123 protein-coding genes, 2 pseudogenes, 3 riboswitches and 1 other annotated feature (2 of these 129 cut by a window edge) are annotated in these 115,343 nt (G+C 35.4%); of the genes and pseudogenes, 40 read left to right on the forward strand and 85 right to left on the reverse strand.

The window, feature by feature from the left end; translation table 11 throughout:
* Nucleotides 1-171: the end of an MMPL family transporter gene (locus BK137_RS11400; RefSeq protein WP_038186288.1), read on the forward strand. Its footprint begins 1,947 nt before the window's first position; the window shows 171 of its 2,118 coding nt (coding positions 1,948-2,118); the start codon falls outside the window, past its left edge; the stop codon is at nucleotides 169-171.
* Nucleotides 172-217: 46 nt separating this feature from the next.
* On the opposite strand, the gene BK137_RS11405 is transcribed toward BK137_RS11400, so the two are convergent.
* From BK137_RS11405 to BK137_RS11420, 4 genes are all read right to left on the reverse strand, one after another.
* The gene (locus tag BK137_RS11405; protein ID WP_038186290.1) at nucleotides 218-823 is read right to left on the reverse strand and encodes an alpha/beta hydrolase; all 606 of its coding nucleotides are present in this window, start codon (nucleotides 821-823) and stop codon (nucleotides 218-220) included.
* Between the two features lie 239 nt (nucleotides 824-1,062).
* Nucleotides 1,063-1,455, reverse strand: a complete 393-nt coding sequence (locus BK137_RS11410; RefSeq protein ID WP_235175746.1) for a GNAT family N-acetyltransferase — start codon at nucleotides 1,453-1,455, stop codon at nucleotides 1,063-1,065.
* A gap of 42 nt (nucleotides 1,456-1,497) precedes the next feature.
* Nucleotides 1,498-1,965, reverse strand: a complete 468-nt coding sequence (locus tag BK137_RS11415; protein WP_038186292.1) for a hypothetical protein — start codon at nucleotides 1,963-1,965, stop codon at nucleotides 1,498-1,500.
* Between the two features lie 46 nt (nucleotides 1,966-2,011).
* Complete coding sequence (locus BK137_RS11420) at nucleotides 2,012-2,551, reverse strand: histidine phosphatase family protein (RefSeq protein WP_038186294.1); 540 nt, start codon at nucleotides 2,549-2,551, stop codon at nucleotides 2,012-2,014.
* An 81-nt stretch (nucleotides 2,552-2,632) separates the two neighbouring features.
* Nucleotides 2,633-2,832: a binding site (T-box leader), on the forward strand.
* Nucleotides 2,833-2,872: 40 nt separating this feature from the next.
* On the opposite strand from BK137_RS11420, the gene proS reads away from it, so the two are divergent.
* The gene (proS, locus tag BK137_RS11425) at nucleotides 2,873-4,303 is read left to right on the forward strand and encodes a proline--tRNA ligase (RefSeq protein ID WP_038186296.1); all 1,431 of its coding nucleotides are present in this window, start codon (nucleotides 2,873-2,875) and stop codon (nucleotides 4,301-4,303) included.
* A 447-nt stretch (nucleotides 4,304-4,750) separates the two neighbouring features.
* Here the strand turns inward: proS and BK137_RS11430 are convergent, their stop codons facing one another.
* Both BK137_RS11430 and BK137_RS11435 read right to left on the reverse strand, forming a co-directional pair.
* Nucleotides 4,751-5,371, reverse strand: coding sequence for an NUDIX hydrolase (locus tag BK137_RS11430; RefSeq protein ID WP_038186297.1), 621 nt, complete (start codon nucleotides 5,369-5,371; stop codon nucleotides 4,751-4,753).
* Nucleotides 5,372-5,380: 9 nt separating this feature from the next.
* Entirely contained in the window at nucleotides 5,381-6,460 is a 1,080-nt protein-coding gene (locus tag BK137_RS11435) for an AI-2E family transporter (protein ID WP_038186299.1), read from the reverse strand.
* A 208-nt stretch (nucleotides 6,461-6,668) separates the two neighbouring features.
* Here BK137_RS11435 and BK137_RS11440 point away from each other — a divergent pair, with 208 nt between their 5' ends.
* The gene (locus BK137_RS11440; protein WP_235175747.1) at nucleotides 6,669-8,519 is read left to right on the forward strand and encodes an LTA synthase family protein; all 1,851 of its coding nucleotides are present in this window, start codon (nucleotides 6,669-6,671) and stop codon (nucleotides 8,517-8,519) included.
* A gap of 233 nt (nucleotides 8,520-8,752) precedes the next feature.
* Here the strand turns inward: BK137_RS11440 and BK137_RS11445 are convergent, their stop codons facing one another.
* Nucleotides 8,753-10,450, reverse strand: a complete 1,698-nt coding sequence (locus BK137_RS11445) for a M3 family oligoendopeptidase (RefSeq protein ID WP_038186301.1) — start codon at nucleotides 10,448-10,450, stop codon at nucleotides 8,753-8,755.
* 211 nt (nucleotides 10,451-10,661) lie between these two features.
* Between BK137_RS11445 and BK137_RS11450 the strand changes: the two genes are divergently transcribed.
* Nucleotides 10,662-11,699, forward strand: coding sequence for a YecA family protein (locus tag BK137_RS11450; RefSeq protein WP_038186305.1), 1,038 nt, complete (start codon nucleotides 10,662-10,664; stop codon nucleotides 11,697-11,699).
* 32 nt (nucleotides 11,700-11,731) lie between these two features.
* Here BK137_RS11450 and BK137_RS11455 read toward each other — a convergent pair whose 3' ends face one another.
* From BK137_RS11455 to BK137_RS11525, 15 genes are all read right to left on the reverse strand, one after another.
* A complete protein-coding gene (locus tag BK137_RS11455; protein WP_038186602.1) occupies nucleotides 11,732-12,148 on the reverse strand; it encodes an NUDIX hydrolase in 417 nt (138 codons plus the stop codon).
* A 24-nt stretch (nucleotides 12,149-12,172) separates the two neighbouring features.
* Nucleotides 12,173-12,733 (reverse strand): YdcF family protein, encoded by a 561-nt coding sequence (locus BK137_RS11460; RefSeq protein WP_179078266.1) that lies wholly within the window; start codon nucleotides 12,731-12,733, stop codon nucleotides 12,173-12,175.
* A gap of 97 nt (nucleotides 12,734-12,830) precedes the next feature.
* Nucleotides 12,831-13,265: a GNAT family N-acetyltransferase gene (locus tag BK137_RS11465; RefSeq protein ID WP_038186309.1), complete on the reverse strand. Its 435-nt coding sequence runs from the start codon at nucleotides 13,263-13,265 to the stop codon at nucleotides 12,831-12,833.
* A 14-nt stretch (nucleotides 13,266-13,279) separates the two neighbouring features.
* On the reverse strand, nucleotides 13,280-13,993 hold the full coding sequence (locus BK137_RS11470; protein WP_038186311.1) for an AAA family ATPase: 714 nt from the start codon (nucleotides 13,991-13,993) through the stop codon (nucleotides 13,280-13,282).
* Nucleotides 13,994-14,189: 196 nt separating this feature from the next.
* Nucleotides 14,190-16,316: a cellulose biosynthesis cyclic di-GMP-binding regulatory protein BcsB gene (locus BK137_RS11475; protein WP_038186314.1), complete on the reverse strand. Its 2,127-nt coding sequence runs from the start codon at nucleotides 16,314-16,316 to the stop codon at nucleotides 14,190-14,192.
* Nucleotides 16,313-17,584: a glycosyltransferase family 2 protein gene (locus tag BK137_RS11480; RefSeq protein WP_038186316.1), complete on the reverse strand. Its 1,272-nt coding sequence runs from the start codon at nucleotides 17,582-17,584 to the stop codon at nucleotides 16,313-16,315. The genes BK137_RS11475 and BK137_RS11480 overlap by 4 nt, the downstream gene beginning before the upstream one ends.
* Nucleotides 17,577-19,295 carry a DUF2334 domain-containing protein gene (locus BK137_RS11485; protein WP_038186317.1) on the reverse strand — a complete coding sequence of 573 codons (1,719 nt, stop codon included), beginning with the start codon at nucleotides 19,293-19,295 and terminating at the stop codon, nucleotides 17,577-17,579. Before BK137_RS11485 ends, BK137_RS11480 begins: the two co-directional genes overlap by 8 nt.
* Nucleotides 19,285-20,142 carry a diguanylate cyclase domain-containing protein gene (locus tag BK137_RS11490; protein WP_038186318.1) on the reverse strand — a complete coding sequence of 286 codons (858 nt, stop codon included), beginning with the start codon at nucleotides 20,140-20,142 and terminating at the stop codon, nucleotides 19,285-19,287. The genes BK137_RS11485 and BK137_RS11490 overlap by 11 nt, the downstream gene beginning before the upstream one ends.
* The gene (locus tag BK137_RS11495) at nucleotides 20,127-21,215 is read right to left on the reverse strand and encodes a glycosyl hydrolase family 8 (protein WP_038186320.1); all 1,089 of its coding nucleotides are present in this window, start codon (nucleotides 21,213-21,215) and stop codon (nucleotides 20,127-20,129) included. The genes BK137_RS11490 and BK137_RS11495 overlap by 16 nt, the downstream gene beginning before the upstream one ends.
* Before the next feature lie 758 nt (nucleotides 21,216-21,973).
* Nucleotides 21,974-22,687 (reverse strand): YebC/PmpR family DNA-binding transcriptional regulator, encoded by a 714-nt coding sequence (locus tag BK137_RS11500; RefSeq protein WP_038186322.1) that lies wholly within the window; start codon nucleotides 22,685-22,687, stop codon nucleotides 21,974-21,976.
* Nucleotides 22,688-22,885: 198 nt separating this feature from the next.
* Nucleotides 22,886-23,740: a KPN_02809 family neutral zinc metallopeptidase gene (gene ypfJ, locus BK137_RS11505; RefSeq protein ID WP_038186323.1), complete on the reverse strand. Its 855-nt coding sequence runs from the start codon at nucleotides 23,738-23,740 to the stop codon at nucleotides 22,886-22,888.
* Nucleotides 23,741-23,894: 154 nt separating this feature from the next.
* A complete protein-coding gene (locus BK137_RS11510) occupies nucleotides 23,895-27,023 on the reverse strand; it encodes an MMPL family transporter (protein WP_038186325.1) in 3,129 nt (1,042 codons plus the stop codon).
* A gap of 292 nt (nucleotides 27,024-27,315) precedes the next feature.
* Nucleotides 27,316-27,852: a signal peptidase I gene (lepB, locus tag BK137_RS11515; RefSeq protein WP_038186327.1), complete on the reverse strand. Its 537-nt coding sequence runs from the start codon at nucleotides 27,850-27,852 to the stop codon at nucleotides 27,316-27,318.
* A 199-nt stretch (nucleotides 27,853-28,051) separates the two neighbouring features.
* On the reverse strand, nucleotides 28,052-28,333 hold the full coding sequence (locus BK137_RS11520; RefSeq protein ID WP_038186329.1) for a helix-turn-helix transcriptional regulator: 282 nt from the start codon (nucleotides 28,331-28,333) through the stop codon (nucleotides 28,052-28,054).
* A 123-nt stretch (nucleotides 28,334-28,456) separates the two neighbouring features.
* Nucleotides 28,457-29,062 carry a lysophospholipid acyltransferase family protein gene (locus BK137_RS11525; protein ID WP_038186330.1) on the reverse strand — a complete coding sequence of 202 codons (606 nt, stop codon included), beginning with the start codon at nucleotides 29,060-29,062 and terminating at the stop codon, nucleotides 28,457-28,459.
* A gap of 286 nt (nucleotides 29,063-29,348) precedes the next feature.
* On the opposite strand from BK137_RS11525, the gene BK137_RS11530 reads away from it, so the two are divergent.
* The gene (locus BK137_RS11530) at nucleotides 29,349-29,750 is read left to right on the forward strand and encodes an NUDIX hydrolase (protein WP_038186332.1); all 402 of its coding nucleotides are present in this window, start codon (nucleotides 29,349-29,351) and stop codon (nucleotides 29,748-29,750) included.
* Nucleotides 29,751-29,806: 56 nt separating this feature from the next.
* Here the strand turns inward: BK137_RS11530 and BK137_RS11535 are convergent, their stop codons facing one another.
* The 12 genes from BK137_RS11535 to BK137_RS11590 form a co-directional block, all read right to left on the reverse strand.
* Nucleotides 29,807-30,319 carry a DUF2179 domain-containing protein gene (locus tag BK137_RS11535; RefSeq protein WP_038186334.1) on the reverse strand — a complete coding sequence of 171 codons (513 nt, stop codon included), beginning with the start codon at nucleotides 30,317-30,319 and terminating at the stop codon, nucleotides 29,807-29,809.
* A gap of 135 nt (nucleotides 30,320-30,454) precedes the next feature.
* A complete protein-coding gene (locus BK137_RS11540) occupies nucleotides 30,455-31,348 on the reverse strand; it encodes an NAD-dependent epimerase/dehydratase family protein (RefSeq protein ID WP_038186335.1) in 894 nt (297 codons plus the stop codon).
* Nucleotides 31,349-31,461: 113 nt separating this feature from the next.
* Nucleotides 31,462-32,484: a DUF4097 family beta strand repeat-containing protein gene (locus BK137_RS11545; protein ID WP_038186338.1), complete on the reverse strand. Its 1,023-nt coding sequence runs from the start codon at nucleotides 32,482-32,484 to the stop codon at nucleotides 31,462-31,464.
* Entirely contained in the window at nucleotides 32,481-32,801 is a 321-nt protein-coding gene (locus BK137_RS11550) for a PadR family transcriptional regulator (protein WP_038186340.1), read from the reverse strand. The genes BK137_RS11545 and BK137_RS11550 overlap by 4 nt, the downstream gene beginning before the upstream one ends.
* A 355-nt stretch (nucleotides 32,802-33,156) precedes the next feature.
* Nucleotides 33,157-34,275, reverse strand: a complete 1,119-nt coding sequence (locus tag BK137_RS11555; RefSeq protein ID WP_038186342.1) for a DUF2812 domain-containing protein — start codon at nucleotides 34,273-34,275, stop codon at nucleotides 33,157-33,159.
* Nucleotides 34,272-34,601 (reverse strand): PadR family transcriptional regulator, encoded by a 330-nt coding sequence (locus BK137_RS11560; RefSeq protein ID WP_038186345.1) that lies wholly within the window; start codon nucleotides 34,599-34,601, stop codon nucleotides 34,272-34,274. Before BK137_RS11560 ends, BK137_RS11555 begins: the two co-directional genes overlap by 4 nt.
* Nucleotides 34,602-34,725: 124 nt before the next feature.
* On the reverse strand, nucleotides 34,726-34,917 hold the full coding sequence (locus tag BK137_RS11565; RefSeq protein ID WP_038186346.1) for a hypothetical protein: 192 nt from the start codon (nucleotides 34,915-34,917) through the stop codon (nucleotides 34,726-34,728).
* A 173-nt stretch (nucleotides 34,918-35,090) separates the two neighbouring features.
* A complete protein-coding gene (locus BK137_RS11570) occupies nucleotides 35,091-36,119 on the reverse strand; it encodes a S66 family peptidase (protein WP_327192131.1) in 1,029 nt (342 codons plus the stop codon).
* Nucleotides 36,120-36,217: 98 nt separating this feature from the next.
* Nucleotides 36,218-36,907 (reverse strand): VOC family protein, encoded by a 690-nt coding sequence (locus tag BK137_RS11575; protein ID WP_038186350.1) that lies wholly within the window; start codon nucleotides 36,905-36,907, stop codon nucleotides 36,218-36,220.
* 153 nt (nucleotides 36,908-37,060) lie between these two features.
* Nucleotides 37,061-37,945 (reverse strand): DUF7662 domain-containing protein, encoded by an 885-nt coding sequence (locus tag BK137_RS11580; RefSeq protein WP_051448743.1) that lies wholly within the window; start codon nucleotides 37,943-37,945, stop codon nucleotides 37,061-37,063.
* A 159-nt stretch (nucleotides 37,946-38,104) separates the two neighbouring features.
* Nucleotides 38,105-39,109, reverse strand: a complete 1,005-nt coding sequence (locus BK137_RS11585; RefSeq protein WP_038186351.1) for a GTPase — start codon at nucleotides 39,107-39,109, stop codon at nucleotides 38,105-38,107.
* Nucleotides 39,110-39,435: 326 nt separating this feature from the next.
* Nucleotides 39,436-40,428: a YecA family protein gene (locus BK137_RS11590; protein WP_038186606.1), complete on the reverse strand. Its 993-nt coding sequence runs from the start codon at nucleotides 40,426-40,428 to the stop codon at nucleotides 39,436-39,438.
* A 132-nt stretch (nucleotides 40,429-40,560) separates the two neighbouring features.
* Between BK137_RS11590 and BK137_RS11595 the strand changes: the two genes are divergently transcribed.
* Nucleotides 40,561-41,034 (forward strand): VanZ family protein, encoded by a 474-nt coding sequence (locus tag BK137_RS11595; RefSeq protein WP_038186352.1) that lies wholly within the window; start codon nucleotides 40,561-40,563, stop codon nucleotides 41,032-41,034.
* Between the two features lie 55 nt (nucleotides 41,035-41,089).
* Here BK137_RS11595 and BK137_RS11600 read toward each other — a convergent pair whose 3' ends face one another.
* From BK137_RS11600 to BK137_RS11620, 5 genes are all read right to left on the reverse strand, one after another.
* Complete coding sequence (locus BK137_RS11600; protein WP_038186355.1) at nucleotides 41,090-42,421, reverse strand: FAD-dependent oxidoreductase; 1,332 nt, start codon at nucleotides 42,419-42,421, stop codon at nucleotides 41,090-41,092.
* Between the two features lie 51 nt (nucleotides 42,422-42,472).
* On the reverse strand, nucleotides 42,473-43,948 hold the full coding sequence (locus tag BK137_RS11605) for a PH domain-containing protein (protein ID WP_038186356.1): 1,476 nt from the start codon (nucleotides 43,946-43,948) through the stop codon (nucleotides 42,473-42,475).
* Nucleotides 43,948-44,442, reverse strand: a complete 495-nt coding sequence (locus tag BK137_RS11610) for a PH domain-containing protein (protein WP_038186358.1) — start codon at nucleotides 44,440-44,442, stop codon at nucleotides 43,948-43,950. The genes BK137_RS11605 and BK137_RS11610 overlap by 1 nt, the downstream gene beginning before the upstream one ends.
* An 89-nt stretch (nucleotides 44,443-44,531) precedes the next feature.
* A complete protein-coding gene (locus BK137_RS11615; protein WP_051448744.1) occupies nucleotides 44,532-45,389 on the reverse strand; it encodes a putative RNA methyltransferase in 858 nt (285 codons plus the stop codon).
* Between the two features lie 376 nt (nucleotides 45,390-45,765).
* On the reverse strand, nucleotides 45,766-47,136 hold the full coding sequence (locus BK137_RS11620) for an MATE family efflux transporter (protein ID WP_038186360.1): 1,371 nt from the start codon (nucleotides 47,134-47,136) through the stop codon (nucleotides 45,766-45,768).
* Nucleotides 47,137-47,304: 168 nt separating this feature from the next.
* A riboswitch (TPP riboswitch) is annotated at nucleotides 47,305-47,409 on the forward strand.
* A 96-nt stretch (nucleotides 47,410-47,505) separates the two neighbouring features.
* On the opposite strand from BK137_RS11620, the gene tenA reads away from it, so the two are divergent.
* Genes tenA through thiW form a run of 5 tightly spaced genes read left to right on the forward strand, consistent with a single transcriptional unit; the run spans nucleotide 47,506 to nucleotide 50,968 of the window.
* Nucleotides 47,506-48,195, forward strand: a complete 690-nt coding sequence (gene tenA, locus BK137_RS11625) for a thiaminase II (protein ID WP_038186362.1) — start codon at nucleotides 47,506-47,508, stop codon at nucleotides 48,193-48,195.
* A complete protein-coding gene (thiM, locus tag BK137_RS11630) occupies nucleotides 48,195-49,004 on the forward strand; it encodes a hydroxyethylthiazole kinase (RefSeq protein WP_038186364.1) in 810 nt (269 codons plus the stop codon). Before tenA ends, thiM begins: the two co-directional genes overlap by 1 nt.
* Nucleotides 49,001-49,834: a bifunctional hydroxymethylpyrimidine kinase/phosphomethylpyrimidine kinase gene (gene thiD / locus BK137_RS11635; RefSeq protein ID WP_038186366.1), complete on the forward strand. Its 834-nt coding sequence runs from the start codon at nucleotides 49,001-49,003 to the stop codon at nucleotides 49,832-49,834. Before thiM ends, thiD begins: the two co-directional genes overlap by 4 nt.
* Nucleotides 49,827-50,480: a thiamine phosphate synthase gene (gene thiE, locus BK137_RS11640; protein WP_038186374.1), complete on the forward strand. Its 654-nt coding sequence runs from the start codon at nucleotides 49,827-49,829 to the stop codon at nucleotides 50,478-50,480. The genes thiD and thiE overlap by 8 nt, the downstream gene beginning before the upstream one ends.
* Nucleotides 50,477-50,968, forward strand: a complete 492-nt coding sequence (gene thiW, locus BK137_RS11645) for an energy coupling factor transporter S component ThiW (protein WP_038186376.1) — start codon at nucleotides 50,477-50,479, stop codon at nucleotides 50,966-50,968. Before thiE ends, thiW begins: the two co-directional genes overlap by 4 nt.
* A 55-nt stretch (nucleotides 50,969-51,023) precedes the next feature.
* On the opposite strand, the gene BK137_RS11650 is transcribed toward thiW, so the two are convergent.
* Nucleotides 51,024-51,950: a 1,4-dihydroxy-2-naphthoate polyprenyltransferase gene (locus BK137_RS11650; protein ID WP_038186378.1), complete on the reverse strand. Its 927-nt coding sequence runs from the start codon at nucleotides 51,948-51,950 to the stop codon at nucleotides 51,024-51,026.
* Between the two features lie 178 nt (nucleotides 51,951-52,128).
* Nucleotides 52,129-52,731, reverse strand: a complete 603-nt coding sequence (locus BK137_RS11655; RefSeq protein WP_038186380.1) for a nitroreductase family protein — start codon at nucleotides 52,729-52,731, stop codon at nucleotides 52,129-52,131.
* A 124-nt stretch (nucleotides 52,732-52,855) separates the two neighbouring features.
* Here BK137_RS11655 and BK137_RS11660 point away from each other — a divergent pair, with 124 nt between their 5' ends.
* Together BK137_RS11660 and asnB are read left to right on the forward strand one after the other, a co-directional pair.
* Nucleotides 52,856-53,200 carry a winged helix-turn-helix transcriptional regulator gene (locus tag BK137_RS11660; protein WP_038186382.1) on the forward strand — a complete coding sequence of 115 codons (345 nt, stop codon included), beginning with the start codon at nucleotides 52,856-52,858 and terminating at the stop codon, nucleotides 53,198-53,200.
* Between the two features lie 66 nt (nucleotides 53,201-53,266).
* The gene (gene asnB / locus BK137_RS11665; RefSeq protein ID WP_038186384.1) at nucleotides 53,267-55,102 is read left to right on the forward strand and encodes an asparagine synthase (glutamine-hydrolyzing); all 1,836 of its coding nucleotides are present in this window, start codon (nucleotides 53,267-53,269) and stop codon (nucleotides 55,100-55,102) included.
* 297 nt (nucleotides 55,103-55,399) lie between these two features.
* Here asnB and BK137_RS22290 read toward each other — a convergent pair whose 3' ends face one another.
* Entirely contained in the window at nucleotides 55,400-55,570 is a 171-nt protein-coding gene (locus BK137_RS22290) for a hypothetical protein (protein WP_155981194.1), read from the reverse strand.
* Nucleotides 55,571-55,714: 144 nt separating this feature from the next.
* On the opposite strand from BK137_RS22290, the gene BK137_RS11670 reads away from it, so the two are divergent.
* The 5 genes from BK137_RS11670 to BK137_RS11690 all read left to right on the forward strand — a co-directional run bounded on the left by BK137_RS11670 (nucleotide 55,715) and on the right by BK137_RS11690 (nucleotide 58,289).
* The gene (locus BK137_RS11670; protein WP_038186386.1) at nucleotides 55,715-56,470 is read left to right on the forward strand and encodes a DUF2087 domain-containing protein; all 756 of its coding nucleotides are present in this window, start codon (nucleotides 55,715-55,717) and stop codon (nucleotides 56,468-56,470) included.
* A 19-nt stretch (nucleotides 56,471-56,489) separates the two neighbouring features.
* The gene (locus BK137_RS11675; RefSeq protein ID WP_038186388.1) at nucleotides 56,490-56,837 is read left to right on the forward strand and encodes a GIY-YIG nuclease family protein; all 348 of its coding nucleotides are present in this window, start codon (nucleotides 56,490-56,492) and stop codon (nucleotides 56,835-56,837) included.
* A gap of 54 nt (nucleotides 56,838-56,891) precedes the next feature.
* A riboswitch (guanidine-I (ykkC/yxkD leader) is annotated at nucleotides 56,892-56,991 on the forward strand.
* A 57-nt stretch (nucleotides 56,992-57,048) separates the two neighbouring features.
* Nucleotides 57,049-57,384 carry a DMT family transporter gene (locus BK137_RS11680; RefSeq protein ID WP_038186390.1) on the forward strand — a complete coding sequence of 112 codons (336 nt, stop codon included), beginning with the start codon at nucleotides 57,049-57,051 and terminating at the stop codon, nucleotides 57,382-57,384.
* The gene (locus BK137_RS11685) at nucleotides 57,384-57,698 is read left to right on the forward strand and encodes a DMT family transporter (protein WP_038186392.1); all 315 of its coding nucleotides are present in this window, start codon (nucleotides 57,384-57,386) and stop codon (nucleotides 57,696-57,698) included. Before BK137_RS11680 ends, BK137_RS11685 begins: the two co-directional genes overlap by 1 nt.
* 87 nt (nucleotides 57,699-57,785) lie before the next feature.
* Nucleotides 57,786-58,289 (forward strand): GNAT family N-acetyltransferase, encoded by a 504-nt coding sequence (locus tag BK137_RS11690; protein ID WP_038186394.1) that lies wholly within the window; start codon nucleotides 57,786-57,788, stop codon nucleotides 58,287-58,289.
* 45 nt (nucleotides 58,290-58,334) lie between these two features.
* Here the strand turns inward: BK137_RS11690 and BK137_RS11695 are convergent, their stop codons facing one another.
* Nucleotides 58,335-59,093 (reverse strand): SDR family oxidoreductase, encoded by a 759-nt coding sequence (locus BK137_RS11695; protein WP_038186396.1) that lies wholly within the window; start codon nucleotides 59,091-59,093, stop codon nucleotides 58,335-58,337.
* A 180-nt stretch (nucleotides 59,094-59,273) separates the two neighbouring features.
* Between BK137_RS11695 and BK137_RS11700 the strand changes: the two genes are divergently transcribed.
* Both BK137_RS11700 and BK137_RS11705 read left to right on the forward strand, forming a co-directional pair.
* Entirely contained in the window at nucleotides 59,274-59,891 is a 618-nt protein-coding gene (locus tag BK137_RS11700; RefSeq protein WP_038186398.1) for a TetR/AcrR family transcriptional regulator, read from the forward strand.
* A 23-nt stretch (nucleotides 59,892-59,914) separates the two neighbouring features.
* Entirely contained in the window at nucleotides 59,915-60,352 is a 438-nt protein-coding gene (locus BK137_RS11705; RefSeq protein WP_038186400.1) for a GNAT family N-acetyltransferase, read from the forward strand.
* Between the two features lie 41 nt (nucleotides 60,353-60,393).
* Here the strand turns inward: BK137_RS11705 and BK137_RS11710 are convergent, their stop codons facing one another.
* On the reverse strand, nucleotides 60,394-61,278 hold the full coding sequence (locus tag BK137_RS11710; protein WP_038186402.1) for a DMT family transporter: 885 nt from the start codon (nucleotides 61,276-61,278) through the stop codon (nucleotides 60,394-60,396).
* A 264-nt stretch (nucleotides 61,279-61,542) separates the two neighbouring features.
* Here BK137_RS11710 and BK137_RS11715 point away from each other — a divergent pair, with 264 nt between their 5' ends.
* Both BK137_RS11715 and BK137_RS11720 read left to right on the forward strand, forming a co-directional pair.
* Nucleotides 61,543-63,186, forward strand: coding sequence for a pyridoxal phosphate-dependent decarboxylase family protein (locus BK137_RS11715; protein ID WP_038186405.1), 1,644 nt, complete (start codon nucleotides 61,543-61,545; stop codon nucleotides 63,184-63,186).
* A complete protein-coding gene (locus BK137_RS11720; RefSeq protein WP_038186407.1) occupies nucleotides 63,170-64,867 on the forward strand; it encodes a methyl-accepting chemotaxis protein in 1,698 nt (565 codons plus the stop codon). Before BK137_RS11715 ends, BK137_RS11720 begins: the two co-directional genes overlap by 17 nt.
* A gap of 69 nt (nucleotides 64,868-64,936) precedes the next feature.
* Here BK137_RS11720 and BK137_RS11725 read toward each other — a convergent pair whose 3' ends face one another.
* Complete coding sequence (locus BK137_RS11725) at nucleotides 64,937-65,719, reverse strand: tyrosine-protein phosphatase (RefSeq protein ID WP_038186409.1); 783 nt, start codon at nucleotides 65,717-65,719, stop codon at nucleotides 64,937-64,939.
* 260 nt (nucleotides 65,720-65,979) lie between these two features.
* Between BK137_RS11725 and BK137_RS11730 the strand changes: the two genes are divergently transcribed.
* The 3 genes from BK137_RS11730 to BK137_RS11740 all read left to right on the forward strand — a co-directional run bounded on the left by BK137_RS11730 (nucleotide 65,980) and on the right by BK137_RS11740 (nucleotide 69,440).
* Entirely contained in the window at nucleotides 65,980-67,665 is a 1,686-nt protein-coding gene (locus BK137_RS11730; protein WP_038186412.1) for a methyl-accepting chemotaxis protein, read from the forward strand.
* A 142-nt stretch (nucleotides 67,666-67,807) separates the two neighbouring features.
* Nucleotides 67,808-68,227, forward strand: coding sequence for a MarR family winged helix-turn-helix transcriptional regulator (locus tag BK137_RS11735; protein WP_038186414.1), 420 nt, complete (start codon nucleotides 67,808-67,810; stop codon nucleotides 68,225-68,227).
* 16 nt (nucleotides 68,228-68,243) lie between these two features.
* The gene (locus BK137_RS11740) at nucleotides 68,244-69,440 is read left to right on the forward strand and encodes an MFS transporter (RefSeq protein ID WP_038186415.1); all 1,197 of its coding nucleotides are present in this window, start codon (nucleotides 68,244-68,246) and stop codon (nucleotides 69,438-69,440) included.
* A 104-nt stretch (nucleotides 69,441-69,544) separates the two neighbouring features.
* Here BK137_RS11740 and BK137_RS11745 read toward each other — a convergent pair whose 3' ends face one another.
* The 3 genes from BK137_RS11745 to BK137_RS11755 are packed head-to-tail and all read right to left on the reverse strand — an operon-like array spanning nucleotide 69,545 to nucleotide 70,766.
* Nucleotides 69,545-69,937: a VOC family protein gene (locus BK137_RS11745; protein ID WP_038186417.1), complete on the reverse strand. Its 393-nt coding sequence runs from the start codon at nucleotides 69,935-69,937 to the stop codon at nucleotides 69,545-69,547.
* A gap of 56 nt (nucleotides 69,938-69,993) precedes the next feature.
* Complete coding sequence (locus BK137_RS11750; RefSeq protein ID WP_038186419.1) at nucleotides 69,994-70,329, reverse strand: ArsR/SmtB family transcription factor; 336 nt, start codon at nucleotides 70,327-70,329, stop codon at nucleotides 69,994-69,996.
* 2 nt (nucleotides 70,330-70,331) lie between these two features.
* On the reverse strand, nucleotides 70,332-70,766 hold the full coding sequence (locus tag BK137_RS11755; RefSeq protein WP_038186422.1) for an SRPBCC family protein: 435 nt from the start codon (nucleotides 70,764-70,766) through the stop codon (nucleotides 70,332-70,334).
* 180 nt (nucleotides 70,767-70,946) lie between these two features.
* Between BK137_RS11755 and BK137_RS11760 the strand changes: the two genes are divergently transcribed.
* The 4 genes from BK137_RS11760 (at nucleotide 70,947) to BK137_RS11775 (ending at nucleotide 74,913) form a co-directional block, all read left to right on the forward strand.
* Nucleotides 70,947-71,627 carry a response regulator transcription factor gene (locus BK137_RS11760; protein ID WP_038186424.1) on the forward strand — a complete coding sequence of 227 codons (681 nt, stop codon included), beginning with the start codon at nucleotides 70,947-70,949 and terminating at the stop codon, nucleotides 71,625-71,627.
* A complete protein-coding gene (locus tag BK137_RS11765; protein ID WP_038186426.1) occupies nucleotides 71,624-73,003 on the forward strand; it encodes a sensor histidine kinase in 1,380 nt (459 codons plus the stop codon). Before BK137_RS11760 ends, BK137_RS11765 begins: the two co-directional genes overlap by 4 nt.
* Nucleotides 73,004-73,135: 132 nt before the next feature.
* Nucleotides 73,136-74,227 (forward strand): ABC transporter permease, encoded by a 1,092-nt coding sequence (locus tag BK137_RS11770; RefSeq protein WP_038186428.1) that lies wholly within the window; start codon nucleotides 73,136-73,138, stop codon nucleotides 74,225-74,227.
* Complete coding sequence (locus BK137_RS11775; RefSeq protein WP_038186430.1) at nucleotides 74,227-74,913, forward strand: ABC transporter ATP-binding protein; 687 nt, start codon at nucleotides 74,227-74,229, stop codon at nucleotides 74,911-74,913. Before BK137_RS11770 ends, BK137_RS11775 begins: the two co-directional genes overlap by 1 nt.
* Before the next feature lie 50 nt (nucleotides 74,914-74,963).
* Here BK137_RS11775 and BK137_RS11780 read toward each other — a convergent pair whose 3' ends face one another.
* The 12 genes from BK137_RS11780 to BK137_RS11835 form a co-directional block, all read right to left on the reverse strand.
* Nucleotides 74,964-75,617 carry a hypothetical protein gene (locus BK137_RS11780; protein ID WP_038186432.1) on the reverse strand — a complete coding sequence of 218 codons (654 nt, stop codon included), beginning with the start codon at nucleotides 75,615-75,617 and terminating at the stop codon, nucleotides 74,964-74,966.
* 290 nt (nucleotides 75,618-75,907) lie between these two features.
* Nucleotides 75,908-76,459 (reverse strand): YdhK family protein, encoded by a 552-nt coding sequence (locus BK137_RS11785; protein WP_038186433.1) that lies wholly within the window; start codon nucleotides 76,457-76,459, stop codon nucleotides 75,908-75,910.
* 171 nt (nucleotides 76,460-76,630) lie between these two features.
* Complete coding sequence (locus BK137_RS11790; RefSeq protein ID WP_038186435.1) at nucleotides 76,631-77,470, reverse strand: DUF2785 domain-containing protein; 840 nt, start codon at nucleotides 77,468-77,470, stop codon at nucleotides 76,631-76,633.
* A 137-nt stretch (nucleotides 77,471-77,607) separates the two neighbouring features.
* A complete protein-coding gene (locus tag BK137_RS11795) occupies nucleotides 77,608-78,450 on the reverse strand; it encodes a hypothetical protein (protein WP_038186438.1) in 843 nt (280 codons plus the stop codon).
* A gap of 14 nt (nucleotides 78,451-78,464) precedes the next feature.
* On the reverse strand, nucleotides 78,465-79,016 hold the full coding sequence (locus BK137_RS11800; RefSeq protein ID WP_038186440.1) for a histidine phosphatase family protein: 552 nt from the start codon (nucleotides 79,014-79,016) through the stop codon (nucleotides 78,465-78,467).
* 17 nt (nucleotides 79,017-79,033) lie between these two features.
* Nucleotides 79,034-79,471 carry a FosM family fosfomycin resistance protein gene (gene fosM / locus BK137_RS11805; protein ID WP_038186442.1) on the reverse strand — a complete coding sequence of 146 codons (438 nt, stop codon included), beginning with the start codon at nucleotides 79,469-79,471 and terminating at the stop codon, nucleotides 79,034-79,036.
* Between the two features lie 39 nt (nucleotides 79,472-79,510).
* Nucleotides 79,511-80,035: an AAA family ATPase gene (locus BK137_RS11810; RefSeq protein WP_038186443.1), complete on the reverse strand. Its 525-nt coding sequence runs from the start codon at nucleotides 80,033-80,035 to the stop codon at nucleotides 79,511-79,513.
* Between the two features lie 146 nt (nucleotides 80,036-80,181).
* Nucleotides 80,182-82,008 (reverse strand): APC family permease, encoded by a 1,827-nt coding sequence (locus BK137_RS11815; protein ID WP_038186446.1) that lies wholly within the window; start codon nucleotides 82,006-82,008, stop codon nucleotides 80,182-80,184.
* Between the two features lie 109 nt (nucleotides 82,009-82,117).
* A riboswitch (cyclic di-AMP (ydaO/yuaA leader) is annotated at nucleotides 82,118-82,263 on the reverse strand.
* 218 nt (nucleotides 82,264-82,481) lie between these two features.
* Nucleotides 82,482-83,729, reverse strand: coding sequence for an MFS transporter (locus BK137_RS11820; protein ID WP_038186448.1), 1,248 nt, complete (start codon nucleotides 83,727-83,729; stop codon nucleotides 82,482-82,484).
* 214 nt (nucleotides 83,730-83,943) lie between these two features.
* Nucleotides 83,944-84,303: an MmcQ/YjbR family DNA-binding protein gene (locus BK137_RS11825; protein WP_038186450.1), complete on the reverse strand. Its 360-nt coding sequence runs from the start codon at nucleotides 84,301-84,303 to the stop codon at nucleotides 83,944-83,946.
* Nucleotides 84,304-84,394: 91 nt separating this feature from the next.
* Nucleotides 84,395-84,862 (reverse strand): GNAT family N-acetyltransferase, encoded by a 468-nt coding sequence (locus BK137_RS11830; RefSeq protein ID WP_038186452.1) that lies wholly within the window; start codon nucleotides 84,860-84,862, stop codon nucleotides 84,395-84,397.
* A 140-nt stretch (nucleotides 84,863-85,002) separates the two neighbouring features.
* Nucleotides 85,003-85,620 (reverse strand): NUDIX hydrolase, encoded by a 618-nt coding sequence (locus tag BK137_RS11835; RefSeq protein WP_038186455.1) that lies wholly within the window; start codon nucleotides 85,618-85,620, stop codon nucleotides 85,003-85,005.
* A gap of 442 nt (nucleotides 85,621-86,062) precedes the next feature.
* Between BK137_RS11835 and BK137_RS11840 the strand changes: the two genes are divergently transcribed.
* The 4 genes from BK137_RS11840 to BK137_RS11855 all read left to right on the forward strand — a co-directional run bounded on the left by BK137_RS11840 (nucleotide 86,063) and on the right by BK137_RS11855 (nucleotide 88,549).
* Nucleotides 86,063-86,980: a S8 family peptidase gene (locus BK137_RS11840; RefSeq protein WP_038186457.1), complete on the forward strand. Its 918-nt coding sequence runs from the start codon at nucleotides 86,063-86,065 to the stop codon at nucleotides 86,978-86,980.
* 11 nt (nucleotides 86,981-86,991) lie between these two features.
* The gene (locus BK137_RS11845; protein WP_038186458.1) at nucleotides 86,992-87,150 is read left to right on the forward strand and encodes a YvrJ family protein; all 159 of its coding nucleotides are present in this window, start codon (nucleotides 86,992-86,994) and stop codon (nucleotides 87,148-87,150) included.
* Nucleotides 87,151-87,604: 454 nt separating this feature from the next.
* Nucleotides 87,605-88,195, forward strand: a complete 591-nt coding sequence (locus BK137_RS11850) for a sigma factor-like helix-turn-helix DNA-binding protein (protein WP_051448746.1) — start codon at nucleotides 87,605-87,607, stop codon at nucleotides 88,193-88,195.
* Between the two features lie 135 nt (nucleotides 88,196-88,330).
* Nucleotides 88,331-88,549 (forward strand): helix-turn-helix domain-containing protein, encoded by a 219-nt coding sequence (locus BK137_RS11855; protein ID WP_038186460.1) that lies wholly within the window; start codon nucleotides 88,331-88,333, stop codon nucleotides 88,547-88,549.
* Nucleotides 88,550-88,907: 358 nt separating this feature from the next.
* Here the strand turns inward: BK137_RS11855 and BK137_RS11860 are convergent, their stop codons facing one another.
* The 16 genes from BK137_RS11860 to BK137_RS11935 form a co-directional block, all read right to left on the reverse strand.
* The gene (locus BK137_RS11860) at nucleotides 88,908-89,243 is read right to left on the reverse strand and encodes a zinc ribbon domain-containing protein YjdM (protein WP_038186611.1); all 336 of its coding nucleotides are present in this window, start codon (nucleotides 89,241-89,243) and stop codon (nucleotides 88,908-88,910) included.
* Between the two features lie 314 nt (nucleotides 89,244-89,557).
* Nucleotides 89,558-90,250: a YjjG family noncanonical pyrimidine nucleotidase gene (locus tag BK137_RS11865; RefSeq protein WP_038186462.1), complete on the reverse strand. Its 693-nt coding sequence runs from the start codon at nucleotides 90,248-90,250 to the stop codon at nucleotides 89,558-89,560.
* A complete protein-coding gene (locus BK137_RS11870) occupies nucleotides 90,247-90,708 on the reverse strand; it encodes a DMT family transporter (RefSeq protein ID WP_038186463.1) in 462 nt (153 codons plus the stop codon). The genes BK137_RS11865 and BK137_RS11870 overlap by 4 nt, the downstream gene beginning before the upstream one ends.
* Nucleotides 90,709-90,734: 26 nt before the next feature.
* Entirely contained in the window at nucleotides 90,735-91,433 is a 699-nt protein-coding gene (locus BK137_RS11875; protein WP_038186465.1) for a Crp/Fnr family transcriptional regulator, read from the reverse strand.
* Between the two features lie 49 nt (nucleotides 91,434-91,482).
* The gene (locus tag BK137_RS11880; RefSeq protein WP_038186467.1) at nucleotides 91,483-91,908 is read right to left on the reverse strand and encodes a DMT family transporter; all 426 of its coding nucleotides are present in this window, start codon (nucleotides 91,906-91,908) and stop codon (nucleotides 91,483-91,485) included.
* Between the two features lie 176 nt (nucleotides 91,909-92,084).
* The gene (locus BK137_RS11885) at nucleotides 92,085-92,996 is read right to left on the reverse strand and encodes a DMT family transporter (RefSeq protein WP_051448747.1); all 912 of its coding nucleotides are present in this window, start codon (nucleotides 92,994-92,996) and stop codon (nucleotides 92,085-92,087) included.
* A gap of 225 nt (nucleotides 92,997-93,221) precedes the next feature.
* Entirely contained in the window at nucleotides 93,222-94,385 is a 1,164-nt protein-coding gene (locus BK137_RS11890; RefSeq protein WP_038186469.1) for an iron-containing alcohol dehydrogenase, read from the reverse strand.
* A gap of 311 nt (nucleotides 94,386-94,696) precedes the next feature.
* Nucleotides 94,697-95,563, reverse strand: coding sequence for an SDR family oxidoreductase (locus tag BK137_RS11895; RefSeq protein WP_038186471.1), 867 nt, complete (start codon nucleotides 95,561-95,563; stop codon nucleotides 94,697-94,699).
* Nucleotides 95,564-95,810: 247 nt separating this feature from the next.
* Nucleotides 95,811-96,377, reverse strand: a complete 567-nt coding sequence (locus tag BK137_RS11900; protein ID WP_038186473.1) for an NADPH-dependent FMN reductase — start codon at nucleotides 96,375-96,377, stop codon at nucleotides 95,811-95,813.
* Nucleotides 96,378-96,389: 12 nt separating this feature from the next.
* Nucleotides 96,390-97,448 (reverse strand): LLM class flavin-dependent oxidoreductase, encoded by a 1,059-nt coding sequence (locus tag BK137_RS11905; RefSeq protein ID WP_038186475.1) that lies wholly within the window; start codon nucleotides 97,446-97,448, stop codon nucleotides 96,390-96,392.
* Between the two features lie 15 nt (nucleotides 97,449-97,463).
* Nucleotides 97,464-98,405 carry a ring-cleaving dioxygenase gene (locus tag BK137_RS11910; protein WP_038186478.1) on the reverse strand — a complete coding sequence of 314 codons (942 nt, stop codon included), beginning with the start codon at nucleotides 98,403-98,405 and terminating at the stop codon, nucleotides 97,464-97,466.
* 50 nt (nucleotides 98,406-98,455) lie between these two features.
* Nucleotides 98,456-98,899 (reverse strand): MarR family winged helix-turn-helix transcriptional regulator, encoded by a 444-nt coding sequence (locus BK137_RS11915; protein WP_038186480.1) that lies wholly within the window; start codon nucleotides 98,897-98,899, stop codon nucleotides 98,456-98,458.
* A 146-nt stretch (nucleotides 98,900-99,045) separates the two neighbouring features.
* Nucleotides 99,046-99,654 carry an NADPH-dependent FMN reductase gene (locus BK137_RS11920; protein ID WP_038186481.1) on the reverse strand — a complete coding sequence of 203 codons (609 nt, stop codon included), beginning with the start codon at nucleotides 99,652-99,654 and terminating at the stop codon, nucleotides 99,046-99,048.
* Between the two features lie 35 nt (nucleotides 99,655-99,689).
* The gene (locus BK137_RS11925) at nucleotides 99,690-100,667 is read right to left on the reverse strand and encodes a ring-cleaving dioxygenase (protein WP_038186483.1); all 978 of its coding nucleotides are present in this window, start codon (nucleotides 100,665-100,667) and stop codon (nucleotides 99,690-99,692) included.
* Nucleotides 100,668-100,742: 75 nt separating this feature from the next.
* Nucleotides 100,743-101,177 carry a MarR family winged helix-turn-helix transcriptional regulator gene (locus BK137_RS11930; protein ID WP_038186485.1) on the reverse strand — a complete coding sequence of 145 codons (435 nt, stop codon included), beginning with the start codon at nucleotides 101,175-101,177 and terminating at the stop codon, nucleotides 100,743-100,745.
* Nucleotides 101,178-101,441: 264 nt separating this feature from the next.
* The gene (locus BK137_RS11935) at nucleotides 101,442-101,957 is read right to left on the reverse strand and encodes a YhcN/YlaJ family sporulation lipoprotein (protein ID WP_051448748.1); all 516 of its coding nucleotides are present in this window, start codon (nucleotides 101,955-101,957) and stop codon (nucleotides 101,442-101,444) included.
* 278 nt (nucleotides 101,958-102,235) lie between these two features.
* Between BK137_RS11935 and BK137_RS11940 the strand changes: the two genes are divergently transcribed.
* Nucleotides 102,236-103,975 (forward strand): methyl-accepting chemotaxis protein, encoded by a 1,740-nt coding sequence (locus tag BK137_RS11940; protein ID WP_038186487.1) that lies wholly within the window; start codon nucleotides 102,236-102,238, stop codon nucleotides 103,973-103,975.
* Nucleotides 103,976-104,052: 77 nt separating this feature from the next.
* Here the strand turns inward: BK137_RS11940 and BK137_RS11945 are convergent, their stop codons facing one another.
* Together BK137_RS11945 and BK137_RS11950 are read right to left on the reverse strand one after the other, a co-directional pair.
* Nucleotides 104,053-105,150 (reverse strand): DUF418 domain-containing protein, encoded by a 1,098-nt coding sequence (locus BK137_RS11945; protein ID WP_038186489.1) that lies wholly within the window; start codon nucleotides 105,148-105,150, stop codon nucleotides 104,053-104,055.
* A 290-nt stretch (nucleotides 105,151-105,440) separates the two neighbouring features.
* Nucleotides 105,441-106,109: an O-methyltransferase gene (locus tag BK137_RS11950; protein WP_038186491.1), complete on the reverse strand. Its 669-nt coding sequence runs from the start codon at nucleotides 106,107-106,109 to the stop codon at nucleotides 105,441-105,443.
* 125 nt (nucleotides 106,110-106,234) lie between these two features.
* Here BK137_RS11950 and BK137_RS11955 point away from each other — a divergent pair, with 125 nt between their 5' ends.
* Nucleotides 106,235-107,122: a LysR family transcriptional regulator gene (locus tag BK137_RS11955; protein ID WP_038186493.1), complete on the forward strand. Its 888-nt coding sequence runs from the start codon at nucleotides 106,235-106,237 to the stop codon at nucleotides 107,120-107,122.
* Nucleotides 107,123-107,144: 22 nt separating this feature from the next.
* Here BK137_RS11955 and BK137_RS22995 read toward each other — a convergent pair.
* The 7 genes and pseudogenes from BK137_RS22995 to BK137_RS11990 form a co-directional block, all read right to left on the reverse strand.
* Nucleotides 107,145-107,321 (reverse strand): annotated as a pseudogene (locus BK137_RS22995) (DUF3224 domain-containing protein); the annotation flags it as partial.
* Nucleotides 107,322-107,473: 152 nt separating this feature from the next.
* Nucleotides 107,474-108,067: a TetR/AcrR family transcriptional regulator gene (locus tag BK137_RS11965; protein ID WP_038186503.1), complete on the reverse strand. Its 594-nt coding sequence runs from the start codon at nucleotides 108,065-108,067 to the stop codon at nucleotides 107,474-107,476.
* 26 nt (nucleotides 108,068-108,093) lie between these two features.
* Nucleotides 108,094-108,798 (reverse strand): MBL fold metallo-hydrolase, encoded by a 705-nt coding sequence (locus tag BK137_RS11970; protein WP_038186617.1) that lies wholly within the window; start codon nucleotides 108,796-108,798, stop codon nucleotides 108,094-108,096.
* 177 nt (nucleotides 108,799-108,975) lie between these two features.
* Entirely contained in the window at nucleotides 108,976-110,001 is a 1,026-nt protein-coding gene (locus tag BK137_RS11975) for a DUF4179 domain-containing protein (RefSeq protein ID WP_038186505.1), read from the reverse strand.
* Complete coding sequence (locus BK137_RS11980) at nucleotides 109,998-110,570, reverse strand: sigma-70 family RNA polymerase sigma factor (RefSeq protein ID WP_038186507.1); 573 nt, start codon at nucleotides 110,568-110,570, stop codon at nucleotides 109,998-110,000. Before BK137_RS11980 ends, BK137_RS11975 begins: the two co-directional genes overlap by 4 nt.
* 225 nt (nucleotides 110,571-110,795) lie before the next feature.
* Nucleotides 110,796-110,999, reverse strand: a pseudogene (locus tag BK137_RS11985) (LysE family transporter); the annotation flags it as partial.
* A gap of 102 nt (nucleotides 111,000-111,101) precedes the next feature.
* Nucleotides 111,102-111,659 (reverse strand): cysteine hydrolase family protein, encoded by a 558-nt coding sequence (locus BK137_RS11990; RefSeq protein ID WP_038186509.1) that lies wholly within the window; start codon nucleotides 111,657-111,659, stop codon nucleotides 111,102-111,104.
* 634 nt (nucleotides 111,660-112,293) lie between these two features.
* Here BK137_RS11990 and BK137_RS11995 point away from each other — a divergent pair.
* The 5 genes in view from BK137_RS11995 to BK137_RS12015 are tightly spaced (at most 15 nt apart) and all read left to right on the forward strand, a layout consistent with a single transcriptional unit that may run on beyond the window.
* Nucleotides 112,294-112,596, forward strand: a complete 303-nt coding sequence (locus BK137_RS11995) for an urease subunit gamma (protein WP_038186511.1) — start codon at nucleotides 112,294-112,296, stop codon at nucleotides 112,594-112,596.
* 15 nt (nucleotides 112,597-112,611) lie between these two features.
* Complete coding sequence (locus tag BK137_RS12000; protein WP_038186520.1) at nucleotides 112,612-112,935, forward strand: urease subunit beta; 324 nt, start codon at nucleotides 112,612-112,614, stop codon at nucleotides 112,933-112,935.
* Complete coding sequence (ureC, locus tag BK137_RS12005) at nucleotides 112,932-114,644, forward strand: urease subunit alpha (RefSeq protein ID WP_038186522.1); 1,713 nt, start codon at nucleotides 112,932-112,934, stop codon at nucleotides 114,642-114,644. Before BK137_RS12000 ends, ureC begins: the two co-directional genes overlap by 4 nt.
* Before the next feature lie 11 nt (nucleotides 114,645-114,655).
* Complete coding sequence (gene ureE / locus BK137_RS12010) at nucleotides 114,656-115,111, forward strand: urease accessory protein UreE (protein WP_038186523.1); 456 nt, start codon at nucleotides 114,656-114,658, stop codon at nucleotides 115,109-115,111.
* On the forward strand, nucleotides 115,104-115,343 hold the beginning of the coding sequence (locus BK137_RS12015; protein WP_038186526.1) for an urease accessory protein UreF. It continues 447 nt past the right edge of the window; only the first 240 of its 687 coding nucleotides appear in the window; its start codon is at nucleotides 115,104-115,106; the stop codon falls past the right edge of the window. The genes ureE and BK137_RS12015 overlap by 8 nt, the downstream gene beginning before the upstream one ends.

Here is a 115,343-nt window from a genome sequence, read left to right on the forward strand (position 1 = left end):
GGTGCATTCGCCTTCACAGATGTAATGCCTGTGAAGCAAATAGGCGTCGGCATTGCCATTGCCATTGCTATTGATGCAACAATTATACGTCTAATGCTCGTACCAAGTCTGATGAAATTATTAGGTGACTGGAACTGGTGGATGCCATTTCAAAAGAAAAATCGCAAATAAAAAAGAGGCAATCTGTTAATAATCAGGTTGCCTCTTTTCATATTTATTAAAAGTGATTTGCATACCAAACTTTTGCTGCTTTTAATTCATCATGTGTTAACTGATGACCATAGTCGCTCCAATATACTTCTACTTCTGCCCCTGCTGCTGTTAACAATCCTTCTAAATCTTTTGATTCTTGAGGAGGACACATATAATCGTTTTTACCAGCACCAATCCAGATTGGTAACTGTGATAATACCGGTACTTCAATGTCTCTTCTTGGAACCATTGGATGATGTAAAATAGCACCTTTCACGATTGGCCCATTACGGAATAACAAACTACCTGCAATATTTGCCCCGTTTGAATAGCCAATTGCTACAATATTATCTCGATTGAAGCCATATTGCACTGCTGCTTCGTCGATAAATTCAGCCAATTCTTTTGTACGGACCTCTAAATCCTCCATATCAAAAACGCCTTCTGCTAAACGTCTGAAAAAGCGTGGCATGCCATTCTCTACAACATTTCCTCGTACACCTAAAAGAGAAGCTGTTGGATCAATCTCTTTTGCTAAAGAAATTAAATCATGTTCATTCCCACCAGTACCATGTAGCAATAACAATGTTGGCTTACTATCGTCAGTACCTTTAATGAAAATATGTTGCATGGAGAACCCCCCTATCTATATTCTATAATCAATATCTTGAATTCGAGATAATTATAGATTGAACAGTAATAGGAGTCAATGAATATGCTTTGGAACTTTGCTTAGGATGATTCTTATAAAATAGTTGAATTGAAAGGACAATCAATATAACTGCAATTATTACGACACTAATTAATGCAATAACTGTCTTTTTGCCAGACATAAAATTACCTACTTCCTTTAGCATTCCTTTGCGAGAACTATCCGATTTCGAAATTGTATACTGTTCTCAAAAATTTCTTCTTATAATGATTAATAAGATAATCATATTCAATTTTGATCATGTGGAATCCATATTTTTGATACAGCGCCAGTTGCCCAATGCTAGAGTTGTCAGTAGCAATTAGAATTCGACGATAACCACCGGCTGTCGCTTCACTTATGACGTGCTGAATAAGTGACTTACCAAACCCTTGTCCTTGCCATTTTCCAACTACAGCAATGTTCATTATATCGATGGCTTCTGTATTATGAATCAACAAAACGACCACCCCAACATCCTCACCCGCCATACTCGCGATATAATAATTACCATCGCGAATATATTGTGCAATCATGTGCTCAGACGGATCAGCTAGTAACAGCAAGTCCATTGGTGGTCGTTCAAATACCGCCAATAAACGATATTGTTATCATCATTTTTTAGACGGCTTAAAGCCTTCAGAATATAAATAGTTTTCCGCATCATCACGAGTTCCGAAGCTTTCTTCTAAATTGAAGCCATGATAAACATTCCAAAAAGGATCTTCTTCTACTAAAAGAAGTTGGTCATCATTACGGTTACGCCAGCTTTGCTCAATTCTCACTTCAGGAACTACTTCATCAATTTCAGATAAGTACGTAAGGGAATCTTCGATAATTTCACGTAGCTCTTGCTCAGAGAAATCACGAATATTTACTAAACCACGATCGTCTGATTTATAACGTAGTAAATCTCCTACGTAAACAAAACCGTTACCGTTTGGGTGTAATTTTTCTACCACAATTTTTTTCTCATATTGGCTACCATCAAAGTGATAATTTAATCGTTTCATCGAAATTTCTTTACGAGTTAATTGAGGGAAACTTTCGATGATCGCTTGTTTTTGTTCAAATGTTAACATAATTTACTCCTTTTTCGTTTGCATTCAACCTTTAGTATAGCATTTTTTACATATCAATTCGCTTTATATCAACATCTTGTCCATCTTTCGTCAATAAAAATACATCAGGATTTCTCATAGTTTTCCATCCTGTAAAACCAAATTTCGAATTGTATTTTGTAATGAGTAATGATAATAGATTGCCATGCGAAACAATTGCAGTATCAGCAATAGATGATTCGAGTAATTCTTTGATTAACTGTTCAATTCGTACAACTGCTTCTTTGCTTGATTCTCCACCTATGTACCTTAAGTTTTCATCGAGAAAAGTTTGTTCCAACTTTTCTAACCAATCATCAAAATTTTGTGTACTTAAAACACGTTCAGCTAGTCTTTCATCCTGTTCAACTTCTATTTTCATTTTCTTGGAAAATGGTTCTATCGTTTGGATTGCTCTTGTAAATGGACTAGAAATAACTCTCTTTATATCGTATTGTTGTAATCTCTCTGCTAATTGTTTAGCCTGCTCAATACCCTCACTTGTAAGAGTGGCCTCTTTTTCTTGACCATAAGCCTTACAATGACGAATAATGTAAATTTTTTTCATTAACAACTCCCCTATCTTTTGAATAATATTATATAGTATTGACATACTATTTAGACAATACTATAATCACAAACAACAATAATTGAAACTAAGACAAGGATTAGTAAAGAATGACCTGTTTTTATAGAGAGAGAATTGATTGGTGGAAGATTCTCATTAACAGCTTCTTGAACCTACCTTCGAGTTCGTCATTGAAAAATGGCGCGGCGACAGTCGTTAACATGTTTGAGAGTAAAGCTTCGCTTTAAATAAGGGTGGTACCGCCGTAATGGGTCCCTTATTTAAGGCGGGGCTTTTTATTTTAAAGAAGAGGTGTTTATAATGGCAAAACAATTTGTAAAAGACGTAACAGCAATGGATGAGGATTTTGCTCAATGGTATACAGACGTTGTAACAAAAGCTGATTTAATCGATTATTCAAGTGTTCGTGGTTCAATGATTATACGTCCTTATGGCTATGCATTGTGGGACAATATCAAAAATGAACTCGATACAAAACTGAAAGAAACAGGTCATGAAAATGTTTATATGCCTTTATTCATACCTGAATCACTTTTACAAAAAGAAAAAGATCACGTAAAAGGATTTGCACCCGAAGTGGCATGGGTTACGCATGGTGGGGATGAAAAACTACAAGAGCGCTTAGTTGTACGTCCAACTTCAGAAACACTATTCTGCGAACACTATGCTAATATTATTCATTCTTATCGTGATCTACCAAAGCTATATAACCAATGGGCTAATGTTGTACGCTGGGAAAAAACGACACGTCCATTCTTGCGTACACTTGAGTTTTTATGGCAAGAGGGACACACTGCTCACGCTACTCAAGAAGAAGCTCAAGAGGAAACATTACGTATGTTAAATGTGTATGCTCAAATTTGTGAAGAGTACTTAGCTATCCCTGTATTAAAAGGGCAAAAAACTGAGAAGGAAAAATTTGCAGGCGCTGAATCCACTTACACAATCGAAACGCTAATGCATGACGGGAAAGCATTACAATCAGGAACATCACATAATTTCGGAGATGGTTTTGCACGTGCATTTGATATTAAATATCTTGATAAAGAAGGTAAACAACAATTTGTTCATCAAACATCTTGGGGTTTCACAACACGTATAATAGGAGCACTTATTATGGTTCATGGTGATGATCGTGGTCTAGTCGTTCCTCCACGTATTGCACCGACCCAAGTAATGATTGTACCAATTGCTCAACATAAAGAAGGCGTCCTGGATTTTGCTTATGATTTAAAAGAACGTCTTGGAAAAGTGGCACGAGTTAATATTGATGCTAGTGATAAAAAACCAGGTTGGAAATTCAATGAGTATGAAATGAAGGGTATTCCAGTACGCCTTGAAGTAGGGCCAAAGGACATCGAAAATAATCAAGTGGTTCTAGCCCGTCGTGACTCAGGGGAAAAAATTATCGTTCCACTTAATGAACTAGAAGTAAAATTACCTGCAATGTTAGAGGAAATTCAAAATGATTTATACAATAAAGCACTAAATCACCGCGAAGAAAATACATTTACCGTTCAAACATTTGATGCATTCAAAGCACAACTTGAAGAAAGACAAGGATTTATCAAGGCTATGTGGTGTGGTGACCAAGCGTGTGAAGATAAAATAAAAGAAGAAACAGGTGCAACTTCCCGATGTATGCCATTCGAACAAGAACATATCTCAGAAACATGTATCTGTTGCAGCAAACCAGCAGAAAAAATGGTCGTATGGGCAAAGGCATATTAAATGCTGATGGCGCTTGACCAGACTCGACAGGCGTTGGAGGGCTCGAACACAAGGCGCTTTTTGTCTTGTGCCGAGAGACCGAAACGACCCGAGAGTCTAGCGCCTGAAGCTGGATATACTAAATGCTGAAGCGGCCTGTCAAGACTCGACAAGCACTGTAACTTTCGAATCGAAAACATCTTTACAGTTTTCGACCGAGAAAGTGAAAGTGACCTCGAGAGTCTGGCCGCTGAAGCTGAATATCTTTCTTAAATGCTGAAGCGGCCCGTATAAATGAAGATAGCCTAAAACTGCCACGTCCTGTGGCAACGGCTATCTGACCTACATCCTGTCGGCCCTCGACAAGCACTGTAAGGCTCGAACCAAAGGCACTCTTTGACATTAAGTGTCCGGCCGAAACGTCTCTCAACAAAACAAGAAGCACGTTGCATTTGCAACGTGCTTCTCTTATAAAACTTCCGTTAGCTTTGATAAAACATTATCCATGTAGGATGCATTATGCTCAACAAAATCAGCGTGTATAGCATTTTTTACAAGAGGTATCTTCTTTCCATCTTCGATGATTTCAAACCCCTCGACATATAAAGTTTTACGCTTACCTGAGTAGAAATCCTGCACTGTACCAAGCTCTGCTCTAACAATACCAGCAACTTCTTCCTCTTGTAATTGAAATCCTTCAAAGTCTGCGTTACTAAATACATAGTACACATGGGCAAATTCTAGATCGATCATTGGTGGTTGTTGGATACGCGTTTCAAATACCCCAATCTTTTTCATATCATCAACCGTAAGTGGCAAACCCAGCTCCTCTTGTAATTCACGAAAGCCGTCCTGAGCTCGCTCATTCGCTAGTAAATGTCCAGCGGCCGTTATGTCAAACTGACTTGCATAATCCTTCTTACAAGCACTTCTAAGCTGAAAATAAAGATAATACTTATCTTCTACCTTACTAACAAGCCAGCAATGAAAAGTCTCATGCCAAAAGCCTTTCGCGTGTACCTCTTCTCTAGTTGCCTCACCAATAGGTTCATGTTCATCATTAAATATTCTTAATAATTCACTGTCCATATTTGGCACCTAAACATTCTTTGTTGCAGCTGAACGTATTTCTTTACGATGTTCATAAACATTTTTTACAATTACTTTCCCAACGGCATAAGCAGGGACACCAAGTAAAATACCTAGGAATCCTGCAATATTACCTGCAGCTAAAATGATTGTAATAACAGTTAGTGGATGAATATCTAATGATTTACCCATAACATTCGGTGTAATTAAATTACTATCAATCTGTTGCGCTACTAATGTTACAACACATACCCAAATGGCTAACTTCGGCTCTTGTAAAAACCCGATAACTAGAGCTGGGACAAATGCAATCCATGGCCCAATAAACGGAATGACATTCATGAAAAAGGCAAAAACAACTAATAACAATGCGTAATCTAATCCAATTATTAAATAACCGATATACATCATAATAGCTAATAATAGACTAATTAGTAGTTGTCCCTGAATATAAGAACGCAGCACATCATCAATATCCGACAGTGTTTTCTTTATCCATTCGCGACGGTTCCCAGAAAACAGTTTATACATTGAAGGTGCAAATTTCTCGTGATCCTTTAACATAAAGATAAAGAAGAAAGGCACCAATATTAAGATAAATGCCCACGACACAATCGTTTGTATTAGTTGCACTAAAAATACACTCGTCATAACTGCGTATTTTTGAATAGAGTTTGCCATCTTATCTATGAATTCATTTACTTGAGATGGAAAACTTCCACGATTATCTTGGATATAATCAGCCATATCTGTTATTTCACTTGCTAAGTAAGGTGTGCTCTTTATTAAATGACTCAACTGTTCTGCAATAGAAGGACCAATCCACGAAACAAAGCCCCCAAGTGCTCCTACTAATGCAATAATAATGGTCAAAATACTTGCCCATCGCGGAAATTTACGTTTCTCTAAAAAACGCTGAATAGGCTCTGTTATGTAGTATAAAATTCCACCTAGTAAAAGTGGAGTGAAAATTGCACTTGCAATAATAACCACTGGATAAAACAAATGTTTTATTTCCAAAAAATACTTAACTATTAATAAAGCGAGTAATATACCGACACCTGTTTGAAACCATAACTTTTTCGTCACAAACTTCACTTCCTTATAGCCTAAATAGGCCCATTTTATCATTAAGTATACGATATTTTATGTTGGAAAAGAAATCAAACAGTAATAACAAAAAATATTATAATACAAATATTCTAAAAAAATTAAGTAATTCCAGTGACATTAGTTGATTTTCCAGTTGGGTGTTGTTACGTTATTTAGTAGAACTTTACATAAAGGTGATGGTGTAATGAAAAGCAAATTGGCTCATATGGGCAAGAAATATTTACTACATCCGTATACTCTCATTCTAATCGTATTACTTGTGAAGATAATCGCATTTCGTACGGTGATTTTCCACAACCGCTCGGTTACGCAAATTGTGTTACTAGAGTACCCCATGTGGGCTTTGGCACTTACTCTTGTCGTAGTGTTATTTAAAAAGCGTACATGGCTTGCTGTATGGATTTTCAATACCATTTTATCTGCATTATTTATCGTCATATTGTATTACACTCGATATTTTTCAACATTACCTTCATATTATGACGTCAAACAAATTTATCAATCTCATTCAGTCGGTGGAACCGTTGCCTTACTTGGAACCCCTTATGACTACCTGTTTTTCTTAGATATTGTTTTGTTGCTGCCCCTAATTCGTTATTTCACAAAAGAACGCCAACTTTCCTACACAGACGTAAGAAAAGGGCTATTTACCTTCACTTGTATCGGTATCGTAACGACAGCACTTGCATTTAGACAGCCTCTTATCGATGTATCTTATTTCGCCAAAGAAAACGGTTACTTACAATCCCAAATCGTTCAATTGTATGCGCGAAGCTTTGGTGTAGCGCTTGCTACTCAAGAAAAGCTAAGTGATGCCGATCTTGAAAGGCTAAAGGGCAATGACTATGTCCCATTTAACAAACACAAAACATTTGGTGTAGCTAAAAACCGAAACGTCTTTGTAATTCAAGTAGAATCATTACAAAACTTTGTTATTAACCGTGATATTAATGGCCAAGAAATTACACCAAATCTAAATAAGATACTGAAGGATAGTGCATATTTCAATAATGTTTACCAACAAATCGGTGCAGGTAACACTTCAGATGCTGAATGGATTATGCATACAGGGCTTTATCCTGAAGGTATGGATCCTACTGTCAATTCACTAAAGGATTCGGAGGTTGCTTCCTTGCCTCGGATGCTAAGTACAGAAGGTTACGGTACAGCTACATTTCATGCTGATGATATATCGTATTGGAATCGAAATAAGCTTTATCCTGCTCTAGGCTTTGACCACACCTATACTTCAGATGATATTCCCGAGCAGCAAATTATCGGCTTTGGTCCTGCAGATGAAGTAACATTTCGTTTTGCTGAATCGCAAATACAAAGTTTGTTACGACAATTCAATCGAGTTTACGCCAATATCATTACACTAACTAGCCATACGCCATTTAAAATGCCTGATGACTACAAATATCTAGAATTACCAACGAAATTCAACGACACATATGTTGGAGACTATTTACAATCAGTTCGTTATACAGATAGGCAAATTGGACAGTTTGTTGCTAATCTTAAGCGTTTAGGATTGTACGACAATTCCGTTATTCTCATTTATGGTGATCATTCTGGTTTACATGGAAAACCTGTAACAGAAGAAGACCAAGTGCTATTGGAAGATTTACTTGGCCATCCTTACAATTTGAATGATCGATTCATAGTACCTGTACTATTTACGGCACCGGGAATTTTTGACAATGAGCAAATTACACATCTTGGTGGACAAACAGATTTAATGCCTACACTTTTAAATTTACTTGGCATTGAACCTACTTCACAGCTCATAGGACACAACTTATTCCAATATGAACATAACCTACTCGGCATGCGCTATTACTTGCCTGGGGGCTCTTATATAAGCGATCACACGATGTATATCGCACCAAGTGCTCAACACCCAGCCTCATTGTTAACGCGAGAAACAATGAAAAGGGCAAAACTTACAAACCGATCACAAAAAAACATCAATAATACACTATCAATACTGCAATACTCCGATCAACTTCGTCGAGAACAAATCGGACAATAAGTAAAAAAAGCCTTATTGAAAACTTAAATTCAATAAGGCTTTTTTTATGCATAAATAATTTCCCTACGTTACAAATGGTCTTCTTCTGTTTTTTATTATTGAAACTAAATATTAATGCAAAAAAACTCGTCCTTATTAATCATTAGAATAATTAATAAGGACGAGAGATATATTTGTGTATTCACTCTGATTTGCTTCTAAAAGCACTCCGTAAACAGTTTTCTAAATACCTTTTACAATTTGTCATCCTCAACTGAATTTAGATATTCTTCAATCGAATCAATAACAGATTCAACACAACCCTCTTCAAATGGTGATACTAGATTCGCTTCCGCTACAAGATTAGTGAAAGATTGTGAACCTCCTAATTGGCAAAGGTGGATATAATCTGCCCATGCTTCCTCGTGATTTTCTCTTGAACGTTTCCAAAATTGGAATGCACAGATCTGCGCTAACGTGTAATCAATATAATAGAACGGGCTAGCATAAATATGAGCTTGACGTTGCCAGAAACCACCTTGCTCTACATATTCAATACCATCATAGTCACGGTGTGGTAAATAAATTCCCTCTATTTTTTTCCAAGCAGCTTTTCGTTCTGCTGGTGTCATTTCAGGGTTTTCATAAACAACGTGTTGGAACTCGTCGACAGCTACACCATATGGTAAGAATAATAATGCACCACTAAGGTGAGCAAATTTGTATTTCTCTGTATCCTCTTTAAAGAATAGTTCCATCCAAGGCCATGTGAAAAATTCCATACTCATAGAATGGATTTCACAAGACTCAAAAGTTGGCCAAATATATTCCGGGATACCAATATTACGACTCGTATATACTTGGAAAGCATGGCCTGCTTCATGTGTTAACACATCAATATCACCAGAAGTACCATTAAAGTTTGAGAAAATGAACGGTGATTCGTAATCATCGATAAATGTACAATAACCGCCCCCCTCTTTTCCTTTCTTCGCTACTAAATCCATCAAATCATTGTCGATCATGAAATTGAAGAATTCAGCAGTTTCTGGGGATAACTCTTCATACATTTTTTTACCGTTTTCCACAATCCATTCAGGTGTTCCTTTTGGTGTTGCGTTACCTGTTAAGAAATTTAATCCTTCGTCTTGGTATTTTAATTTATCTACACCAATGCGTTTCGCTTGGCGTTCATATAATTTATTTGCAACTGGAACAATATAATCTCTTACTTGATCACGGAATTTTTTTACCATTTCAGCGTTATAATCAATACGATTCATTTGAATATAACCTAGTTCAACAAAGTTTTTATAACCTAATTTCACTGCCATTTCATGACGTACTTTAACAAGCTGATCATATATCTCATCAAATTTCACTTCATTTTCCTTAAAGAAACCAAAGCTTGCTTCTTTTGCTTTTTTACGAGTTTCAGCGTTTGTCGATTCTCCATAAGGGCCTAATTGCGCAAGCGTTAATACTTCACCATTAAAATCAATTTGAGCTGAAGCTACTAATTTAGAATACTCCGATGTTAGTTTGTTCTCTTTTTGCATCAATGAGATGAGCTCAGGTGAGAACGATTTAATTTGGTATTCTGCTAAATCAAATAATTGCTGTCCCCACTTCTCTTGTAATTCTTGTTTAAACGCTGAAGTTGTTAGAGCTTTATAGTATTCAGTGACTAAATCATCCATCTCGGGGTTGATTTCATCAAAATAGTCTCTCTCTTTTTGATAAAATTCATTATTTGTATCGATAGAAGCACGAATTTCTACTAAAGTAGATTGAGTAGAAAAATTATTACGTAATTCATTAATAGAACTGATAACTGAACTTTGTTCTTCTACTGTTTTAGCAGCTTTAAATTCCTCTAAAAGTTCGTGGAATTTACTTTTAGTAGCAGCTAAATCTGGTTGTTTATATTCATAGTCTTTAAAAGTTGTCATATGTATCCTTCTCTCCTTTATCTTTCGATAGTCGAAACGTTAAACTTATTGTTCAATATTTTCAGAAATATTGCAACTATTATTGTCGTAATTAGTTAAAAAAAATGGTATTTAATTACTTATTTAAAATACTCCGTCTAAAAGACTTATGTTTTAGCTCATTTTGTGCTAACCTATTTTCATGCCTAATTATAAAGTGAGGTGCTTTACATTGATAGGTCGTAACGATCCTTGTCCATGTGGCAGTGGTAAAAAATACAAAAAATGTTGTGGTAAAAATGCAGTAGGAGATATTTCAACACTAGTAAGTGAAGATATCGATCGCGTCGTGGAAGGTTTTGTAAAAGAATCCTTTAATACAGCTGACTATCAAGCATTAGAAAAACGCAATCATCAATGGCAGAACGCATTAAATCATGCATTTGCAGACAGTTTAATAGATACTATTGCTATGGAAACATATATTTATATTGATCGCCCGAATTTGTGGAGAAACTATTTAAATAAACAATTAGCACAACCTATTCGTCCTCAAGTAAAAGATATTTTATCAGCTTGGTTAACACCAGCTTTCTTACTTGCAAAAGTTGAGTCGCAAAATGGCGAATTAATTACTTTAATTGATGAGGTATCTAACAAACGTTATTTGATGACTGGCTCTCCATCTAAGAAATTCAGCGGCAACTGGTTATTCGGAATTTTCATGCCAGATAAGCGTAAAGGTGAAAATGGCTTAACTGCAACAAGTAGCGTTATTTTCATTCCAAATGACAAAGTAAATATTACAAAAGCTTTACGCAACAAGCTTGAAAGTAACATCACTGATTCATTTGAATTGTACAAAACGTTCCTAGAAGCTGTTGCTCCAGAGTTTCAATCAGAAGTGGCAGCTACTGTTGTTGAAGATGTACCTGTAACTAAAGCTGTCGAAAAAGAAAAAACAGTAACGGAAAGTGAGCTATCACCCTTCCAAACTGAAATTCTTGATCTAGTACAGCAATATGTAACTGAGTACAATCTATCTGCAGATACATTCACTGCCTTACTACAACAATATTTAGAACAAAACACAGTTAAAGCTAAAAAAGCCAATACTGTCGCTGCAGGTGCAGTGCTTGCAGGACAGGCTTCTGCTATCATTCCTGAAGGCGGTTTATCGAAAGTCAAAGATGTTGCAGCATACTACGAAGTATCCGCTTCATCTGTGTCAAAATATCGCGACCAAATTAGCGAATTTTTAGCACAATAATAAAAAGGCGATCCAATTATGGATTGCCTTTTTTATTTTTTTAATGCTCGAATAAATTCCTGCAACAACGGTGCATCGTCAGAATACGACATCGGTAAAGACGGTAGCTCCTCCCCTTTTTTCCAGGCAATTTCATATATAAAATTGTCGGGATCTGCGATAACTTGCTCTCCACCTATGATTTCCACATGAAAATAATGTACATCAATCTCAATACCTAGGGCTTTAAGTTCGTTTGACTTCGTATAAAGTTCTCTTATCACTTTTACTTCATAACCTGTCTCTTCAAAAAACTCTCGACGACAGCACTCTTCAAACGTTTCATTACCTTCGATACCACCACTAGGTACTGTCCATTTCTTCTCTTCACCTGGTGCTGCTTGAAGTACCATTAATACTTCTCCATTGCCATTTAAACAAACCCCTGCTGCACCTTGCCATTTATAAATACTCACTTAACAACCTCCTATTAACTACTTACCTAGTATATACGATTTTACTAATGCAAAGCGTTCACGGAAACGTACCTTTGCCTCAATAATTTTCGGCGTTTTTGCGGCAACGACATCCACTTTAAGTTTTAATCGATCAGCAAGCATCTTAGCTCTTTCTAAATGATAATCGCTTGAAATGATTGTTAGAGAGCTAATATCCTGATCCAATAACTCTAATGAATAAACAATATTCTCATAAGTAGTTGTTGCCTTTTCCTCTATTATAATTCGATTAGGGCTTAAACCATGCTCTACTAAATATGCTTGCATAACAGATCCCTCCGTTGCATCTTCATCCGGCCCTTGCCCACCCGACACAATTAAGTTGACGTGAGGATATTGCTTTGCATATTGTAACGCAGCATCTAAACGATAAGAAAGAGATTTCGACGGTACGTTCCCCTTCTTCACCTTTGCACCTAACACAAGTGCATACTCATTCGAGCCATCCGCTTTCGGCTCTGTTCCAGCTGATAGCCATCTAGTTGTCACAACCCAAAACGTTAAACCAGCTACGACAACAATGCTTCCTCCAATCATTAGAAGCCTCCTTATTAAACTTTTCAATATATCAACCTCTTCCACTTTTTATTTTTTACCGATAAAGATGATGGAAAAGATTCACAAACGAAAGCCATTATAAATCTTTCTCTAGTATTATTTTATGGGTACCTTTTTTACTTATAAATGTTTCGATTACATTAAAACCATACTTAATATTAAGAACAAGCATCGCTCGACGTTGGTTTCTCCCAATCGTACGAATTATTTTATACCCACTCTCCTGTACTATTTTATGCTGTAGCTCCATTAAGTACGAAGCAATTCCTTGACCACGGTAATCCGAATGAACCCCACCAAGCCAACTATAAAACTTCCCTTCTCCCATCTCATACCCTAATTTAAAACCAGCTAATCTAGCATTATCTATAGCTACACAGCACAGCAATTGAGGCTTCACCTTCAGCTCACTCACCTCTAGCTCTGCACCTTCAAATACATGCTTATGAAGATCTTGTATGCCTATAAGAATCTCTTTATTAGGAATGCCGTTGAAATATGTATAATTCATTTTTCTCTCTCCTTCTAATCATCAGCAAAAAGCTCATGTAAGATAGCTTGCCGATTATCTAAAAAACGTTTTGTTAAGATATAATGTAATGTTTCCTCATAGCGTACTCCTTGAATAGGCTGACTATCAAAATCATAAATAGTCGCCTCCGGATAACCAAGTAAAATAGGTGAATGTGTTGCAATAATAAACTGTGCTTCACCCTCTAAATCTTTCATAATGCGCATTAATGATAATTGTCTAGCAGGCGATAATGCTGCTTCGGGCTCATCTAATAAGTATATAGCTTTTTTACCAAATCTATTTTTAAAAAGTGAAAGAAACGCTTCTCCATGCGATTGTTGATGTAATGATTTTCCACCGTATGCTTTTAAATGCATAGGATCCGAATCGATATGTGATGCAAACTGATAAAACGTTTCCGCTCGAAGGAAAAAACCATTCATTACTTTTGGTGACCAAGACAACCGTAAATGGTTCCCTAATACAGATTCTGCAGCATGCACCTCATATAAATTGTTGCGACCTCCACCTGCAGTATTAAACTCACATTTATCAGCAATACCCTCTAGTAATGTCGATTTCCCGGAGCCATTTTCACCGACTAAAAACGTTACATTTTGTGTGAATTCTAATGTTTCAAGTACTTGTAATGAAGGAATATTGAACGGATATTCACTTAAATTTTCAGTACCGTCTTTTAATAAAGTTACTTTCTTTAGAAACATGCTATTTTCCTCCTTCTGAACATTTTCATAATTATAATAAAGATACCCTAAGAGCTATCAATGCTCCAAGGGTATTTAAATATTGCCTAAGTATAATAATTAATATCTGCCTTCTTATTGCATTTCCATTGGTTTCATCAGTAATTAATTCTCTAAAAAAGACTAGCTCATTAAATGTGAACTAGTCTTTTTCCATCTATCTCAACTTCTTATTCTTTCTTCTTTTAATTCTAAAAATCAAAAGTCCAATCATCAAGAGTAATCCTGCAAATCCAACAATCCACCATTTTGATATTGAGTTATTAATTTTCCCATTTTCACTATCGACATTTAATTGCTTGTTTGTTTTCACATATTCAGCATTAGTAAAAAATTGCTTGTCACTAGATTGTACAGCGACCGTTGCCAATTCATCTGAGTTTATTATTTCATCAAGAAATTTATTCTCCATAAAATCGGGAGTAGACCCTTGATGATCAATAACAAGAATTGAATGATTCCCTTTACTCCAAGGGTTTTCTTGGATCCAGCTAAATTGTTGAACCGTTTCCGAAACAAAGCCCTCATCACTTAATACTGCCTTATTTCCCTTATATGAAACTATCAAATCATTCACCTTTTTTTGTAACAAAGGTTGTTCATTCGGCCCGCCTATAAATATAACATTTGCTTTTTCAGCATCCTTAGCTGTTACTTGCTCAGCAGTTTTTAATTGTATAGTAGGTTGTTGAACACCTTGCAATATCGCATTATATAACTTGAGTAATTGCTCATCTAAAACATCTGTTTTTTTAGGTAAGACAACAATAGGCATCCCTTCTGTACTTACAAATGGATAAGGAAATGCAGCAAATGTAATCCCCTTTTGTTCATCAACATTTTGTATTATTGGTAATGTAAAAGTACTATCCTTCTCAATATAAATCCAACGTTTTTCATCTGTTTCTTTACAAGGATCATTCACGCCCAAACCAGTAGTTTGAAACTGCAAATCTATTAAACGGTTATCTTTAATTGCTTTAGCATCAATTGGTACACTTACATTGTAAATTCCATCCTTACTATCTGCTAATGTACGTAGATTCACCGAATGCGGAATATTATTTACATTTACGATTAATTCGATATTTGTACTATTGTCTAATTCCGATTGCTCTTTCATAGATGTAATACTTTCGGATTTTTTTAATTTTAGATTGAGTGTAAATGCCTTATTTAGTTGCGTATTAGGTGAGACATAGTAATAATAATGCGCGCTATTAGTACTCTGACTATCAAGCGTAATATTCTCTGCACCAAATTGTTCTAATGTGGCGCTACCATTCTGTGTCAAATTCAACTGTTTTGGTATATCCTTTACCGACAAATCTAAGCCACTCAGTTGTTTTGAGAATTGCGGATTAGTTAAAATAGCAATTCTATCTTCTAAATCAGTTGCCTTGTTAGCTGTTACAAACATTGCTGAAGTTTCTTGCTGTCCATGTTTTAATGTGCGAATGGATAGATGAAGTGCATCTGCCGTTTGCTTCACATTAGCATCTTGCCATAGTTTTTTTATATTGGAATTTGAAAATTCAGAGGGTACACCTATAAAAACTACATTCTGATTTAATTCTTTTATTTTCGATTCTCTAGTAATTTGTACTGCATTTTTTCTACCTGATTGATTTGATAAGAAATTAGTCATCTGAAGTGCACTGTTTAACGTATTTGTTGAAGGCTTATCTGGCATAACAATATATACAGGTTGTTCCTCAGTTCCTACAAAATTAGCTGGATAATCACCTAACGTAACATCTGTCTTTTTTACTAGACCCTCCAACTGATAATATGAATTGATATTAAGTGTAAGCCAATTAGCTGAAGTTCCTTGCTTTACACACATTCCTTCTTTAAGTACACCATAATATTTAACAGTTACAGCATGAATTCCTTCTTTCAGAGCATCACCTTTAAGTGGAATAGTCATTTCACGTACAGGCTTGTCCCCATTAATTGCGATTGATTTCACCATTTTATTATCTACACTAACTGATAGTGATGATGGCGCAATTAATAACTCAGAGTTTTCAGTATTCAAGACAATTTTACTTTCTTTTCCTTTTGCATCTGCTACTAATTCGTAGTAGAAAGTGACCTCACCTGCTGGGCCATTTAAAGTAATTGGCGCATTGGTAAAAGGTTGAGGTTGATTCGTGTCTTTAACATTATTCACTTTTATTCCATTGGCTGAAATTGTAGTATTTGCCTCACTTTTGGTTGGTGCCAAAGCCACAATAATTATGCATAATAAACTAGCTATTAATAACTGATATTGCTTCATGTTTTTTCCCCTTTATCTTTTTGTTCAAAGCGCTCTGTTTTATACCATTTCACTTCTTGTTTAAATAACACTCTTTTCATCTCTAAAAATAATGAATAAACAACTAAAACAATCCACATTTGAGAATAAGAAAAGTACATTAATATTACATAAAAGAAATTTGTCCGATTCATCTCAGCTTTCTCTATACTTAACGTAATCATTACCTCAGCTAAGAATAAAAGGAATGCCAGGATCCATAGTGCAAGAGCTACATTACCAATTGATAGATTTAGATCATAGAAGAGATTAATGATAAACAGAGTATTTGATAAAATAACACCGAAAAAGAATAGGAAGTACGTAAAGAAAAAGTAAAATAAATCAAAAATAATACTTTTACGTTTCAACTTAAAAAATTGCCCCAAGAACTTAAGGACGACATATTGATTTCCTCGGGCCCAGCGAGTTCGTTGCTTCCACCAAACATTTAGTGTTTCAGGCTCTTGCTCCCATGTTATAGCCTTAGGGAAAAACCTAATATGATAACCTTTATTGTAAACGCGAATGGTTAACTCAGTATCCTCAGCTAATGCTTTAACATCCCAGCCACCAAGTTCCTCTACAATACTTCGTCGAATAGCAAAGTTCGTACCAGGAATTGTCGCCACTTTGAACCATTTAAATCGGCCACCTTGCGCCATCCATTGAAAACAAATCGTTTCTATATTAATAAAACGAGTAAGCCAGGTTTTTGCCGCATTAATAACTCTAAATTTACCAACCACAGCTGCTGCCTTTGGATCATTTACTAATCCCATTACTAAATACCAAACTGACATTTTCTCCGGTGTATTATCTGCATCATAAACAACAATCACATCACTAGACGATTTTCTTAACGCCTCATTCAACGCAGAGGACTTACCCTTCCCCTTATTTGGAGGCTCAGTTTCAATAACACGAATAAAGGGGTGTTTTTCTGTAAACTGTCTTGCAATTTCACCTGTTCTATCTGAAGAATTATCATTTATAACAATTACTTCGAGTTTCTCTTTCGGATAATGTAACCGCGACATTGCTTGTAAAGTCTGCCCAATTACAACCTCTTCGTTATGCGCAGGTATAAAAACACTTACGGTTGGCAATTCAACCATTTTCTTTTCCCATTCAGGAATAACACGCTCAAATGTCCTAAAGTGAAGATAGCCACCTTGCATTAAGAACATATGGTATAAAAGCATAATCCATATTAAAAATAGCGCAATGTAAAATAATATATTAGCCATTTAAATTTCGCTCCTCAAACAATCGTTTTCGCAGCTTAGTACGTAAGCTCACAACATAAATAAAGAATGCTATAACAAATAAAGCGACAATAATTGCTAAGGTCCATAACACCATTTCAAATGGATTTTCTTCCATCCTTTGCTTTACCTTATCTGTCCATTTAATGTGAGATACTACGTTTAAGTCCCCATTTTTCTCTTGGTGAATCATAATGTTTTCAGACTGTACGATTTGTTTTGTTTTTCTTAAATCCAACCATTCTAAATTCGGTACCCCTTCTATTAAGCTCACCATTTCAGGCAAATATTCCATTCCTAAATATGGATGATAAAAGCCGCCAATGACTGAACCAGGAACCTGCTGCACTTTATTTATTTGTTCTTCCATATCTTTTAAGGGATCCGGACTACTTGGATCAATAAATCCAATCGTTTCAGGATATAATGTCATACCACTTAGTAGTGACGGCTTACTTATCATTAACGGCACAGCCATCCTCTTCCACGTATCATCTGATAATTGAATTTGCCCAAACATGGATGTGAATTGTTTTGCAATGATGTCATATCCTGTTGAACTCATTGCATAGTGTGGTGCCTCAAAGGAAATTGGGTACAATTTTAATTCTGTTAATTTTTCAATAGAGTGCTCCATTTTATCTTCAATATATTTCTTCTCTATCTCATCAATCGATCCCAAATATTGTTGATATGCTTTCTCTACCGAAAAATCAGATCTTTTTTTCATTTTTATAGGTTCATCGCTAGCGCTTATCGATGAAATTTTTTGATTGTTGATTGAATCCCAAAACTCGAAACCTTCGCCTGTTTCTGTATGTCGATACGTATGCGTATAGCCATGGGCAATAACCATACCACCTAAGCTTTGTAAATGCTGTAGCACTTTCACTAGCTTTTTACTATCTTTTAATTGCACTTGTTCTCCCGTCTCACTATTCACATAAACAGGAATTAGTGCCATATAAAAAGGAATACCCTTTTCTGCTAAATATTCACCCGTTTCCTTCACAAGCTTCGGATCTGATATAGGAGAGATATCCTCTAGACGAATATATGCCAGATGTTTTGCCGGTTCCTGCAAGTCTAGTAAACTAAATAATTCTCGTGACAAAATATAATTATCATCGGAAATAAAATTTGATTTTGCTATAAAAGATGTTTTACCGGCTTTCACAATAACAGGATACTTAGTATTTAGATTCGCACCTTCAACTAGCACTTCACTACCTTTTGGTGGTTTGACATATTCTATATTGATTAACTTAGAAAGTGGCTCTCCATCCAAAGTCCGAAGTGATTGCGTACCGAAGAATTGCCATTTTTCAAAGCGAGGGAGTTGTTCCGCATTTTTACCAAAAACAATTAAATGACCTTTAAAATTATTTATAGCCTTTAAAAAATCCGTTGGTAAATTACCTCTGTCTTCGCCTACAAATACTACGACGTCTATATTTTTTATGGTTTCAATTGTTACTTGTTGAACACTCGATAACTGAACTTGATCAGATATTCCTGCAAAAATCGCTTCAAGTAATAGAGTGTCTGAATTCGCTTTACCATTCGCTGACTGATAAGCTACCAATATTGTTGGTTTCTTCTGCTCTGTAGAGACTGTAGCAAATACAGGTATACTTTGAATGCACATCACCGTTATGATGGAAATCCCTAAAATCAACCGTTTATAGTTCATGAGAAACCATCTCACTTTCAACCCTACTGATAATCTCCTCATATGAAGTATCTAGTTTCGGCTCATATACAGAAAAACCAGTACGGAATGTCAAAGTTACATATTTGCCACTTAAAAGCTGATGTGTTTTGATCTTGCTAGCCAGTTTCTCAATTACTAAATCAATCGAATCGCCACCGGTTTCTGTCAATAAAATGGCAAAACGATCTGTATCATATCTGAATTTTTTATCTGTCAAACGCATTGCTTTATCCATTGTTTGAGCTAACCCCTGAAGCAAATGTTTTGTTTCTTTAGCGCCATAAAGTCTATTAAAATCTTTTAAGTGGTCAATCTGTAATAGAATTAAAGTAAAAGATTTACCATAACGGTCTACACGCATCATCTCTTCCTTTATCGCTATACCCATTCGATAGTTGTTATCAAAACCTGTTTCAACATCGACAGCGATAAAATTGCGTACTTCTTCTTGCAAACGCTGATTCAGCTTTTCCCGGGCAATAATAACTTCTTGCAAACGTCCTGCTATTAACACCAGAACAATCAGCATTAGCCCATATACCAAAAACAGCTGTACCGGCATTGTAAAGCTAATTACAAATGCATTTTCGGTGTAATTAAAATAAATCAAAACACTACCAATAATGAAGATGAATATTAAACTAAAAATCAGACCTGTTACTGTTCCCAATAACAAGCTCACAATAATTAAAATGATTAAAAAAACATATAAAAGAATTCCTTCACTTCCATAATCCCACATGAAATAAGAAGGAATTTGTAATAACAATATAAGTATTGTAATAAGCAATAGAGTTTGCTTATTTGCGTTTAAAAACCGCTCCATTCAATCTTCCTTTCTGCAATTAAAGGCAATAAGTTATCAAATGCATGTGTTTCTAGCGTTTCTACATCAATATAACCTCCGTAATACTCCTGCTTCTTATTACTTTGTTGTAAAATCAGCATTCTATTATAAAGTTGCTGAGCAAACTTCTTATCACCACGTTCTAATGAAAACAAGATCGCCAACGCATAAACCGAAGGAGCTTCATAATCGACTGTTGGCCTAAACGTCTCTGCATCATAACGACCAAATAGCTTTCCTCCGTTTTTAGCAAAATCCATTTTCAAAAATTTCATTAGCTTGTCCGTATTACCTTTCCATTGAGACGAATGATACCCGACATAAAGCTGGTCTATTAAGTTGATTTCTTCATCATAGAAATAAGTAGATTTTTCCAAATCGTAATACTTTGGGTAAAATCCATTCTTAGAGAGCGGAGCCTTTAATAGTAAATTACGGTTTGCTTTATATACATCAGACGATATTAATCCTTTACTCTGTAAATGATCAAAACCAGACGGAATGATATAGCTAATAGTTACTTCATTACTCTGTTTTTTACTTTTTAAATCTACGTAATCAACCATTAGGTTATCTTTCAATTGGACACTAACAAAACTTTCCCCTAACTGTTGAGCGAGTTTTGTATACGCTGGATTTTTCCATCGCACACCTGCATTAAACAGTGCATCCACAATACGTAAATCATCGATAGCAGCGTTTGCAGCTGCCTTCTCTTCTCCATTTAGCTCCCAAGCAATTAAATTATCGTTAGTTAAAAAATAGCTTCGTAGCACTTCAACTTGATTATGGAACTGATTATAGCTATCTCTTTCCACTAAATATTGCATCCATAATCCGACTGACTCAGATAAATAGTTATCAGATCGATCTGTCAAATTAGTGCGTATACGTCCATCCTTTTGGATAAGGTACTTTTGAGTAAATGCTTCTGTTTCAACTCTAGGTACCTCTGCTTGGAGCACTTTTAATTGCTTATCCGATTGTTCAAATGAAGAACACGAGCTTAAAATAAGTGTAGAAAATAGCAATAACATAGTTAGTATTCTCATATATAATACCCTTCCTATCAGGTCTACTAGATGACCAAAATTAGGAAATCTGATTTCCACGTCTATCAGCTACCCTTTTATGTCATTAGTAAACGTCCGTTAGATTTCCCCTCATACAGATATATTGAAATAATATAATTGTGCACCAGTTCCTTAGCACTTTTATAACTTAAATGTTATTTAATATTTTTTTCAATCTTCATTACTTCTTCTTGTTTAAAAAGTTTTATATTTATAGATTAAAAATGATTTATCAAAATAAAGCTATTAATATCTTACTTTTTTTAATGCGGCGGACAACTATTTTACTATATCGGCATATAAAAAAGCCGTTTTTAAACCCTTATTAATCAATTATTTACTATTACTTTCTATTGTTTAATTCTATTTTACTGCTTTACACCTTGTTTTTACACCAAAAAAATCAGGGATATATAACTACATAAAAAGTTATTTTTTTAAACACACATTATTTTTCTATGCAAAAATTGTTATACTCTTTGATAATATCCAGTAACATTAAAAATATAGATACACCTTCTATCTTTGTATATAAAAAGAGGTATCCCGAAGTCAAAAAATCGACTTATGAGATACCTCTTAGTTTTTATTTTTATTTAACACCTTTAAAACTTCTTGTACTGATATTATTATCGCCTACCTCAAAAGTTCAGCAAAAAGCCAGTGGCGAAATTGCCACTGGCTTTAAGTTATCCAAGTCATAAATTGCATTTCTTGAACCAGAAAACCCTCAGATATTAAAGTTCTACATTGTGATAAACTTGTTGAACATCGTCAAGTTCTTCTAGTGCATCAATTAGCTTTTCGAATTTTGCTAGGTCATCGCCTTCAAGTTGGATTTCAGTTTGAGGTAGCATTGTTAATTCTGCTACTGTGAATTCCGTAATACCTTGCTCTTTTAAAGCTTCTTGTACTGCGTTGAACTGAGTAGGTTCAGCATAAATAATTGTTGCTTCACCTTCGTCAAATACGTCACGTACATCAACATCAGCTTCAATCAGCATTTCAAGTACTTCCTCAGCTTCTTTTCCTTCGATACCGAATACAGCTGTAGGATCGAACATATAGGCTACAGAACCGCTGACACCCATGTTCCCGTTGTTTTTACCGTATGTAGCACGTACATCTGCAGCAGTACGGTTTACGTTATTTGTTAAAGCGTCAACGATGACCATTGAGCCATTCGGTCCGAAACCTTCATAACGAAGTTCATCAAAGTTTTCGTCCCCGCCACCTTTAGCTTTATCAATTGCACGGTCAATAATATGTTTTGGGACGCTGTATGTTTTAGCACGTTCTAAAACAACTTTTAATGCACCGTTAGATTCTGGATTAGGTTCCCCTTGTTTAGCAGCTACATAAATTTCACGTCCAAATTTAGCGTTGATACGGCTTGTACTTTGGTCTTTAGCAGCTTTTTTCTCTTTAATATTGTTCCACTTACGTCCCATGTATTTTCACTCTCTTTCAAATAGTCTACATATAAATGACGCGCGAGCATTTACTCTTGCCCACTTGAGGATAAGCCATTAATTTACTGTAGTATTATACACTATTTTCATAGCAATTAATATATTCGTCAAATGCGAAAATGGTGCTAAACTAGTCTTCTTCCGTTTTTTTTAGCGTTTTATACCTTTTTCTAGTTCCTATAAGTCTTTGGACTTGAAAGTATCGCCACCTTCAATTGTTCCATTCTGAAATCCCTGTTTAAACCATTTTACACGTTGCTTAGATGTACCATGCGTAAAACTTTCAGGTACTACATAACCACGAGCTTCTTTTTGGAGTGTATCATCACCGATAGCGTTCGCGGCAGTAAGTGCTTCTTCAATATCTCCTTCTTCTAAAAGGCCCTCTCCTTGTACATAATGGCTCCATACACCTGCATAGTAATCCGCTTGAAGCTCTAGCATAACTGAATATTTATTGTACTCAGCTTGCGATACTTTACCATTCATCTCGTGTACTTTTTCAGAAGTTCCTAACAATGTTTGTACATGGTGACCTACTTCATGTGCAACAACATAGGCCATGGCAAAATCCCCTGGCGCTTTAAATTGGTTCTTTAATTCTTGATAAAAACTTAAATCAAAATATAGCTTTTGATCTGCTGGACAATAGAATGGACCTACAGACGCACTAGCTGTCCCACATCCTGACTGTACGCTACCTGAAAATAACACGAGCGTTGGGTTTTTATATGTCATGCCTTCTTTTTTAAAGATTTCCGCCCAGACATCCTCAGTATCTGCGAGGACAACTTTAACAAAACTCGCTAGTTCTTCTTCCTCGGCAGTTGGAATATAAGTAGAGCTTTGCTGCTCCGTAGGAATAGACTGCTGGGAACCATTCAAAATATCTTGTGGATCACCGCCTAGCAATGTATAAAGGAGGACGATAATTATACCGATACCGCCTATGCCCCCTCCAATTACGGCAGGGCCTTTCATTCCTCTTCGATCCTCTACATTGGAACTTTGCCTTCTTCCTTTCCAATTCATCGTAATACATCTCCTTATTACTCTAACTTCATATATTTTTACCCATCTATTTATGCACCTAGTCACGAATAGTCAGAATACCCATTCAAGATAAAAATATAAGCTACTCTACACATCTCTTTCAAAATGGCAAAGTAGCTTACATTTTATTCTTTTAAAGAGTTTTTTTATTACTAAACTTTTTTTTATCACCAAAATGTCTAAGTTTATGAGTTAGACCAAACATTGCCGGTGTGAAGATTGGCATCAATAGTAGACTCATTAATACAAGTCCCACTATGACAACTAGCGCTACTTGTATCAATGTCAAAATGCCTGAAGGAATCAACGCAGCAAATGTACCACCTAAAATAATCGCTGCTGATAATACAACCGCACCAATATTTTTTGCTGCCTCTATTATTGCTTCACTCGAGTTCTGTTCAAGTTCATTGAATCGCATCATCATGAAAATACTATAATCTACTCCTAATGAAATTAGCATAATGAAGCCAAAGAAAGGAACATTCCAGCTTAATGCATCGATATCTAAAATATATTTACTGATTAATTCGCTAATTCCAAGTGATGAGTAATAGGCAATGATTAATGAAGCAATAATGATTATTGGTCTCCAAAGTGAACGTGTAATAATAGCTAGTACCACTCCAATACCTATAAGCATAATGATCATAGTTCTCGTAAAATCATTGCTCGAAATATCTTGTAAATCTAGATTTTGAGAAGATTTCCCACCTACTGCAATTTGCGTATTTTTTAACTCGCTATTTTTTGAAACTGATTCAATACGTTCATTGATTTTTTCAACGATATGCATTGCTTCTTTTGAGTATGGATTAACATCAAGAATGACCATTAATCTTGTCATTTCTCGATTTTCAGACATGTACATATCCAAGCTTTTTTGGAAATCCTCCCCCTCTATAACATTCTTAGGAACAAAGAATTTCGTAGTTGATTTTGAGTTACTAACGTTTCCTAAATAATCTTGTGCATTCGCTAGACCTGCACTAATTTCATTTAAACCATCTGTACTATCAGCAAGACCTTTTTGTAAAGTTTTCATGTCTTCTTGTAAATCAGAAAGTCCTGATTTCAATTGCTCCTGACCATTATTAATTTGAGTTAGTCCGGTTTGTAAATAGGGTAGATTACTAACAATTTGCTCAGATCCATTTTCACCTTTATCCAATCCTGATTTTAATTCTTGTGCTCCAATTTCAAGTTGCTTTACTCCCTGCTGAACATACGTTAAGGCATTATTAATTTTCGAGAATGAAATATTCGCTTTATTGAATGAATTCATCGCCTTCTTATACTGTGGCTCAATTCTATTCATTTGGTTTTTTAATACCAAGAACTCTAGCTGACCCGCTCGCGCTATACGTAGAGCAGTTCTTATATTTTCATCATTTTCTAATTCAGGATTTGTTTTAATCAGAGCCCTCATAGAAATTTCAATCTGTGTATACCCTTGTCTAGCGCCGATAATTGCATCACTCAAGGATGAAAAATATTGTGAAAATGTATTTAGGCCAGTATATAAATCTGCATAACCATCCTGTAATTCTCTAGTACCATCGGACAGTTTCGCAATATTGGTATTCAATTCATGTAAGCCTGTTTGAATTTGACCTGCTCCTGTTACACCATGTTGGAAGCCACTCGTTATTTTCTCCATTGCAGAATTCAATGCTAATATGCCTGATTTAACTTCTGTAGTACCGTCAATTAACTTTTGAACATTTTCAATCCCACTATCATCTGCATTACTAAGTCCATCCCCAGCCGTTGATAAACCATTATGAATAACTTCGATGCCCTCCTGTGCATTTCCTAAGCCACTATTAACTTGATCAGTTTGTCGGTTCAAGTAAAGTTCTTTCACTCGATTCCCTTCAGGTCTAGTTGATGAATACACCTTTGAAACACCGTTTATTTCTGCAATAGCTTGTGTTAATTCATCAAGTGCTTGTAGATACTTTTGGTTATCTAAAGTCTCTCTCCCTTTAATAACGATATTTGTTGGAGATGAGAAACCTGGTGGGAAATGCTCCTCAATAACTTTAATCCCTTGCTTCGACTCATAGCTATCGGCAATCTCAAGTAAATCGTTGTAATTCAATTCACCTGAATTTTTCATTATAAACGGTGTACATATAATGGCTACTAAAAGCAGCGCTAAAATAGGTCTAAAATAGGCATACTTCGCTAAAATTGACCATAGCTTGCTATCACCATGTCCTTCGAAACTTCTAACTGGCCAGAACATTTTTTTACCTAGTACGCTCATAAAGAAGGGGTTCAATGTGATAAGGACAAGTAATAAGACCCCCACACCTATTGCAACGAGTGAACTTGCCTTGTATAAAGGAAAATCTGAAAGGCTCAATGCTATAAAACCTATAAACACAGCTGCTCCACTATACAGAACAGTTTTCCCAGCAGTTTTATAAGTTGCTCTTATAGCTACTAAATAATCGCTAGTACCTCTAAGTTCTTTTTTAAACCGGGTATACAGTAAGATATTGTAATCTGTACCGATACCAAATAGCGCAACGACTAGGAACACTTGTGTAAAATTGGAGAATGGAAAATCCCACTTATCCACTAAATGTGCGATAGCTCCTAAAGAAACGATGTAAGCTATACCAACTGTTACTAAAGAAATCAATGGAACTACCGGTGAACGAAAAACTAGAATTAATACAACTACAATAAACATAATGGCAATAACTTCTGTCTTTGCAACACCATCTTGTGTAGACTTCGCAAAATCTCTAATGACCAAGTCATTTCCAGTTAAATATGTATCTACATTTTTTGATTGAATATATGTATTTAATTCTTTCTCAACATTTGAAATTTCACCTTGCTTTTTATCTATTGTAAATTGTGTCAAGATGGTTGTCCCATCTTCTGAAACAAGCTGCGATTTCACTTCCTTACTGTCTGTATGTGCCATCATGGCTGTAATACCTAAATCATTTTCGTGTTTTTTTAAACGAGTTATTATTGCATCAATTTCTTCTAATTGCTCACCGGATAATTTTTTATCCGTATTACTATGGAAGACTGCAGTGAAGGAATAGTGATCTCCTCTATTATCATTCATTTCTTTCATCATCTCAGCCGCAATTCCACTTTGCACTGCATTACTTACATGCTGTTGACCTTTTTCCTTAACAAGCCGGTCCATATTAGGCATTGTTAAAATCATAACTATTGTTATGATTAGCCATGCTACTAATGCTACCGACCTTACATTTATGTACTTTTTCAACTCTTTACACCTCTTATTCTAAAAAACACATATTATTAAACGCTCACTTCTTCAATTATCTTATAATTTCCCCGCTGACTTTTTAATGTATATTTCATATCTATTATAATTATTTGATAGATGTAAATATATATAAATAGTTTTTTATTATTTTTCATAGACTTTCACAAAATAAAAAAGATCCTCCTTTATAGGACGACCTTTTTGACTTCATTCTATGAGTCTCTTCAATTTCATTTGTGTAGTTTAATTTAAAAACCTTTTTACATCTTAAATAATCCATCACATGTCCTTATTTAGCTATTGATATAGGAAAAAACTTAAGCTTCACTTCGCCCTTCACTGCATTTTTTGAAATAAAGCCATATTCTCTACTATCAGAGCTTTCCAAACGATTATCTCCAAGAACAAAATAGCTGTTAGAAGGTACTACTTTTTCATCTGTTATTTCTTCTAACGTAAAATCATATGTAAAATGGCCTTCCAATAAATTTTCTTTCTTCGTATTTAAGTAAGGCTCATCATATTCCTTACCATTTATATAAAGAATGTCATCCTTCATTGCTACATGGTCACCTGGTAAGCCAATTACCCTTTTAATATATTTCTCGTCTGAGTCTGGCGCATCAAATACAATTATATCGAATCTTTCAATATGACTTAATTTACTTATTAGCACTTTATTGTCATCAACATATGTTGGCTCCATTGACTCTCCCCTAACTGTTATAGGTGCAATCAAAAACTGGCGACAAACAACAGCAATAATAACAGCGATGATAATGGGACGTAACCATGAAATTAGCTCTCTCTTTTGACTTTTTTCCACTTAAACTCTCCCCCTACTAAAGGTATTCCATATATTCATTCACTCAGCATTAGTTATATTATCCCATCTACCATCCCATTAACGCAATTTTTTCACAACAACTATTTAAAAAATCACCCCTTAAATCCCTCTCCCATGTAATTGAGCCTAAAAAAAGTGCCATATCAAAGTTGATATGACACTTAAAAAAAGTATTTCTTTATGTATTTGGATGGTCCTTTAATACAATAAGATGTTCTTCCGTTATCCCCAAAACATCATAAACCTTTTGTAAAGTCGTTTCACGTACTTTTGTATCTCCACGTTCAATTCGACTTACCGTTTTCTGCGTTACATTTGCCTGTACCGCTAATTCAGATTGCGTAAGTCCAACTGACATTCTTTGTTTGAAAATCAGCTGACTACGCTTTTCTGCCATTACTTCTAACGGAGACTTACCTCCAACTTTCTCATCTCTTTCATAAAAATCAACAGTAACCATACGCTCCACCCCTAAAAGAAATTGTGTATTAACGATTCTTTTTTCAGCTACTTTAAAGTTGATTTGCCCCCGCAGTAAGTAGATATACTCTATGTTGTTTTATAGTCACTAACTGATAAAAAATCAGCTAGCGTCATGAGCAATTTTCTCTTCTAGCTTCTTCTGTAACGTAGCTAATTGTTCTTCAAGAAGATGCGTAAATTCTTCTCTTCCAGCTTTTCCTTTAGCCGTAATATAAATGGGTTCACCATAGATAAGGTAGCCCTTTTCACGAGCAAACACTTCACGCGGTGTATTCGGCCCAATATATGCAGCTGGTACAATAGGTGCTTTTGATAATTGAGCAATTGTAATCGCACCTTGCTTTAAAGAGTTTCCTTCCGCATTTCGTGTTCCGCTTGGGAAAATACCTACTACTTCACCTTCTTTTAACAACTTCATTGGTATTTTAATTGCACTTGGTCCTGGGTTATCACGATCTACAGGAAAAGCATTCATCTTCGTAATAAACCAACCTAGTAGCTTATGATCAAAAAGTTGCTTCTTAGCCATGAAATGAATAGGTTTCGGGTATATAGAAACACCAAGATTCAAAATATCAATCCAACCTGTGTGAGTACAAGCTACAACATAACCACCCTCTGTTGGCACATTGTGCTTGTCAAAAACTCTCACCTTATTAAATAAACCTAAAAACTTTACTACAAAAAGACCTACAAATCTATACACTTTTCTACTCCTTACTTGCACTATGAATATCTATCTTCAGCGATATCCATTTATTGCGATTGTTACTATTTTGAAGAGCTCTAATAATCTATACTAGAGAGAGTATCTACAAAAGAAATTATATTCAAACGATAGCAACGAATAGGTGGTTCATACATTGAATCCATAATTCTACATTCCCCTACCTATTATTGTAATCGATATTTATAAAATTTGTACCAAATGTACAAAAAAAGGTTATAATAAATTGTTTTTTCAAACATTTTAAGTTAAATGAGGTATGTTTATGCGGAATCGAGCAGCTGCTGTCATTATCTGCGAAGATAAAGTAGCTTTATTGAGAAGAAACAAAGGTCATGGTAACTATTATGTTTTCGCTGGGGGTGGAATTGAGCATGGCGAAACAGCTGAACAAGCAGCGATTAGGGAAACCTTTGAAGAACTAGGTGTTCACGTAAAGGTCATAGAATTACTCACAACCGTTCCATTCAATGGTACACAATATTATTTCACAGCTCAAATAATATCTGGCGAATTTGGCACAGGAAAAGGTGAAGAATTCACAAAATCTACAATTGAAGGCGGTACATATGAAGCTGTCTGGATACCCCTCACAAAAATAAATGAACTAGACGTACGCCCAATAGAAGTTGTGAGGATCCTTATGGATAATGATTCTACTGACTAAAAAAGCATCATACTGTCTAGAAAACTAGATGATATGATGCTTCTTCTTTATTTCATTTAGCGCATTTGCTTTACTAAAAATCCTCCATTGAGCTTACTTGGTTCATAAGAGATAACAAATGCCTTTGGCGATATGCCTATTATTGTTGCACGTAATTTTGCTTCATTTTTGCGCTTGGCTATTACTGTCATACTGATTTTCTTGCCATCTTTACCATCTGCAAACCATGAAGTGACGCCATACCCTTTAGCACGTAACTCTCCAACTAGTGCTGCTTCACTTGCATCTACTATTACTTCAAATAGTACATAGCCTAACGCCAGACGCTGTTCAATTAAACTTCCCGAATAAACACCTAATCCCCAACCTAGGCAGTAAGCAGCGATATTCCACGGATTATCCAAATTGTCTAATACAATCGTTAATCCCATCAAATAGATAAATACTTCTACCATCGAGAGCAGGGACGCAACTTTCGGATAGCCTTTAATGACCAAAATTAACCGTAGCGTTGTTAAAGTCATGTAAGAAATGTTAATCACAATGATTAGTAAAATCATTTCAATCATAGTTTTCAACTCCTAGTCGCATTCGAAATAGATTCTTTACATATTTTTATAGTTCCCGAAAAATAGCTTTATACACTTAAAAATGAAAGAAGCTACTTGTAAAAATAGTAGCCCCTTTCATATCAAATGATTTATTTATCTAGTTTTGTGATGTATTCCTTGTACAAGCTTGTGGACAAGCTGTGGAAAACTACTATCCAATGTTGCAAATGTATAACCTGCTGACTCTGCTTTTGAAGTTTCCATATACCAAGAATCCGGAATATTATAAGGTGAAATATTTTCCTGTTCCACTTCAGCTGAAACAATCGCCTTTTTACCAACTTCTTCTTCAATTATTTCTAGCATTTCTGCTAATGAATAGGTGCCTTTTAATGTTGCATTTATAGGCCCCGTAACATGCTCTTGCCCAACCCATTTTAAGAAGGTGCCAGCTTCATCAGATGAAATAAAGGACATACGTGCTTCTGTATTAATCATTCCTATTTCTTCCTCATTTTTCACATGCTCCACATGGAAAAGTAGTCTTTCTGTATAATCCTCTTCACCAATTACAATTGGGAATCGAACTGCTGTTACTGGAAACGTTGCTTTTTGGAAAAATACAGCTTCGGATAAACGTTTCCCTTCGCTATATGAAAATGCATGTTGATCTCCCATTTGAATTGGATAAGTATAAGGATCAAAATCCTCTTCTATCTTAGCAATTCCATCTGCTGCATACACGGATAATGTTGAAGTGAAAACATAATGCTTTACATTTTTATCAAAGATAGCACAAGCCACCGCTGCATCATCTGGTGAATAACAAATATTATCATATACAATATCCCATTGTTCACTACCTACTGCTGATTTAAGCACTTTGGCATTTAGTCTATCTACTGTGACTTGTCGTACCTTATCACCGAAGGGGTTTGCTAAATTTCCACGTGTAGCAATAGTTACATCATGTCCATCCTCTACTAACAATTCAACTAATCTCTTGCCAAAAAAACGCGTGCCACCTAGTACTAAAATTTTCTTCATAATCTCTCCCCCTTATGAAATTTCTACCATTCTTATTTTAGCAAATATTTCGTCATTTATATATTTTTAACTACAGCAAAGCCCCCTGTACAAAATGCACAAGGGGCTAGATATTATTTTTCTGCAACAGTAATGCTACCGTTATCTGTTTTTAAGGAGATTGGTAATAGACCATTGCCCAAGATTAATTTTTTCGTTTTCTCACCGAAAATTATACTCTTCCCCATATCCTTTTTAGTCTGAATCGTAGCATTATCTGGCTTTTCTTTTACGTATAATTGAATGCTACCATTGTCCGTTTCCAAAGAGATCGGTTTAGTGATAATAGGAATAAAAGCTTCAATACGGCCATTATCCGTTTCAGCTTCAATGGTACCTGTTACTTCTTGAATGTCGATTCGGCCATTATCTGTTTTAACCTTAACTGTCTCTGTTTGTACATGATGTAACTCTATACGTCCATTATCCGTCTCACCTTTTAATGTTTTACATTGAACATCTTTTAACGTAATACGGCCATTGTCAGTTTCTACATGTAAGTTTGTAGAGGCACTATCTGTTAATATAATTCGACCATTGTCTGATTCGATATGCATTAAAATAGCATGTAATTGTTCCGCTTTCGTTACACCATTATCGTTATCAATTCGAATCATATCATACATACGTTTAGGTAATTTAATCGTCACTTTAGGTGCGTTGCCGAATGTTAAAATTATGCCAAACGCGAACCATTTTTTCTTTTCTTTAATAACAATTTTAAGTGTATCTCCTACAATATCCATTGAAATCAACTTATTGCTTAGTTGATCTTTCATATCAACATATGCACGGTCATCTGGTGATGGAATAATATCTAAGTCTGCAAAATCAGCCTCTATACTTACTTTCGTAAAGTACTCCCCTTTAGGCTGTTCCTCCGTCACCTTCATATCCTCATCACCATAAGCCTTTAATAATTCCTCAGCAATATGTGCTGGCGTCCCAAGGGCATCAATGATTGCAGTATCTGTTTTCCCTTCACTACGTCCATTTGAAAAATACTCACGAAAATCCCGAATGATATCCTGTCTTTCATCTTGTTTTAAACAATCCAACTCTTTTTCTAGTGCTTGCAAATAACGTTCCTCATTCATTTTGTATCCCCCTCATGGATTAAATGATTTACTCCAGCAATAAATGAATCCCATTCTTGGCGTAATTCTTCTAGATAAATTAAACCTTGCTTTGTAATTTGGTAATACTTACGTGGCGGTCCTTCAGTTGATTCCTTTAAATAAGTGGTAAAATAGCCTTCTTTCGTGAGACGACGAAGCAATGGATAAACAGAGCCCTCTGAAATTTCAATTTGATGTGAAATAGCTTGCACTAGCTCATATCCATAACGATCCTGATTTTCAAGTAAAGCTAACACACATAAATTCAAGACACCCTTTTTAAATTGCACGTTCATACAGCTTCCTCCCTTCACTATTGTTTATTAAACAGTACTATAACATATGTCTATTGTTCATTGCAAGGTACTGAATTTAATAAAAAAGCTATCCTTTTTTTGTAGGGTAGCTCGTAACTAAACTATTGTATAAGAAACAACAAAAATTATTACTGCCGAAACACAATAAAACATCATGCCATTTGCTCGGTTTTTTTGAATTCCTGTACCCCGCTAAATACAATGACTAACCCTAGAGATAACATCATATATGAACTGAATAAAAAATCTTTTTTCACAAAGCATAAATTACAAGTAATAAAGTAATCACACTAAAAATAATACATCCTACCAACAGCCACATATATATCTCCGCCTATGAATAAAGCTTTCGTTCTTTATAGAAATACTTATATGAGACATTTATTAATATACTTACGCTTAGCAACACTACTATTGCTAATATTCCTAAAACAGTTTTGTCACCGATATCGCCACCAAATTTATACTCTTTAATACGAAGTAATAAATTCGTTAAATTTAATACTATCAAAAACAGAAGTGATGCACTTTGCTTTAAGTATGTTCCAAAAGTTTGCTTTCGCTCTTCAGTAATATCATGCCCTAAGGTTGGTATTGTTTCTCCCTCTTTATATTGCTTTGCCCAGATGAAAAAAGAACCGAAACGTTGTGTTGTTTTATGTTTTAGTTGCCATCCTGCTTCTTTATGCATATCGAAATAAGAAGGCTCTACTCGTTTTCTCATTTCGCAAACATAAGAGACTTTTTCATTTTGGCCATCTTCAAATATAAAGAAATCCCCATTTACTTTTACTAATCTATTACCTTGTGCAACCATTTCCATTAACCACTTATCTAACATTTTGGGAAAGTACACCCAATTGTTCTTCTTTTTTCTAAATACCTTTCCTGTTGCCTGCACCTGATCGATCGATGTATTAAAATATTTCTTTTCTAAAGCCTTTAATTGCCTTTTTAAAAAGAAACTTAACCTAATATTACTAACCGCTAAAATAATAATTGATATAGGAATCATCCACCAAATAGGTGCCAAATCTTCAAAGTCCAACATAAATAACATTAAACAAAACGGCATGAAAATGATAAATAGTATCCATGCGCTAATAATTGCAAAACGGCTCCATTTATCCTCGTGAAAACTAATACGTCTCAAAACACCATCTCTTGAGGGAAAGAGGGAAATAGATGGATGATTATTCTTCACGATAAGCCAATGCTTTGCTCTCACAACTTCATGCCACCCATTATTTTGTAGCGTTTTTGCCAATTGAGCTGACTTGCCATATTGGATTTGATAAATTGTTTCAATTGATGCGACTTTTTCAAATTGAAATAGGCGACTAAATCGTTGTATATGCGATAGTTGCAAACCATCATGCGCCATTTCAGCTAACCATTGCTCCGTCTCTTCAATGCGATAACTCCAAAACGGTCTCCACCTTTTTATGGTCACTCAAAAGCCCCCTTGTATTTTGCGACATTCACATACAATTCATTTAAACGCTTCATTTCATGTCTCATCAACGCTTTTCCACCATCTGTTATTTCATAAATTTTCTTACGCTTTTCATCTGCATACATGGTAATTATACCGTCACGTTCCATCTTAGTTAACGTTCCATAAATCGTTCCCGATCCAAGTTTTAAGCGATTATTTGTGACTTCTTCTACATGCTTAATAATTCCGTAACCATGCCTCGGTTTTGATAATGACAATAATATATAAAAAGCAGTTTCAGTCATGGGGCTATAACTTTTAATGATTTGCTCTATATTCATGCGATACCTCTTTTTACTCCAACTATGTCACATTTCGACTATATCACGCTGCGACATATTAAATCAACATTATTTTCCAAAAATAAAAAACTATCCCATTTTATCAGGATAGCCTTCTTAGCAGTTATGCTTTTTTATTCGAGTCTTGCTTTGCCAAAAATATAAAAAGTCCGATTAAGCTAATGATGTTCAAAATCGTGCCACTAATAAGTAATACCCATTGCATCGTCAAAGGTAAATTACGCGTCATACCAAATGTGATACTAAGGGAGCCAACAGCGATTAGCACCATGTATAATGGTAAACCTTTCAACAAATTACTTCGCCTCTTTATTTGAAAATTTCGGTTTTATTTATTTCGATAGTACCATGATAAATATGAACCTGCTAGTAAAAGAATGTTATTATTTCATTATTAAATACTATGTTTCTGCATGAAATTTTATATCTGCTCTTTTAGGTCAACTGATACACCGTTATTTCTAATAATTATTGTACAGCTGTTTCTAAAAAGCGAAATGCAATTCCGTTTTTATTTGCTTGAATTGAAGCCTGAATACCATTTGGTAAAATGAACATCGGATCTGTGTGACCAAAGTCAGCATTATAAACAATCGGGAAATCATATCCTTCTGTAGCTCTTTGTAGAATAGTGTGCAATAACCCATTATCGTGATTATCTCCAAAACCTACCGATGGGTGGAATCGTCCAATGACTAACGCAGAAATTTTATCAAATACTTGCATATGTCGGAGTTGCGTAAAATAGCGATCTATTGATTCTGGACATTCACCTTCATCATCTTCTAAACAGAGAATTGCTCCATCCACATTTGGAAAGTACTCCGTTCCTGCTAAAAGCAACATAACCCCAACGTTTCCTGCGATAATCTTGCCTCTTGCTTCCCCTTGTTTGAAAACTTGCATACCAGAGTTAAACTCTTTAACACGCTCCCTCGTATCTTCTTTGTCCCAAGATAATGATTCCAATACTCGGTATGATGAACTGTTAATCTCAACAGTATCTACTTCAACCAATGTTTTTTGAAAATAATTATATGTATAATCCATTAACCCATTTAATTCACCGAACTGAGGTAAAATCGCTGGTCCCAAATATGTAACAAGTGATGTTTTTTCATATATAGCGATATTCAAAGCTGTAATATCACTATAGCCCATCAATATTTTGGGATTTTTTTTAATTAGTTCATAATCGATTTTATCTAGTAATTGATGTGAACAGGTTCCACCAATTGTCGTAATAATCGCATCAATTTTTGGATCACTAAACATCGCATGTAAATCAACCAATCTTTCATCTACTGTGCCAGCCATATAGTGGTCGCTCTTTGTCGCATGCTCACCAATAGCTACTTTATAGCCCATTTTCTTAATCGCTTCAATTCCTCTCTGCAAACGACCGGGACAATCAGCTGCTATGCCTGACGATGGCGCAATAATTCCGATTGTACTACCTACCTTTAACCTTTTCGGCTTAATATTATCTATGACAATTCCCCCCTACAAAAATACTTTTACATATTCTATCACTAAATTCAGAATAGTCTACTTCAAAATAAAAAAAACCACTAGAGCAGCTTTTTTTGAAAGTATCATTTTGTTCCAATAGAAATTTTTCCATTTTCGTTCACTTCAACAAATCGGCCGTCTTTCAACTGAATCAACAATGGATAACTAACTGCTTCTTTCGTCGAAAAATACCATATTCTCTTAGTAGGCGCTAATAAAAAAAATGCCCCATCTTCCCTTTCGCCTAAAAAATTTAGAGCATTCGATTCTAATGGCTCCTCATCTGTTAGGGTAATACCAATTTTTTGTAATTCATTACCAACCTTCAAAACATCATCTGTTGTAACATTTATTTCACTAATATTTAATAGATTCCTTGCTGAAAAAGGTTCAGTTAGTTTGGTTTGTGGAGAAGTGCCATAACGTGAAATCAGCTCAACAATATTACCAGAAGGATCTTCGAAGTAGCATGAGAATGCTTTAGCTGATTCAAAATGTACTTCATCATTACCTTCTTCATCATTATTTAAAGATACTAATTGCATAATCCATTTTTTGGCTTCTCGAAATAAATTACTAGGTATATTGAGTGCAAAGTGATAAAACGGCATACCTTTCCCTTCATATTCTTTAAGTTCTAAAATACTTGTACCAACAGCTATTTCAAAACTATTAATACTTTCGGTTAAAAGTCCAAAGCCTAATTTCTCCACATAAAAATTCTTCGTTTCTTCTAAATTTGAACTATACAAACTCACTTTTTGGATAATCATCACATGCCCTCCAATCGATACTTCCATCATATGTTAATAGCATTAGTGTTTTATACCATCAATTGGATGAAATCTCTTTCCTACTATTGAATGAGAAAAGGACTGCTAAAATGTCATATAATCATCCTAGCAGTCCCTTTAGATAATCGGTTTTTAAAGCTTCACTACCCACTTTTCATCATCCAACGCTTGTGGCAATAGGACGAGGGAAATACCCGATAACTGTTGGGCGTATTTCTGCTGAACAATTTTAAAGGTAAGTACTTCTGTCACAAAAAAGTATTTCGCATATGCTTGCTTACTGTTCAGTGTTCTAAAATCGTGCAACATCCCACCCTTTTGGTGTGGACCAAAATCATTAGGTAAAGCGGGTATAACTGTTCTTAAAGTTGCTAAAATCCGATTACCTTCTGTAGTTGTTTCATCATATGTAAAGGTACTTGAATCTTGTTGAGTTTTATCTGCTGAAAAAGATGGTATATCATATTTCCCTATTAGAAACTCTATTACTAACTGAGAGGCTAGTAAATTCATGTCTTGCTCAATATTACCTAACATTCTTTTCCACGATCGAACGACATCAAACTGCTCTTGTAACTCTTCGGCTGCAAAGCGACGATGTGAATTGTGTACAAAGAAGGTCTGAATCAAATCCATTTTAGCAGTCATCCTTTGAAAAAAATCAAATTCTTCCTGCTCTACATTTAAGGCTCTTTCTTTATTTGTACTCATTTCTTCCTTTACTACTTTATTCTTTTTCTTTGTTAAGATTTCACGAGATACTTTCACGAACTCAACAGATTTTCCAAATTGAACCTCATCTACTCGAAACCCTGCCTCTAGCCATGCAGCAGCTTGCACATATGTACCACTTCTAGTATTTCCCCACCAAGCATGATAAGTATAGGCTGAACGAGGTAATGTCACCGTCAATATCTGTTCAATCTCCTCAAAAGTTAGTACAACACGACGTTCTTCCTGCCTTTTTAAATAATTGAATAAAGGTAAGTATTTTCCCTGTACTAGTGTTGTTTCCATCATCCATTACTCCCCACTCGGATAAAATTAAACAATATATTAGTACATTTTATCATATATTATACAGAAATTTCTAAAAATTCAATATATATTATATTTTATATAAAACGAAAAACGTGTTATAAATCCTTCAAAGGATTTATAACACAAAATATAATATTACTTTTTCTTTTGGTCTTTTAAAAACGTTTCATATAACGGTTTAAGTGTTTTTGAATTGACGTCGATGTCATTTTCGTACGCATACTTCACTGCATAGCCTAGTGCGATTGTCATTCCGCCTGCAACACTCGCACCAGCTACAGTACCTGCTCCTGGTACAAATTTTACTATTTGGCGGAAAATTGTTTTCCCAACATTACCAACAATCGTTGCGATAATCATTTCCTTAGCTTTATCTTTAGAGATAGGCTTTCCGTATAGGGTAGATAACTTCAGCATCATACCTACTTGTAAAGTCGTTAATGGTACGAAATCAGCACCTGGAATCGGCACTGCTCCAATCGCAGCTGCTGATGCACCTGCTCCTAAAATCCACTTTTTAGCAGTAGCAGACTTATCAGCCATGTGAGCTGCCATTAAAATGTCTTTTTTTTTGACCTCTAAAAGCTTTAGCACCTTTTCTTGTAACATGGACATATTTTCACCTGTGCGAGAAGAAATCGGTGTCACCGCATACTCATAATTTGTATGGTCCTGTACATATTTCACAAGGCTTGGTATATCATCAGCAGCATCAATTTTGTTAAGTACTAGAATAATGTCTTTATTGACCGCACTTATTTTCTTTAGTGAAGCAAGCTCAGTCTCTGAAAGAACAGTACCCGCTGCATTAAGGAAAAATAACACGACATCTGCCTCGTGGAAAAAACTCATCGTTAAATCCGAGTTTTCACTTTTAATATCGTCAAGCCCTGGAGTATCGACGAATACAATTTTATCTTTGTATATATACTTTTTAATTTGTTGTGTTTCACCAGGATTTGCTCCTACTGGTGCCACATCGTCACCCATTAATTTGTTTACTGTTGAGGATTTCCCAGCGTTTACATCACCTATCATGGCTATCAAAATTTCACGATCCAGCTGGGCATTAATTTCTTCTGACTTTTCTTCAAAAATACGATCAAATTCTGCATCTGTAAAAGGTTGACTTGAGTTCATCTGTTAAAACCTCCTGAAGGTTGGACAATACTTCTCATATTTTAAAGCTATAACAGACCTACAAAGAATGCAAACTTTTTACTTTTTTGTACTTTTAGATAACCGCCTTTATCTGCAAATCGCTTACATTTAGTCTGACCATTCTAATAACGAAAGTAAATTTGTAGACTAGTGGCTCCTAAATTAAATTAGTATTTTAAATTTAGATACATAACATCCACTTTTCTCTACAAAAAGTGCACTATTTTTCCTACTGCAACATCAGATGAATTATGAAAAACTAAAAAGCCCAAGCTCGGTACAATACCAGGCTTGGGTCTTCAAAATCAGTTGTTTTTTTCAGTATAATAAGTAGTTAGCTCATTATAATATTTGTTTAATGAAGATGGGGAAACCTCAAATTTTTCAGAGATTTCTTTCACTGTCATTCCAAGTGGTTCAAATAATTTTTGTTCTTCACCAAAACGAATGGCACCTGCCGCAATTGCAACAGCCTTACGCGCTTTCGGTTGGCGCTCTACAACATAATCTTCTACAATTTCAAGAACTGGTCTTGGGTCTTGTCCTTTGCCTTCTAAAAACTCTAGCACACGTAAAAATACGTCCGCTTCAAAATCCGTAAATTCTCCGCCTTCAAAGCCAGCTTCACCTAGCTCTCTCCAGAAGTCCAGGCTATTTTCTTTCCAATAAGCTTCTTCGTCTAAAGTCGATTGTGCTTTAAAAGTATCTGCTAAATTTCCGAATACAGATTGATGATCTTTCGGGAAGAAAATCATACTAGATACCGCTAAATAATGCGATTCTTTATTTGAGCCGTCTGGTAAGATAAAGCAAAATACATGCACACCTACAGGAACAGGCTTGTCACTTTCCCGACGCAAATGTACAACTTCATCTGTTAAAATATTTCGTACCACCATATAATTCTCTTCAATTGCTGTTACTTCAGCAACCATCATTGTTGGATGCTCCCAAGTGTTTAATACAGTTAAAGTCGATGGGCGTACTATTTCTTTTTTCATTTTTTGCAAATATCCTTGCCAAATATCCGTTCTATCATGGAAGAAATATGCATCTAATGCAATGGCTTCAATCATATCTTCTAATAAATATTTGCCGACTGCATCATGCCATTTCTTCGCTACTTCAGCAAACTCAGGAATGTCGCTACGTAACGGATACTTATCATAAAATGTTTGCAATACTCGTTCTAATTCTTCTGCGTATACGGATTCTACTGTGACTGCTTCTTTCTTCTCACAGCATTTTTTGTATTTCTTACCACTACCACATGGACACGGTTCATTACGTCCGGGCATTCTAACACGTCCTTTATCATTTAAGTGCTTTTTTAGCATACCATCTTTCATGAAATTGCAAAAGGTTACACTATAATTAGCATTTTCATTACGTCGACTGAAAATCCTGTCGATTTATGGTATGGTTCTTATATGAAAAAATTAATTCCTTTACTCATATTAATGTTAGTCATTTTCATCTCATCTAGTCAGAGCTATGAGCAGCAAACTATCGTACCAACATTACGTGAGTGGTTTCCAAATGAACCATTAAGACCTCTATTATCCCTATTGGAAATTCCCTATTGGGGCATAATTGTATCAGTAGATGAGCGCGGCTATTATTACTTTTTAGAATTCTTAATCCGAAAAGCTGCACACTTTGGCATGTTCGGATTGATAGCGATAACAATATTTATTGCTTTACCTAAACATAAATTCCGCCTATTCACCGCAGCCCTTCTGACATTTTCATTAGCGGCACTTGATGAACTTCATCAATATTTTACAACCGGTCGAACAGCTACTTTTCAAGATGTAATGTTAGATACAGCTGGTGCTGTCACATTTCTCATCCTTTTAAAATGCATACTAGTATTAACACGAAGAAAATCCGTAGAAGCTTAATGCCTCTACGGATTTTCACTTTATATAGAAGCTGAACTAAAACCAACTGTTTATCTCATGACTTTCTTTTTGCTATCTGTTGAATCGGATCCCAAACTCCGTTATAAGGCGGTGCATAGGCAAGATCCAAATCCAATAAGTCATTCAGCGTCATCTCGTGATAAAGTGCTGTAGCAAATACATCAATACGTTTATCTACACCATTTCCACCTATAATCTGTGCTCCGTACAATTTCTGCGTCGTTTTTTCATAGATAAATTTCAATTGCATTTCCTGGTTTCCAGGATAGTAACCAGCAATATCTTTCGCTTTTTGCTTATGTGTTTCGTAATCGAATCCCAGCGTCTCTGCCTCTTTTTCAGATAATCCTGTTCGACCTAAAGTTAGATGAAAGAACTTCACAACAGAGGTCCCTACGATGCCCTTGAACGTATTTGCACCACCAGCCATATTCATGCCTGCAATACGTCCTTGCTTATTTGCTGTAGTGCCAAGTGGGATATAATCATCCTTTTGCTTAATTCGATGAAAATGACTTGCACAATCACCAGCGGCATAAACGTTTTCTAGACTTGTCTCCATATACGGATTTACCAGAATCGCACCCTTAGGTGTCATATGCATACCGGTTCCATCAAGAAAGTTTGTATTAGGTTGTACACCAATTGCTGCTAGTACAAAATCAGTCTCATACTCTCCCCTGTCCGTCACAACTGTTTGCACATGACCTTCACCATTAAAGCCTTTCACTTCTTCATTGAAAATTAATTCAACCCCATTTTGTCTTGCCTCTTCATGAATGAGCTCTGCCATATCTTGATCAAATATATTAGCTAACTGATTACCAAGTTGAATAATACGTACCTTTTTGCCAAGTTCCGCTAAACTTTCAGCCATTTCTAAGCCTATGTAACCACCTCCAATGATAGTTACCTGTTTAACAGAATCATTCAAATCATTTAAAATCGCCTTTGTATCAGGAATAGTTTTTAACGTATGAATCCCAGCTAAGTCAGAACCCTCAAAGTCAGGGAAGATAGGGTTAGCACCAGTAGCAATAAGTAAACGGTCATATGGAATATGGAAGGTTTCATCCTTCTCAAGCACAACACCAGATACCGTTTTCGCCTCTGAATTGATATTTGTTACATTATGTCCTGTTCTAGCATCAATACCATATTTCGTTCGAAAAGTTTCTACACTCCGTGCGATCACATTGTCTGTCGATGGGATTCGTCCATCAATAACATAGGGCAAACCACATTGTCCATAAGAGTAAATATGCCCCTTATCCAATGTCGTTACTTCCGCTTGTTTATCGCGACGTACAATTTCCATAGCTGCGCTCATACCTGCAGCATCCCCGCCAATAATTACATATTTCATAATCATTCACCTCTGCTTCCATTATTCCCATTCTATGCGCAATAAAACTACTTATTGCATTTTGACTTCTTTAGTTCTATCTACATACCAGCTGTAAAACTCAGATGCAGCCTCGTTAGGCACATCAAGAAGCTCCTTATGCAGCACTGGTTTTGCTCGGTTTACCGTTTTAATTGAAGCTAACTTGAAGTACCGTTGCAACTTCGACCGTTCTGTCTTCACTTCAATAACTTGACTACGCTTTGTAATAAATAATACGGTAGAAAATCCACCTGTTTTCATTTGAATAAATGACTGATTCAGTAAATATCGGCTATTTTTATAATCTAATATTCGTGAAGAGTATATAATTAGAAGTAATACTACAGAAACCCACCACAATGAAGGCTTGAAATACCAAATTAATGCCGTTGCAATAAGCCAAATATAGCTTGGACGAATCATACGAATCCAAAATGCTTTTTTCGGCAATTCATGCATACTTTCTACTACTTGATAATCTGGAAGTAACTCACTTATCAATGTATATGCCTTTCTCACTGGTAAAAATGGATAAAGCGTATTCGACTCTACCTCCCCAATTGTAGTGTTTCCAGCACTAATTAGCTTTACCTCAGCTAGTCCGAGAATTCTCTTCATGAAAGATTGCGAAATCTCAACAGCCTGTATCTTCTCTTTACGTATTGAAAAAATTGATTCATCTAAGACACCTTTTTTAATATAAACCTTCTGATTATCCGATGAAATTTCATACTTGCCATACTTAATAAAGGTATGAACCATACCAATTGCAATGGAAATAAGTAGAACGCCAATTAAAATAGCTGCTAAGATTGCCCAACCCCATTTCAAAGCATTTGTCACTTCATCTCTAAATACATCGAGTTTAACAACATCATCCAGTTTAAAAATCATTGGAATTAAAATTAAAAAACTAAGTGAAGTAAAAGACGCCTTCACCAAATCTTTTTTTGTCGGTGTAAAATGAATCATTTTTTCATCTTTCTTCTCTGGCTCTAAAACCACAACCTGCTCTTCAGGCAATCCATCCGATGATTGTCCAATAATTTTCTTCTGTTCACGAGTTTCTGTAACTGCGCTCTCTATACTTTCTGCTTCTATTCTAGAAATTACGTCAAATGTAATGGAGCTTTCATCACCAACAGTTGCTGTTTCTAGAGTTAATGACGTCACTTTAAAAATTTTATGAAAAACAGTCGTTTGGCGTTGGACATTCTGCACTTTTAAAAATGGAATAGTCCGCTCACTTTTCGAAAAAATTCCCGACTTAATATAGAAAGCATCATTCTTTATCACATATCTATATGTTATCCATTTACCAATACTTAAAAAAAGCATGATTACAACATAGGTCAAGAATATCCATTTCGCTGTTTGAATCCACCATTTTTCAGAACCCATATTTAATAAAAAAAGAAATATAAAAAAGATTATATTACTTTTAATTAGTTTATACAGATCGAATATTAGTACAAGCGAATGTAATCTTTTCAATGGTTGCGTCATCATTCCACTTCCTTAATTTTTGCATAATGCGCAATTTGATCACGCAATTCAAATGCCTCTTTCTCAGAAATGGCAGGGATTACATGTTCTGTTCCCATAGTACCAATCTGAATTGAAAACAAATCGTATTTGCGCATTAATGGCCCTTGAATTAACTCTACAGACTGTACCTTTGTCATTGGAACTAATTCATTAACTTCTTTAAAAGCCCCGTACTTTAATTGAATAAATTCCTCATTTACATCATAACGCCAATACTTTTGCATAAAAGTTGGTTTAAACAAGATTTCCCAAATTGCAGTAAAGACAGTTAATACTATCAAACCTAAGACAATCCAACCAATCCATTCTTTCCACTCAAAGTGAATATGTAAATAGTAGAGGACTCCAAGTACAGCAATAATTCCTGCATTTGTTAATGTTTCAGTCATACGCCAAACCTTTACAGCTTCTCTAGAAATACATCGCTGTGGCGCTTCAATCTTTAAATACATCCAACCACTCCTTCTTTACTATTACGTCTTATATAAGGAAAAAGTTTCTAAATAAAATATCCCCCGCTAAAAAACAGCGGAGGACGATTTTACATTTTCCCAATTAATATGTCTAAATCAATCGTAATTTCGGTTAAGTTTGTAGCAGCTACATCACTTTTTTGATGCCACCCCATTGGTGTCATATGCATTAATAATGGCACCAATTCTTTATTTATTTCTATTGTTTGTGTAATACGCTTTACTTCAACCTCAAGAAAATTCTCCTTGAACCGTTCGACAATAAGCTCATTTGAATAAGATTCCTTTTCAGATTCCGCAAAGAATAAAGCACGTAATTCCTGTAAATATCCACTTTGTGGTACGACTTTAATAACCAACCCATTCGGCTTCAAAAGTCGCTTAAACTCCGTGTAATTGGCAGGTGATAAAATATTCAATATCGCATTAAAGCTTTCTTGTTGATATGGACTTTTTGCTAGGTCACCGACACACCAAATCATGTCAGTATAATGCCGCCCTGCTGCAATAATTCCTTCTTTTGCGATATCAATACCTACTCCAACAAAACTGGTATCAGATTGCTCTTGGAATTTATTTTTAATACTTGCTAAATGTGACCCTTCCCCGCAACCCGTATCGAGTACAGCAACATTAGTATTCATCTGCTTTAGTAAATCACAAATAGCTGTATGCATCGGTGCATATAATCCACTTTCAATAACCAGCTTACGCGCTTCAAATAAATCTTTGCCATACATTGAAGTCGCAGCATGCGTCATGAAATTTACATAGCCTTGCTTTGCAATATCAAAAGAATGTCGATTATCACAAGCAACACTACAATCCTCGGTCACCGTCATCTCATCCCCACAAACTGGACAAGCGAACAGGGCTCGATTCTCACTCATATAATTAGCACTCGCTACTTTTCTCGGCAATGCCATGCCAAACACCTCGTTCATTAATCTTCTTTACCAAGTATACAAAACAAAGTGTTGCTTGGCTAAGGATAAAATTAGAAGGGGTGTACATAGGCTTGATCATGTCGATTGTTCTCCAAATTATCATAGGTAAATATCTAGATAACAGTAATTCTTTATAACAATGAATAACCTCCTACAATTAAAAAACGCTGATAACTCCAAGTCATCAGCGATTTACTCTATCTATTAAGTTTAAAATAACGCTTCAAACGTGAGTTCACCAAACACGATAATAGCAATAGTTTATTGTTTAGAGTCCTTTACACTAGCATGTGTTATAACGCTACCTATTTCTGTGACTACTAATTTATCGCTAAAAAAATCACTTCTAATGCCATTATTTCGTTTTATCAGGCGCAACGAGAGCATATCTTTCCCAGCGACGACTTTTCCATCTAAAGAAAACGAGAATAGCTCGGAACCATTCATCCGCCGCAATTGCCAACCATACACCTATTAAACCCATATCTAATTGGAATACAAGTAAATAACCAAGTGGTAAGCTCATGCAAACCATTGAGAAAAATCCGATGACTAATGGATATTTAGCATCACCTGAAGCACGCAATGAATTGATAATCGTAATATTAAATGTACGTCCTGTTTCTAATAAAATACTACACACTAACACTGCCGCACCAATTTTTATAACTTCTGGATTATCAGTAAAGAGACGCATTAGTGGATAGCGGAAAATAACCACCACTGTGACCATCACTAAAGTAAATATAATCGCCCATTTCAGACTAACCCACAATTGTTTATACGCTACATCCTTTTCATTGGCACCAACGTATCGACCAACCATAATCGCAGTTCCTGTTCCAATCGCTATGGCAAATAAATAGGTGAACATTGAAATATTATAAGCGTATTGCCGAGCTGCTAGTGATTCTGCACCTAAATACGTCACGTAGTATAAAAAGACAATTTGACAACCTTGGTACATCACTTGCTCAAATGCAGATGGAAGTCCAATTTGCAAAATCTTACCGATATATTCTTTTGATAATGACACGTAGTATTGAAATTTAATACGTACCTCTAGTGCTTGGTACAATAGCCAGAAGAATACTAGTAGAGCCAAAACACGACTGACGACTGATGAAATTGCCGCACCTTGCACCCCTAGTTCAGGGAAGCCAAATTTACCGAAGATCAAAACATAGTTCCCTATTACATGAAAAATATTCATTCCAAGTGATACATACATAGTCTGTTTCGTCCAACCATGCACACGAATGATCGCTGCTAACGAGTTGATGATTGCTTGTAGGAAAATAGCTCCCCCAACAATGAATAAATATTTACTAGCATACTCAAGCACATCACCTTGTAAATTCATTGCAATCATAATATTTTTCGAGAAAATCACGAAAGCGACGCTCATTATTAAACCAATAACTAAATTCAAGGAAACGGCTAGTGCTGAAATTTTGGCTGCTTCCAAATAACGCTTAGACCCTAAATATTGAGCAACAACAATCGATGCCCCGTTTCCTATTACTTCTAAAACTAAAATTGCTATATGAATATATTGATTGGCTGCTCCTACTCCTGATACTGCATCATCAGACAATGCGCTCAGCATAAATGTATCAGCAAGCCCCATCAACATAAATAAAAATACTTCTAAAAAAATCGGCCAAGTTAAATGAAATAAATTTAATTTCACTTCAGGCCCTTTCACTGTTGCCGTTGTGCCCATCTAAACACCTTGCTTCCCACTATAAAATTCAGATAATTTGTATCTTAACATAGAAATCAGCTCATATCTATGGCTTAATGCCATTTATTACAATCTATTTACTTTGCTTAATTACACCTTGCTAATTCCATTATTTATGTTATATTGATGTTGAAAACTAAATCGCTTTTTAACCACTAGGGGAGTCATATAATTGGCTGAGACGCAGAGTGTTGCGGACCCTTGGAACCTGATCTGGCTCATACCAGCGGAGGGAAGTGGCGCTATCAGTCTATTTTGTTTTATTGAAAATGATTGCTCGCCGCCTACTGACACAGATCAGGGGCGGCTTTTTGTTTTCAAAAACAAATGAATTTGGGGTGCATAAAGATGACATTTTGTGAAGAAGTAAGACAAGAGTGTAATGATTTATGGGAAGGTAGCTTTCAACATCCGTTTGTAAAATCATTAGCAGCAGGTACTTTACCACTCGACATTTTCCAATATTACGTACAACAAGATGCTTATTATTTAACCCACTTTGCAAAGGTGCAAGCACTAGGAGCAGTAAAGGCAAATGATTTACATACTACACAACGTTTTGCCAAACATGCTGAATCAACATGTATTGCTGAATTGTCACTTCATGAGCAATTTTTTACTATGTTAGAAATTACAGATGAAGAGCTTGCTGCATTTGAGCCCGCACCGACAGCATATGAATATGTATCTCATATGTATCGCGCTACAAACAATGGTGATTTAGCTGATACTCTCGCTGCAATACTTCCTTGCTACTGGCTTTACTATGAAATTGGCGAACGCCTAAAAGATTCAAAACCTAATCACCCTATTTATGATAAATGGATTCAAACATATGGCTCTGAGTGGTTCGGAGAATTAGTAGAAGAACAAATTAATCGCATGAATGACCTTGCCAAAGACTTACCCCCTGCACGTATTCAACAACTAAAAGAACATTTCCGTAAAAGTAGTTATTATGAATGGCATTTCTGGGAAATGGCTTGGACGAAACAACAATGGACAATTGGACATTACGAAAAGGAGCTGACTAAATAATGGGTCAACAACCTTTTCTTGAAAAGTTACGTGTCGAAAAACCGCTAGTCCATAATATTGCCAATATCGTTGTTTCCAATTTCCAAGCTAATGGTCTCCTCGCACTAGGTGCTTCTCCTATGATGGCGGAGGGAATCGAGGAAGTAGCTGAAATGGCTGCTCTTGCAGACTGTACAGTTCTTAACATCGGTACACTTGATCAAGGAACTGTTTTATCCATCATTGAGGCAGGTAAAAGTGCCAATAAAAAAGGTATTCCTGTTGTTCTTGACCCAGTTGGCGTAGGTGCTAGTGTGTTTCGTAAGAAATCCGTGACAACCATTTTAAAGGAAGTTCAAGTTACGGCTATCCGCTGTAATGTAGGTGAACTTGCTACACTCGGTAATATCGAATGGCAATCAAGGGGAGCTGATGCTGGTGAAGGTCAAATAGATGTACAACTAACTGCTAAACAAGTTGCTAAACGGCTTAACTGTATTGTTGCAGTCACTGGGTTTGAGGATACCGTAACCGATGGCCAAACGACAATTCAAATTGATGGTGGGCATGACTTAATGCCACTAATTACAGGCTCCGGGTGCTTGCTTAGCGCGGTGACAGGTGCATTTCTTGCTGTTTCAGATGGCCATCATTTGCAAGCAACAGCTAATGCTCTATCATTTTACAAACAAGTTGGAGAAAGAGCTGCAAAAACAGCCATTGCTCCAGGCACTTTTGCAGTTGAAATGATTAACAGTTTATATTCTCTTACTTCAGAAAATTTACGTAACAATATGAAAATCGTAGAAAAAGAGGATATTCAAATATGACAAGTGTTGCTATGACAATTGCAGGTTCTGATAGTGGTGGTGGGGCTGGTATCCAAGCAGATTTAAAAACATTTCAAGAACTTGGTGCATTTGGTACATCTGCAATCACAGCAGTGACTTCACAAAATACACTAGGCGTTCACGACGTTTATGCCGTAGCAGTTAACAATGTTATCAGCCAAATAAAAGCTGTCCTTGATGACTTTCAAGTAGGAGCTATTAAAACAGGCATGCTTTTTTCAGCAGAAATCATCCACGGAGTAGCTGAAACATTAAAAAGTTATGATCTACCAATGCTCATCATTGATCCAGTCATGATTGCAAAAGGTGGTGCATCACTTCTATTAAATGAAGCTGTACACTCTATGAAAACTGAGCTACTACCACTTGCAACCATTATTACACCTAATATTCCTGAAGCTGAAGTACTCACAGGTTTAACGATTCACTCAGATAGTGATGTAGAGAATGCTGCAAATCGGCTAATTACAATGGGCGCTAAAGCCGTTGTCTTAAAAGGTGGGCACCGCGATACAAAAGATTATGCAGAGGATTTATTTTTATCAGCAAAAGGCGAACGATTCATTATGCGTTCTGAAAGAATCGACACGAAAGATACACATGGTACAGGCTGTACATTCTCAGCAGCTATTGCAGCTCGTTTGGCACAAGGTTTCACTGCTTCGGATGCCGTAATTGATGCGAAATATTTTATCCAAGCCGCTATAAAGAATGGACTACAATTGGGTGCTGGCCATGGACCTACAAATCATTGGGCCTATCGTGAAATTTCAGAAAAGGCCCGAAAGGAAGTTATGATCATTGAATAGAGAACAACTTCAATTATATTTCATTATGGGGAGTCAAAATGTCGAAGAACACGATCCAATCGTTGTTTTAGAAGAAGCTCTTCGTGGTGGCATTACCTTATTTCAATTCAGAGAAAAAGGAGAAAATGCGCTCACCGGGGAAGATAAAATAAATTTTGCTAAAGCATGCAAAGCCCTGTGTAAAAAATATAATGTACCTTTCATTATCAATGACGATGTAAATTTAGCAATCGCTCTAGATGCAGATGGTGTGCACGTCGGCCAAGATGACGCTAACGCAATTGCAATCCGAGAAAAGATTGGTCTAGATAAAATTCTAGGTGTCTCTACTCATTCATTAACAGAGGTAACCGCTGCAATAAATGCAGGAGCTGATTACGTAGGCATTGGTCCAGTCTACGCTACTACCTCTAAGTCAGACGCTAATTCCCCTGCTGGTACAATATTAATTGAACAAACAGCTGCTACTTATCCCTCTCTACCTATTGTTGGTATTGGTGGTATAACAATAGATAATTGTCAAACTGTTATCAGAGCAGGAGCAGATGGCGTTTCACTCATCTCTGCTATCGCAACACATGAAGAACCATTTGTAGCCACACGACAACTACTTCATGTCTTACAACAGGTGGCGAAAATTTCATGACTTCACGCAAAACGACTATAGCCATGTTTGTCGCTATTGCCGTTGCCGGATCTGTTTTTGTATCATTTCCAGCAGGTATTGCACGTGCATATCCTGTTCAACATGCTGTAAATGTTCTAGCTGCTGTAATGCTAGGACCTGGCCCAGCTGTTCTTATTGCATTTCTTACTGGGCTTGTCCGAGTAATAACCGGCACTGGTTCCTTACTCGCCTTTCCCGGTAGTATGATTGGAGCTTTTTTAGCAGGTGTGCTCTACAAACATTACGGTAAAGTATGGCTAGCAGCTGTAGGAGAAGCTATTGGTACTGGCATACTCGCTTCATTTGTTGCAGTACCATATGCCAAAATTTTAATGGGCACTTCAGTTACTGCTCTATTCTTTATGCCCGTTTTCCTTGTATCAAGTGTTAGCGGTGCTTTGCTTGGTTGCATTATCTCGGTTCGCCTAAAAGAAACAAAATTTGCTCATCAACTACAAAAGCACTAAATATGCCACAAAAAAACTGTCCACAATCTCATTTGATTGTTAGACAGTTTTTAATTTAGGATAAGTAACTTAAAACTAGTCCTACCGACAATAAAAATCCAAAGAATGTATTCGTCAGTGCAGTGGATTTCATTGCAATCCCCTGTTTAGCTGGATCATTTACGCCTTCTTTAAAGGCCTTAATTGCCTGTATTGGTTTCGGAATACTTATTAATACAACAAGTAACCATGGACTAACCGTCCCAATAATAACAAGTACAATTATCCATAGATATGACACGATAAATGAAAGCGCTAGTAAATTCACAGCCTTTTCACGACCTAAAAGGATTGCTAATGTTTTACGTCCTCCAATTGTATCTTCCTTAATGTCACGGATGTTGTTCGACATATTAATGCCTCCAACTAATATCCCAAGTGGAATTGACACCAAAAGACTTGTCATACTAACCGTTCCAGCTTGTATAAAGTATGAAATTAATACAAATCCAATTCCCATACTAAGACCTGCAAACAACTCCCCAAACGGTGTATATGCAATCGGGTAAGGTCCACCGGTATATAAATAACCGATTGCCATTCCTACCGCACCTATTGCAACAAGCCACCAACTACTATTCATACAAATAAAAATACCAAGTACAACAGCAACTCCATATAACGATAGTGCAAAAGCTAGTACTGTAGAAGGTTTAGTACCATGACGTACAAGTGCACCACCAATCCCTACAGAATCAGCTGTATCTAATCCACGTTTGAAATCATAGTATTCATTGAATAAATTTGTTGCAATTTGTAGTGCTAAACAGCACACAAGCATTGCTACAAATAATCGCAAGTCTATTCTTACATCAAACACAGCAAGTACTGTCCCAAGAATGACTGGTACGAATGTCGCCGTTAATGTATGTGGACGAGTAAGTTGCCACATCAACTTCGCTGTACTAATCTCTTCTATATTTTGATTACGATTTTGACTCATAATCGACTTCCTTTCATATTAAACTACAACTACTCTATATTAACTGATTTTCAGATATCGCGCCAAAGGAGAAATTTCTAATCAAATGAGTAGAAACCTTATAGATTACTTGATTCGCATAAACGACAAAAAAAGCTGCTCCTAAGTCATACTTAAGAGTAGCTTTAAAATCCATAACTTATTTAAAGACTTTCACTCGGTCTTCAACAGGAGAAAATTGTTTTTCTCCAGCTGCAACAACCGGTTTACCAAAAGGCATTTCAGCTAGTAACTTCCAGTCTAAAGGAATATTCCACTCGCTTTTCACTTCATCATCAATTAATGGGTTGTAATGCTGTAATGAGGCACCAAAACCTTCTTGTTCAAGTGCAGTCCATACTACATATTGCACCATACCTGACGATTGTAAAGACCAAATTGGAAAGTTATCCGCATATGAAGGGAATTTCTCTTGCAAGCCCTTTACAATTGATTGGTCTTCAAAAAATAGCACTGTACCATAGCCTGCACCGAACATATTCATTTTTTCTTCAGTCGGCGCGAAATCATTAGCTGGTACAACTTGGCGTAAAGTTTCAGTTGTAATGCTCCATAATTTTGAATGTTGCTCACCTAACAAAACAACTGCACGTGCTGTTTGAGAGTTAAAAGAAGACGGTGTATGTTTTACTGCATGTTCAACGATTTCCTGTATACGTTCATCAGATACGATGGCTTCATTATTAATTACATATATGCTACGACGTTCCTCTACAGCTGTTGCAAAATCTTTTTTAGTCATTTTAAATCCTCCAATTAATGTATATTTCTTAACTAAAATCAATTATGATGTATCTAGTTACGAATTGTAAGTAGGCACATTAATTAAACATAGTATAAAAAAAGATACTAATGGGAGGTTACGCATGTTAAACGGACAAAAAAATCCGAGTCAATGCCAAATGGTTGTTGCATTAAACATGATTGTTGGCAAATGGAAACCTATTATTTTAGATCACTTATTACATGGAGATGCACTTAGATTTAATGAACTAAAAAAACTCATTCCGGATATCACTCAACGAATGCTCACAATGCATCTACGTGAATTAGAAGAACACGACATCCTAACACGTACTGTATATCCACAAGTACCTCCAAAAGTAGAATATCAAATCACCGAATATGGCATGACACTACAACCTATTTTAACAACTATGCAAAAGTGGGGCGCCAAACATATTGAACATATGAAAGAAAAAGAACAATAACATGCGCACATCCTCCGCCCAGTTCGCATACACTAGGTAACGACTAGAAGCAGAGGATGTGAAATGATGTGTGGTATCACAGGATGGGTTAATTTCAAAAAGGACTTAAGGTTGCAACAAAATGTTTTACATACCATGACTAAAACATTAAAAAAACGTGGCCCAGATGCGGAAAACATTTGGACTGAAACACATGCAGCATTTGGACATCAAAGACTCATCGTCATCGATCCAAGTGGTGGCGAGCAACCAATGACCCGTTCAAAAAGCGGTACTAACTACACAATGGCCTATAATGGGGAACTCTATAATACAGATGAGTTGCGCCGGGAGCTACAAAAACGCGGCTATCACTTTTCGTCTAATTCAGATACTGAAGTTTTACTTATAAGCTATATTGAATGGCAGGAACAATGTGTCGATCATCTAAATGGTATTTTCGCCTTTGCTATTTGGGATGATATTTCTGAAAAACTCTTCATTGCACGAGATCGGCTTGGCGTAAAACCACTCTTCTATACAGAACAAAACAGTGGCTTATTATTTGGATCTGAAGTAAAAGCTCTACTTGCACACCCAGATATTCAACCAATCATTAAACACGAAGGACTCGCTGATGTTTTTAGTCTTGGGCCTTCTCGTACTCCTGGTAAAGGAGTATTCAACAATATACATGAATTACGCCCTGCTCACGCACTTACATTTACCAAAAACGGCCTTCGTATTTGGCGATACTGGAATGTTAAAAGCTCAGAGCATACAGATTCCTTTGAACAAACAGTGACCAATGTACGTGACCTTGTGACAGATGCAGTGGAGCGACAACTCGTTTCCGATGTACCCCTTTGTACTTTCTTATCAGGAGGATTAGATTCCAGTATTATTACAGCAATAGCAGCAAATAAATATAAAAAAGATGGTAGAGAAGCTCTTCACACCTATTCCATCGATTACGAAGATAATGCTAAGTTTTTTGAATCGAATGATTTTCAAGTTTCCACAGATGCTTTCTGGATTCAAAAAATGACTGAAACGTTTAAAACCGTACATCATTCAGAAATAATTACACAACAGGAGCTAATTGATTATTTGAAAGAAGCAGTACATGTACGCGATGTCCCAGGTATGGCTGATGTAGATTCATCACTATTATGGTTTGCAAAAGTAGTTAAAAAAGACTTCACTGTTGGTTTGTCAGGTGAATGTGCCGATGAAATATTCGGAGGCTATCCTTGGTTTAAACAGTCTTTCTCCAGCTTCCCATGGATTCGATCAATTGGTGAACGCGAATCTGTTCTACGCACAGAATGGCAGCAAAAACTCAATATCCCAGACTATATGCAAAATGCCTACGAAGAATCCATTGCCGAAACGCCTCGACTTGACGGAGAATCACCAGAAGACGCAAAACGACGAGAATTGTTCTATCTCAACATGATTTGGTTTATGACGACATTATTAGAGCGCAAGGACCGTATGAGTATGGGGGCAGGTCTTGAAGTTCGGGTTCCTTTTGCAGACCATCGCCTCGTAGAATATATGTGGAATATTCCCTGGGAAATGAAATCAGTAGGTAATATGGAAAAAGGCCTTTTGCGAAAGGCAATGGAAGAGCTTTTGCCAAAAGAAGTGCTCTATCGACAAAAGAATCCATATCCAAAAACATATCACCCTGCTTATACAGCTGGTATTCAACAATGGCTTAAAGAAATTCTCCAAGACAAAAACTCAATCCTCCATGAATTTTTTGAACGTAAACGTCTAGATAGCCTTATAGAGTCTGGGGGTACGTCATTCAAAGTCCCTTGGTTTGGGCAATTAATGGCGGGACCACAGCTTCTCGCTTATTTAGCTCAAATTCATACTTGGTTTGAAGATTATCAGATTCAGATTGTTGAATAATAAAGAGCACGCAGATACTGCGTGCTCTTTTCATGCTTCTATTTTTTAGCTATACACTTTATCTCGTTAATCTCTTCCTGAATAATTCTACTCAATCCATCTACAATAATATCCATTTCATGCAACTCAGCATTGATGTGAAAATTGATCCTCGTCCTATCCGGAATTTTCCCTTATTGTCTACTTCAATTCAATCTCAACACCTATATGCCCCAGACGATCTAATTTGAAAAAGCATAGTCGTAAATAATCTAGTGATGTTTTTGTATCGGCACCAAATAACATTTCAAACTCATTTCACTTAAATTTTTCAAATTCAGAAACGCCATCCCTTAATTCCTCTAAATCTTCATAATCTGTATATACATCTACTGTAAAAGAACATACTTCGTTAGCCAACTGCCAGCATCGCTGAAAAAACATTTCCCCTTCCCATAACTTCTCCAATTCCATTTTAAATCGTCGCATTACAAAAACCCCAATCTATTCTCTTCATTATAATAAGACTGTTAATCATTGACAAAAAACAAACCAAAATGTATTATGTTTATAAATAAACAAACGTTTTATATTAAAGTTTGGAAATAATATCGGAATCGAAGGTGTTTATATATGGAGAACTCAGAACTATTTTGGAATGCATCAATTGATCAACTAAAAAAAGGCTATTCTGAAGATGCACATTGTTACACTTGCCTCCTTTGTGGTGAAAAAATAGAAAAAGGCATTATTTATCCTCAAAATGACGTACTGTATGAAGCAGAGAAATATATGCAAATGCACATTAAAGAAACTCATCAATCTGTTTTTGCATATTTAATCGGACTTAACAAAAAGATGACAGGGCTTACTGAGCATCAGAACAATTTATTACGTCTATTTTATGCAGGAATGACAGATGCTGAAGTACAGCAAGAATTGGAAATCGGTAGTACCTCTACGATCCGTCATCATCGATTTGCCTTAAAGGAAAAGGAACGCCAAGCGAAAACGTTTTTAGTCATGATGGAGCTATTAAAAGAAAAAGATATGAATGCACCTACATTCGTACCTGTACACAAAACCGCTACGATGGTTGATGACCGTTATAATATCACCAATAAAGAACAGGATGAAGTTCTAAATAAACTTTTCCCTGAAGGTACAAATGGACCTTTGTTACGCTTTCCGAAAAAGGAAAAACAAAAACTTATTATCCTACGCGAAATTACAAACCGCTTTGATAGCGAAAGTACTTATACAGAAAAAGAAATTAATTCTATTCTTATGCCAATTCATGATGACTATGCTATGATTCGTCGTTATTTAATAGAATACGGCTTTTTAGATCGTAAAGCAGATGGCAGTGCATATTGGATTAAAAAATAAAGAAAGTAGGTAGCTCATAATGGATCGTCAAAAAGAACTCAAACAAATTTATAAAGAAACCCCTATCCAATCAGGTGTTTATAAAATTACTAACACTACAAATAATAAAATCTATATCGGCAGTACAAATAATTTAAAGAGATTAAATGGTGTACAATTCATGCTGAAAATGAGTAATCATACAAATAAAGCACTACAAGAAGATTGGAACAAATTCGGTGAATCTGCATTTGAAATTGAAATTCTTGAAGTGTTGAAGAAAAAAGAAGAAGGATTCTTCGATGCGAAGAGAGAATTAGCAAAACTTGAAGAGCAATGGATTGCTAAATTAGAGCCATTTGGCGAACGCGGTTATCTCGATAAATAACCTTCTCACTTGAACTTTCCTCTCCTTTTTATTACAATTTAATTAACTTGATACAACAATGATTTCTAGGGTTCCGTAGCATGTTGCTAGCCTGGTCCGAGAGAAATCTCATAGCTATATTGCTATGCCACGGAAGGATAAAAGCCTGGGAGACTACTGTTATTCAGTGTCTCCTGGGCTTTTTTATCGGAAATTAGAAAGGATGAATGAGATGAACAAACATTGGTTAATTGTAATTGTTGCATCTGTTTTTGAAGTGTTATGGGTTGTCGGATTAAAACACTCATATGACGTTTGGACTTGGGGAGGTACTGCGTTTGCTATCGTCTTTACCTTTTATTTATTACTCGTAGCAGGACGTTATCTTCCTGTTGGCACGGTATATGCCGTTTTTGTAGGACTTGGTACTGCTGGTACTGTCATTACAGGCATTTTGTTTTTCGATGAGCCATTTAAAATCTCAAAAATTTTACTCATTATTTTATTGCTTGTCGGTGTAATGGGCTTGAAGATTGTCACAGATGATAAAAAGGAGGGTGCAGAATAATGGCTTGGATCGCGTTAATTGTAGCAGGATTTTGTGAGGTTTTCGGAGTAGCTATGATGAACAAATGGCAGTATGAAAAGAAAGCAACTATTATGATAAGCCTAATCGCTGGATTTACAATTAGTTTTTCTTGTCTCTCTTATGCTATGAACACAATTCCTATGGGTACTGCTTATGCTATTTGGACAGGAATCGGTGCATCTGGTGGAGCATTAATTGGCATTTTCTTTTTTGGTGAATCAAAAGACTGGAAACGTATTGTTTTTATTACAATGGTGCTAAGTGCAGCAGTCGGACTAAAACTCGTATCTTAATATATTTTCAGATAATTAAACTATTTCTATGCTTTATAGAATATAATATTTCCAAGCATTGAAATCTATTATAAATGAGGCAACCATATGGCAGAACAAGTCAAGATTGAAACAATGATGCCCACTGATTGGGACCAAGTTAGAGCTATTTTTATCGAAGGGATTGAAGGCGGTAATGCAACATTTCGCACCACTCCACCTACATGGGAGCAATGGGACGCTGGACATTTAGAAGAATGTCGTTTTGTCGCACGTGTGGATGGAGAAATCGTTGGATGGATTGCACTTAGCCCCTTTTCCAATAATATATTCCACAAGGGTGTGACAGAGGATAGCATATATATTAGTAAGCGTGCTCAAGGATTGGGCGTTGGTACTAAGTTATTAAAAAAATGCATCGAAGAAAGTGAAAAGTGCGGTATTTGGACAATCCAGTCACAAATTTTCTCTGAAAATGCCTCGAGCATACATCTACATCGGAAATTCGGCTTCAAGGAGGTTGGCATACGCGTACGCTTTGGTCAGTTAAATGGTGTGTGGAGAGACGTTACCTTACTTGATAGAAGAAGTACCATTGTGGGTCAAGAATAAATAAGACACCGTTTCTATCATGAAACGGTGTCTTATTTTTATATATTAGTAAGCTGTCCAACCTGCATCTGCAACAATTACTGTTCCATTAACAAAGCTAGAGTCATCAGATCCTAAGAATAATGCTACTTTTGCAATTTCATCCGGTTGACCAACTCGAGGGTTAATATTTAATCCTGACATTGCACGTCCAACACCAAATTCATTAATATTCGTCATTGAACTATTAATATTTGTTTCTACTGCTCCTGGTGCAATTGCATTACAGCGAATTCCATCATTTGCATACATGAACGCCGTATTTTTCGTGAAACCGACAACTGCATGTTTGGAAGCTGTATAAGCTGCTCCTGCACGAGTTCCGTTTAAGCCACCTGCTGATGCGACATTCACGATTGTTCCCTTTTTCTTTTTTAAGAAAATAGGTAGTACTTTACGTGTCGCACGCATTACACTAGTTGTATTAATAGCAAAAATTCTTTCCCATTGATTATCTTCAATATCAGCTGCTGCTTCGAAATTGTCCATAATTCCCGCATTATTTACTAGAATATCAACTGTTCCATAAAGATTCACTGTTGTATCAATTAAGTTCTGAATATCTTCTTCTTTAGCAACGTTTGCCACTACTACTGTAGCTTCTCCACCATTAGCTTTAATTTCCGCTACCGTTACATCCGCAGCTTCTGCATTAATATCTGATACGATTACCTTTGCTCCCTCTTGTGCATATAAAGCCGCAATTGCTTTACCCATCCCTGAAGCAGCTCCTGTTACAACTGCAACCTGTCCTTGAAGTTTCATATAGACTTCCCCCTACTGTTATAGTAATCAACAGATGTTTAATACACCTCATCCATTTATAGTATAATGTGGTTTAGATACGCCATTCAATCAGCAAATCATAGAACTTTTGTTGAATAACCAACAGTTGATTAGGTATTTGTTCATTAAGCCAAAATATTGAACAGCGGAGGCACGTTTATGTCTACAAAAAACACTATAGTTGATAAACGAATTATTAAATCTAAAATAGCGTTAAAAGAAGCCTTGCTTTCTTTAATGCAAAATAAGGATTTCAAAGCTATCACTATAACTGATATTGTACAACTTGCAGATCTCAACCGTGGTACCTTCTATAAACATTACCAATATAAAGAAGAGCTATTGAATGAGATTATTGAGGATGTCGTGGCAGATTTAATTATTTCCTATCGTGAACCGTATAAACAAGTGAAAAATTTTGTAATTAGAGAACTCAATTCATCTGCTGTGAAAATTTTCGAACATGTTGAAAAACATGCAAGTTTCTACACGCTTATAGTTAAATCAAATGTTTTATATGGCTTTCAAAACAGAATTTGCATTGAGTTGAAAAGATTAGCACTAGAAGATCTTTCGAATATATACACTAACACTAACAATAAAATAGATAATAATTTACTTGCTAGTTATACTTCATATGCTATTTTAGGCATGATGATAGAATGGGTGAAAGAGGGGTTTCAATACTCATCCTCATACATGGCAGAACAATTAATAGAGATTCTTAACACAGCACCTGTTAAAATAACTTATAGAACAAACCCATTTTCAGAATAGAAAAAATAGAGGAGCTGAATTATATGAAAACGCACAAAATCACAACTCAAGAAGACTTACAAAAAGCATTTGATATTCGAGTTAAAGTATTTGTAGAGGAACAAAAAGTACCTGCTGAAGAAGAAATCGATCAATTCGATCATCTGGGCGGAGAATGCCACCATATTCTTGTTACAAATGATGAAAATCAAGCAGTCGGCACTGGCCGCATCCGCTTAGTTGAAGGTGTTGGCAAAATACAACGTGTCGCTATTCTTGAAGAATGCCGTAAACTTGGATTAGGCCGAGTTATTATTCAAGCTTTAGAGGATATTGCTTCAAAAGAATTAGGTGCTTCAAAAGTAAAATTGGATGGCCAAGTTCAAGCACAAGGTTTCTATGAAAAACTAGGCTATCACGTGGCATCTGATATTTTCCTAGATGCAGGTATTGAACATGTATTAATGATAAAAGAAGTTTAAGACTATAAAGAGCTGTCCCATGTAACCTGGGACAGCTCTTTTTATACTTGTGACAATTCAGAAATTTGCTTACTAGGCTTAACTAGCGTATAAATAATACCTGCGAAAATAAGCACTATTCCAGCAGTTTGTATCAAAGTAGGTCGGAAATCTAAAATTGCAACATCCAATAAAATTGCAACAACTGGATCAACAAAAACTAACGCAGAAACCACAATCGTCGGCAACTTACGCAAGCTATCAAAAAATAAATAATAAACAAAACCAGTATGTATTAATCCTGTCCCTAAAATGTACATCCAATTTGAAGTTGTCAGTCCTTCAAATACCCCATAATCCATAAACGGTAATAAAATGACAATCCCAACCGCTGTCTGTACAAACGTCATTGCATAGGCACTTAAGTGAGTTATGCCCTTTCCTACAAACATCGTTAATGCGTAACAAATTGCAGACAACATGGCCCAGACAAACCCTGAAGTGAACAATGCTTTAAAAGATGTAAACTGATCTAATCCGATAATAAAAATACTACCAAGGAAACATACAATAACGGCTAAGGTCGCTTGAACCGTCATTTTTTCCTTTAAAAATAAACTTCCCATAATCAACACAAAAATAGGCGCTAAATTATAAATCGTAATAGCTACTGAAATAGACATGTCTTGAAATGCTTTAAATAAAAACACCCAGTTTAATACTAAAAACACACCACAAATAAGTGTCTGGATTATTTCCTTACGTGACCACTGTTCTGTTTTATGACCGCCAGTAAAAAACCATATTCCTCCTAAAAATAATGTCGCACAAATACAGCGGACGAATACTAGCTCCTCTGCTGGAATTCCTGTATTCACTGTAAAAAAACCGATAGAACCGAATAACGCCATCGCAATAATCATCTTGAACATTGCTGCTATATTCATAATAATACAACCTTTCCTATATTTTTAATATTATGTTAATTATTTTATATCATAACATTTCTCATATTCTTAACCTACCTTCAGTTATCAATAGTTTTAAAACATTGAAAATTCTATATATAATTACTATTTAATCTATTAGGTTGATTATATATCCCTACTTAACAAACTTTACTTTTAGTGTATTAAGAACTAAAGTTGATGTGCTATAATTATGCTTTATTGACTATTTTATTTAAAATTCAAATTAGAGGTGTTAAACAAATGCAGCAAATACAACAACTTTTCCCTAGTGAAGACGGGAATCTAGAACAACGTAAAGAAATTTTAAATTATATAGAAAAGATTTTCACATCACTTGACGAATTGAAAGACCCAGAAAAAAGTACACTAGGTCCTATGCAAGAAAGATCCGCTAATTTCTATAAAGAACTAATTGAAAACTATGAAGTTCCTGTTAAATCAACTGGAATGGATAATGTAGTAAATGATTTAATCGACTTAATGAAAGGCCATCCATACCATACAAGAAAGTTTGTAACAAACGTTCTACCAATGGCTAGTATTCCTGGCATCATCGGATTATTAACAACAACATTATTAAATGGAAATAATCTATGGGATGTTTATGGACCAGCTGCAGCTGAAAGTGAAGTAAAAGTTATTGGCATGATGTCAAAGCTTGTTGGCTATGATTTCACACAAAGCTGGGGTTATACAACTTGGGGAGGACAAGGGGCAGTATTTAGTGGATTACGTCTTGCAATTGCAAAACAATTCCCGCATGCAAAAGAAGAAGGTGTCCCTCGCAATTTATATTGCTTCGCTTCTGAAAACGCCCACTATAGTCTATTAAAATCTGCTGAAGCTGTTGGTATCGGTAGTAATAACCTTATTCGTGTAAAAGCGACTAGCGATCATTCGATGGATTTAAAAGACTTAGCAAACAAATTGGAAGAAGTTATTCATAAAGGCGGTATTCCTGTCTATATCGTTGCTACTACTGGAGCAACAGATAGTTTTGCGATTGATGATGTCAAAGCTATTAAAGACATCACTTCTCAAGTTGAAGCTAAATACGAGTTGAAACCAATCCATATTCACGCTGACTCGGCATTGGGTGGATTTTATTCTTTCTTTAAATCTTATGATTTCAATACAAACCCACTTAAATTCGAGGACAATGTAGTTGCAAGCTTGCAAAGCATTAATGAGCGTATGCAACATATTTCTTTGGCTGATAGCTTGTGCTTTGACTTCCAAAAGCTTGGACAAACACCTTACTTAACAAGTTTATTTTTAGTCAAAGAAGGGAAACACTTCGGATTACTTGATTTAGAAGACTTTGATACACCTTATGTCGGTAATAGAGGGTATGGTAGTTATCATACAGGTTATACGCTAGAATGCTCTCGTATGGGTAGCTCAATAGCTATCTATGCTGCTTTAAATGCTTTCGGTGTAGAAGGTTATCAGCAAATATTAGCTAACTATGTCCGTGTAAACCTAGCTTTCAGAGATAAAATCCAAAAACAACTTCCTAATGTATCCGTTGTGAATGATTCAAATATTGGTCCTGTAACAGCATTCCGTCTATATCCAAAAGGTTTAGATTGGTCTCAAGAAAAAACAGGTACCTTTACTTTGGAGCAAGTTCAAGCAATAAATAATTTAAATCAATCTCTATTCGAAATACTTGGTCATAACCGTGAAAATGTTTTCTTTGGTGATACAACGAAGGTTTGCACTATCCCTGTCATCAATTCAGAAGATATGATTCCTGTTGCAGCTGCGAAACTTTTTGCAATTTCACCTTATACAGAGGTTCAACATTTAGATGAAATGGTAGCTTCTATTTCAAGTGCAATTCACACTTTGGAGGAGTCTAACATTGAAATTGTTTACTAAATTCAAAAGCTCAATTTTATATAAATATGTATTTAGTTTTGTAATACCAATTGCGATTTTCTCGATCATTTTCAGCTTGGCACTATACTCGTTCTCAACACATATCATAAATAACTATGTGATTGTACAATTTGAAAAAAGCCTTACTTTAATATCCCAAGAAATTCTGGAAGATATAGATAAAGAACTTGTTATAAGTGCAGATAACAATAATGCTGAAAAATACAATGAATTACTTAGCATTTTGAACAAAAAACAAAAAGCGTTTGGTGTTGAAAATACATATGTTCTTTCAAATTCAAATGGTAAAGAACATATCGTTGCTTTAAGTAATACAGATGATCAACAAGCTGACTATACTTTCAATGACAATATGATCAAGACAGTCAAGGATCAAAAAACTCAAACTAGTGAAATTTACAAAGATGAATACGGGATCCATAAATCGATATTTGTTCCTTTTATTGGTACAGATATTATTTTTGGAATTGATATGGATGCTTCCTTTATCTCTTCTCTACAATCAACCGTTCTAATGATTTCAGTAGGTTTGACACTTATTTTTATAATACTTGGAGCACTCATCGCTTACATCATAAGTAAACGGATTACGACTCCAATCGTTGCTGTTGTAGAATATGTGGAGGAAATTGCACAAGGTAATCTTACATTGGAACGTTTAAAGACTAAAGGGCAAGATGAGGTTGCACAATTGTCCGAAGGCGTTCATAATATGGCAACCGATTTACGATCTTTAATCACTTCGATTGCAGAAAATGCTGAACAAGTCGCAGCTACTTCTGAAGAACTTACTGCTAGCTCCGAACAAACGAATGAATCGATTAAACAAATTACAGAATCAATGCAAGAAGTAGCAGCTGGCTCAGAAACGCAAACAAGTGCTGTAGAAGAAATGAATACGACCGTTTCAACGATTTCTACCAAAATGAATCAAATCGCTTCAAGTACTGAAGATGTATCTGCCAAAGCTCAAGAAACTTCGCTAATTGCTACAAGTGGAAACACAACTATCAACAGTGCTGTAGAGAAGATGAATACTACCTATGATGCCATTCAAGAGACATCTGCAGTAGTGAAACGTCTAAGCGATAATACTAGAGAAATCGGTAATATCGTGACACTCATAACTGAAATTACAGATCAAACCAACTTACTTGCTCTAAATGCTTCAATTGAAGCGGCTCGTGCAGGTGATCACGGTAAAGGTTTTGCTGTGGTTGCACAAGAAGTCCGTAAATTAGCTGAGCAATCTCGCGAAGCAGCAAATGAAATTAGAACACGGATTGAAACAATACAAACCGATTCAACAGACGCCTCCGAATCAATGGCTATTAGCTATGGCAACTTAAAAGACAGTGCGACAACATTCGAAAATGCAGGCGAAGCTTTTGAGAACATTGTTACATCTGTAGACCAAGTAAATGCTCAAATGACTGAAGTGAATAACGCCATTGAGAATATGAATAAAGGTATTGAAGATATTGCACAGTCGATGGACCAGGTAAGCGTCATTTCTGTAGAAACATCTAGCAGCATTCAAAATGTAGCTGCTGCCTCAGAAGAACAATCTGCTAGCATCGAAGAAATTACCACTTCTTCAAATAATCTTGCTCAAATGGCCGAAACATTACACCGCACCGTTCATAAATTTAAAATCTAAAAATAATAAAACTCTCTATTACCTTATTAATTTTCTGGTAATAGAGAGTTTTAATTTAGCTTAATAAAATTATTCCAAACAATATTCTTGTATTGCCTTCCTTTTTTCCTCTGTCAGCCCAAATTCTTTTTCAAAAAATGTACTATAATTTCCATAACGCTTTTTAATGGCATCAAAAGTAGCTTGTAAATATCTCTCTTTAGCACTCATGATGTCACCAAAATGCTGTAATTGTTCTGAATTTAAATGTTGCGACAACATAGGAATCATCGCATCTTGCACTGGCTTCATACAATCATTTGTTATTAAATAATCCTGCATTATAATGTCTTCATCTACACCTAAAACAAGTAAGATAAGCGCCCCACCCACACCTGTTCGATCCTTACCTACCGCACAATGATGTAATAATCCAAGATTTTCAGGATTCTGAATAATGTCCATTAAACGCTTATACGAAGGATTATCCAATGGTAAATGTCCATAGAGTTCAGTAAAAACGTCCGCATTAACAGTTTGTAGAAACGCTCGATTATCCATTTCCTTCAAAGAAGAAGTCGGCATTTTAAAACCTACATCACCTTTTGCTGGAATTCGCTCATTGTGTACGTTTTCTAATTGCGGGTCCGGCTTTGCTTCTGCTTCTTTATCATCTCGATAATCAAAAATCGTTTTAATCCCTAAAGTTTTAAATAGTTCATGATCAGCTGTAGTCATCTTATGTAACTCGCCTGAACGATAAAACACACCGTATTTCACTTTGCGACCATCTGCTACAGGGTATCCTCCCATATCTCTGAAGTTCACAACTTGTTCAAACGGTAACACACGATTCCCATTATCTATAGACATAATATATCCCACTCTCTTCAATTATTAGAATATTCCATATATGTTAGAGTAGCATCTTTCCGAGCAATAAGGAATATTTAAAGCAGCTACTTCAAATTAAGACTTTTAAAACGATAAAAGTATATGACAATAAACTAATTATATTTCCCTACCATCTTCACGTTTTTATGTCTTTTAGACTAATACTTGTTGACTATTTACTGTTTTTCCATCAAAGTAATTATTATATTAAATCTAAAAAAGGGAGAAGGTTCCAAGATATGTCTGTCGGAAAAAAATTAAATATAGGATTCCTCAGTATTGTTGGTTTATTAGCTTTAATAATTGTTTTATCTTACTATCAATATTCTAAAATCCAATCACAGGTTGAGGAAGCATTTGATCACCGTTTTGTTCAAATAGAAATCATAAAAGATATTCAATTTGGTCTAGCAATGCAAGACTCTTCTTTGCGTTCTTATTTCATACAAGACATTGACGTAAGACTTGATAATTTACATACGTATCAAAACTTAGTAGACGATAAAATTGCTGAATTATCTCAAATAGTCCGTTCCGAAGAAATGAAAGGCTATTTAAAAGAAACGACTAAATTTAACGATGATTTTAATATTGCAGTTGCAAGTGCATTGAAAGAATTTGATAACGGCAATAAAGACGCTGCAATCCAAATAGTTGATACAACTGCTACGAGCGCAAGTAAAGGTCTTCTAGACTCATCTAACAATATTATTCAGTACCAAAAAGAGAAGTTACAAATTACTAGTGATGGATTAAAAACTCTTCTTAAACAATCTCTATGGAGTTCAATAGCTGCTTTAATAATTAGCTTAGCTCTAGGTGTATTTTTCATTAGCTTCATTAGAAAGTCGATAACAAAGCCATTAAAAGAAGTAGTTCAATCTGCTGAGATTATTGCTACGGGTGATTTATCTCAATCGTATATTACATACAAATCTAAAGATGAGATTGGTACATTGGCAAACGTCTTCAACAATATGAAGATCAATTTACGAGGACTCATCCATAATATTCAAACAAACAGTGAGCATCTCTCTGCTTCTTCACAGGAATTGTCAGCTAGTACTGAGGAAATTACTGCAGCTGGGGGCGAAGTAGCAATTCGTATCCACCAAACAGCAGATATCGCTTCTATTTCTGCTTCGGCAGCGAAAGAAAGTGCAGTTGCAATGGACGAAACAGCAGCTGGTGTTCAGCGTATAGCTGAAGCAACACAAACTTTACATCAAAATACCGTTAATATGGCTACTACTGCAAAAGATGGTGTAAAAACAATTGATGTAGCTCAAGATCAAATGCAAATCATTTCCAATTCAACTAACTTAATTGCTGAACTAACAGGAAAACTAAGCAAACAATCTGAAGAAATTAGCGCCATTACGCATGTCATTACGGATATTACAGACCAAACAAATTTACTTGCACTAAATGCTGCAATCGAAGCAGCTCGTGCAGGCGAACATGGTAAAGGCTTTGCTGTTGTAGCAGATGAAGTCCGTAAACTTGCCGAGGAGTCAAAAAAATCAGCGATTCAAATTGTAACACTTACTGAAGAGATTCAAACTGATACTAAAAACGTTGCCTCCGCTGTGAGTGAAGGTTTAACCTCTGTCAAAGATGGTGTTCAAGTTATTGGAGAAGCAGGAGTAGCTTTCAAAACCATTTCTTCTGCTATTGAATCAATCACTGTCCAAGTAGAAGAAATTTCAGCTACTTCAGAAGAAATTTCAGCTAGTGCTGAAGAGGTTTCCGCATCTGTTACTGAAATTGCAAGCGGAGCATCAGATTCATCGGATAATATAACATTAATCTCGTCATCTATTGAAGAACAAACTACTTCGATGAACCAAGTTAACTCAGTTGCTGAAGATTTAAGTACAAACGCTCAAGAATTACAAGACATGATCCAAGAATTTAAAGTGTAAAACTATAGAAAGGTGCCAAGGTCTTAAAAAGTCTTGGCATCTTTTTTGTACTTTTTCAAACCATATCTAGACAAATGGTTAATAAAGGTTTATTATTTTAATAGTTACTTAACCTAACTAACTATACGGAGGATATTTCGATATGCAACCACATCAAGCTTTTTTTCATGAATACCGAATGATGTACCGCCCCTTCATTAACAAATTGAACGTTTATTTGGCGAGCCATCAACTTTATAGCTCACAATGGGCTATCCTACGATTACTCATTAGTGAAAAATCACTTACTCTTGTTGAAATTTCTAATTCCTTGAATGTAGAAAAACCAACTACTACTAGAATGATTCAAAAATTAATCGAACTTGGTTATGTAACTACCGTACCAGGTAAAGATAAACGTGAAAAAAAAGTACAGTTGACTCCATTTGGACACGATGTATGTAAAGATGTACAAGTAACAATTGAACAATTTCAACTTGATGCATTAGAGGGTATAAGTGTAGAAGAACAAATTATCGTAAGTAAAGTCCTCGAGACTGTTAGAAATAATCTATTAAAATAGGAGATGCGAATAACGAATGTCTAAAGAAAAACTCTGGACAAAGGATTTTATCATTGTTTCATTAATTAATTTTCTAATTACATTAATTTTTTTCATGTTGATGGTCACTATTGCATCATTTGCAAAATCAGAATTTAACGCCTCAACTAGCATGGCCGGTTTAGTATCTAGTATTTTCATTATCGGAACATTAATCGGTCGCCTAGTTACTGGTCGAATTATTGGCGACGTAGGAAGTAAAAAAACATTATTAATCGGACTAATTGCTTTTTCAGCTACTACAGCATTGTATTTCGGTGCATTTAATCTACCTCTTTTACTAGCAAACCGCTTTCTACACGGGCTTTCTGTTGGAATTGCAAGTACTGCAACGGGTACAATCATTGCCCAACTAATTCCACCTACACGACGTGGTGAGGGTATTGGTTATTACAGTATGAGCGCCATTATGGCAACTGCAGTAGGCCCATTTGTAGGTATTTTACTCACTCAAATCTTCACAGATTTCTATATGATTTTCTTAATCAATTTAGGATTATCTTTCATCTGCTTAGCTACTTTCTTATTAGTAAAAGTACCACAGCCAGCAGCAACTAAATCTTCACAAAACGAAAGAGCTTCTACTTCAGGATTTAAACTTTCAAACTTTATCGAAATGAAAGCTGTTCCTATCTCATTCGTAGCTCTAGTCATCGGCTTTAGTTATTCAGGAGTTATGTCATTCTTATCCTTTTATTCAGAGTCTATTAATCTAGTCACTGCAGGTAGTTACTTCTTCCTTATTTATGCAATTGTTATATTACTCTCAAGACCATTTACTGGACGCTTAATGGATACTAAAGGTGCCAACATAATCGTCTATCCAAGTCTAATCATCTTTGCAGTTGGAATGACATTATTCAGTCAAGCAAACTCAGGTATTATTCTGCTTTTAGCTGCCGCATTAATCGGTCTAGGCTATGGTAACTTTAATTCCATTGCCCAAGCACTTGCGATTAAAGTAACACCCAATCATCGATTAGGATTAGCAACATCCACTTATTTTATATTTTACGATTTTGGTCTAGGTGTAGGACCATATTTACTCGGCTTCCTAGTACCTGTATTTGGCTATCGTCATCTATTTCTTTCAATGGTAATAGTCATCTTAATTTCAATTGTTCTATATTATTTTCTACACGGTCGAAAAGATAAAGCTCTTTTACAAGCTTGATACAAAGAAAAGGTTTTGCCCCCACTACAACGTTTGGGCAAAACCTTTTTTCTTTAAATACTATTCTTGAAAATTTTAATATCTACTTTAAAATCATTATACAATCACTCAAATGTAAGTTGCCAAGAAACACCAAATTGATCAACAAGCCAACCAAACTTTTTGCTAAAGCCATAATTACCTATTGGCATTAACTCACTACCTCCATCAGATAACTTGCCGTACAAATAATCTATTTCCTTCTCTAAATCACAAGTAATATAAAGAGAAAATGCTGGAGTAAATGTAAAATTATGTTTTATATTACTATCGATACACAAAATCTCCTGACCTTTCAATGAAAATGCAGCTTTCATTACACTACCCTCAGTTCCAGTTTCATTAGCCCCATAACGGGTAATATGTAAAACTTTTGAATCTGGAATTAAAGAAACATAATAATTCATGGCTTCCTCAGCATTCCCTTGAAACATTAAAAACGGCGTCACTTTTGTCATTTTTACCACCCTTTCGCTACTGTTACTATCAGTTGAATAGTTATTACATTTACCAACTACTCTGTATCTTTCCTAGTCTCACTTTCTACAACATACTTCAATTTTGTTAACTTGTTATTCCAAAACTGCTCATAGAAGGCTAGCCATTGCTTCAATTCTGTCAATGGTTCTGGTTGTAGCATAAAGATTTTCTCTCTACCCACTTTTGTACCACGTACAAGCTCCGCATCTGCAAGTACATGAAGATGCTTTGCTATTGCTGTACGACTCATATCAAAATGCGTAGTAATTTCTGCAATGGACCGTTCCTTTGTAGCTAATAAATGTAATACTTCTCTACGTGTTGGATCAGCAATTGCTTGGAACACATCATACTTTTCTGCAGCTGCCATACTTAGCCTTCAACCACTTTTTTGAATTTGTGCTGAACGATACCAACCCAACCTTGTTCCATGGTATCTCGAATAATAGAGCTTGGCTGTTGTGCTTTCGTTACAATAGTATCTGCATACTTCCATCCACCGTGAATAAGCGTAAATTCGGTTTTCTCTCCTAATGCTTTTAAAATGAAAGTCACAACCCAGCCATCAATATCCCATTCAAAAGATAAGCGATTTGGTTCATTGATCTCGATTACTTTACAAGGTGAAGGGCCAAATGGAGATTGCACTTGGAATTCATATCCTTTTTCTAATTTAAAATTATTCGGCATAAACCAAGCTTCAATTCCTTCAGCTGTCGATACATAATCCCACACCTTCTGAATAGGGGCATTTACGAGCACTGTTTGTTTTATATCTTGTAATTTCTCTTGACTATTGTTTGTCATTAATATTCTCCTTTTCCGACTAAAATTATATAACCATTTGGTTTCGTATCATGATTATATAAAACCATTTGGTTTCATGTCAATAAAATAGATAACCTAATCTTGTGATTTCAATTATTTACCGAAGTACTATATGATTATTAGTCAAAGGGACTGTTATTAATTAGGGGGGCTAAATAGATGACCAACATTTTAATTGTGGATGATGATGTTAATATTCTAAATTTGGTAGAGGTACATTTACGAGATGCTGGATACCATGTATTTAAGGCAAATGATGGTATAGAAGCATTGCGCATTCTTAAAGGTACGCTCTGTGATTTAGCAGTTATTGATGTGATGATGCCATATATGGATGGCTATTCTTTAACAAAAGAAATACGTCAGCAGTACGATATTCCTGTTATCTTACTAACTGCAAAAAACCAAATTACCGATAAGGAAAAAGGCTATGATTCTGGCACTGATGATTATCTTGTAAAGCCATTTGAACCACAAGAATTACTATTTCGTATTAAAGCATTATTACGTCGTTATGATAAACAAGTTGATGATTCTGTCGTTCGTCTAGGTGATATCTCAATAAATAAAGCAAATTATGAAGTACAAATTGGCACTCGTACAATATTTTTGCCATTAAAGGAATTTGAATTAATGTATTTTTTAATGTCTCACCCTAAACAAGTATTTTCTAGAGAGCATTTAATTGAACAAGTTTGGGGATTAGACTTTGCAGGTGATGATCGTACGGTAGATGTTCATATTAAACGGCTGCGTGAGCGCTTTTCAGACTTAACAGATACCATTCATATTAAAACTGTACGGGGAATCGGTTACTTATTGGAGGACAAAAGTATATGAGATCCCTCTACTTTAAATTCATTATAGTGACGATTGGCATTATGCTCCTAAGTGGCGTGCTATCATTCTTTATATCCAATACGTATTATCAACAAAAGCTAAAACCATTTAACGATGCAAAGAATACACAAATTGCTTTAGACATTGCTGAATTTGCCGAAAAACACCCTACCACTGACTTGAAGGACTATCTCGAAACTCTGTCATACATCGGTTATCAACTGTACTTGGTTGATACATCTAGGGAAGGTACTTATTTTGGTGCAGAATTTCGTGTAAAGGAACTGCCAAATTCTACAATCGATCAAGTATTAAATAATGAGATTTACCACGGCCTTCTTCATTTCCCACAAGAAACATTTGTCACTGGTTTTTTTGCAAATGAGTTGAGAAATACGATTGGAGTTCCGTTAACACATGATAACAAACAATATGCACTCTTCCTTAGACCAGACATAAAGTTACTTTTCAATGAGATGCATATTTTATTTGGTTGGCTATTTGCATTAACAATAATACTAAGTATTTTAATGGTAATCATTAGTACAAAATATTTAGTAAAACCTATTACTAAATTAACAAAAGCGACGAACTCGTTGGCCGAAGGAAATTTTAACGTCGAGCTCGATATAAACCGTAGTGATGAATTAGGAAAGCTAGCAAATAGCTTCTCTCATATGGCAAACCAATTAGAACAATTTGATGATATTCGAAAAGAATTCATCTCAAATATTTCCCATGATATTCAGTCTCCACTTTCGAATATTAAAGGTTATACAAACTTATTAGGAAAAGATGATTTACCCTCTGAAGATAAAGAAAAATATATTGCAGTTATAAATGGGGAAATTGAAAGACTCTCTACTCTAACCAAGCAATTACTTCTCCTCTCATCTTTAGATCAGAATGAGGATATTATGAAGAAAAAATCATTCAATATAGCAGAGCAAATTAAAGAACTTGTCCGCCAATATCAATGGGCAATTGGAGAAAAGGGAATTATGCTCAGCTATTCTCTACCTGACTTCGAAATAGTAGGTGACCCTTTACTACTTAACACCGTATGGGACAACCTCTTAACGAATGCGATAAAGTACAATAAAGAAAATGGAAGCATTGATATAGCAATAGCCAAAAAAGATTCATCCATTATTGTCACTTTCCAAGATAAAGGGATAGGTTTATCTGAGAATGAAATTGATAGGATATTCGATCGGTTCTACCGTGTAGATACTTCAAGAACCCATTCTGTTGAAGGCTCTGGACTTGGTTTATCCATCGTTTCATCTATCGTTAAATTGCATAATGGGAAAATAGATGTTATAAGTGAAGAAAATGAAGGTACGATCTTTTCTGTGACATTACCCATTCAATAATATTGTCAGTTATTATCTTGTGGACTTCTCCATAAATAATAACTGGCTTTTTTTGTAATTTCTTATTCATCTTCCGTTCATATTCAAGATGTACATTATGGATGTAACCAAGAACAGGAGGATGAAGTAGATATGTTTTCTCTTTCATTAAAAGAAATTCGGTTTTTCAAACTTAGATATTTATTGATCGGTTTTATCATGTTTTTCGTTGCAGCGTTGGTGTTTATCATTAGTGGATTGGCAAACGGTTTGTCATCAGATAACGCATCTTCTATTCAGAACATGAATGCACATGCATTTTACTTAGACAAAGATGCAGACAATCGCCTCGATCGCTCTCGCTTTGATGAAAAAGTGTTATCGGATATAAAAGACAATAAAAATCTGCAAACAGTCGGTCTACAAATGCTTTCTTTAAAGGAAGTAAACTCAGATAAAAAAGTCGACGTAAGCATGATGGGGATTGACCCAAATAGCTTCCTAATGCCTAAAGTAACTGAAGGCTCAACTATTAAATCTTCTAAAGGACCAACAATTGTTGCCGATGACTCATTAAAAAAACAAGGAATTGAAATCGGCGATAAGTTATACGAAGAAAACTCAGATATTACTTATACAGTAGTTGGTTTTACTGAGAAACAAACGTTCAGTCATACACCAGTAGCTTTTGTAAACAAAGAAAGCTGGGAAAACCTTTTTGCTTCAACACAAAAAGTATCTTATAACGCGATTGTTATAAAGGATGCTAATAAAGAATTACAAGAAGATGTTTCATCTACTATAAAAGATGGGGTTTGGGTAGAAAAAGGTGATGTTATTAAAGGCATACCTGGTTACGATGCTGAACAAAAATCATTATTCATGATGTTGGCATTTCTAATCGTAATAGCAGTATTCGTTTTAACAGCATTCTTCTATATTATGACGATTCAAAAAGTTAACCAATTTGGTGTTTTAAAAGCAATTGGTGCAAAAAACAATTTCCTCATTGGTTCTACAATTATCCAAGTAATTATCCTATCCATTGTAAGTATTGGTGCAGCAATCGGTTTTGCAGCAATCTTGCAAGCGATTATGCCAAAGGGTATTCCATTCGTCTTTGACTTTGGTTTAATTCTTATATACTCTGGTGTATTATTTATCGTATCGATTTTCGGTGCGCTACTTTCAAGTGCTAGCATTGTAAAAGCGGATCCGTTACAAGCTATGGGGAGGGCAGAATAATGACTAACATTCCATTAGAACTAAAAAATGTTCGTAAAGTATTTCAGGACGGTGAACAGGAAGTTGAGATTTTACACGACCTTAATTTCCAAGCAATTAAAGGTGAACTCATTGCTATACTCGGCCCATCAGGTTCAGGTAAAAGTACAGTTCTATCTATAGCAGGCGCACTTTTGAGCCCAGATGGCGGTGAAATGATTGTTAACGGTGAAAACATAGCAAACTATAATGACAAACAAAAAGCAGAAGTACGCTTACGTTCAATCGGCTATATATTCCAAGCTTCTAATCTAGTTCCTTATTTAAAAGTAAAAGATCAGCTTAAATTAGTAGCGGATCTTGCAGACTCTTGGAATAAGGAAGCACAACAAAGAGCAGATGAATTATTAGAATCAGTGGGTCTTGCTCACCGCGCAAATCACTTTGTACAGCATCTATCTGGTGGTGAAAAACAACGTGTGGCGATTGCACGTTCATTAATGAACAACCCTGATATTATTCTTGCCGATGAACCAACTGCTAGCCTTGATTCTGAGCGTAGTAGCGAAATCGTTGCACTCATCGCAAAAGAAGTAAAGGAAAAAAATAAAGCAGCTGTGATGGTAACACACGATGAAAGCATCTTATCTTATTGCGATAAAATTTATGAAATGAAAAATGGACAGTTAGCATTAAGAACAACTTAAATAAGGAGACACGGTTCATTACCGTGTCTCCTTTTCAATTGACTGTCATTCTACTTTTTTATAAATTTACTTTTTAATATATAAACTTCTTTATTAGCTGATAGCTCTTTGATCAATTTTTGGGGATTCTCGCTAAGTTCCTCATAATTGTGAGGTTCTGTTTCATTAGAATATCCATGAATCATATAACCTAAAATCATTTCAGACTCAATATTTTTCTCACCTGCAATTGTACTTTTCCATACCGTAAAAGTAGAATCTGATGACATTTTTGGAAGCTGTGTTCTTATACTACTTGAGTTACTCCCATTACCAGAGGTTACACTCAAACTTAATATATTGTCAGCATTGGATTCAGCTTTTTTAATTGTATTCATAATGATGGTACCACTACCTTTTACTTCATAGTTAAGGAGTAAAACTTCTAAATCTGCTAAATTCCCCTTTTCATATGCCTCAACCCATAATCTTAAATGATTGTACGATTTGTCTATTTGGTATTCATAAATGAGATATTGTTCCGTAGTTCTATCTAATATAGTTTCCTCTCTTTTAGTTAGTTTAGGATATATCATCATATTTTTTTTTGTAAACATAACTTGCTGTTCAATCGGTTTATCGATAACTTTTTCTGCAATACTACAAGCACAAAGTAATAAAACACAGCCTATTATTAATGCTGCTCCTCTTTTTAATGCGCTCATACATCCCCCATCCTTCTAAAAGATGCATATTTAGCATCTTAACCCCAAAATAGCGATTCAAATTTTATAAAAAATCTCAACTTCTATAATATTTTCTGCAGAATCATTTAGATTCTAATACTCTATATAAAAATTTCTCCTTTATTTTGAGCTTAACTGTAACAATCTATAGAGGCGTAAAAAATTGATACATTTTATAGTTTTCACTTCCTCTACTTTGTAAGTCCTATAATTATTATTCTACCTAAACAAAAAATACCCTTTAGATTTAGAAATCTAAAGGGCAAATATTATTCAGCTTTTATTTCATTCTCTGTTAACCATTTATGGTTTTCCACTGCTTTACCACCCGTAGTTGGTTTGTAGTTAACCATATATACTGTTGTTGGCTCCGCGGAGTCGATTTTGGCATTAGCACCATACATGCCTTCCATATGTGAAGCCATTACCTTAACTTCTTTACCAGGTTTGAGTAATTTATCACCCGCATCAACAAGTTCTTGTTGAATAACCCACTTATGGTTCTTCACTTTTTCCTCACCATTTGTAGGTGTATATGAAATAGCATATGCATTTGTATCAAAAGCTCCTACTATTATGGCTTCTGCACCCTTCATACCATCCATATGACTTGTTTCGATAATCACTTTACTTCCAACTTTATATTTTGGATTTTCTTCTTCTTTTAAATCAGCTGGTATTTCTGCTGATACAGAATGATCCATACTCATATCTTCATCATTTACCTTCGTATTTGTTTTTTCATTATTACCAGTACACGCAGCTAATGTTAATGCAAAAACTAGTAATAGTATTCCTATTATACTTTTTTTACTTTTCATTATTACTCTGCATCCTCCTAGTCGAAAATTAGTATTATATATTTTTCCCAACTAGTATGTACCATTCCCTATATAGCAAAATCCAAACTTTCTAACACAATTTATAAAAGCTTAAAATCATTGTCTAGTTCGAACTCCCTTAAGCTATCATAGTTAAATAATCCTTCCTATTTAACCTAATTTAAAATGTTTAGCGATTTGCATGTATACAACACCTTCTAATTTTGGCATACGCTTATTAATTTTCAATGCAAAATATAATGTTTTCATAAAATGGAGTGTACAAGTTCTCGCTTTAAAATATGATGGATCATATCCTATGCTATATAGATGATGATCTAACTTATCGAAAATTTGCTCAGTCCATTCAACGAGTACTTCTTCTGAAACACCCTTTTTCATCATTTCTTCTATCACTATCATTAAACGCTCTTCTTCATCATCTATATAAACTGCATTTTTCCATAGGCATGCTTTAATAGCTTGCAGTATTGGTGGTGCCATGCGTAGTTCAAAGGCTGGATGACGTACCGTTGCGGCAGCTAAGTCCGCACCATGCGCTATACTGTGTGCCCATCCCTTACCATCTATAAATCCCCGAACATCTCGCTCTTTTTGTAAATAATGACCGCTTTTTTCTAAATATGTAGTCAATGCCGCATTAGGTAAGAATCTCAACTCTGCATCTGTTGTTAAAAGACCTGTCAACAACAACGCTGAAAAAGAACGCGTTAATACTGTATCAGTCTGTTCATCACCGATTTGGGAAAATAAATATTTTTCCGATACAATTTCTTTATACAAATATTGCATTTGCTCATGTGAAAGTAACTGCTCCCCAAGCATCTCTATAAATGTTCTATAAATCAGTTGATCACGTAATTCTGCATCGACAGCACCTATTTCCTGCAGCATATTGAAAAGTAACTCGTCACCATTATTAGCAATCAAAGTTTTACGTTCTAATATAGACATCGATACCCAATCAATTAAAATCTGTTTTAAATCCATAACATCCTCCATTAATTACCTTCATTTGTCACTGTGTACATTATGCCATGAACATCGAAACAGCTGCATTAGAAATTAAAAAGCCACCTACCATTCGAACATTGATAGGTGACTTAGATATTCCTACGATTATCTCTTTATAATTCATATAACCATTTCTCAGCCATTTGTTTAAAATCATCTCTTCCCCAAGCAGCAATTGCTTCTATTTCTCCTAAAGTAGCTATCTGATATTGAAAGAAATCATCTGCTAAAAAGTACGCAAGGCGCGTGTGTTCGAATCGCTTTCCACCGTTAATAGAAAACCACTCGTAAAACAACTCTTTGAAGTTTAGTTGTTGATAATCTTCACGAAATGCGTTTTTAATGTCATTATAATCGTTCCGAGCAAACGATAACCACTCTGCTCCATCCACATCATAAGAAAAATACTGATGTGGCAATAGATTTGGTACAGCTCGGCGAGACAAATGCGTAGCGGCGCCTTCTTGGTTTAACCAAGTGATGGGGCTACCCCAATCGATAATTGTCCAATCGATTTTGTTCTTATCTGAAACAATATTGTGTGTAGCATGACCAAACTCGTGTGCCACAATATATTCTAGATGATTAATTTCCGGAGATAATTTCTCTAGCGCAAAACTGATGTCAGGAATAATTTCTCTATATGTATAAGCATTAGAACCATAACCACCAATCAATAAATTTACATCCAATGGGTACTCAACGTCATATTTTTCTTTATAGCTTAATTCAACTCTTTCAATAATTGAAACGATTGTTTCTCTAACTAATCTAATACGTTCGAAATCATGTTCATATTTACTAATCGATTGTAAAAGCCTTTCTTCTGTATCTTTGCAGTGATACAAAAAATACTCTTGAAATACTTTAGGATACTTGTCATAGTATCCTTTTAAAAAGCTAATCGTTGGCTTGTAATTTTCTAAAAAATATTCAGTCGTATCGATTATTTTCATCTACTAACCTCCTTCTAATAAATATGTTCTATCTTCATAAAATTCACACCATCAAATGACAACTTATAGATATCTGGCATTTGTAGCTCTTTCCAAAAAGCAAAATCATATTTTACATCAAAGTAATTCATGATCAACACCATCAAATTCCCATGTGTTCCAATCACAATATTACGATTTTGATAAGTATGTAAGACGTCCATCAAACCTTCTATACCTCTGGCTTGAGCTTTAAGATTGGATTCTCCATCATCAAATTCGAAATCTGGTTCTTGCCAAACTTTTGTTATTGCTGCAGTAAAGTCCTTTACTTCTCCATGAGCTAGCTTACGCTCTTGAAAAGTCTTATTTAGTTTAATTTCAGCTTTATTGTATTTTGCTAGAGGCTCAATTGTTTGAATCGCTCTTCTATATGGGCTAGATATGAATGTATCAATTCCCTCCAATTCAAGCTTTTCCAAAATACTCTTGGCATCTCTTAGCCCTTTTTCGGATAATGGTCGTGTTAATTCATCCGGTGTATACACTGAATGCGCATGCCTTACTAAGTAAACATTTGTTGTCATCTCAGCATCTTCCCTTGCTATTTTTGTTTACCGTCATTAATAAATTCCATATGCTTTTTATGCTGTAAGTAATAATCCATTCTGTCTTGTAATGTACCTGTATGAAATTCGAACTTATGACCATCTAAATCTGTAAAATAGATAGATTTCTTATCCCTTTGATCTCTTTGTCTACCAGATAGTATATTTACATTTAAATTTCTAAGTTTCTCATACATTTCATCGAAATCCGAATCTTTTATTGTGAATGCTATATGAGTATAAGACTGGTGTATTTCATTGCGTGATATATCTTCTTCTACGTTTAATGCTAGCCATATCCCACCGACATCAAAATATGCTGTAGAGCGCCCTTTTACTAATAACTTTGCATCAAATACATTTTGATAAAATTTAATTGATTTTTCTAAATTTAAAACTGAAAATAAGAGGTGATTTATACCTTGAATATTCATGAAAACCGCCCTTTTCCAATTCATTTTCATATATAAACATTAATTTATTTTCTCAACAATGTGCTCAATTATTTCAGTTAAATCTTTGTTCTCCGTATTAATATAATACGAAAAGTCATTGTTTTCGTATGCTGCTAAACATTTATCTGTCTGCTGAAAACACCAATCCCCCAAAACTTCTCCTCGCTCTAACAAACGTTTATGAATTGTCTCTTTAGTGGCTGTTAGGCAGAAATGATACACTTCATTATCTACTTGATATAAGCCATCCATGATTTCAGTGAAGTATTCAATGTTCCTAATAGTCATTGGGACAATCAATGTCTTCCCATACTGCTCATGAAGACATCTGGCTGTTTCCACAAATAACTTTCTCCATAAAATAAAATCCTGAAAATCTCCACTAGGAGCCTCTTTTTCTTTTATATCATTTGGTAACATATGTCTGAGCATAAATCCCACTACTTCCGGGTCAAAAATAATACTCTCTTCTAAATTCTCATGCAATAATTCAGTAACGCTTGTTTTCCCAACACCAAAGGCGCCGTTGATTAAAATAATCATAGTTTCTCCTTTTTATCTTTAGACTTTTTTATTTACAAATAAAATTAAAGCCCTGTAATTAAATACAGGACTTTAATTCATTTAAGCTATAAGGATAAGGATTTTCTTTGTATTATATATTCAATAAAACTTTAAAAAATCCTCTTTTATTTTTGCAAATGATATGGAACTGTGATGAGGACTACATTTCTCCGATACAGCAAAGAGGTGTGTATTAACAGACTCGACTGATTGTGGAGAATATTTTGCCAACCTTTCTTAGGCAAAAATTGCGGAATGATGACAGAGACTTGATAGTTTGATTTACTCGCTAATCTTTCAGCTTTGTCTATGAATTTCGTTAGTGGTTGCACAATACTACGATAAGGAGAGTACAGTGTCACCAACTTCACATCGGGTTGCCACTTCTTCCACTGTTCCTCAAACTTTCTCGTATCCTCTCTTTCAAATGCAATATATACCGCAATAATTTGATCAGCTGACAACGATTTGGCGTAATTTAATGAATTTCTTACAACTTTCGTAATGCCTGCGACAGGAACAATAATAACATTACCTTCGATTTGTGGAATTTCTTCATCAGCTATTAATCTGAGCTGTGGACCCACCGAATCGTAATGTTTTTTTATACGATGGAAAGCAAAGATAATGATTGGTAAGAAAATAAACACTGGCCATACTGCAGGCAATTTTGTCACGAAAAACACAATTGTTACAACAAATGATATCGTCGCTCCAACCGAGTTGATGATTAGTTTTGTTACCCAGCCTTGAGGTTTTTCTCTTATCCATTTCACAATCATTCCCGTTTGAGATAATGTGAAAGGTATAAAAACCCCAACAGCATATAAAGGAATTAAATTCTCAGTATTACCATTAAATACGATGATTAATAGAATTGCTGCCAAACTCAATAAAATAATTCCATTAGAGTACCCTAAACGATCTCCTCTTATTTGAAACATTCTAGGAATAAATTTATCTTTTGATAGATTCACAGCTAGTAATGGGAACGCAGAATACCCTGTATTTGCAGCGAGCACTAATATCAACGCTGTTGTTCCTTGAATGAAGTAATAAACCATATTACGCCCGAAGCTTGCTTCAGCGATTTGGGATACAACAGTTGATGTCGCACTCGGTGTAATACCGTAATAATAAGCTAGGAAAACAATGCCTGAAAATAAAATCGCTAGCAAACCGCCCATTGCCATTAAAGTTTTCGCCGCATTTACAGGTGCAGGTTCTTTAAAATTTGGAATAGCATTCGAAATGGCTTCGACACCAGTTAAAGCAGAACTACCTGAAGCAAAAGCTTTTAATAAAATAAACAAGCTAAGCCCTGCGACAGGGGTACCAATTGATGTATGCAAATTCGATGGAACATTACCTGTCACAACATTAAAGATTCCTACACCAATCAAGATAAATAACGCTAATACAAATAAGTACACTGGATATGCTAAAACAGAAGCGGATTCCGTCACGCCTCTTAAATTCAAAATCGTTAGTAAGATAACGAATACAATGGCAATCTCCACATTATAATCATGGAGACTTGGAAGCGCTGATGTTATAGCATCTGTTCCAGCAGATACACTAACAGCCACCGTCAATATATAATCGACTAATAATGAACCACCAGCAACAAGACCTGGATTAACCCCGAGATTTTCCCTCGATACAACATAAGCCCCTCCTCCATTAGGATAAGCATAAATAATTTGACGATATGACAGTATAAGTGCTGTTAAAAGAATGATGACGCCAAATGCAATGGGTATCGAATACCAAAGCGCTGTTGCTCCAACTGTCACTAAAACGATCAATATTTGCTCAGGACCATACGCTACAGAAGATAACGCATCTGATGAAAGGATCGCCAATGCTTTCGTTTTATTTAACCTTTGTTCACCCAATTCAGTCGATTTCAAAGGTCTACCTATCAACATTCTTTTCAATGAGGCTTTCATTTTTCTCACCCAATCTAGAGGATTTTTTACTTTTAGAGAATAAAAAAAGCCTACAGGTCATCAACAAATAGACCTGTAGACATTAGGATTCATGTCTAACAAGCTCCACCTTCCTTCTCATATAACGCTTACGAGGTTAGCTGTCGGATTCGGGCCTTGAGTAGCCCTACCTTCTTTAAAGGATTCACCCCTAGGATTACATTGCAATCCATATAAACGGGTCCCCCGTGTATTTCACTTCAGCGATTTAGAAATTTGAAACTGATGTAATATTACTCCCAAGTTTTAAAAAAGTAAATAAATATTTTTTTACAAATAAAAAGTGACTTTTCTCAATGAGAAGTCACTTTAAACTGAAGACCTACTATTCTAATTTACTCGTCTATTTTGGAGCGTTTTTTAAATACTTATAAGAAAATTTTTCGTTCTCTACTGAAGAATAGACATTCCTCTAACTTTTCTATTAATCCATACTAAACAAGTTCATCTCCAGGAACGCCAATATTAGATTTTCTCATTAGATATGTAATACATAGCGTCAATGCTATACTCACACAAAGTAAGATTACTTTAGCATCGACGTAATCAAATAACGCACCAAAAATTAATGCGCCAATAGGACCTGTACCAACCGATAACGTTTCGATAATACCAAATACTCGACCGCGGTACTCATCATCGATCGATCGTTGAAGCACTATACCAATCGGTGTATTCGCACAAACACCCATTGCAGAAAACACGATCATCAACACCATATAAAAAATGAAAGTGCTAATACCATTAAAATTCATAAATAAAGGAATTGTAATACTAGCAACGACGGCACACATCATAAACGCAGCACGCTTTACAAAATGCAACGGTGATTTCAAATCGCTACGAGTAGATAAATAAATAGAAACTACAAGCATACCAATCGCTCCCGCTCCTTGAATAATACCTACTTGAGTTGACGGTATACTTAACTTTTCAACTAAGATAAAGACGAGCCCCACACTGACGGCTGAAAAGAAAAAGTTCATCCATAGTGTTGTCATCAATAAAGTTTGCACAAGTGGCTTTGTACGTAAATACTGGAATCCTTCCTTCATGCTCGCTACCATCGATTCTTTTCTCTTCTTCATAGGTACTTCAAACAATGTAAAATCCATCGTAGCTTCTAAACATAGCGCGATGACATAGGCTATAAACATCGTCATTAGGAACACTTCCATTGAGACAAATCCAAATAACATGCCTCCAATAGACGGCCCACCAATTGCTCCGATAGAATGTGACACCTGATTAAAAGACACCGCCTTCTGTAAACGTTCCTTACCAACTAAATTCGGTATAGAACTTGAAAAAGCAATACCATTAAATGCTCCGAATGTAGAAAAAACCGCCGTAATTGTATATATGGCAGGTACTGATATTCCGTACATCAACGTATAAACAATCAAAATACCTACTGACAAACTAATACCAACCATACTTGTCACAACTACACGCTTCTTTGGAAAACGATCCGCCACATACCCCGCAACTGGTGCTGCTAGAGCACGTGGGAGTACATTAAATAGAATATTTGTTGCAAAGCTAAGTGCTGAACCCGTAACAGATAATATGTATAAACTCATTCCAAAGTTGAATACGCCAAAACCAAGTGACGTCAACATCTTACTCACTAGAAAGGTATACAAATTGCGCTGTGCCTTTCCCGACTGGCTATCTCTCAAATTACTCTACCCTCTAACATCCAATATTTTTCGGTTCCCGTAATAATTTATTTTACGGTTTGAATGTATTGAAGTCAAAGTACCCTCTATATTTATGAACAAGTAAAAATGATTTATCAAAAGTAAATAACTGACCTACTTTAGCCAGTCTATTCGAAAAACTATTCTCTTTCCATATCATTTCTACATGTCTTTGTGACATTTCTTATATAGATTATTCTGCAACAATTTCTTTTTGTGCTTTTTTAGTTAATTTTTCAAAAACTAAATTATATGAATGTACAATTAAATTTTCAAATATATCAACAGATAAATCCGACTCCAAATACAATGAATTCCAGTGTGTTTTGTTCATATAATACCCTGGAACAATGCTCTTGTAAGTCTCACGTAACTCTACAGCCCGATTAGGCTCACATTTTAAAGTTATGATAGGCTTTCTTTCAGCATCTCCACCTAACATTGCAAACATCTTTCCACCTACATGATAACGATCCGCTTGCCAATCCACTTGATAATCATGCGTTATACCTGGTAGTCTCTCACAAATTTCTTTTAATTTTTCTTTATCCATTGAAATTACTCCTTTTATAATATAGTCATTTCTGTAAAGAACCGATATAAAGTTTGACTATTTTTATCTCCTTAACCATTATAGATTCCCCCTATTTATCCATTACGATAAATTCTGTTGAGTCGTTACTAAATTCCATCAACTTAGTAAAACCGAGTTTTTCATATAGATGAATAGCTCTATGATTAAATTTAGCAACAGTTAAACGGATTGGTAAAGAATTTTCATTTTGAATATGATTAAGTATGAATGAAAAGAAGGTATAACCATACCCTTTACCTGTTAATCCAGGGTTCATTCCTATACCAATATCAACTCGTCCCTCTGAATAGGCGCCAAACATAGAACCACTTGGTACTTGCGCGGACTGTCCAGTACAAAAAAATCCGATTAATTCTCCATCACTGTCTAATACTGAATAATAAGGATTTTCTAGCATCTCATTTAATGAGTCTGTGTCTAAATCATTGTTGTAAAAATCATATGGTGCTTCATATCTCCAACTTAAAATCTCCTTTGCAAAATTTACATTCATTTTACCAACAAATAATTCTTGCATTGAATCACCTCTTCCATTTGCTATAAAACAATCTTATTTACCAGTTATTTTTAATCTACTTTCAATATTTGCTTTGCATTTCCAAAGTTATGACGAATTCTTAAGTCGATTAATTATAAAATTACCATTACAGAAATAAATTAATCTAAATAAACTGGTTCTTGTGGATTATTTAAACTTTTAAATACCCATTCAATTTGAGATTGTGTATTCCGAGCTTTTGATAAGGATGGTAATTCATCTTCTGAGAAAAACGCCACCGCATTGGTTTCAATACCCTTCATTGGTTCCCCGCCAATTATTTCACATCGAATAAACATTTTATAAACATGATAAAGAGATGGGGGATGTGGATGGCACTTCTTATCTAGTACGCCTAATAACTTAACTGCCTTTACATCAAACCCTGTTTCTTCTTTTACTTCTTTTACTGCGACTTCATTTGGCGTCAGCCCAATGTCAGCCCATCCCCCTGGTAGTGCCCAATAACCATCAGTATTTTCTCTAACCATTAATAATTTATTATCTTGAAAAATGACTGCTCTAATATCTACTTTCGGAGTGGCATAACCAGTTTCATTTGCAAATAGATCCTTTATTCTCTTCTTATCTATTCCTGTTTGATACGACAGCATTTCCACGCTAATTTCCCTTATTAACTCAAACCTTTCCAAGTCGTAGACATCCTTTGAATAAGTTAACCCCGCCTGCGCGATAGATTGAAGCTGTTTCGCCCATTCAAGCCATTTAGGTTCCATTTATCATCACCATCCACCCTAACTAATGTCATATAATTACATTCAATTATATAAAACACATGACAACTTGTATATTATTCAAGAAAAGATTACATTTGGAAAACGATTAAACAAAATGGATTCTCTACATTTATCACAAATAAAACGAAGATAACGGCAGCTTATTTTCTTCTATCCCCCCTAAATTTCCTGGGCATTCTATGTAAGCATCCAATTTTACTTTTACTATAGTGATATTAGAACTAAATTGATTAACTATTTTGATAATTTATTCTAAATATCTCTTTATAGAATATAACGGATTATAAAGGAGGAATTCAAAGGGACAAATTAAACATTGCCTAGGTAATATTGGCGGAGACATTGCTTTATTCATTATGATTGGCCAAACGTCGGGTGCATTTCTTTTGTACAAAAAACTAATATGAAAAGGATGGATAATATGCCGAAAATCGAATTAGGTAAATACAAAATTTTATCATTTTATAGTGATTTAGAGGTTGTTCCTCCTGGAGTAGATCTCATCAAAGCGAGAGAAGTTTGGACAGAGGCTTCCGAAGGTAGTGGAGTCGTTGTAGCCATTTTGGATACGGGTATTGCCACACATCACCCTGATTTAACAGACGCCATTATCGGTGGATATAATTTTACAGATGATGATAATGGTGAGCCAAGCATCTTTGAAGATCATAATGGCCATGGTACACACGTTGCTGGAATTATAGGAGCTAGAAATAATGGAGTGGGTGTTATAGGTGTAGCACCTAAATGTAACTTACTCATCCTAAAAGTGTTAGATAAAAGAGGGGCTGGTTCTTATGATCAATTAATCGAAGCTTTGGATTATGCAATGAAGTGGACAGGTCCTAATGGCGAGAAAGTAAGCGTGATTAATATGTCGCTAGGAGGTCCTACACATACAAATGAATTATATAAAACGATAAAAAATGTATATGATGCAGGTATTATTATCGTTGCTGCAGCTGGCAACGGCGGTGATGGTGATTCTGAAACATACGAAATTTCATATCCTGCTTTTTATGAAGAAACACTTTCGATAGGGTCTGTAAATAACGATTTAGTCCCTTCTGTCTTTTCTCATACTAATCTAAACCTAAAATTCATGGCACCTGGTGAAGATGTTTTATCGACTCATTTAAATGGGCAATATGTGAAATTAACCGGGACTTCAATGGCAGCTCCACATGCTTCTGGTTCAGTTGCACTAGTTTTAAATCTCGTACAAAAATATGATCAAATGCTACTCCCATCACAAATTGAAAGATATTTTAGTAGTCATTCGAGAAAAATAGATTTCCCTATCAGCCAAGTGGGTAATGGCTTTATCCAATTAAAATAGGAGGGGTTAGTATGGGAACCGATGCGGATTGGGTTTATTTAATCTCAAATTTTGGATTTCCAATTGTAATGACAATATACCTTTTAATACGTTTTGAAAAAAAACTAGAACGATTAACAGTTGGATTAGACTATCTCCGTGAAGTAATTGTTCAGAAGAAAAAAGGGTGAATTAAACAATCGAATCTCTTGTCTTAACTAATCTGGCCATGATTATGGAAAGGGTCATAATATATGAAAACAACATCGACGAATACTAGAAAATTCATAATGTAGAGGTGCAAAATAGATAAATTATGACCCTTTCATTGTAATTTAGTAGTTAAAATTTACTAATTATAAATTTTCTTATAAAAAGCGGGAAGTCCCATTACAAAAAAACGTTATTTATTTTTAATAATGATATGTGTTTTTTACCAAAAATGATAAAAAAGATACATTTTCATTTCAAATATGTGTGTTATCGTTAAAATTAACATAATTACTAAATTAACCCATAAACTAGTAATATAAGCGATAATTCAAACACCACTTTTGCTCCCTTAAAAATTCTAAAATTCATAATACTATTTCTCGATCAATTTGTTTTATATTTCTCTTTCACATGAAAGGAGGAGTGTAGCTGATGACAGTTAGAGAAGAAGAATTTTTCAAGAAATATGATGCTATGATGAAACAACCTATTATGAAAGAATTCTTAAAAAGTGGTGATAATCAACATATTTTTCATAAGGCAATCAATGACATGGATAAAGAAAGTATCGAACAACTAAATGCATCCTTTCGCAGATACTATAAAAACATTATTCTTATTTCTTATATCTCAAAAACCATCCACTTTTCTGCAATTGAATTTGATAAAAAATTACGTAGCTATTATAAAAAAAACCTTCCTATTCCCGGTGTAACTGAAGAATCCATCACCCAGGAAAAACACCTATTAATGGACCTTCTAATGTCGACGGATGAAGATACGACTTTTATCAACTTTCAACGAAAACAAAAAAACATTAGTGACTATATTGCTAATGCTCATCTAAACTCTAAGATGAAATTGCTATCAAATAAGCAATTACGTATTTTGGAATTAATCTACATTCATAATTTTAATAACAAACAAATCGCAAAAATATTAAACGAATCAGAACAAACTATTTCATATAACCATCAAGCTGCTTTAAAAAAATTAAGAAATGCATGTAAACAGAAAAAATAAAATGAGGAATTACTTGTTCAATTCACGTTTGTTATAGTGATAATCTACTTAAAATCGCAATCATTTTTCACGTAAAATATTATGTTTTGTTCTTATACCCTTTATTTAGATTTCAGAAAGAAATGGGGAAACATGATGGAAAACCAAATCTTGCATGAAGTAGAAAACAAAGACCTAGAACGCATACTAGAAATCTTTAGACCTGCTATTAAGAAAAGTTTGATTAACACTCGTATGCAAGAGCGAGAAGATTTGGAACAAGAGATCAGTATGAAAATCCTAGAGAAATTAAGTTATTTGCAAGAAATAAGAACACCGGATTTTTTTGAGTTTATCGAATATCATGTAGATTAATTTGATATGAGCTGATTCTATAGTTTCATAATCATAAGCGTCCCTCTTTACGAAATGCTCATGATTTGGTTCTAGTAAAGAATCCGCAAGATCATTTTGGTAAGCCCAAAATTTAAAAATAAGAGGGAACGTGTCCATATTGCTGATAAGTCTTCCTACAATTGAGTTAAAGATGGATAATCTCCGAAAAAGGCAACGAACAAAGGACGAGTTATGTTGGTGCTAATATGTAGTGGGCACTTATCATGGCTATGCCTGCATTTGTTGTCTTTTATAATAATTTAACTTAGTGAAATAAAAAAGAACTCATTTTGATAAATTACTTCTCAAAATGAATTCTCCTATAAGCAATCTGATATTAAATCTTTTTAACGAATTCCGATTTTAATTTCATTGCTCCAAAACCATCAATTTTACAATCAATATTATGATCGCCTTCAACTAAGCGAATGCTCTTTACTTTTGTCCCTATTTTCAAAACAGAAGAGCTACCTTTTACTTTAAGGTCTTTAATAACCGTAACCGAATCACCATCGTTTAATACGTTCCCATTAGCATCCTTGATGACTTTTGTATGTTCACTCTCTTCAGATTCTAAAGTCCATTCATGCGCACATTCTGGGCAGACAAAAAGACTTCCATCCTCGTAAGTGTATTCTGATTTACATTTCGGGCAGTTTGGTAAATCTAACATCGTGTTTTTTCCTCCGTTCATTTCGGTCCATTTTCCCCTAAAAATATTTATAGTGCTCCGTATAAATAGCTATTACGAGCTGGACATACTAAAATTATATAAGTTGTTGCTTGCATGCTTATATACTGTCATAGTCCTTTCAGATTTACAAGCATTCCTTCAATTCCCGTTTTCACCAAAATGAATTATCATTTATTCTCTCCTCTATAATTCTTTTATATCCCCATTTTTATGCAAATAAAAAACGCCCGATTTTCCAGCTTTAAGGCTGCATTTTCGAACGTACTAATAACAATAATTTTATTACTATTTTTTTATTTACTATTTAGTATTTGATATAACTCACCAAGCTTTTGAATATGATACGTTGGCATAATTTTAGTGTTATTTGACTTCATATGCGGATTAAACCAACATGTATCAATGTTTGCTAGCTGTCCACCTTTAATATCTGAACTTAGAGAATCTCCGATAATTAAAGTATCCTCTGCCAAGAAGTTAGGAATTCTTGCAAAGACGTAATCAAAGTATTCCTTCATCGGCTTTTGAAAACCTGTATCTTCTGAAACAAAAATATCTTTAAATAGCGTATGTAATCCTGAAGCTCGTAGACGTTTGTCCTGTGTTTTGGAAATACCATTTGTCACTATATATAAATTATATTTGTCTTGTAGGCCTATGATTAATTCCAAGGCACCCTCTATAAGCTGATGTCCCTCTTCTAAATGAATTCGATAATTTCTTTCTAATAAGGTTCCATCAACTTCCTTACCATATTCTTTGAATAGAAGAGAAAAGCGCGTATTTACTACCTCATCACGACCAATTTCACCCTTTTCAAAAGCACTCCAAAGGCCTTGATTAATTTCCTTATATCGCTCTTCTATCTCTTTCGTTAAAGGTAAGTTTTGATCTTTAAAAAGTAAGTATAATGCCTCTTTCTCCGCTGCTCCGAAGTCTAATAACGTATCATCTACATCAAATAATAATGTCTGATATTTTTTCAAAGTTGCTCCCCCACTTCTGCTGTTCTACCACCAAATTTATAGACAATTATACCACCAGCTATGACTAGTACACCTAGTAACTGCCGGAATGTAAAAGGAACTTGCTCTAAACCAAACCACCCTAGTGAATCCCATAATAATGCAAAACTAAGTTGTGATGTCAGTACAATTGAAATGGCGTACGTCGGACCAAGCAATTTGATTCCATTCAAAATGCAAATAACGACGCCGACACCTATTAATCCGCTGAACCAATACCATAGCTGCATATTATGTAAATTAAATACGTTTCCACCTTCAACAATTAGTCCCATCGTTAGTGAAGCTAAAAATCCCATTCCTAACACTAATGTCGTTGAAGCCCAAGAACCTGTATGTTCATTCACTTTGCTATTAAAAATATTTTGCAAGCCAACTAATGCACCTGCCACAAGCGCTAATATTAATCCTACAATCATCATCACTACTCCCATCTATATTTGATTCATTCATAAATATTGTGATTGGCAAGGGTGCTTAATGCTTCACGATTTGTCACGATAATTGACTCCTTAGTACGTTCAATTAGCCCTTCTGCGCATAATTGCTGGATTACTCGATTGAGATGTCTATAACTCGTTCCGATTAAATCCGCTACATCTCCTAAACGATTTGTACTTAGTCCTCCATCATATTGTGCATCAGAATCATAAAAAGAAATGGACAATAGATAACTAGCTAATCTCACTTCTACTGGATATAGCAAATTAAAGCTTAAAAAGTTGGATTTTATATGGAATTTTCTTGTGATGGTATCAAGTAAAAATCGTAGTAATGGCGTATATTCACTCCCATATTTTTTTAGCCATTGATAATGAATACCAATCATAACAACAGGAGAAACAGCTTCAACTGTATTAATAATATCTACATCTTGAACGTATTCAATATCACCAATTAGATAAAGTGGGGTCTTAAAAGAGAGTATTAATTTTCTACCTTCCGAGGAGCTTGTAAAAATTTTGATTTTCCCTTTTACAAGTATATAAAGGTATTGCGACGAATCTCCCTGTGAACAAATATCTTCCCCCTGGTCGAAGCTATACAAGGATAAATGCTCTATTAAAGATTTATTAAAAATGGACTCTAATTGATACTCTTTTAAATAGTAATTAAGTTGCTCACGATTATCTAATTTCTTCATGAATCGATTCCACCTCCTATATTTCCACCTTAGTCATTCTAAACGTTTCTCAGAAACCTAAAATAATTACTCCCACTACCATCATTCCAATACCGATAAATTGTGGTAACTTCATCTGTTGCTTTCCCACACCAAACCAACCTTTAATATCAATAACAAAAGTCAAACCAAGCTGGGCAATGAGCACTACTGATATAGTTAGCGTAACACCAATTCGATGAATCGCCGAAATATTACTAAAGATAATTATGGCGGCAAAGGCTCCACCAACCAAATAGTAAGGTTTTACTTTCTTGAACATTTGCAAGCTGCCATCTCGGACAAAAAGGAAGATCAACAAAGCCATGACAAATCCCGTTAATTGCGTTATTGTCGCAGTTTGCCAAATGCCAATATCTTGGCTAATTCGTGCATTAGCTACCCCTTGTAGCGTAATAAAAGCCCCGCCTAAAAATGCAAAGAGAACTCCGCGCATACTTCACTCCCCCTATTTAAATTGTTCTCTCTATTAAAAAACACATGCACTAATTTTGGGAAGGACATATGTCCCTAAAACGTTTGATTATTTAATTCCATATAAAAACCTCAAAAAGGGATTACTAAGTATCCACAATTTGAGGCAATGTTTACTATATTAATTAAAACCACACTTTATAAATGCTTATGCTCTACACGCCGCACAAAAGAAAATCCTGCTTCAGGACGATTTATTAAATAAATACTTATTAATATCAATACTAATCCTAACAATAAAGAATATGTAAATGGTTCATTTAGGAACAGCGTACCAATGACAACTGCAATTAAAGGTACTAAGAATGTAAAAGAAGCTACTTTGCTTGATTCACCAGAACTCATTAAATAGAAATAAGCTGCCGTTGCACCTGGGACTGCGATAACCGTTCCAAATAATAAACAACTAATATAACTAATATTCCATGTTATATCTGAAATTTGTTCTGTTGCTATACCCCCCATACTTAAGATTGTTCCACCAATAATACTTTGAATTGCGACGAGCCATAGTCCATGTACTTGTGAACTTGTTTTTTTTACATAAACAACACCAACTGCCCATCCAATACCTGTAATAAGCGCTAACATGATACCAAATAATGATACATTACCTGTAAAACCATCCAACGATACTGCAGCTACGCCTAAGAAACCTATAACAAGCCCCACTACTTTAATGGCAGATAATGATTCGTTTAGCCACATCCAAGCTAAAATTGGTACTAACACTGGTTGTAAATAAACAATAACGGAATATAAACCTGATGGTAAATATTGTAGACCAACTGTTTGTACACCATTAAATATAACGGTATTCAACAAACCAACTATCACATAAACTTTCCAATTCCTCTTCCATTCGATTTTGCGCCATTGTGGTAATAATATTCCGGCTAATAGAATACCACCAAATAATGTGCGCATTCCTGCATATAACAAAGGCGGTGTATAATTAAGAGCCATTTTGTATATCGGCCAACACATTCCCCAAGCGATGACCACAAATGTGATTAATAAAGCGGTTTTTGCACGTGATTCTCTCTGCATCCCTGTATCTCCTTTGATTTTAACAATGTTCCAAATATATTTACCTGATTTTTTAGAATCATCTATCTATTATTTTGGTATCCATTATTATATCTTAAGATAGTATTCTTCGTAAGTAAGGTTAAAAATATTTTATCCATTCATCTATTATTCGAAGAAATAAAAAAGAGCCATTGAGAGATAATTCCCTCAATGGCTCAATATATAAAATCTAATTTTCTATCATTACAATGATGCGCTATAAATATCCATTACATCTTCTTTATTCAGTTTTGTAAAATTACCGAATTCACCATAAATCATCGCTTTGTCAGCCATAACTTCTAGCTTGCTATCATCAATATCATAATCAGCTAGTCGTGATGGGGCGCCGATGCTGTTCCAGAATTCGCGAAGTTTTTGAATACCTTCTAATCCCGCTTCTTCATCAGTTTTCCCTTCAGGATCAACACCAAATACTCTTACAGCTAACTGTTTAAAGCGTGCTGGTTTGACTTTTAAATTGTGTTCCATCCAATGAGGGAATAGAATCGCAAGTCCACCACCATGAGGAATATCATAAACTGCAGAAACAGCATGCTCAAGATTATGAGATGCCCAATCTCCACGGTAGCCCATATTTAAAATACCATTTAATGCCATAGTACCGTTATATAAAATCGTAGAACGATACTCATAATTTTCAAGGTCATTTAACAGCTTTGGTGCAGTCTCGATAACAGTTAACAGTAATGATTCACACATACGATCTTGGAAAAGAGTGTTTTCTTCAAGATGGAAATAATGTTCTAACACATGCGACATCATATCTACCATTCCGTAAATCGTTTGATCTCTAGGAACAGTATACGTATTAACTGGATCTAAAATTGAAAATTGTGGGAATGTGACAGTACTTCCCCAACCATATTTTTCGTTTGTTTCCCAATTCGTAATAACAGAACCAGCGTTCATTTCAGATCCTGTTGCAGCAAGAGTTAAAACCGTTCCGAATGGAAGTGCTTCTGTTGCAAATGCTTTTTTAACTACTAAATCCCATGCATCACCGTCATATTTTGCACCTGCAGCAATAAGCTTCGTACAATCAATTACACTTCCGCCACCAACTGCTAAAATGAAGTCAATGTTCTCAGCTTTACAAATCTCAATTCCTTTTCTAGCTGTTGAAAGCCGAGGGTTTGGTTCTACTCCAGATAGCTCAAAAACCTCTACGCCAATTTCATTTAACATATTCATTACATTGTCATATAGGCCATTACGCTTAATGCTTCCGCCACCATAAACAACTAATACCTTTTTACCAAATTTCGGCACCTCAGTTTTTAACTGCTCTAACTGTCCTTGTCCAAAAATTAGTTTCGTAGGATTCCAAAAAGTGAAATTTTGCAAAATAAAAAACCTCCTTATTCTTCCTTCATTATATATTTTATTTCTAAAAACTAACAATCATTTGATTACATGCTAAACAAACACTTTTCAATAATTTATATGTATAAAAGATTCTTTAAATCCTCACAAAAAACCCAACTTCTGTTAGGAATACAATTAAAATTAACTGATTGCTATCCATAAAAAGTTGGGGTTTAATTGGGAAAAACGGCTGCACCATGCTCTCCTATTATCATGATTTTTTAACTTAAAATTAATATATTCATTTATAGCTTCCTGAGAAAATCATTTTTAAAACCACATATTAATACTTAAGATGACATGACCATACCACCGTTCACATGAATACATTGCCCTGTGATATAAGCTCCTTCATCTGCAGCTAATAAAACATATGCTCCCGCAAGATCGGCTGGTTGACCAGGACGACTCAGTGGAGTGTCTATGCCGAATTCTGCAACTCTCTCCTCATCAAATGATGCTGGAATAAGAGGCGTCCAAATGGGTCCTGGGGCTACCATATTTACACGAATCGATTTGTTGGCGAGATTCTGCGCTAAACTACGAGTAAAACCAACAATGGCACCTTTTGTAGCTGTATAATCCATGAGCGTTGGATTGCCTACGTAAGGATTAACCGAAGCCGTATTAATAATAGAATTCCCCTGTTTTAAGTGTGGTACTGCAAACTTACTCATATAAAATACGGAGTAAATATTGGAGCGAAACGTTTTGTCCCATTGTTCTGCAGTTATATCCTCAATATTTTCAGCAGTATATTGTATTGCTGCATTATTAACGAGAATATCAAGTTGCCCAAATTCACTTACAGTTGTATCAACCAGTTCTTTACACTTTTCTTCATCTGTAACATCTCCAGGAAGTAAGAGACAGCGAACACCTTCTGCTTCTACTAGTTTCTTTGTATCCTTTGCATTACTATCTTCATCAAAGTAGTTAATGGCTACATGTGCCCCTTCTTTTGCATAGGCAATAGCAATTGCACGCCCAATTCCGCTATCTCCCCCCGTTATTAAAGCAATGCGGTCTTTTAATTTACCACTTCCAATATAATTAGTCGGTTGTACTGGTAGAGGGTTCATTTGTGATTCTATTCCCGGTTGCTTCTGCTGTGTTTGCCCCGGTTGCCCATCTGTTTGGCTTTCATAAATATTCAATGAAATCTCCTCCTTAATTTTTTAATATACTATTTCTCTACCCTAGGAACTTACCTGTTAAACGAGGTAACCTAAGAGTTCAATCGGATATCAATAAACTTTATGGAGGCGAATTTTTTTACATTACAAATGAAAATTCTCTTTTAAAAAAAGAAATCCCATATAAAACACTTAATGTTTTATATGGAATATTAGAAAATTTATTATTTTATTTAAAGTACTTTAGTGTAATATACAATTAACTTTATTAAAAATCGTATTCTGCATCTTTTGCTTTACGAATTTCCGCGTATGCATCTGCAAGCTGTACTGTGTCATCTACTAAACGCTCTATACGAAAAAGTACATCATCATTCACAATTTCTTTTCTATGAAAATCTTTTTCCTCTATAAATACATATGTTTGGACGATATGTGCTTTCATATACGCTAATATTGGTTTTAACTGCTGCTCCAACATTAAGTAATGCTTTGCAGTGCCCGCTGTTACAAGCATACTTACCACTTTATCTCGGAAAGCATTAACTGGTAGTAAGTCAAAAATGTTTTTTAATGTAGCTGGGATAGACGCTTGGAATGTCGGTGTACCAATAATAATTGTATCTGCCGCCATTATTGTTTCCGTTACATATTTTGTATCTCCTTCGTAGTCCCAATAATTTCGCCCATCACTAAAGACCATTTCATATTCAGCAAGATCTACTAATGTTACTTCTGCATCCGGATATTTTTCTCTTGCTATTTTAAGTGTATGGTCCATAGCTGTTCTTGTTTTTGACCCTACATTGGAGCCTGCGATGCCTACAATTTTCATCATATACACTCCTTATTTTTTCGCTGTATATTTCTTAACGGCAGGTAATATTTCCGTTGCAATAAGTTCAATGTTCTTCGCAATTTTATCGAATGGTACGCCACCAAAATCTATTTGTGCCATAAAACGCTGTTGCCCAAACAATTCATATTGATAGAGCATTTTTTCAATAATTTGTTGTGGGCTACCAATCATTAATGCGTCACGATAATCAGTCGATTGCGCAAATTGTTGTTTTGGATAGCCACCACCACGTAAAGCAAGCATGCCTGAATTAGCGTGTGGATAGTACTCACGAAGTGCATCCTGAGTAGTTTCGGCTGTGTAGAAAAGACTTGTTGTCGCAATTGGTAACGCCGCAGGATCAAAGCCACTGCGCTCTGCTGCTTCTCGATATGCATCAACAGAAACTTTAAAATTTTTAGCAGGACCACCAAGTGTTGTCAGCATCATCGGTACACCAGCATACCCAGCTTTAATTGCACTAGCAGGTGGTCCACCTACTGCACGCCAAATCGGCATATGTCCACCCTCGGGTTGAGGTAAAATGGAAGCACTTTTTAGCGGTGCACGGAACTGTCCTTCCCACGTTACTTTATCCTCATTGTTTAACTTCAATAGAAGCTCCATTTTTTCTTCAAATAATTCTTCGTAATCGCGTACATCATATCCAAGTAAACTATATGCTCCAACACGTGAACCACGACCAGCAACAATTTCTGCTCGACCTTTAGAAATTAAATCTAGTGTGGCAAAATCTTCATATACACGTACAGGATCAGAAGTACTTAATACCGTTGCAGAACTAGCAATTTTAATGTTTTTTGTTGCTTGAGCAATCGCACCTAAAATAACCGTATGTGCTTGTGTGGTAAAATACTGTTGATGACTTTCACCAACTGCAAATACATCAAGTCCCGCTTCATCAGCTAATTTACTTGCTTCAATCAATTCATGAATACGCTGTTCAGCACTTATCAAAGTACCTGTATGAGGGTTCATTAAATGATCCCCAATCGAATATAAACCAAATTCAATCCCTTTATCTTTATCAATACGATATTGTTCCATTTTCATTCGCTCCTTTTAATCAAGTGGCACTAACTTTGCTTCTATTTCTGAACGTTTTTCTTCTAAAAAAGGTGGTAAATCTAATTTTCCTCCGAGCTCTTCTACCGTCGAATCTGCAGTGAAACCAGGACCATCTGTCGCAATTTCAATTAAAATCCCATTTGATTCGCGGAAGTATAAGCTTTGGAAATAGAAACGATTTACAATCCCTGTTGAGTGGAAGCCTCGTTCTTTTATGACTTCATCCCAATAGCGCAACTCATTTTCGTCCTTTGCACGTATCGCTAGATGATGAATACTCCCTCGCCCTGGTTTTTCACTTGGTCCTTCCTGTTGTTTAATAACAATCTCTCCAAATGACTGTCCTGCCTTAGATTGAAATATTGCTTCTTTTTCAGAACGCGATACTTCCACGTAACCAAACATATCCTTTAAAGTTTTCGCTAAACGTTCTAAGTACCGTACCGTTATTTCTACTGTACCCATCCCTAAAATTCGATGCTTTGGCTCGACGATAGAATCTTGCCATTCTGACCATTTTTCAGGAACTTCTTCGCCATCATTATTGATTAGAATCATTCGTAAGCCTTCAAAGTCTTCGAAATGTAACGCATCTCTGCCGGCATAACTTGTAATTTCTCCATGCTTTACATCCAATAGCTCAAAGCGTCTTTGCCAATACTCAAGACTTTCAAATGAAGGTACAAGTAAACCAATTTGTGTGATTGCATTTGTACCGCGGACTGTTCTTCCTGCAATAGGCATTTCAAAGAACGATAACTCTGTTCCAGCACTACCTGTTAAATCTCCATAAAAAAGATGATACATGCTGGGGTCATCCTGATTAACTGTTTTCTTCACTCTACGTAGCCCTAATACTTTTTGATAAAATTGATTATTTAATTGAGCATTTTTTGTAATCATCGAAATATGATGATGTCCAGAAATTGTATGCAAAGTTGTTCCTCCTCTTAACTTGACTAGTCAAATGATGATGTAAAAAAAAATTACTCAGGCGGTAATTCTCTTTTTTGACTATATTTATGAACACGAGTCATTAATTCATATAGAGTTTTTTGTTCTTCTTCGTTTAGTACATCATCAAAAAATGAAGTTTGAAATGCTAGTTGCTCTGGCATTGCTTGATCTAAAATAGCTTCTGCTTTCGCAGTCAGGTTAATTGTTTTCGTTTTCCAATCTTGTTTACGTACAATGTAATTTTCTTTTTCAAGGCGTGCTAGCATACGCGAAATACCACCTTGCGTAACTGTTACCTTCTCAGCTAATTCACTTTGTGTAAGGGGCTGATATATACGAATTTGCATTAGTACATCAAATTGAGCAGTTGTTAAATCAAAACGTTTTAAAAAGTCATTCGACAATTGATTACTTTGATTCGTAAAACGCATTAAACGCAGCCAGATTAATGACCCCATTGTATTATTACGCATATGTTTTCCTCCGAATCGTTGTTCTTGTTATCACTTTACTACGCAAGTGATAAAATATCAAGTAATTGAACTTATCATTTGATTGACTTTAGTTGTTAAAAAAGGAGAGAATTTTTTATTCCCTCCTCTTACTGCTATCATTTCTTTTATTTACGTAAAGGTTTTAATGCGCCACTCCAAGCAATGACTTGATCTAGCATATCGTTAACAGATGCCGCTTGAACGTCGGCTGGTTTGAAAACACTACCGTTCTCAAAATCAGTAAATAATGATAATGCAGGATGTACACGAACATCTGCAACTAATAATTCTCCAAGAATTCCACGTAAATGTTCAGCTGCACGCGCACCGCCTACTGAACCATAACTTACGATACCTGCTGCTTTGTTATTCCACTCAGCACGTAGTAAATCCAATGCATTTTTTAATGCTCCCGTAATACTGTGATTGTATTCTTGAACAATGAATACAAATCCATCACAGCCATTAATTTTCTCCGACCAACCGCTAATTCCTTGAGTATCACCATTTGGATCTCCTAAAAACGGTAATTTAAAGTCTGCGATATCAATGATTTCATAGTCTGCATCCCCACGTTGATCAGCAAGACCCTTCACCCATTCCCCTACTTGTGGACTTACTCGACCTTCACGTGTACTTCCTAAAACAATACCTATTTTCAACATTTTTTTTCCTCCTAAATCTTCTTCTGTATTTTTAGTAGCTTTTCCAAACAACTTATCAATAAAACCCAATTCTTTCACCTCATAGAATAATACTTGCCCTTCTCTTACTCTTTAATAAACTCTTTTGTGCTTCTTACTGTATCAATTGGACGAACTAATTTTTCGATTTGCTCACGTTTTGGTTCTAAAAATGGAGGTAAAGATAACTTTTCTCCAAGTGTTTCATAAGGTTCATCACCCATAAAGCCAGGACCATCCGTTGCAAACTCAAATAAAATTCCTTGTGCAACTCTTACATACAATGACTCAAAGAAATGACGATTAACGTAACCTGACGTATTAAATCCGAAACCTTCCATACGCTGGATCCACTCTTCTAAAACAGAACGGTCTTCTATGCGGTATGCCGTGTGATGAACTGATCCATAGCCTTGTTGTGCTTGAGGGAGAATTGTATTGTACTCCACGACAACTTGTGCACCGTTACCTCCCTCGCCAACTTCAAACAAGTGGAATGGCCCTTCTTGAGCAATTTCTTTAAATGCTAGTGCTTTTTCCATCATTTCTTTAAAGTAATCAAAGTTAGCAATGCGGATAAAGATCGGTCCTAATCCTGTTATTGCATATTCTAAAGGAACAGGCCCATCTTGCCATGGTGTACCACTAGCTACTCCTTTATTGTTTTCATCAGAAATTAGTTGGTAGCGCTGATCATCAAAATCTACAAAAGAAAGAGTCTTTTTACCAAATTGTTCAATAATACCAGTATGTGCTACTTTTAATCGATCAAAACGTTCTACCCAATAATTTAATGCTGTATCACTTGGAACACGGAATGATGTTTTTGAAATTTCGTTTGTACCATGTACCCCTTTAGGGATGCCAGGGAAATCAAAGAAAGTCATATCCGTTCCTGCACTCCCTTTATCATCTGCAAAAAATAAATGATACGTTTGAATATCATCTTGGTTAACTGTTTTTTTCACTAAACGCATTCCTAAAACATATGTGAAAAATTCGTAGTTTTTTTCTGCACTACTTGTTATAGCTGTTACATGGTGAATTCCCTTTAAATGGTTCATATTATATTCCTCCATAATTATATTTAGTTTATCCACTAAATATATCTCGATTTCGAGATATACGGTTAAAAAAATTTATATATCCTTTGCGTGAATGCCAACTCTCTTCAGAAGATCAATGAAAATTTCTAATTCCTGATCGGATAATTCTTCAAAGATTGCATTGACTTTCTTCTCATGCTTAGGAAACGTGTTATCCATAAATACTTTTCCTAATTCCGTAATCGTTGCATAAGTTACTCGACGATCATCAGGACAAGCTCTTCGACGTACTAACTCTTTTTTCTCTAATTTATCTACAACATAAGTAATACTACTACTTGCAATTAAAATTTTCTTACCAATATGTTGTATAGGCTGTTCACCCTTATGATATAGCAATTCCAAGACTGCAAATTCGGTTTGATTTAAACCATACTGTTGCATGTCTTTTCTCACAACATCTTGAACAGATTGTGATGCTCGAAGTAATACTGTCAGTGCTTTGAGATTATTATTTATTTGCATCATATTTTTCTCCTTTCGAAGAATATAATTATCTCGAATTCATTTATCTTGAATTTAAGATAAATTTAACAGAGATTTTTTACGTTGTCAACAGATTGAATTATAGATTATTGCCATGAACTAAACTTTATTAACAATTACTGAAACTAAAGATTGTCGATTTTTACTTTCTCATTTTTTCAAAAAGAAAAAGCCTGTTTTGAATAGAATCATCAAAACAAGCTCTAATTACTTGTTATCCTTTAAATTACTTCCTTACAGTAATACTTAACGGGCATCAGGGAATACTCTTTTTACCGTATCCGAAAATTCTTTAAAAATCCCTTCAACCGGCTCATTTGCTCTGATTTTTTCCCCATATTCATTCATTTGTTTAACAAAATCAGGATTTAGGGACACATATACATTTTTGAAATCAGCATTCGCTGCTCTTGCTTGATCTGCAATCTTATCCTCAAGCGTTTTATCTCCATTAACGCCCTCTTTCAGCGTAACCGCTACATAAGCATTTTTATTCGTTACAATAACATTTGCTTTTTCTACTTCCTCCATTTTAGCAATTTTGTCTGCAACGTCATCTGCCAATTCTAGTCTATGTTCATCATTAGTCGGTGTTTTTTCTGTTGTTGTTTCCTCGTCCTTAACTGTTTCATTTGCGCCATTCGTCGTTTCATCTTTAACTGTTTCATTTGTGGCCGTTTCATTTGAATTTCTATTCGTTCCACATGCAGCTAAAGAACCCATAAGTAGTACCACCATAGATAGTTGTAAAATTTTACTCAATTAAAATCCTCCCTTTTATAAGTTAGTGAGGTTAGGTTGCACTATTTTTAATTGTTTATTCCTTACTTTAACAAACATACGGAAAATTAATTTTGCAAAAATGCTCTGTACAAACATTTGCTAAAATAAATCACTCTATTCCATTTATCCAGAGAACCTATAATTTTTTTTAACTATTAATAAAAAAATTCGATACTATTTGAAAATTGCACTTATTATTATAAAAATTAAATCGATATAGATATAAGTAAAAGAAAAAATATACTCGGAGATGAAACATGAAAAAGGCCAAAATAACACTTACAAGAAAATTAATAATACTATGTACGCTTCTATTGATTATTCCTACATCAATCATTGGAATCAGTACATACTCTACTTCAAAAAAGGAACTAACAGCTTCTGGTAAAGAGGAACTACAGCAAAGTACACATATGGTTATTGCTATGATTGCTCTATTAAATCAAGAAGTTGAGGCGGGAAATCTGACACTAGAAGAAGCTCAAGAAAAATTAAAAGTTGAATTATTCGGGAAAAAGGACGCCGACAATATACGACCAATTAAAGAAGAATATACTATTAGAGGTACCGGTTTTGTTTATGCCGTCGACGAAAATGCTGTTAACGTGATGGATCCTAGAAATGAAGGAACAGAACTCATAAATACAGAAACAGAAGACGGTGTATTCATAGGAAAAGAACTTTTAAAAGCAGGAGAAAAAGGTGGTTATTTTACTTACAAATGGATGAATGCAAAAACCAATAAAATTGAAGGAAATATAGCTTACGCTCAGAAAGAACCTAATTGGGGATGGACAGTTGCTGCCAAATCATTTGAAAGGGAATTTAATGACGGTGCCTCAAAAGTAGCGATCACAATTGGCATTATTGGAGGTTTATCTGTAATCCTAGGAATTATCGCTGCCTACTTTTTCTCTAGAAGATTAACGAAGCCAGTTATTCAAATTAGTCACGAACTAAACCGAGCAGCCTCTGGTGATTTTTCTGGGAACGATGTGGAAGTAACTACAAATGATGAAATTGGTCTACTGACGAATGATTTTAATACCATGAAATCCACCATGAAAGAACTTCTCACCCAAATCAGTCAATCAACAGAACATGTGGCATCATCATCAGAACAGTTAACAGCTATCGCAGATGAAACACGCAAAGCAACAGAAGAAATAACAAATTCAATTCAGCTTATCGCGAACGGATCAGAAGAAAGTACTAATAGTCTACTAGAGAGTTCACAATCTCTGGAAGAAGTAACTGTAGCCATTCAAAATCTAGCTGAAAATGCTGCAGATATTTCTGAGGCAGGCACAATGATTATGACTCAAGCACAACAAGGTAATCTTTACGTTGAACAAACTGTACAACAAATTAACTCAATCAATCAGAAAGTGAATGCAAGTGGCGAAGTGCTACAATTACTTGATTCAAGTTCAAATGAAATTGGTGAAATTTCTAAGGTAATTACTGATATTGCCGATCAAACAAATTTACTTGCGTTAAATGCTGCAATTGAAGCCGCACGTGCAGGCGAACATGGCAAAGGATTCGCCGTTGTTGCAGAGGAAGTTCGCAAACTTGCAGAACAATCTCAAAGATCTTCTCAGCAAATTTCAAATTTAATAAAAGATATTCAGCAAAACATGTCTCGGTCAACAGAATCCATTAACCATGTTAAAGTTGAAGTACAAGATGGACTAAATATTGTCAGCAAAACTGATACAAGCTTTAAAGAAATCGTCGGTAAGCTAGAAAATATGAAAGAAAAAGTAACTGATATGGCTGCTACTGTAGAGGAAATGTCCGCTAGTGCTCAAGAAGTTGCAGCTACCGTCGTCAATAATTCACATGCTACAAAAGAAGCTTCTGAGCATTCTCAAAGAGTAGCTGCAACAACGGAAGAACAATTAGCAGCGATGCAAGAAGTCTCTTCTTCTACAAAATCGTTGTCAAACCTTGCAGTTGAATTGCAGGACTTGGTTAACAAATTTAAAATGTAAGATCGATGATAATTGCAAATCTAAAGGCGACATTTTGTTCAATATGAAGAAATGTCGCCTTTAATTATGTTCTATTTTTATTTAGTTAAATATCTCATTAACCACTCTGCTGGTCCCCTTGAGTATTTTCGTTTCCAAAGTCCGCTAAATAAAATACATAAAAAATAAAATACAATACAAAAGCTGTAAATAAAGAATAGTGATTGATGCTCAGCTCGACCAATCCATTCTAAAAAACTTACACCAATCAGAATATGTGCGATGTAGTGTGTTAACGTCATTTGCCCAGAAGCAATGATTGATGTAACAAGTTTACTTTTTGAAAATCGCTCAGTGATATATAAGGAGATGATCAAAATGATAAAGGCTGAGCCACTTGTAGAGATAATATAAAGAATACTTGGCAATATAGGACCTGTATTAAATAAAAACTCCGCTACTTCGGTTTTTAAAATGGAGGCAGTTTGTGAAATCAATATCTTCGACAGAGCTTCTGAGAACACAAGAATTATCACGCCTACGATTAATACTTTGCGACGTATACGATTACTTTGCAGATCAAAACTGCCAATGACAAATCCAACTAATATAAAGGCAAACCATGGGAAGATTGGATGATAACCATTAAAGAATAGATTACGCAAAAATCCATTAATCGTCCAAAAATCCATATAATCCATGTACAATGCATAAGGATTCCACCCTACAAACACATCAAATGTTAACTGTAAAATTTGTGCAATCGTAACAACTGCGAGCACAATGTATAAGAGTATTTTTTGTTGGAAACTAATTAAGAATGCGATGAAAAATAAATAGACACCGTAATAATGGAGAATATCACCTGTCCACCCTACTAAATACAATCCCAAACCTACTATAAATAAAAATAATGCTCGTTTCCAAATGACGATTCGCATGTCCCCAATCAATTGATCATTGTTTCCTTCTCTTGCCTTACGAGTCATTAGCGCGATACCGATACCCGCCAGCAATACAAAAAGTGCCGACGCTCGCCCTTCAAAAAGTGCAGTCAAATGAACTAACCAATCAGGTCCATTCGTCCCTGCTCCAGTAATAACAGTAAAATTCACAATGAACATACCGAACATTGCTAAAGAACGAGCGAAATCGAGGCCTGTAATACGCCTTATAGTTTTACTCACATAACCCATCTCCTAAATGGTGATATCAACATCTTTCTCATAACTATTAAGAAACTAAAATATTTTCATTTTTTACCTATCGTTAGGTAAATTATAATTGAACGATGTCCATTTTTCAACATAAAGTCTTAAGAAAAAAAAATTCTAAATGCTATCAACTTCTGACAGCATTTAGGATTCTTACGGATATATAGATTGTTACGATTTTGAATTTAAATATTTAAAAATGAATTTCGTATATGTTAACACTTCCAATACGTACAAGCGTTCCCTTTCTTAATCATACTAAAAATTAACACTCATTTTACAACACTAATCACAAAACCATCATATCCTTTAGATCCTACTGTTTGAAGGGCAGTAGACTCGATTCTAGGTTCGCTTTCTAGTAAGCTTATAAATTTGCGTATACCTTGTACTCGTTCATCTTTACTTGTCTCGTTTATTACCTCTCCATCGCGTACTACATTATCTGCAATAATAATCGCCCCTGGCATAGCCAATTCTAATGCCCATTTTAAGTAATGAGGATTATTGGGTTTATCTGCATCTATGAAGATTAAGTCAAATGGGGCTATTACTCTTTCTTTTATGTTTGGCAATGTTTCAAGTGCTTTGCCCACAATTACTTCTACTTTATCCTGACACCCTGCTTGTCTGATATTCCGTTCCGCTATTTTTGCATGTTCTTCCTCTGCCTCTAGTGTGTATACTTTTCCTTTTTCAGGTAGAGCACGTGCCAGCCATATAGTGCTGTATCCACCGAGTGTACCAATTTCTAATACGTTCTTTGCCCCTTTAATCTTAGCTAATAGATACAATAACTTTCCTTGAGTTGGAGCGACATCAATTTCAGGTAAGCCCGCTTCTTTATTTACATGTAAAACGCGTTCCAGAGTTGAATCAAATGGTATTAGTTTATCAATAAAATACTCATCTACTTCATTCCAAATTAAATCATTTCCCATAATTTTTACCCCATTTCCTTCCCATATTTTCATGCTTATAGGTTTAGTGTATGTTAAAATAAACCATAAAAAAAATATATTATTTTTACTAATCTATAAATTTTATTTATGAGTTGGAGGAGAATATGAATATACACGGACTAAGGTTGTTTCACCAAGTTGCCCAGACTGGCAGTTTCACTAAAGCAGCGGAATTATTGCGAATCAGTCAACCAGCCGTTTCTAGCCAGATCAAAAAATTCGAACATGAAATAGGCGCTCCTTTATTGAAGCAACAAGGGAGAGGTGTAATTTTAACGGAATTTGGAGAGGAGTTAGCTGAAAAAGCTAAGAATTTTTTTGCGTTTGAAGGACATATCGAATCGTTTATTGAAGACCACCTTCTCGCCAAAACGGGGACAATTCATATTGCGGCTACCTATCTACCCGCTAATTTCTTAATTCCTAAATGGGCAGCTACTTTTAAATCTGCAAATGAAGATATCAATTTAGTCATTACCACAACAAATACGAAAGAAGCCTTTGAGCAATTAAAACAATATAAAGCTGATGTTGCTATTTATGGTGGTAGAATTTCAGAAAGGCCAGAGGAAGTTGAATGGGAAGAATTATTTGAAGATGAGCTTTGGTTTGTTGTTTCACCTCAACATCCATATGCAAATCAGAGCATTTCTTTAGCTGAAATGGTTAAGGAACCCTTTATTATGCGTGAAGAAGGTAGCTCAATGAGAGACCACCTTTTTGCGTTATGTCATACCTACCAAGTGAAGCCACCAAAAGTTGCTTTGCAATTTAACGGATTAAATGAAACTATTCGTTCAGTAATGGCTGGTTACGGTGCAAATTTTATTTCATCTCTTGTTGTACGTGATTATGTAGAAAATAATCAATTAGCTAGGGTGTACGTCCAAGGTATCCATGTGACACATAAAATTGCTATATGTACGAGAAAAAGTGAGAAACAAAGCGCACTCGTAACAAAATTTATAGAGACATGTAAAAAAATGCTTTAATAATATTTCAGATAGAACACTTTCACTCAAAGCGGTACTCTAATATGATTGCGAATTGTTCAGCACTACCAGTTTGGAAATTCACTTCACCTTTGAAACCATTTAAATCTCCAGTACCTGAACCTATCACAACATTGCGTTTTGATGTAAGTACACCATTTTCAAATTTACCGACATGTTCTAATACAAAAGTTCCTGAGCGATCACCTAAACTTCCTGTGAACTGTTCATAACCATAAACGGTAGCAGAACCATCAGCTTTTCAAATGTAGAAATACATAGATCCACCTCATCAAGAGAAGTTTGAGCAAAGCTTACTTCAATTTGGAAATAATAACGCCTGTTTAGATGTCATTTTTGAAAATCTTTATCCCCGTTACTTATAACGGAATGAATTCCTTCTATAAAAGTATTAATGAGAACTAAAAAGCTTTTATCAATATCAAGTGGCATTCCGAAGCCACCCATTTGTTCAATTGATGTAAATCCATGTAAAATACTTCGCAACCCTCTAACCATATGAATCGCCGTTTCATCGTTCAAGTTGTAGGCTTGTAACACTTGAACAACTAGCTGTACTACTGACTCCTGGACACGCTGTAATTCTTTATCGTTAGCATCCACGAAACGATTGCTAGCTTCATACAGCCCAGGGTGAGTTCTGACAAATTGAATATATGACTCACTTACTGCACGTACTGCATCATCACCTGCTTTTCCGACTGCTGCTTGCAGCATATATTCATGTAGTTTTTCAACTCCATGAATGGCTAACTTCTGCTTCAATCCATTTAATCCTTCAAAATGATTATACAAAGAAGGTGGTCGTACCCCCAATTTCTCTGCTAACGAGCCTAGTGAAAGTTGGTCTACCCCATTCTCGTCAACTAGTTCTGTTGTTTTCTCTAAAATAATTGATAAATCTAATTTCATACGTCGAGTCATTTCAATATCACTTCCTATTTGGTTTATTAAAATTTCATTTCTGCTTCAGCTATTGCTTGCTCCATTTTAGTTCTTGGTTGCTCCAGCATATTACCATGCCCAACAGCAAGTAGACTAGGTTTATAACCAATTAATTTCTTTGCACTTTCAAGAGCTATATGTTTATCCCATGTAGCTAAAGCTGGGAAAGGAAATAAAGGATTCATTAAACCTGACACTACTACTTTGCCTCTAGTAATGAGGGCATCACCTGCAATTAGACTACGATTACGTGTATCAAAAAGAGTTATGGAACCTGGTGTATGTCCTGGAGTGGCGATCACTTCTAATGAACCTATACGATCTCCATTCTCTAATAATAAATCCGGTTTGGTTTTAATGTTCTTTGGAACCCCACCACGAATTGGTGTGTTTTTTTCATTGGGTAACAAGGTGGAGTTTCCATCCAATAATAGGGCATCCCTAGAAGAAATGCTTACTTGAGCATTAGGCAACAATTCTTTTAGCGCATCTAGTGCACCTATATGATCATTATGTGCATGGGTAAGTACAATTCTTGTAATCGGTTTTCCTATACTCTTGGCAGCATCTATTATTCCCTTTGTGCTGAAAGGTAGTGCAGCATCAATCAATGTAAGCTCATTTTCCTCCTCCACTAAATAGCAATTAACCGGAAAAATCCTTGGCATAAAAGACAACTGAAATACCGTACCAATTTTCGTAATTCTCATCATTTATCAAACTCCTTCTTCAAAAACTAACTTTATTATCATAATAACTAATGTGATTAGTTTTTGCAATATTATAATTTATGTTTTGAATATAAAAATTGTTAGGCATAAATAAAAATAAATCCACTTCAAAATTAATCGAAATGGATTCTTACTTTTGTACAATTATCAAGTTATTTAATCAATGGAAACCTCAATTGTTTTCATTTTATATTTCTCGCTACCTTTTGCTTCCCCTAAACTCAAAATCATGGTCGGTTCAATGTAAAGTTTTGTAGCCCTTTTATCAATGACTCCTATTGATTGACTCCATTCAGTAGTTACACCATTATCCATACTTGAACCTCCATTATCTACAACGTGATATACATTGCCGACATCATCACGAATAGCAAGAGCAGGACTTGCCAAATGCCATTTTTTTAATAATCTCGATTCAGTGATTTGTTTCATCTTAATAATCGTTGAAACATCTGTTTTGCGAATCTCATTTATAATTAATGTCATGCCTGCATCTGTTATAGATTGATTTACTAACTGAATTTCATCTTGGACTTTCTCTAGTTCAAAATTAAACTTCCAATCTCCATTAACCGTTTCATCCGTTGTATCATTTGTAAAACTTTTAGGAGACCACTGCACTTGAACTTTTTCTAGGTCTTTTTTGAATGTTGGCGTTACACGTGCTAAACCTACATATTTCGTTGGACTAATTTGTTGAAGCGAATCTCCTCCACCAATTGCAACACTACCTTCAACGTCTATGAACTGTCCAACTCTTGGATTTACTCCTAAATCATGTTCTGTTTCTAATGCGTAAGTAATTGTAATTGTATTACCGTCATATACAGCGTTTTCAATCATCATTGTAATGCCATTACTTATTTCTAATTGCTCAATATCCGTTGCGTAGTCTGAATATTGTTCATAAAACTTATCATTGTCAGAAGTAAAATAATTGACGATACCTTTTATAAATGGGAATTGTGATGCTACACTCGGTATCGCAAAACTAACTGTAGTTGCACTTCCAACTAATATCATTAACGCTACCGCTGCAATACCCCAAACTGGACGTTTAATTTTAGGTATTTTTTTATTAATAATACGCTGCTTCATACGAGCCTTTTCAATATCCGTTACATCCATTGGTTCAATATCTTCCACATTTAAATTTGCCCACTTTTTATATTGATCTGTCATGTCCATCGCTCCTCCAAACTCTTTGTTAAGGAATACGCTAGCTTTCTCTTCCCACGGTATAAGCGGTTATCTACTGCTGCTTTTGATATAAAAAGAGCGTCTGCAATTTCGCCGTTCGCCATCTCTAGGAAATACTTCATTGTGAATATATCTCTGTCTACTGGTTCCAATTTACTTAGCTCAAACAGCAATTCATTTCTCTCTTCACGCTGCAAAACCTGATCTTGGATTAAATTTCCTGAAGTAAGATTAGCTGTCCCATCAAGCACCTGCTCTCTCGCTTGTCGCCTCTCTAATACTCGGTATTGGTCAATGGCTTTATACTTTGCAATCATGCCAATCCATTTTTTGAATTCGATTGCATCACCCTTAAATTGCATCGTATTTTGCCATACTGATAAAAAAACATCGCTCACACACTCTTCGACTAAATCCACTTTTCCAAGGGGGTGTAAAATTTTATAAACAATTGTTTTTATAAGAGGCATATAAGTATCGATAACATATTCAAGTGCAGCTTCATCTTGCCTCTTTAATCGTTTAACGAAATTTTTCTCTGAAACTCTCATGGCATGATCTCCTTTTGAATTGAAAAAGCTTTTTCAATATATACAACGAACTCCACTTATCGATATTCTCATATTTTTTTAAAAAAATTAAGAAATCATTTATTACAATCACGAAAACATACAAATTACCCCATCTTAAACCCACTTTACTCTAAACACTAAAAAAGCATCCATTTCGAAATGGATGCTTGATTTATAAAACATTAACTATAATCTACAATATATTTATTGAGGGGCCTTTGTCTGAAGCAATTTCAAACCCATCCCGATAAATATTATGCCTGTAATCTTGTTCAAATATATTCCCATTCTTTCGCCATCTCTAATTTTCCGGGAAATAAATGCGGAAAAATAAGTAATAAATATACACCATACAAAACTAGTGATTGTAAATGTGAGTCCTAAAATGATAAATGGTATAGGACCAGCTGGCTAATACTTCTCCCTACTAAAAATTAATTACTCCATACATTACGATAGCTCCACCATTCCCTCATTATTCCATATGAAGAGACATCGAACTTAAGTTTTTTATCTATAATTGTTATGTGTTGGTTGAAACAGATCCTCATTACTATTTCTAACAACAGAAAAATTGTCTACATTATAATGACCATGAAGTATTTCATTATGGTGGTTTATTATCTTTTCAGCAGATAAGGTTGAAGAATCTGTTGTTGAATGACCATCTTCTACTAAAGTAACATCGAAATGATTTATTGTTGCAGTTCTAACAGCAGTATCAATGCAATGTTCTGTTTTACATCCCATAATTACAATATGCTCTATTTCATAATCTTTTAAAAATGCCAGTAATGGCGTACCATAAAACGAGTTTGTAGCCTTCTTATCAAATACCTTTGAATTGGAGGGGACTTTAATTTCCTTATGGATTTGAAATCCTTTACCTTCACCTTGAGCCACATCTTTATCTCTTATAAAGACAACCAATGCATTCGAATCTATCGCCTTATCTATAACTGAATTAATACTATCCAATAGGTTTACTTTATTCAAAACACATTGCTCTTTTTCGTTACCATCAATTAATTCTTGTTGAGCATCAATTACTAATAATGCTTGTTTCAATAGCAAAACCTCTTCTCATTCTAATTTAAATATCTTCTTCATCAAACAATTTTCCCACTGTTATGATTCATAATTACCTCTTCTCTTTTGTAAGGTTAGAAGCACTATGAATTAAATTATGTTTCATTTTCTATTTCGGTATCGTATCAACATAATCCTCTTTTACATTACTATTGACCTTCACTTAGTGCTTATGTTAAATGCGTTTTTATACTAACAGCACACACAAAAACTGTGAGAAATCCGCATTATTATCTTAATCCGGGATAAGCGTTGCTGTATGTTGCCCCGCATTAAATTTCACAAGCCTCAAATAGAGTCATTTAAACGAGGCTAATACCTCTTAAAATATATATATTTCCTTATATCTATATAGGTATGAACTCATACTTCTAACTTGATATCATTTTAAATTGACGCTTAACTCGGTCAACTTGATTTTTAGTTCCAGCATCATTGCGTTAAACTTCATCTTAAATTATTTGTATGTTAAAATTCTTTAGAAAGGTTTAACTACTGGGCTCTTTGAGAAAATAAACATATAAATATTTATTTTATTTTTTAGTTAATCTTCACCTTTCTTTCAAATAAAAACAGTTTTATTATTTGAATTTTATAATAGGAGGTTTGAACTATGCATTTATTGCCGCGTGAAATTGATAAACTTATGATTGTAGTGGCAGCTGACCTTGCAAGGCGCCGAAAGGATAGAGGTCTAAAATTGAATCATCCTGAATCTGTTGCCCTTATTACGTATGAAGTACTGGAAGGCGCAAGGGATGGAAAGACTGTTGCAGAACTAATGGAATACGGTGCTACCATTTTAACTCAAGATGATGTTATGGATGGAATTCCTGAATTGATCGAAGATATTCAGGTTGAAGCAACTTTCCCAGACGGTACGAAATTGGTAACTGTCCACAGTCCAATAAGATAAAAGGAGGGTTGCTATATGAGACCAGGAGAATATATTTTAAAAGAAGAAGAGATCATCTGTAATGAAGGCAGCGAGGTAGTTACTGTTAATGTCATCAATACAGGAGACCGCCCTATTCAAGTCGGGTCACATTTCCACTTTTACGAAGTAAATGACGCACTTCAATTTAATAGAAATGAAGCATACGGCAAGCGATTGAATGTCCCTGCTGGAGCGGCAGTTCGTTTCGAACCCGGAGATGAGAAAGAAATACCACTTATTGATTTTGCAGGAGAACGCCGTGTATATGGATTTAATAATAAAGTAGACGGCAAATTAGAAAGCGAGGATGCATCATGAGTTTTAAAATGTCCCGAAAACAATATGCTGAAATGTACGGACCAACTACTGGTGACTCAGTCCGTCTTGCTGATACAGATTTGTTTATTCAAATCGAAAAAGATTACACTTCATACGGAGAAGAAGTTGTCTTCGGCGGAGGAAAGGTCATTCGAGATGGCATGGGTCAACACCCTCTTGCAACCCGCGCAGAAGGTGTTGCGGATACAGTTATAACAAACGTTATCATTTTAGATTACACAGGCATTTGCAAAGCTGATTTAGCTATCCGTGATGGCAAAATTTTCGGTATAGGTAAGAGTGGTAATCCTCTTGTCATGGATAATGTAGATATTATCATTGGCGCATCAACAGAAATAATTGCCGGCGAAGGGTTAATTGTTACAGCTGGAGCCATTGATACACACGTTCACTTTATTAATCCAGAACAAGTTCAAACTGCGTTGACATCTGGAACAACAACATTAATCGGCGGCGGTACAGGTCCTGCAGCGGGATCTAAAGCTACTACAGTTACTCCAGGTGAATGGAATATTCATCGTATGCTAGAAGCAGCAGAAGGACTTCCTATAAACGTTGGATTTACAGGTAAAGGCCATGCAGCTTCAATTGACCCTTTAACTGAGCAAGTTAGAGCTGGTGTCATTGGCTTAAAAGTGCATGAAGACTGGGGTGCTACTGGTTCATCGCTTGACTACGCATTAAGAGTAGCAGATGAATATGACATTCAAGTTGCCCTTCATGCAGATACGTTAAATGAAAGTGGTTTTATGGAAAATACTATGGCTGCTGTAAAAGACAGAGTTCTTCACATGTATCACACTGAAGGCGCTGGCGGTGGTCATGCACCAGATTTAATCAAATCGGCAGGTTATCATAACATTCTGCCATCATCAACGAACCCCACCCTCCCTTATACTATAAATACTATCGACGAACATCTTGATATGGTCATGGTTTGCCATCATTTAAATCCTTCCGTTCCGGAAGACATTGCTTTTGCAGATTCAAGAATTAGAAGAGAAACAATTGCAGCTGAAGATATCCTACACGACATGGGTGTATTTAGTATGGTTAGTTCCGATGCTCAGGCGATGGGGCGTGTCGGCGAAGTCGTTCTACGCACATGGCAAGTAGCTGACAAAATGAAAAAACAAAGAGGACTTCTATCAGGCGATAGCAAACACGCTGACAACAACCGGGCAAAGCGCTATATCGCTAAGTATACGATTAACCCGGCCATTACACATGGGATATCAGAACATGTAGGGTCTATTGAAGTTGGCAAAATGGCCGATTTAGTACTATGGTCTCCGAAGTTTTTTGGTGTGAAACCAGAAATGGTTCTTAAAAATGGACTTGCTGTTACTGGATTAATGGGCGATACGAATGCCTCTATCCCAACTCCACAGCCTTATATTTACCGCCCTATGTATGCTCAACACGGAAAAGCTTTAGCAAAAAGTTCAGCAACTTTCATTTCTCAAGCAGCATTTGATGACGGCGTTCATGAAAAACTTGGTCTAAATAAAATCATTCTCCCAGTTGGCGGAATTCGTACGTTAACTAAAAAAGATATGAAATTAAATTCTGAAACACCAAATATTACAGTGGATCCACAAACATATGAAGTAAAAGTAAACGGAGAGTTGCTGACTTGTGATCCGGTTGATACGGTACCTATGGCGCAACGCTATTTCTTATTCTGAGGTGAAAAATAATGATAATTGAAGAAATCGTAACAAACTTAGAACAGATGAATCCAAATGACATAAAAAAACGCCATATGGAGAAAGTCTATTTGGAAAGCGCGCATTTAATGAAGCGTATCCAACGTGTTAAAACCGATCACGGTAACGAACTTGGCATTCGCTTAAAAGCCCCTCGTGACCTTGTTGCTGGTGATGTATTGTATATGGACGAAAACAATATGATCGTAATAGATGTTTTATCTGATGATCTACTTGTCATCAGTCCTCGAGACATTAAAGAGATGGGGACAATCGCTCATCAACTTGGCAATCGTCACTTACCAGCTCAGTTTGAAGAAAATGATATGTTAGTTCAATACGATTATTTAGTTGAGGAGTTACTTCAAGAACTAGGTATTCCTTTTAAACGCGAAGAACGAAAAGTAAAACAGGCCTTCCGTCATATAGGTCATAGTCATGACTAGTAAGATTCTTTCTTTATTCCAGTTATGTGATTCTAATTTCCCTACTGGTGCCTTCAGTCATTCTTTTGGATTGGAAAGCTATATACAGGAAGATAAAGTACATGACCAGGAATCATTTTTCGAGTGGCTTAAAGTATATTTACATGAGCAACTCATCTACTCTGATGGACTTGCTTGTCGCTTCGCTTTTGAAGCACTTTTAGAAGATGACCTCCACAAGGTCTGGGAACTC

Origin of the sequence: Viridibacillus arenosi (assembly GCF_001955655.1) — a bacterium.
In the GTDB taxonomy this organism is placed as follows: Bacteria; Bacillota; Bacilli; order Bacillales_A; family Planococcaceae; genus Viridibacillus; species Viridibacillus arenosi.

Bases quoted from the DNA above. Each gene is read 5' to 3' on its own strand.
- BK137_RS11860 (WP_038186611.1), bottom strand. From the start codon at position 89,243: ATGTTAGATTTACCAAACTGCCCGAAATGTAAATCAGAATACACTTAC.
- BK137_RS11560 (WP_038186345.1), bottom strand. From the start codon at position 34,601: ATGAATATAGAGCAAATCATTAAAAGTTATAGCCCCATGACTGAAACT.
- BK137_RS11660 (WP_038186382.1), top strand. From the start codon at position 52,856: ATGTTAAACGGACAAAAAAATCCGAGTCAATGCCAAATGGTTGTTGCA.
- BK137_RS11815 (WP_038186446.1), bottom strand. From the start codon at position 82,008: ATGAAAGCCTCATTGAAAAGAATGTTGATAGGTAGACCTTTGAAATCG.
- ureE (WP_038186523.1), top strand. From the start codon at position 114,656: ATGATAATTGAAGAAATCGTAACAAACTTAGAACAGATGAATCCAAAT.
- BK137_RS11580 (WP_051448743.1), bottom strand. From the start codon at position 37,945: ATGGAAACAACACTAGTACAGGGAAAATACTTACCTTTATTCAATTAT.
- BK137_RS11670 (WP_038186386.1), top strand. From the start codon at position 55,715: ATGGAGAACTCAGAACTATTTTGGAATGCATCAATTGATCAACTAAAA.
- BK137_RS11750 (WP_038186419.1), bottom strand. From the start codon at position 70,329: ATGGCAGCTGCAGAAAAGTATGATGTGTTCCAAGCAATTGCTGATCCA.
- BK137_RS12000 (WP_038186520.1), top strand. From the start codon at position 112,612: ATGAGACCAGGAGAATATATTTTAAAAGAAGAAGAGATCATCTGTAAT.
- proS (WP_038186296.1), top strand. From the start codon at position 2,873: ATGGCAAAACAATTTGTAAAAGACGTAACAGCAATGGATGAGGATTTT.
- tenA (WP_038186362.1), top strand. From the start codon at position 47,506: ATGACATTTTGTGAAGAAGTAAGACAAGAGTGTAATGATTTATGGGAA.
- ypfJ (WP_038186323.1), bottom strand. From the start codon at position 23,740: ATGAATTGGAAAGGAAGAAGGCAAAGTTCCAATGTAGAGGATCGAAGA.
- BK137_RS11770 (WP_038186428.1), top strand. From the start codon at position 73,136: ATGTTTTCTCTTTCATTAAAAGAAATTCGGTTTTTCAAACTTAGATAT.
- BK137_RS11440 (WP_235175747.1), top strand. From the start codon at position 6,669: ATGAAAAGCAAATTGGCTCATATGGGCAAGAAATATTTACTACATCCG.
- BK137_RS11530 (WP_038186332.1), top strand. From the start codon at position 29,349: ATGCGGAATCGAGCAGCTGCTGTCATTATCTGCGAAGATAAAGTAGCT.
- BK137_RS11795 (WP_038186438.1), bottom strand. From the start codon at position 78,450: ATGAAAATAATCGATACGACTGAATATTTTTTAGAAAATTACAAGCCA.
- BK137_RS11460 (WP_179078266.1), bottom strand. From the start codon at position 12,733: ATGATTGGAGGAAGCATTGTTGTCGTAGCTGGTTTAACGTTTTGGGTT.
- BK137_RS11690 (WP_038186394.1), top strand. From the start codon at position 57,786: ATGGCAGAACAAGTCAAGATTGAAACAATGATGCCCACTGATTGGGAC.
- BK137_RS11475 (WP_038186314.1), bottom strand. From the start codon at position 16,316: ATGAAGCAATATCAGTTATTAATAGCTAGTTTATTATGCATAATTATT.
- BK137_RS11835 (WP_038186455.1), bottom strand. From the start codon at position 85,620: ATGGAACCTAAATGGCTTGAATGGGCGAAACAGCTTCAATCTATCGCG.
- BK137_RS11780 (WP_038186432.1), bottom strand. From the start codon at position 75,617: ATGAGCGCATTAAAAAGAGGAGCAGCATTAATAATAGGCTGTGTTTTA.
- BK137_RS11840 (WP_038186457.1), top strand. From the start codon at position 86,063: ATGCCGAAAATCGAATTAGGTAAATACAAAATTTTATCATTTTATAGT.
- BK137_RS11850 (WP_051448746.1), top strand. From the start codon at position 87,605: ATGACAGTTAGAGAAGAAGAATTTTTCAAGAAATATGATGCTATGATG.
- BK137_RS11945 (WP_038186489.1), bottom strand. From the start codon at position 105,150: ATGGGTTATGTGAGTAAAACTATAAGGCGTATTACAGGCCTCGATTTC.
- thiD (WP_038186366.1), top strand. From the start codon at position 49,001: ATGACAAGTGTTGCTATGACAATTGCAGGTTCTGATAGTGGTGGTGGG.
- BK137_RS11465 (WP_038186309.1), bottom strand. From the start codon at position 13,265: ATGAATTATACATATTTCAACGGCATTCCTAATAAAGAGATTCTTATA.
- BK137_RS11930 (WP_038186485.1), bottom strand. From the start codon at position 101,177: ATGATGCAAATAAATAATAATCTCAAAGCACTGACAGTATTACTTCGA.
- BK137_RS11880 (WP_038186467.1), bottom strand. From the start codon at position 91,908: ATGCGCGGAGTTCTCTTTGCATTTTTAGGCGGGGCTTTTATTACGCTA.
- BK137_RS11550 (WP_038186340.1), bottom strand. From the start codon at position 32,801: ATGAACGTGCAATTTAAAAAGGGTGTCTTGAATTTATGTGTGTTAGCT.
- BK137_RS11675 (WP_038186388.1), top strand. From the start codon at position 56,490: ATGGATCGTCAAAAAGAACTCAAACAAATTTATAAAGAAACCCCTATC.
- BK137_RS11735 (WP_038186414.1), top strand. From the start codon at position 67,808: ATGCAACCACATCAAGCTTTTTTTCATGAATACCGAATGATGTACCGC.
- BK137_RS11905 (WP_038186475.1), bottom strand. From the start codon at position 97,448: ATGGAACAATATCGTATTGATAAAGATAAAGGGATTGAATTTGGTTTA.
- BK137_RS11575 (WP_038186350.1), bottom strand. From the start codon at position 36,907: ATGATTATCCAAAAAGTGAGTTTGTATAGTTCAAATTTAGAAGAAACG.
- asnB (WP_038186384.1), top strand. From the start codon at position 53,267: ATGTGTGGTATCACAGGATGGGTTAATTTCAAAAAGGACTTAAGGTTG.
- BK137_RS11500 (WP_038186322.1), bottom strand. From the start codon at position 22,687: ATGGGACGTAAGTGGAACAATATTAAAGAGAAAAAAGCTGCTAAAGAC.
- BK137_RS11900 (WP_038186473.1), bottom strand. From the start codon at position 96,377: ATGAAAATTGTAGGCATCGCAGGCTCCAATGTAGGGTCAAAAACAAGA.
- BK137_RS11470 (WP_038186311.1), bottom strand. From the start codon at position 13,993: ATGTTTCTAAAGAAAGTAACTTTATTAAAAGACGGTACTGAAAATTTA.
- BK137_RS11695 (WP_038186396.1), bottom strand. From the start codon at position 59,093: ATGAAACTTCAAGGACAGGTTGCAGTTGTAACAGGAGCTGCTTCAGGG.
- BK137_RS11610 (WP_038186358.1), bottom strand. From the start codon at position 44,442: ATGTATTTAAAGATTGAAGCGCCACAGCGATGTATTTCTAGAGAAGCT.
- BK137_RS11405 (WP_038186290.1), bottom strand. From the start codon at position 823: ATGCAACATATTTTCATTAAAGGTACTGACGATAGTAAGCCAACATTG.
- BK137_RS11775 (WP_038186430.1), top strand. From the start codon at position 74,227: ATGACTAACATTCCATTAGAACTAAAAAATGTTCGTAAAGTATTTCAG.
- BK137_RS11715 (WP_038186405.1), top strand. From the start codon at position 61,543: ATGCAGCAAATACAACAACTTTTCCCTAGTGAAGACGGGAATCTAGAA.
- BK137_RS11430 (WP_038186297.1), bottom strand. From the start codon at position 5,371: ATGGACAGTGAATTATTAAGAATATTTAATGATGAACATGAACCTATT.
- BK137_RS11520 (WP_038186329.1), bottom strand. From the start codon at position 28,333: ATGGTTACTGTTGATTTTTATGAAAGAGATGAGAAAGTTGGAGGTAAG.
- BK137_RS11680 (WP_038186390.1), top strand. From the start codon at position 57,049: ATGAACAAACATTGGTTAATTGTAATTGTTGCATCTGTTTTTGAAGTG.
- BK137_RS11615 (WP_051448744.1), bottom strand. From the start codon at position 45,389: ATGGCATTGCCGAGAAAAGTAGCGAGTGCTAATTATATGAGTGAGAAT.
- BK137_RS11975 (WP_038186505.1), bottom strand. From the start codon at position 110,001: ATGACAGATCAATATAAAAAGTGGGCAAATTTAAATGTGGAAGATATT.
- BK137_RS11730 (WP_038186412.1), top strand. From the start codon at position 65,980: ATGTCTGTCGGAAAAAAATTAAATATAGGATTCCTCAGTATTGTTGGT.
- BK137_RS11950 (WP_038186491.1), bottom strand. From the start codon at position 106,109: ATGGGAAATGATTTAATTTGGAATGAAGTAGATGAGTATTTTATTGAT.
- BK137_RS11605 (WP_038186356.1), bottom strand. From the start codon at position 43,948: ATGACGCAACCATTGAAAAGATTACATTCGCTTGTACTAATATTCGAT.
- BK137_RS11870 (WP_038186463.1), bottom strand. From the start codon at position 90,708: ATGATTGTAGGATTAATATTAGCGCTTGTGGCAGGTGCATTAGTTGGC.
- BK137_RS11830 (WP_038186452.1), bottom strand. From the start codon at position 84,862: ATGCAAGAATTATTTGTTGGTAAAATGAATGTAAATTTTGCAAAGGAG.
- BK137_RS11415 (WP_038186292.1), bottom strand. From the start codon at position 1,965: ATGTTAACATTTGAACAAAAACAAGCGATCATCGAAAGTTTCCCTCAA.
- BK137_RS11700 (WP_038186398.1), top strand. From the start codon at position 59,274: ATGTCTACAAAAAACACTATAGTTGATAAACGAATTATTAAATCTAAA.
- BK137_RS11855 (WP_038186460.1), top strand. From the start codon at position 88,331: ATGGAAAACCAAATCTTGCATGAAGTAGAAAACAAAGACCTAGAACGC.
- BK137_RS11445 (WP_038186301.1), bottom strand. From the start codon at position 10,450: ATGACAACTTTTAAAGACTATGAATATAAACAACCAGATTTAGCTGCT.
- fosM (WP_038186442.1), bottom strand. From the start codon at position 79,471: ATGAATATTCAAGGTATAAATCACCTCTTATTTTCAGTTTTAAATTTA.
- BK137_RS11965 (WP_038186503.1), bottom strand. From the start codon at position 108,067: ATGACTCGACGTATGAAATTAGATTTATCAATTATTTTAGAGAAAACA.
- BK137_RS11825 (WP_038186450.1), bottom strand. From the start codon at position 84,303: ATGGATAAAGAAAAATTAAAAGAAATTTGTGAGAGACTACCAGGTATA.
- BK137_RS11875 (WP_038186465.1), bottom strand. From the start codon at position 91,433: ATGAAGAAATTAGATAATCGTGAGCAACTTAATTACTATTTAAAAGAG.
- BK137_RS11685 (WP_038186392.1), top strand. From the start codon at position 57,384: ATGGCTTGGATCGCGTTAATTGTAGCAGGATTTTGTGAGGTTTTCGGA.
- BK137_RS11915 (WP_038186480.1), bottom strand. From the start codon at position 98,899: ATGCGTAATAATACAATGGGGTCATTAATCTGGCTGCGTTTAATGCGT.
- BK137_RS11955 (WP_038186493.1), top strand. From the start codon at position 106,235: ATGAATATACACGGACTAAGGTTGTTTCACCAAGTTGCCCAGACTGGC.
- BK137_RS11540 (WP_038186335.1), bottom strand. From the start codon at position 31,348: ATGAAGAAAATTTTAGTACTAGGTGGCACGCGTTTTTTTGGCAAGAGA.
- thiW (WP_038186376.1), top strand. From the start codon at position 50,477: ATGACTTCACGCAAAACGACTATAGCCATGTTTGTCGCTATTGCCGTT.
- BK137_RS11765 (WP_038186426.1), top strand. From the start codon at position 71,624: ATGAGATCCCTCTACTTTAAATTCATTATAGTGACGATTGGCATTATG.
- BK137_RS11535 (WP_038186334.1), bottom strand. From the start codon at position 30,319: ATGATTGAAATGATTTTACTAATCATTGTGATTAACATTTCTTACATG.
- BK137_RS11710 (WP_038186402.1), bottom strand. From the start codon at position 61,278: ATGAATATAGCAGCAATGTTCAAGATGATTATTGCGATGGCGTTATTC.
- BK137_RS11790 (WP_038186435.1), bottom strand. From the start codon at position 77,470: ATGGATTTAAAACAGATTTTAATTGATTGGGTATCGATGTCTATATTA.
- BK137_RS11420 (WP_038186294.1), bottom strand. From the start codon at position 2,551: ATGAAAAAAATTTACATTATTCGTCATTGTAAGGCTTATGGTCAAGAA.
- BK137_RS11760 (WP_038186424.1), top strand. From the start codon at position 70,947: ATGACCAACATTTTAATTGTGGATGATGATGTTAATATTCTAAATTTG.
- BK137_RS11600 (WP_038186355.1), bottom strand. From the start codon at position 42,421: ATGAAATATGTAATTATTGGCGGGGATGCTGCAGGTATGAGCGCAGCT.
- BK137_RS22290 (WP_155981194.1), bottom strand. From the start codon at position 55,570: ATGCGACGATTTAAAATGGAATTGGAGAAGTTATGGGAAGGGGAAATG.
- BK137_RS11940 (WP_038186487.1), top strand. From the start codon at position 102,236: ATGAAAAAGGCCAAAATAACACTTACAAGAAAATTAATAATACTATGT.
- BK137_RS11620 (WP_038186360.1), bottom strand. From the start codon at position 47,136: ATGGGCACAACGGCAACAGTGAAAGGGCCTGAAGTGAAATTAAATTTA.
- BK137_RS11650 (WP_038186378.1), bottom strand. From the start codon at position 51,950: ATGAGTCAAAATCGTAATCAAAATATAGAAGAGATTAGTACAGCGAAG.
- BK137_RS11845 (WP_038186458.1), top strand. From the start codon at position 86,992: ATGGGAACCGATGCGGATTGGGTTTATTTAATCTCAAATTTTGGATTT.
- BK137_RS11800 (WP_038186440.1), bottom strand. From the start codon at position 79,016: ATGACAACAAATGTTTACTTAGTAAGGCATGCGCATTCAGTGTATACA.
- BK137_RS11495 (WP_038186320.1), bottom strand. From the start codon at position 21,215: ATGAGAATACTAACTATGTTATTGCTATTTTCTACACTTATTTTAAGC.
- BK137_RS11725 (WP_038186409.1), bottom strand. From the start codon at position 65,719: ATGTCTATAGATAATGGGAATCGTGTGTTACCGTTTGAACAAGTTGTG.
- BK137_RS11980 (WP_038186507.1), bottom strand. From the start codon at position 110,570: ATGAGAGTTTCAGAGAAAAATTTCGTTAAACGATTAAAGAGGCAAGAT.
- BK137_RS11885 (WP_051448747.1), bottom strand. From the start codon at position 92,996: ATGCAGAGAGAATCACGTGCAAAAACCGCTTTATTAATCACATTTGTG.
- BK137_RS11590 (WP_038186606.1), bottom strand. From the start codon at position 40,428: ATGCCCGGACGTAATGAACCGTGTCCATGTGGTAGTGGTAAGAAATAC.
- BK137_RS11585 (WP_038186351.1), bottom strand. From the start codon at position 39,109: ATGAACTCAAGTCAACCTTTTACAGATGCAGAATTTGATCGTATTTTT.
- BK137_RS11480 (WP_038186316.1), bottom strand. From the start codon at position 17,584: ATGGCTAATATATTATTTTACATTGCGCTATTTTTAATATGGATTATG.
- ureC (WP_038186522.1), top strand. From the start codon at position 112,932: ATGAGTTTTAAAATGTCCCGAAAACAATATGCTGAAATGTACGGACCA.
- BK137_RS11995 (WP_038186511.1), top strand. From the start codon at position 112,294: ATGCATTTATTGCCGCGTGAAATTGATAAACTTATGATTGTAGTGGCA.
- BK137_RS11545 (WP_038186338.1), bottom strand. From the start codon at position 32,484: ATGAATGAGGAACGTTATTTGCAAGCACTAGAAAAAGAGTTGGATTGT.
- BK137_RS11785 (WP_038186433.1), bottom strand. From the start codon at position 76,459: ATGAAAAGTAAAAAAAGTATAATAGGAATACTATTACTAGTTTTTGCA.
- BK137_RS11705 (WP_038186400.1), top strand. From the start codon at position 59,915: ATGAAAACGCACAAAATCACAACTCAAGAAGACTTACAAAAAGCATTT.
- BK137_RS11925 (WP_038186483.1), bottom strand. From the start codon at position 100,667: ATGAACCATTTAAAGGGAATTCACCATGTAACAGCTATAACAAGTAGT.
- BK137_RS11745 (WP_038186417.1), bottom strand. From the start codon at position 69,937: ATGACAAAAGTGACGCCGTTTTTAATGTTTCAAGGGAATGCTGAGGAA.
- BK137_RS11595 (WP_038186352.1), top strand. From the start codon at position 40,561: ATGAAAAAATTAATTCCTTTACTCATATTAATGTTAGTCATTTTCATC.
- BK137_RS11810 (WP_038186443.1), bottom strand. From the start codon at position 80,035: ATGATTATTTTAATCAACGGCGCCTTTGGTGTTGGGAAAACAAGCGTT.
- BK137_RS11970 (WP_038186617.1), bottom strand. From the start codon at position 108,798: ATGAGAATTACGAAAATTGGTACGGTATTTCAGTTGTCTTTTATGCCA.
- BK137_RS11755 (WP_038186422.1), bottom strand. From the start codon at position 70,766: ATGACAAACAATAGTCAAGAGAAATTACAAGATATAAAACAAACAGTG.
- thiM (WP_038186364.1), top strand. From the start codon at position 48,195: ATGGGTCAACAACCTTTTCTTGAAAAGTTACGTGTCGAAAAACCGCTA.
- BK137_RS11410 (WP_235175746.1), bottom strand. From the start codon at position 1,455: ATGGACTTGCTGTTACTAGCTGATCCGTCTGAGCACATGATTGCACAA.
- BK137_RS11490 (WP_038186318.1), bottom strand. From the start codon at position 20,142: ATGGAGCGGTTTTTAAACGCAAATAAGCAAACTCTATTGCTTATTACA.
- BK137_RS11740 (WP_038186415.1), top strand. From the start codon at position 68,244: ATGTCTAAAGAAAAACTCTGGACAAAGGATTTTATCATTGTTTCATTA.
- BK137_RS11655 (WP_038186380.1), bottom strand. From the start codon at position 52,731: ATGACTAAAAAAGATTTTGCAACAGCTGTAGAGGAACGTCGTAGCATA.
- BK137_RS11485 (WP_038186317.1), bottom strand. From the start codon at position 19,295: ATGAACTATAAACGGTTGATTTTAGGGATTTCCATCATAACGGTGATG.